The sequence below is a fragment of the Psychromonas aquimarina ATCC BAA-1526 genome (genome assembly GCF_000428725.1).
In the GTDB taxonomy this organism is placed as follows: domain Bacteria; phylum Pseudomonadota; class Gammaproteobacteria; order Enterobacterales; family Psychromonadaceae; genus Psychromonas; species Psychromonas aquimarina.
Map to the genome: position 1 here is coordinate 169,576 of NZ_KE386792.1, position 115,343 is coordinate 284,918.

96 protein-coding genes, 1 pseudogene and 1 riboswitch (2 of these 98 only partly in view) are annotated in these 115,343 nt (G+C 42.4%); of the genes and pseudogenes, 49 read left to right on the forward strand and 48 right to left on the reverse strand.

Annotation, left to right across the window (positions count from 1 at the left end):
* Positions 1–790, forward strand: partial view of a M20 metallopeptidase family protein gene (locus tag G337_RS0122320; protein WP_028865814.1) — the 3' portion only. Its footprint begins 377 nt before the window's first position; 790 of the gene's 1,167 nt are visible here — the last part of the coding sequence; its start codon lies beyond the left edge, outside the window; its stop codon occupies positions 788–790.
* A 66-nt stretch (positions 791–856) separates the two neighbouring features.
* Here G337_RS0122320 and G337_RS28000 read toward each other — a convergent pair.
* Together G337_RS28000 and G337_RS0122330 are read right to left on the reverse strand one after the other, a co-directional pair.
* Positions 857–1,268, reverse strand: a pseudogene (locus G337_RS28000) (transposase); the annotation flags it as partial.
* Between the two features lie 16 nt (positions 1,269–1,284).
* The gene (locus G337_RS0122330) at positions 1,285–2,235 is read right to left on the reverse strand and encodes a sugar-binding transcriptional regulator (RefSeq protein WP_028865816.1); all 951 of its coding nucleotides are present in this window, start codon (positions 2,233–2,235) and stop codon (positions 1,285–1,287) included.
* An 836-nt stretch (positions 2,236–3,071) separates the two neighbouring features.
* Between G337_RS0122330 and dalD the strand changes: the two genes are divergently transcribed.
* The 6 genes from dalD to tkt all read left to right on the forward strand — a co-directional run bounded on the left by dalD (position 3,072) and on the right by tkt (position 11,183).
* Positions 3,072–4,445 (forward strand): D-arabinitol 4-dehydrogenase, encoded by a 1,374-nt coding sequence (dalD, locus tag G337_RS0122340; RefSeq protein ID WP_028865818.1) that lies wholly within the window; start codon positions 3,072–3,074, stop codon positions 4,443–4,445.
* Between the two features lie 11 nt (positions 4,446–4,456).
* Positions 4,457–5,917, forward strand: a complete 1,461-nt coding sequence (gene xylB / locus G337_RS0122345) for a xylulokinase (RefSeq protein ID WP_028865819.1) — start codon at positions 4,457–4,459, stop codon at positions 5,915–5,917.
* A gap of 63 nt (positions 5,918–5,980) precedes the next feature.
* Positions 5,981–7,258, forward strand: coding sequence for an MFS transporter (locus G337_RS0122350; RefSeq protein WP_028865820.1), 1,278 nt, complete (start codon positions 5,981–5,983; stop codon positions 7,256–7,258).
* Between the two features lie 144 nt (positions 7,259–7,402).
* Positions 7,403–8,110: a hexitol phosphatase HxpB gene (gene hxpB, locus G337_RS27140; RefSeq protein ID WP_084605574.1), complete on the forward strand. Its 708-nt coding sequence runs from the start codon at positions 7,403–7,405 to the stop codon at positions 8,108–8,110.
* A gap of 62 nt (positions 8,111–8,172) precedes the next feature.
* On the forward strand, positions 8,173–9,138 hold the full coding sequence (gene tal, locus G337_RS0122360) for a transaldolase (protein ID WP_028865821.1): 966 nt from the start codon (positions 8,173–8,175) through the stop codon (positions 9,136–9,138).
* Between the two features lie 35 nt (positions 9,139–9,173).
* Positions 9,174–11,183, forward strand: a complete 2,010-nt coding sequence (gene tkt / locus G337_RS0122365) for a transketolase (protein WP_028865822.1) — start codon at positions 9,174–9,176, stop codon at positions 11,181–11,183.
* 178 nt (positions 11,184–11,361) lie between these two features.
* Here tkt and G337_RS0122370 read toward each other — a convergent pair whose 3' ends face one another.
* From G337_RS0122370 to G337_RS0122385, 4 genes are all read right to left on the reverse strand, one after another.
* Entirely contained in the window at positions 11,362–12,234 is an 873-nt protein-coding gene (locus tag G337_RS0122370) for a TraB/GumN family protein (RefSeq protein WP_028865823.1), read from the reverse strand.
* A gap of 16 nt (positions 12,235–12,250) precedes the next feature.
* Positions 12,251–12,721 carry a GFA family protein gene (locus G337_RS0122375; RefSeq protein WP_028865824.1) on the reverse strand — a complete coding sequence of 157 codons (471 nt, stop codon included), beginning with the start codon at positions 12,719–12,721 and terminating at the stop codon, positions 12,251–12,253.
* A gap of 98 nt (positions 12,722–12,819) precedes the next feature.
* A complete protein-coding gene (locus tag G337_RS0122380) occupies positions 12,820–13,173 on the reverse strand; it encodes a hypothetical protein (protein ID WP_028865825.1) in 354 nt (117 codons plus the stop codon).
* Positions 13,174–13,355: 182 nt separating this feature from the next.
* A complete protein-coding gene (locus G337_RS0122385; RefSeq protein WP_028865826.1) occupies positions 13,356–13,787 on the reverse strand; it encodes a hypothetical protein in 432 nt (143 codons plus the stop codon).
* A gap of 302 nt (positions 13,788–14,089) precedes the next feature.
* On the opposite strand from G337_RS0122385, the gene G337_RS0122390 reads away from it, so the two are divergent.
* The 6 genes from G337_RS0122390 (at position 14,090) to G337_RS0122415 (ending at position 19,204) form a co-directional block, all read left to right on the forward strand.
* Positions 14,090–14,653 carry a sugar O-acetyltransferase gene (locus G337_RS0122390; protein WP_028865827.1) on the forward strand — a complete coding sequence of 188 codons (564 nt, stop codon included), beginning with the start codon at positions 14,090–14,092 and terminating at the stop codon, positions 14,651–14,653.
* A gap of 55 nt (positions 14,654–14,708) precedes the next feature.
* Positions 14,709–15,050, forward strand: a complete 342-nt coding sequence (locus G337_RS0122395; protein ID WP_028865828.1) for a 5-carboxymethyl-2-hydroxymuconate Delta-isomerase — start codon at positions 14,709–14,711, stop codon at positions 15,048–15,050.
* 134 nt (positions 15,051–15,184) lie between these two features.
* On the forward strand, positions 15,185–15,937 hold the full coding sequence (locus G337_RS0122400) for a substrate-binding periplasmic protein (RefSeq protein ID WP_028865829.1): 753 nt from the start codon (positions 15,185–15,187) through the stop codon (positions 15,935–15,937).
* A 235-nt stretch (positions 15,938–16,172) separates the two neighbouring features.
* Positions 16,173–17,258 carry an agmatine deiminase family protein gene (locus tag G337_RS0122405; RefSeq protein WP_028865830.1) on the forward strand — a complete coding sequence of 362 codons (1,086 nt, stop codon included), beginning with the start codon at positions 16,173–16,175 and terminating at the stop codon, positions 17,256–17,258.
* An 18-nt stretch (positions 17,259–17,276) separates the two neighbouring features.
* Entirely contained in the window at positions 17,277–17,954 is a 678-nt protein-coding gene (locus G337_RS0122410) for a response regulator transcription factor (protein WP_028865831.1), read from the forward strand.
* A complete protein-coding gene (locus tag G337_RS0122415; RefSeq protein ID WP_028865832.1) occupies positions 17,954–19,204 on the forward strand; it encodes a sensor histidine kinase in 1,251 nt (416 codons plus the stop codon). The genes G337_RS0122410 and G337_RS0122415 overlap by 1 nt, the downstream gene beginning before the upstream one ends.
* Before the next feature lie 108 nt (positions 19,205–19,312).
* Here G337_RS0122415 and G337_RS27145 read toward each other — a convergent pair whose 3' ends face one another.
* From G337_RS27145 to G337_RS0122430, 3 genes are all read right to left on the reverse strand, one after another.
* Positions 19,313–19,828: a hypothetical protein gene (locus G337_RS27145; protein WP_051303527.1), complete on the reverse strand. Its 516-nt coding sequence runs from the start codon at positions 19,826–19,828 to the stop codon at positions 19,313–19,315.
* Between the two features lie 416 nt (positions 19,829–20,244).
* Positions 20,245–20,874, reverse strand: a complete 630-nt coding sequence (locus tag G337_RS0122425) for a PEP-CTERM sorting domain-containing protein (RefSeq protein WP_028865833.1) — start codon at positions 20,872–20,874, stop codon at positions 20,245–20,247.
* Between the two features lie 488 nt (positions 20,875–21,362).
* Positions 21,363–23,246, reverse strand: a complete 1,884-nt coding sequence (locus G337_RS0122430) for a DUF5610 domain-containing protein (protein WP_028865834.1) — start codon at positions 23,244–23,246, stop codon at positions 21,363–21,365.
* A 400-nt stretch (positions 23,247–23,646) separates the two neighbouring features.
* On the opposite strand from G337_RS0122430, the gene G337_RS0122435 reads away from it, so the two are divergent.
* The 5 genes from G337_RS0122435 to G337_RS0122460 all read left to right on the forward strand — a co-directional run bounded on the left by G337_RS0122435 (position 23,647) and on the right by G337_RS0122460 (position 31,170).
* The gene (locus tag G337_RS0122435) at positions 23,647–24,756 is read left to right on the forward strand and encodes a polyamine ABC transporter substrate-binding protein (protein ID WP_028865835.1); all 1,110 of its coding nucleotides are present in this window, start codon (positions 23,647–23,649) and stop codon (positions 24,754–24,756) included.
* Positions 24,757–24,788: 32 nt separating this feature from the next.
* Positions 24,789–27,233 carry a bifunctional diguanylate cyclase/phosphodiesterase gene (locus tag G337_RS28005; RefSeq protein WP_051303529.1) on the forward strand — a complete coding sequence of 815 codons (2,445 nt, stop codon included), beginning with the start codon at positions 24,789–24,791 and terminating at the stop codon, positions 27,231–27,233.
* An 854-nt stretch (positions 27,234–28,087) separates the two neighbouring features.
* A complete protein-coding gene (locus tag G337_RS0122445; RefSeq protein ID WP_028865836.1) occupies positions 28,088–28,564 on the forward strand; it encodes a substrate-binding periplasmic protein in 477 nt (158 codons plus the stop codon).
* Positions 28,565–29,228: 664 nt separating this feature from the next.
* Complete coding sequence (locus G337_RS27155; RefSeq protein ID WP_169719654.1) at positions 29,229–30,572, forward strand: alpha/beta fold hydrolase; 1,344 nt, start codon at positions 29,229–29,231, stop codon at positions 30,570–30,572.
* A 169-nt stretch (positions 30,573–30,741) separates the two neighbouring features.
* Positions 30,742–31,170: a hypothetical protein gene (locus G337_RS0122460; RefSeq protein WP_028865838.1), complete on the forward strand. Its 429-nt coding sequence runs from the start codon at positions 30,742–30,744 to the stop codon at positions 31,168–31,170.
* A gap of 47 nt (positions 31,171–31,217) precedes the next feature.
* Here the strand turns inward: G337_RS0122460 and G337_RS27160 are convergent, their stop codons facing one another.
* Together G337_RS27160 and G337_RS0122470 are read right to left on the reverse strand one after the other, a co-directional pair.
* The gene (locus G337_RS27160; RefSeq protein ID WP_051303533.1) at positions 31,218–32,186 is read right to left on the reverse strand and encodes a metal-dependent hydrolase; all 969 of its coding nucleotides are present in this window, start codon (positions 32,184–32,186) and stop codon (positions 31,218–31,220) included.
* Between the two features lie 566 nt (positions 32,187–32,752).
* Positions 32,753–32,971 (reverse strand): DUF2061 domain-containing protein, encoded by a 219-nt coding sequence (locus tag G337_RS0122470; RefSeq protein ID WP_028865839.1) that lies wholly within the window; start codon positions 32,969–32,971, stop codon positions 32,753–32,755.
* A 239-nt stretch (positions 32,972–33,210) separates the two neighbouring features.
* Here G337_RS0122470 and G337_RS27165 point away from each other — a divergent pair, with 239 nt between their 5' ends.
* Positions 33,211–33,498, forward strand: coding sequence for a CBS domain-containing protein (locus G337_RS27165; protein ID WP_051303535.1), 288 nt, complete (start codon positions 33,211–33,213; stop codon positions 33,496–33,498).
* 199 nt (positions 33,499–33,697) lie between these two features.
* Here G337_RS27165 and G337_RS0122480 read toward each other — a convergent pair whose 3' ends face one another.
* From G337_RS0122480 to G337_RS0122490, 3 genes are all read right to left on the reverse strand, one after another.
* Positions 33,698–34,219, reverse strand: a complete 522-nt coding sequence (locus G337_RS0122480; protein ID WP_028865840.1) for an N-acetylmuramoyl-L-alanine amidase — start codon at positions 34,217–34,219, stop codon at positions 33,698–33,700.
* A gap of 87 nt (positions 34,220–34,306) precedes the next feature.
* On the reverse strand, positions 34,307–35,503 hold the full coding sequence (locus tag G337_RS0122485; RefSeq protein WP_028865841.1) for a DUF418 domain-containing protein: 1,197 nt from the start codon (positions 35,501–35,503) through the stop codon (positions 34,307–34,309).
* A 399-nt stretch (positions 35,504–35,902) separates the two neighbouring features.
* A complete protein-coding gene (locus tag G337_RS0122490) occupies positions 35,903–37,285 on the reverse strand; it encodes an alanine/glycine:cation symporter family protein (protein ID WP_028865842.1) in 1,383 nt (460 codons plus the stop codon).
* A 114-nt stretch (positions 37,286–37,399) separates the two neighbouring features.
* A riboswitch (glycine riboswitch) is annotated at positions 37,400–37,496 on the reverse strand.
* A 694-nt stretch (positions 37,497–38,190) separates the two neighbouring features.
* Here G337_RS0122490 and G337_RS0122495 point away from each other — a divergent pair.
* Positions 38,191–38,703: a prepilin-type N-terminal cleavage/methylation domain-containing protein gene (locus G337_RS0122495; RefSeq protein ID WP_028865843.1), complete on the forward strand. Its 513-nt coding sequence runs from the start codon at positions 38,191–38,193 to the stop codon at positions 38,701–38,703.
* A gap of 16 nt (positions 38,704–38,719) precedes the next feature.
* Here G337_RS0122495 and G337_RS0122500 read toward each other — a convergent pair whose 3' ends face one another.
* The 3 genes from G337_RS0122500 to G337_RS0122510 form a co-directional block, all read right to left on the reverse strand.
* The gene (locus G337_RS0122500; protein ID WP_084605597.1) at positions 38,720–39,667 is read right to left on the reverse strand and encodes a helix-turn-helix transcriptional regulator; all 948 of its coding nucleotides are present in this window, start codon (positions 39,665–39,667) and stop codon (positions 38,720–38,722) included.
* Positions 39,668–39,735: 68 nt separating this feature from the next.
* A complete protein-coding gene (locus tag G337_RS0122505; protein ID WP_028865845.1) occupies positions 39,736–42,831 on the reverse strand; it encodes an efflux RND transporter permease subunit in 3,096 nt (1,031 codons plus the stop codon).
* Positions 42,828–43,964, reverse strand: a complete 1,137-nt coding sequence (locus G337_RS0122510) for an efflux RND transporter periplasmic adaptor subunit (RefSeq protein WP_051303539.1) — start codon at positions 43,962–43,964, stop codon at positions 42,828–42,830. The genes G337_RS0122505 and G337_RS0122510 overlap by 4 nt, the downstream gene beginning before the upstream one ends.
* A gap of 459 nt (positions 43,965–44,423) precedes the next feature.
* Here G337_RS0122510 and G337_RS0122520 point away from each other — a divergent pair, with 459 nt between their 5' ends.
* Positions 44,424–45,899, forward strand: coding sequence for a peptide MFS transporter (locus tag G337_RS0122520; protein ID WP_028865847.1), 1,476 nt, complete (start codon positions 44,424–44,426; stop codon positions 45,897–45,899).
* Positions 45,900–46,013: 114 nt separating this feature from the next.
* Here the strand turns inward: G337_RS0122520 and G337_RS0122530 are convergent, their stop codons facing one another.
* Positions 46,014–47,027 carry an aldo/keto reductase gene (locus tag G337_RS0122530; RefSeq protein ID WP_028865848.1) on the reverse strand — a complete coding sequence of 338 codons (1,014 nt, stop codon included), beginning with the start codon at positions 47,025–47,027 and terminating at the stop codon, positions 46,014–46,016.
* A 396-nt stretch (positions 47,028–47,423) separates the two neighbouring features.
* Between G337_RS0122530 and G337_RS0122540 the strand changes: the two genes are divergently transcribed.
* The 4 genes from G337_RS0122540 to G337_RS0122555 all read left to right on the forward strand — a co-directional run bounded on the left by G337_RS0122540 (position 47,424) and on the right by G337_RS0122555 (position 51,695).
* Entirely contained in the window at positions 47,424–48,077 is a 654-nt protein-coding gene (locus G337_RS0122540) for a hypothetical protein (RefSeq protein WP_028865849.1), read from the forward strand.
* Positions 48,078–48,086: 9 nt separating this feature from the next.
* On the forward strand, positions 48,087–49,292 hold the full coding sequence (locus G337_RS0122545) for a serine hydrolase domain-containing protein (protein ID WP_028865850.1): 1,206 nt from the start codon (positions 48,087–48,089) through the stop codon (positions 49,290–49,292).
* 408 nt (positions 49,293–49,700) lie between these two features.
* On the forward strand, positions 49,701–50,594 hold the full coding sequence (locus G337_RS0122550; protein ID WP_028865851.1) for a LysR family transcriptional regulator: 894 nt from the start codon (positions 49,701–49,703) through the stop codon (positions 50,592–50,594).
* A 108-nt stretch (positions 50,595–50,702) separates the two neighbouring features.
* Positions 50,703–51,695, forward strand: a complete 993-nt coding sequence (locus tag G337_RS0122555) for a linear amide C-N hydrolase (RefSeq protein ID WP_028865852.1) — start codon at positions 50,703–50,705, stop codon at positions 51,693–51,695.
* Between the two features lie 228 nt (positions 51,696–51,923).
* On the opposite strand, the gene G337_RS0122560 is transcribed toward G337_RS0122555, so the two are convergent.
* The 4 genes from G337_RS0122560 to G337_RS0122575 all read right to left on the reverse strand — a co-directional run bounded on the left by G337_RS0122560 (position 51,924) and on the right by G337_RS0122575 (position 56,844).
* Complete coding sequence (locus G337_RS0122560; RefSeq protein WP_028865853.1) at positions 51,924–52,151, reverse strand: hypothetical protein; 228 nt, start codon at positions 52,149–52,151, stop codon at positions 51,924–51,926.
* Between the two features lie 129 nt (positions 52,152–52,280).
* Positions 52,281–53,306, reverse strand: coding sequence for an acyltransferase (locus G337_RS0122565; RefSeq protein WP_028865854.1), 1,026 nt, complete (start codon positions 53,304–53,306; stop codon positions 52,281–52,283).
* A gap of 418 nt (positions 53,307–53,724) precedes the next feature.
* Positions 53,725–55,131, reverse strand: a complete 1,407-nt coding sequence (locus tag G337_RS0122570; protein ID WP_028865855.1) for an ankyrin repeat domain-containing protein — start codon at positions 55,129–55,131, stop codon at positions 53,725–53,727.
* A 48-nt stretch (positions 55,132–55,179) separates the two neighbouring features.
* Complete coding sequence (locus G337_RS0122575; protein ID WP_028865856.1) at positions 55,180–56,844, reverse strand: hypothetical protein; 1,665 nt, start codon at positions 56,842–56,844, stop codon at positions 55,180–55,182.
* Positions 56,845–57,188: 344 nt separating this feature from the next.
* Here G337_RS0122575 and G337_RS0122585 point away from each other — a divergent pair, with 344 nt between their 5' ends.
* Positions 57,189–57,938 carry a hypothetical protein gene (locus tag G337_RS0122585; protein WP_028865857.1) on the forward strand — a complete coding sequence of 250 codons (750 nt, stop codon included), beginning with the start codon at positions 57,189–57,191 and terminating at the stop codon, positions 57,936–57,938.
* 48 nt (positions 57,939–57,986) lie between these two features.
* On the opposite strand, the gene G337_RS0122590 is transcribed toward G337_RS0122585, so the two are convergent.
* Complete coding sequence (locus tag G337_RS0122590; RefSeq protein ID WP_028865858.1) at positions 57,987–59,369, reverse strand: MATE family efflux transporter; 1,383 nt, start codon at positions 59,367–59,369, stop codon at positions 57,987–57,989.
* A 52-nt stretch (positions 59,370–59,421) separates the two neighbouring features.
* On the opposite strand from G337_RS0122590, the gene G337_RS0122595 reads away from it, so the two are divergent.
* From G337_RS0122595 to G337_RS0122605, 3 genes are all read left to right on the forward strand, one after another.
* Positions 59,422–60,312, forward strand: a complete 891-nt coding sequence (locus tag G337_RS0122595) for an AraC family transcriptional regulator (protein ID WP_028865859.1) — start codon at positions 59,422–59,424, stop codon at positions 60,310–60,312.
* 180 nt (positions 60,313–60,492) lie between these two features.
* Positions 60,493–61,542: an HD-GYP domain-containing protein gene (locus G337_RS0122600; RefSeq protein WP_028865860.1), complete on the forward strand. Its 1,050-nt coding sequence runs from the start codon at positions 60,493–60,495 to the stop codon at positions 61,540–61,542.
* Positions 61,543–61,807: 265 nt separating this feature from the next.
* Positions 61,808–62,929: an OmpP1/FadL family transporter gene (locus tag G337_RS0122605; protein WP_051303541.1), complete on the forward strand. Its 1,122-nt coding sequence runs from the start codon at positions 61,808–61,810 to the stop codon at positions 62,927–62,929.
* 94 nt (positions 62,930–63,023) lie between these two features.
* Here G337_RS0122605 and G337_RS0122610 read toward each other — a convergent pair whose 3' ends face one another.
* The 4 genes from G337_RS0122610 to G337_RS0122625 all read right to left on the reverse strand — a co-directional run bounded on the left by G337_RS0122610 (position 63,024) and on the right by G337_RS0122625 (position 69,680).
* Entirely contained in the window at positions 63,024–63,911 is an 888-nt protein-coding gene (locus G337_RS0122610; RefSeq protein ID WP_028865862.1) for an NAD-dependent epimerase/dehydratase family protein, read from the reverse strand.
* Positions 63,912–64,239: 328 nt separating this feature from the next.
* Entirely contained in the window at positions 64,240–66,306 is a 2,067-nt protein-coding gene (locus G337_RS0122615) for an alkyl/aryl-sulfatase (RefSeq protein ID WP_028865863.1), read from the reverse strand.
* A gap of 252 nt (positions 66,307–66,558) precedes the next feature.
* Entirely contained in the window at positions 66,559–67,413 is an 855-nt protein-coding gene (locus G337_RS0122620; protein ID WP_028865864.1) for a LysR family transcriptional regulator, read from the reverse strand.
* Between the two features lie 359 nt (positions 67,414–67,772).
* Positions 67,773–69,680, reverse strand: coding sequence for a methyl-accepting chemotaxis protein (locus G337_RS0122625; protein WP_028865865.1), 1,908 nt, complete (start codon positions 69,678–69,680; stop codon positions 67,773–67,775).
* A gap of 826 nt (positions 69,681–70,506) precedes the next feature.
* Between G337_RS0122625 and G337_RS27170 the strand changes: the two genes are divergently transcribed.
* Together G337_RS27170 and G337_RS0122635 are read left to right on the forward strand one after the other, a co-directional pair.
* A complete protein-coding gene (locus G337_RS27170; protein WP_037028448.1) occupies positions 70,507–72,177 on the forward strand; it encodes a response regulator in 1,671 nt (556 codons plus the stop codon).
* A 564-nt stretch (positions 72,178–72,741) separates the two neighbouring features.
* The gene (locus tag G337_RS0122635; RefSeq protein WP_169719655.1) at positions 72,742–74,151 is read left to right on the forward strand and encodes an alpha/beta fold hydrolase; all 1,410 of its coding nucleotides are present in this window, start codon (positions 72,742–72,744) and stop codon (positions 74,149–74,151) included.
* 136 nt (positions 74,152–74,287) lie between these two features.
* Here G337_RS0122635 and aguA read toward each other — a convergent pair whose 3' ends face one another.
* The gene (gene aguA, locus G337_RS0122640; RefSeq protein ID WP_028865867.1) at positions 74,288–75,379 is read right to left on the reverse strand and encodes an agmatine deiminase; all 1,092 of its coding nucleotides are present in this window, start codon (positions 75,377–75,379) and stop codon (positions 74,288–74,290) included.
* Between the two features lie 32 nt (positions 75,380–75,411).
* Positions 75,412–76,815: an APC family permease gene (locus tag G337_RS0122645; protein ID WP_028865868.1), complete on the reverse strand. Its 1,404-nt coding sequence runs from the start codon at positions 76,813–76,815 to the stop codon at positions 75,412–75,414.
* A 264-nt stretch (positions 76,816–77,079) separates the two neighbouring features.
* On the opposite strand from G337_RS0122645, the gene arcC reads away from it, so the two are divergent.
* From arcC to ptcA, 3 genes are all read left to right on the forward strand, one after another.
* On the forward strand, positions 77,080–77,991 hold the full coding sequence (arcC, locus tag G337_RS0122650; RefSeq protein ID WP_028865869.1) for a carbamate kinase: 912 nt from the start codon (positions 77,080–77,082) through the stop codon (positions 77,989–77,991).
* A 96-nt stretch (positions 77,992–78,087) separates the two neighbouring features.
* Positions 78,088–78,738, forward strand: a complete 651-nt coding sequence (locus G337_RS0122655; RefSeq protein ID WP_028865870.1) for a TetR/AcrR family transcriptional regulator — start codon at positions 78,088–78,090, stop codon at positions 78,736–78,738.
* 198 nt (positions 78,739–78,936) lie between these two features.
* A complete protein-coding gene (gene ptcA / locus G337_RS0122660; RefSeq protein ID WP_028865871.1) occupies positions 78,937–79,983 on the forward strand; it encodes a putrescine carbamoyltransferase in 1,047 nt (348 codons plus the stop codon).
* Positions 79,984–80,124: 141 nt separating this feature from the next.
* Here the strand turns inward: ptcA and G337_RS0122665 are convergent, their stop codons facing one another.
* The 7 genes from G337_RS0122665 to G337_RS27180 all read right to left on the reverse strand — a co-directional run bounded on the left by G337_RS0122665 (position 80,125) and on the right by G337_RS27180 (position 87,769).
* The gene (locus G337_RS0122665) at positions 80,125–80,442 is read right to left on the reverse strand and encodes a heavy metal-binding domain-containing protein (protein ID WP_028865872.1); all 318 of its coding nucleotides are present in this window, start codon (positions 80,440–80,442) and stop codon (positions 80,125–80,127) included.
* A gap of 214 nt (positions 80,443–80,656) precedes the next feature.
* The gene (locus tag G337_RS0122675; protein ID WP_037028450.1) at positions 80,657–81,748 is read right to left on the reverse strand and encodes a response regulator; all 1,092 of its coding nucleotides are present in this window, start codon (positions 81,746–81,748) and stop codon (positions 80,657–80,659) included.
* Between the two features lie 151 nt (positions 81,749–81,899).
* On the reverse strand, positions 81,900–84,587 hold the full coding sequence (locus G337_RS27175) for a hybrid sensor histidine kinase/response regulator (RefSeq protein WP_084605582.1): 2,688 nt from the start codon (positions 84,585–84,587) through the stop codon (positions 81,900–81,902).
* Positions 84,588–84,606: 19 nt separating this feature from the next.
* The gene (locus G337_RS0122685; RefSeq protein ID WP_028865874.1) at positions 84,607–85,197 is read right to left on the reverse strand and encodes a PP2C family protein-serine/threonine phosphatase; all 591 of its coding nucleotides are present in this window, start codon (positions 85,195–85,197) and stop codon (positions 84,607–84,609) included.
* A complete protein-coding gene (locus G337_RS0122690; RefSeq protein ID WP_028865875.1) occupies positions 85,188–85,598 on the reverse strand; it encodes an anti-sigma regulatory factor in 411 nt (136 codons plus the stop codon). The genes G337_RS0122685 and G337_RS0122690 overlap by 10 nt, the downstream gene beginning before the upstream one ends.
* Positions 85,599–85,753: 155 nt before the next feature.
* Positions 85,754–86,185, reverse strand: coding sequence for an STAS domain-containing protein (locus tag G337_RS0122695; RefSeq protein ID WP_028865876.1), 432 nt, complete (start codon positions 86,183–86,185; stop codon positions 85,754–85,756).
* Positions 86,186–86,227: 42 nt separating this feature from the next.
* Positions 86,228–87,769, reverse strand: a complete 1,542-nt coding sequence (locus G337_RS27180; RefSeq protein WP_051303545.1) for a PAS domain-containing protein — start codon at positions 87,767–87,769, stop codon at positions 86,228–86,230.
* A gap of 246 nt (positions 87,770–88,015) precedes the next feature.
* Between G337_RS27180 and G337_RS0122705 the strand changes: the two genes are divergently transcribed.
* Positions 88,016–88,795: a hypothetical protein gene (locus G337_RS0122705; RefSeq protein WP_028865877.1), complete on the forward strand. Its 780-nt coding sequence runs from the start codon at positions 88,016–88,018 to the stop codon at positions 88,793–88,795.
* 57 nt (positions 88,796–88,852) lie between these two features.
* Positions 88,853–89,350 carry a hypothetical protein gene (locus G337_RS0122710; protein ID WP_028865878.1) on the forward strand — a complete coding sequence of 166 codons (498 nt, stop codon included), beginning with the start codon at positions 88,853–88,855 and terminating at the stop codon, positions 89,348–89,350.
* A gap of 83 nt (positions 89,351–89,433) precedes the next feature.
* Here the strand turns inward: G337_RS0122710 and truC are convergent, their stop codons facing one another.
* Positions 89,434–90,207 (reverse strand): tRNA pseudouridine(65) synthase TruC, encoded by a 774-nt coding sequence (truC, locus tag G337_RS0122715; protein WP_157619444.1) that lies wholly within the window; start codon positions 90,205–90,207, stop codon positions 89,434–89,436.
* Positions 90,208–90,597: 390 nt separating this feature from the next.
* Here truC and G337_RS0122720 point away from each other — a divergent pair, with 390 nt between their 5' ends.
* Together G337_RS0122720 and G337_RS0122725 are read left to right on the forward strand one after the other, a co-directional pair.
* Positions 90,598–91,233 carry an alternative oxidase gene (locus G337_RS0122720; protein ID WP_028865880.1) on the forward strand — a complete coding sequence of 212 codons (636 nt, stop codon included), beginning with the start codon at positions 90,598–90,600 and terminating at the stop codon, positions 91,231–91,233.
* 211 nt (positions 91,234–91,444) lie between these two features.
* Positions 91,445–92,770 carry an MATE family efflux transporter gene (locus G337_RS0122725; protein ID WP_028865881.1) on the forward strand — a complete coding sequence of 442 codons (1,326 nt, stop codon included), beginning with the start codon at positions 91,445–91,447 and terminating at the stop codon, positions 92,768–92,770.
* A gap of 22 nt (positions 92,771–92,792) precedes the next feature.
* Here G337_RS0122725 and G337_RS0122730 read toward each other — a convergent pair whose 3' ends face one another.
* Positions 92,793–93,605, reverse strand: coding sequence for a helix-turn-helix domain-containing protein (locus tag G337_RS0122730; RefSeq protein WP_028865882.1), 813 nt, complete (start codon positions 93,603–93,605; stop codon positions 92,793–92,795).
* A 270-nt stretch (positions 93,606–93,875) separates the two neighbouring features.
* On the opposite strand from G337_RS0122730, the gene G337_RS0122735 reads away from it, so the two are divergent.
* Positions 93,876–94,343: a GNAT family N-acetyltransferase gene (locus G337_RS0122735; protein ID WP_028865883.1), complete on the forward strand. Its 468-nt coding sequence runs from the start codon at positions 93,876–93,878 to the stop codon at positions 94,341–94,343.
* A 126-nt stretch (positions 94,344–94,469) separates the two neighbouring features.
* Here G337_RS0122735 and G337_RS0122740 read toward each other — a convergent pair whose 3' ends face one another.
* Positions 94,470–95,069 carry a short chain dehydrogenase gene (locus G337_RS0122740; protein WP_028865884.1) on the reverse strand — a complete coding sequence of 200 codons (600 nt, stop codon included), beginning with the start codon at positions 95,067–95,069 and terminating at the stop codon, positions 94,470–94,472.
* Between the two features lie 126 nt (positions 95,070–95,195).
* Between G337_RS0122740 and G337_RS0122745 the strand changes: the two genes are divergently transcribed.
* On the forward strand, positions 95,196–96,113 hold the full coding sequence (locus G337_RS0122745) for a LysR family transcriptional regulator (RefSeq protein WP_051303547.1): 918 nt from the start codon (positions 95,196–95,198) through the stop codon (positions 96,111–96,113).
* A 129-nt stretch (positions 96,114–96,242) separates the two neighbouring features.
* Here G337_RS0122745 and G337_RS0122750 read toward each other — a convergent pair whose 3' ends face one another.
* Positions 96,243–96,545 carry a hypothetical protein gene (locus tag G337_RS0122750; RefSeq protein WP_037028455.1) on the reverse strand — a complete coding sequence of 101 codons (303 nt, stop codon included), beginning with the start codon at positions 96,543–96,545 and terminating at the stop codon, positions 96,243–96,245.
* Positions 96,546–96,735: 190 nt separating this feature from the next.
* Here G337_RS0122750 and G337_RS0122755 point away from each other — a divergent pair, with 190 nt between their 5' ends.
* Entirely contained in the window at positions 96,736–97,722 is a 987-nt protein-coding gene (locus G337_RS0122755) for a GlxA family transcriptional regulator (RefSeq protein ID WP_028865887.1), read from the forward strand.
* 285 nt (positions 97,723–98,007) lie between these two features.
* On the forward strand, positions 98,008–98,385 hold the full coding sequence (locus G337_RS27185; RefSeq protein WP_051303549.1) for a DUF4345 family protein: 378 nt from the start codon (positions 98,008–98,010) through the stop codon (positions 98,383–98,385).
* Between the two features lie 179 nt (positions 98,386–98,564).
* On the opposite strand, the gene G337_RS0122765 is transcribed toward G337_RS27185, so the two are convergent.
* Positions 98,565–99,317, reverse strand: coding sequence for a substrate-binding periplasmic protein (locus G337_RS0122765; RefSeq protein WP_028865888.1), 753 nt, complete (start codon positions 99,315–99,317; stop codon positions 98,565–98,567).
* Positions 99,318–99,519: 202 nt separating this feature from the next.
* Here G337_RS0122765 and G337_RS0122770 point away from each other — a divergent pair, with 202 nt between their 5' ends.
* A complete protein-coding gene (locus G337_RS0122770; RefSeq protein WP_084605599.1) occupies positions 99,520–100,617 on the forward strand; it encodes a PQQ-dependent sugar dehydrogenase in 1,098 nt (365 codons plus the stop codon).
* Positions 100,618–100,661: 44 nt separating this feature from the next.
* Here G337_RS0122770 and G337_RS0122775 read toward each other — a convergent pair whose 3' ends face one another.
* The 4 genes from G337_RS0122775 to G337_RS0122790 form a co-directional block, all read right to left on the reverse strand.
* Positions 100,662–103,688 carry an efflux RND transporter permease subunit gene (locus G337_RS0122775; protein ID WP_028865890.1) on the reverse strand — a complete coding sequence of 1,009 codons (3,027 nt, stop codon included), beginning with the start codon at positions 103,686–103,688 and terminating at the stop codon, positions 100,662–100,664.
* A gap of 3 nt (positions 103,689–103,691) precedes the next feature.
* Entirely contained in the window at positions 103,692–104,471 is a 780-nt protein-coding gene (locus tag G337_RS0122780; protein WP_028865891.1) for an efflux RND transporter periplasmic adaptor subunit, read from the reverse strand.
* Between the two features lie 70 nt (positions 104,472–104,541).
* Complete coding sequence (locus tag G337_RS0122785) at positions 104,542–105,987, reverse strand: ArnT family glycosyltransferase (protein WP_028865892.1); 1,446 nt, start codon at positions 105,985–105,987, stop codon at positions 104,542–104,544.
* On the reverse strand, positions 105,980–107,044 hold the full coding sequence (locus G337_RS0122790; protein WP_028865893.1) for a glycosyltransferase family 2 protein: 1,065 nt from the start codon (positions 107,042–107,044) through the stop codon (positions 105,980–105,982). The genes G337_RS0122785 and G337_RS0122790 overlap by 8 nt, the downstream gene beginning before the upstream one ends.
* Positions 107,045–107,189: 145 nt before the next feature.
* Here G337_RS0122790 and G337_RS0122795 point away from each other — a divergent pair, with 145 nt between their 5' ends.
* Together G337_RS0122795 and G337_RS0122800 are read left to right on the forward strand one after the other, a co-directional pair.
* A complete protein-coding gene (locus G337_RS0122795; protein ID WP_028865894.1) occupies positions 107,190–107,864 on the forward strand; it encodes a response regulator transcription factor in 675 nt (224 codons plus the stop codon).
* A gap of 5 nt (positions 107,865–107,869) precedes the next feature.
* Positions 107,870–109,162: a sensor histidine kinase gene (locus G337_RS0122800; RefSeq protein WP_028865895.1), complete on the forward strand. Its 1,293-nt coding sequence runs from the start codon at positions 107,870–107,872 to the stop codon at positions 109,160–109,162.
* Here G337_RS0122800 and G337_RS0122805 read toward each other — a convergent pair.
* Positions 109,113–109,556 carry a GtrA family protein gene (locus G337_RS0122805; protein ID WP_028865896.1) on the reverse strand — a complete coding sequence of 148 codons (444 nt, stop codon included), beginning with the start codon at positions 109,554–109,556 and terminating at the stop codon, positions 109,113–109,115. The genes G337_RS0122800 and G337_RS0122805 overlap by 50 nt on opposite strands.
* Positions 109,557–109,966: 410 nt before the next feature.
* Here G337_RS0122805 and G337_RS0122810 point away from each other — a divergent pair, with 410 nt between their 5' ends.
* From G337_RS0122810 to G337_RS0122830, 4 genes are all read left to right on the forward strand, one after another.
* Positions 109,967–110,617: a CPBP family intramembrane glutamic endopeptidase gene (locus G337_RS0122810; RefSeq protein WP_037028460.1), complete on the forward strand. Its 651-nt coding sequence runs from the start codon at positions 109,967–109,969 to the stop codon at positions 110,615–110,617.
* Between the two features lie 158 nt (positions 110,618–110,775).
* Positions 110,776–110,940: a hypothetical protein gene (locus tag G337_RS0122815; RefSeq protein ID WP_157619446.1), complete on the forward strand. Its 165-nt coding sequence runs from the start codon at positions 110,776–110,778 to the stop codon at positions 110,938–110,940.
* Between the two features lie 406 nt (positions 110,941–111,346).
* Positions 111,347–112,450, forward strand: coding sequence for an FRG domain-containing protein (locus tag G337_RS0122825; RefSeq protein WP_028865900.1), 1,104 nt, complete (start codon positions 111,347–111,349; stop codon positions 112,448–112,450).
* Positions 112,451–112,915: 465 nt separating this feature from the next.
* A complete protein-coding gene (locus tag G337_RS0122830) occupies positions 112,916–113,833 on the forward strand; it encodes a polyprenyl-phosphate transporter (RefSeq protein ID WP_028865901.1) in 918 nt (305 codons plus the stop codon).
* Positions 113,834–113,906: 73 nt separating this feature from the next.
* On the opposite strand, the gene G337_RS27190 is transcribed toward G337_RS0122830, so the two are convergent.
* Together G337_RS27190 and G337_RS0122840 are read right to left on the reverse strand one after the other, a co-directional pair.
* A complete protein-coding gene (locus tag G337_RS27190; protein WP_051303551.1) occupies positions 113,907–114,842 on the reverse strand; it encodes a GGDEF domain-containing protein in 936 nt (311 codons plus the stop codon).
* 273 nt (positions 114,843–115,115) lie between these two features.
* On the reverse strand, positions 115,116–115,343 hold the 3' end of the coding sequence (locus tag G337_RS0122840; RefSeq protein WP_051303553.1) for a ferredoxin reductase family protein. Its footprint extends 1,074 nt past the window's final position; the window shows 228 of its 1,302 coding nt (coding positions 1,075–1,302); its start codon lies off the right edge, out of view — the gene reads right to left on this strand; the stop codon is at positions 115,116–115,118.

A 115,343-nucleotide genomic window follows, 5' to 3' on the forward strand; every position in this document is an offset into this window, starting at 1 on the left:
ATTTAGCGGATGTGTAAAAATTCTGTTCCAGCCGAGTGAAGAAAACGGGCAAGGTGCTAAAGCAATGATCAAGGATGGTTTATACAAAGATCATCCCTATACCCAGCTGTACGGTTTTCATAATATGCCCCGCCTGCAGGACGGGACAATTCAGGTTCGTTACGGTGCGACTACCGGTGCCGGTGAGGTGTTTACGCTGTCAGTGACGGGTAAAAGCGGCCATAGCTCCGTACCTCATAAGTGTATTAATCCAATATCCGCAGCCTGTGAAATCGTTAATGGATGGAACAATATTACAACAAACATTAAAAATGATATGGCGATTATTTCTACCTGTAAGTTAAACGGCGGCACTGCTATGAATGGAATACCAGAGCAAGCGTTAGCCGGCGGTACTATGCGCTACTTTGAAGCGCACATTGCCGATTACATGCGCGACAACATGCATCAGATCGCTAAAGAGGTGTGTAAAAAGTACGGCGCGGTCTATGACTTATTGTTTGAAGTCCTTTGCCCTGCAACCATTAACACCATTGAACACACAAACACTGTCATTGAATGTGCGAAGCAGCTGTATGGTGCAGAGAATGTTGTTACTGACGTACCAGCATCACCCGGCGGTGAAGATATGCAGTTTTTTGTTACCGACAAAGTTGACGGTGCCTGCTGGTTTATGATCGGTACCAAAGGAACAAACACACATACCGCTAGTTTTGATTTTGATGATACCTGTATTCATAGAGCAGCATCTATGCTGGTGAATATCGTTTATAACCGCTTAGCAAAGTAACAAGGAAACAACATGAATTCATTTATTAAGTGACCATAGTTCGATTTAATTTTTATCATAATCGGTTTAAATTAATTTTAGCTCATCATCTGCCAGCTTGATTTTTGGTTTCTTCTTTTTTTTAAAATATATAACTAAACCTGAGATCAGTTGATCATAAAGCCATTTTGCTTCTATGCCGACTATGTTCTATCTGAGATATATCATTAATCATCTCAATGATATATCTCTTTGATAACATGGCTCTATTAAATACAGATATAACTTTAGCTTTCATATTTTTTCGTACTGTTGTGACTAAATTGATATCTTTTTCGAAGAGTTTTTCTGCCCATTTTTTACCAATGCAGTCTTTATCAGCAAAGAGTTTATCCGTAATATTTTTACACAAATTTGTCAGCTGCGTTCTGTCATTAGTATTGCCGGCCGTTATACTTACCGAAAATATTTCACCAATATGATCATTGTGTCTTTTAAATGCCAGCCTTACATAACTAGTTGGTCAGCAGCCATCTTGCGGTTTGCTCGTCGGTCACTAAACCATTTAGCCATTTGCCTTTAAGCGCAGCTAAGATGGCGGCTTGTTTTTCGCTGCCGGATGCAATGGCTATGACATTTTGCTTTTTATTATTACGCACATCATAACTGGTAACACTTTTGTTGATCTTATGATCAACACCACTCCCCTGCTCATCAATAAAACGGCCCAAAATTTCTCCCACCACACCAATTTTTCGTAATGATTCTGATTTTTCATTATCAATAAATCGATCTTGTACGATGGGGCTTTTATCACCTATCGATCCAATACCAATAAAAATCACATCTGCGTTATCGGCTTTAGTAGTGATATTCTGATACAAGGGGTTGTTGCACCACATATTATAATCTTCTTGATTATTGGAATAACGTGGGGCAGGTAACTGGTAATAACGTGCTTTGATTTTACTGGCAAATAATAAGGGAACATCATCGTAATAATTACATAGACCTTCGCTATCCATGGCGCTGATTAAGGCGACACATTTATGTTGTGGTCGATCAATTTTTTCCAGATAGTTGATGGCTTTTTTTAAGGTTTTTCCTGAACCTAGCCCAATCTTTATCGGGGTTTCTTGGCTAATGTATTGCGATATGACTTGTGCACCTCCGTAGGAAAGGGATGTTTCTTCATCGGTTTCACTATATTTTCCATTGGGAACAATATGGCAAAGCTGCAGCTTAAACTTATCTTTTAATAACCCTTCATATTCAAGGCATGAGGCAATAGGGTGATTAATGCCGATAGAGATAATGCCTTCATCCTTTGCTGCTGCAATCATACGCTGTGCGGCTGGTCGCGAGACACCTAAAGCAGCAGCCACTTCGCTTTGATTAGCACCTGATACATAATATAACCATGCAGCCCTGACGATACTGTCTATTTTCGAATTACTCTCTTTCACGGCTTGATTCCTGCGTTATTATATTAGGTGGTTAGCTTAATAAGATTGATGTAGCTGCTTATTGTGATCCTGCTAGTTTAAGTAAAATCTAACGTGAGTGTTGGTGGCAGGTCAAGTAGTTTAGTTTTTTGTGTATAGCTCCGGTGCGGATTCATCGTTTTCCGGATGCTAGCGCAAGGCAATAACGATAACCTTCGTTGTTATCAGGCTTTGAGTTAGCATGCTAACTTATCTTTTTTACGGCCGGTATCTGCGCTGGTTGCATCCCTGACTTGTTCCACGATGGCACGTATCGACTTGCCTCTCCAATTTGATTTGTATTTTAAACTTGCTTTAAAGAGGCGCTGTAGTGCTGTTTTTGAGCCGTCAAAGGGAAAATAAAAGTAAGCTGTTGGAAATAATGCTTGCTCACGATAAAGCATTTAACAAAAAAATAAGATACACCTATTGTTCAGGGATATGCATGAGATAGGGGGGGTATTAATTTCAGCAAGCTCGTTTAGATGCTCGCTGTTTGTCTAGCTTACCATTATAAATTGTCATTAATCTTGTTCTCTCTTCCTTTTAAATTATATTTTTGTTCAGCACGTTATATTTGTCTTGTCTGTTTATTAGCTAATTATTAATGATAAAAACACAGTAAATTTCTCCCTCAATTTATCGATTGAACTCTGCTTTCATTTTCTTCTGTTCGACTTTTCAACAAAAAAATTAGACTTGAGCACTATTGAATAATAATTCAATTTATGGATAATTGCCCAATTATGATCAAAAGCCCAGCTTTTGGGCAATTGCTCAAGTATAGTCACTGCTAACAATTAACTGGAGGTAATAACATGACTAAATCAAATAAATACACTTGGCTGCATATCGGATTGGGTTCTTTTCATCGTGCACATCAGGCGTGGTATTTACATAAACTGATTGAATCTGGCGATGACTCTTGGTCTATTTCTGCTGGTAACATTCGTAACGATGCTGAAGATATTGCCGGCCACCTAGCAAACCAAGATGGTAAATATATGTTAGAAACGATTTCCCCTAAGGGTGACAGCGCCTATGAAGAGATCACGTCTATTCAAAAGATTATTCCATGGCAGGCAGATTTGGCACCATTAATCGCGGAAGGCATGAAAGAATCAACGAAAGTTATCGCTTTTACAGTGACCGAAGCGGGTTACTATCTTGACACTAGCTTTAAGTTAGACCAAGAAAACAGCGCCGTTGCAGCGGACTTAGCGGGCGATAATCAAACCATTTATGGCACGGTAGCAAAAATTCTTCGTGAGCGAATGAAAGCAGAGAATGGACCCGTTACCTTATTGAACTGCGATAATGTTCGTCACAATGGTGAGCGTTTTCACGATGGTCTAATGGAGTTTTTAGCACTAAGCGGTGATAGCGAACTGCTTGCTTGGTTAGAGAGCAATGCGACTTGTCCAAATACGATGGTTGACCGTATTACACCTCGTCCAAGTGCTGAATTACCCGCGCGTATTGAAATGAAAACCGGCATTGCTGACAAAGCGCCAGTGATGGGAGAAGAGTTTATTCAATGGGTCGTCGAAGATAAGTTTATTACTATTCGTCCCAATCTAGAGACGGTGGGTGTTGAGACCGTTGACTCAGTTATCCCCTATGAAGAAGCTAAAATTCGCATTTTAAATGCTTCTCATAGCTGTATTGCGTGGGCTGGAACGTTGGCAAATCAATCTTATATTCATGAAAGTACATTAACCGATTCTATCTTTAAAGTCGCTTACGATTATGTTACTGAGGATGTTATCCCCAGTTTAGGTAATAACGGTATCGATTTACCGACTTATCGAGATGTGGTCCTTGAGCGTTTTACCAACCCCTATATTCAAGATACTAACCAACGTGTTGCAGCTGATGGCTTCTCTAAAATTCCTGCCATGGTTACTCCAACAATGATTGATTGTTATAACCGTAACGAAACGCCAGATGCGACGGCGGCACTACCCGCGCTCTTCTTTACCTTTATGCAGAAATGGCACGAAGGTCAACTACCTTACGAATACCAAGACGGCATTCTCGATGAGCAGGCTGTGCATGCTATGTATAACTCAGCGGATCCCATTAAAGCTTATGCGACCAACGAGATGTTATTCGGTGAGCTAGCGAGTAAGCCTGAATTTGAAACGCTGCTAAGAAATAAAATCGCAGTTGTTTCACCAATGTTTAGCTAAAGGAGCAGGTTATGTATTTAGGTATCGATCTTGGCACTTCTGAAGTTAAAGCGATTGTCATCAATGGCAGTGGAGACATTGTTGCCAGTGAAAGTATGGCATTAACTATACAGCGTCCATTTACGTACTGGTCAGAGCAGCAACCAGAGCAATGGTGGCAAGCGACGCAGCAGATTATTCCAAAACTACGTGATAAATGTGCTCAACATTGGGCAAAAATCAAAGCAATTGGTTTATCAGGGCAAATGCATGGCGCAGTGCTGCTTGATGAAAATGGAAAATCTTTGCGTCCTGCAATTCTTTGGAATGACACACGCTGCGCGAAAGAGTGTGAAGAATTTGAAAAAGCGGCTCCGAAGTTACACGAGATCGCAGGAAATTTGGCGATGCCCGGCTTCACTGCTCCAAAATTGATGTGGGTGAAAAAACATGAGCCAGAGATTTTTTCGCAAGTAAAAACAGTGTTATTACCTAAGGATTATTTACGCTATCAAATGACTGGAACTACTGTGTCTGATATGTCGGATTCAGCGGGGACATTATGGCTTGATGTTGAAAAAAGGGATTGGTCTGACTATTTGTTAGAGAAATCGGGTATGCACCGCTCGCAAATGCCGTCGCTGGTAGAAGGGAGTGATGTTTCTGCAGCGCTATCACCAGAAATCGCTATTGAATGGGGGTTAGCTGATGATGTGGTGGTAGCGGGGGGCGGTGGAGACAATGCCGTTAGTGCGATCGGTGTTGGTGCTGTTACGCCCGGTGATGCGTTTATTTCGCTGGGTACCTCGGGTGTTATCTTTGTGGTTAATGAGCAGTATAGCCCGGAGCCTGCCTCTGCGGTACATGCTTTTTGTCATGCATTACCGCTGCGTTGGCATCAAATGAGTGTGATGTTAAGTGCCGCTAGTTGTTTGCAGTGGTTTTGTCGACTCGTAGGGACTAATGAAGCTGAGTTATTGTTGGAAGTGGAACAGTTAACAGAGCAGCAAAAGCAGTCCGCCCCTATTTTTCTTCCTTATTTATCGGGAGAAAGAACGCCGCACAATGATCCCTATGCCACAGGTAGTTTTCATGGCATGACGCATAACACGTCACGTGCGGTGCTTGGTTATTCGGTTATTGAAGGGGTTAGTTTTGGGCTTGCTGATGGATTGTCTGCGTTGCAAAACTCAAAAACTAAGATCACGCAATGTTCGCTCGTTGGAGGAGGAGCGAGGAGTACGTTCTGGGCTCAACTACTTGCAGATACTTTAGATCTACCCATTGTTACCCATAAAGGAGGTGAAACGGGGGGAGCACTAGGAGCGGCTCGACTTGCTCGACTTGCCGCTGGCGGTAGTGAAAACGATGTATGTAAGAAACCTGAGGTATCTAATATCTATATAGCAAATAAAGAGATTAAAAAGCATTTAAAAGAACGTTATCAAACGTTTAAAGATATTTATCAGAATGATCTTAAGTTAAGAAAGTAAAAAATAATCCACCGCGCCTTGACAGACAGGGCGCTGTTAATCAATCGAATTTGAGGAAAACTGATGGAAACAGTAAATAAAACGTGGCTAGGTTTGCCGTTAAATTTAATTTGGGGCTATGTCGCGATCGCTATTTTTATGACAGGTGATGGTTTTGAGCTAGCCTTTTTATCACGTTATATTACTGAGCTTGGCTTTAGCCCTGCGCAGTCTTCAATGGCGTTTACCTTATATGGTTTAGCTGCAGCGATTGCAGCCTGGGTATCTGGTGTACTTGCAGAAATTATTACTCCGCAAAAAACCATGAAAATTGGTTTTATCTTATGGTGTATATTTCATGTATTATTTTTAGTTTTTGGCTTAGGTGATGCCAATTACCCTCTGATTTTATTATTTTATGGTATTCGTGGATTAGCTTATCCTCTTTTCTTATATTCATTTATTGTGGTGATTGTAAACAATGTACGCAGTGACTCTGTAAGTTCGGCACTTGGCTGGTTCTGGACTGTGTATTCTATTGGTATTGGTGTGGCTGGTAGTTACATACCTAGCTTTACCATTCCAATGTTCGGTGAAATGGGTACGCTTTGGTTAGCTTTAGTCTTCTGCCTGGCCGGCGGGATCATGGCAATGATTGCACTGCGTAATGTGAAAGTCCCCACGCATATGCAGTCATTATCAAGAAAGGAGAAGTTTACCGAACTGAGCCGTGCAGTAACGCTAATTTATACCAATAAAAATATTCTTGCTTCAAGTTTTGTACGTATCGTTAATACGCTTTCACTATTTGGCTTTGCCGTGATTATGCCGATGATGTTTGTTGATGATCTTGGTTTCACGACCTCTGAGTGGTTACAGGTTTGGACCGCTTTCTTCTTTGCCACGATTTTCTCCAATGTATTTTGGGGGGTGATAAGTGAAAAAATTGGCTGGATACCAACAGTACGCTGGTTTGGCTGTATCGGCATGGCGTTTTCTACTTTAGCTTTCTATTATATCCCCCAGCATTTTGGTCATAACTTTGCGGTGGCACTTATTCCAGCCATTATGTTAGGAATCTTCGTTGCAGCCTTTGTTCCTATGGCGGCTGTCTTCCCGGCCTTGGAGCCAAAACATAAGGGAGCCGCTATTTCGGTTTATAACCTATCAGCAGGCCTTTCTAACTTTTTAGCACCAGCGATTGCGGTCATTGTTTTACCTTACTTTAGTACCCTTGGTGTTGTCATAGCTTATGCAGGTTTATACCTTATCGCTTTTTGGGTGAGCTATAAAATTGAAGTAAAACAGCCTGGTTTTGGTGAAGAAAGGAGGGAATTAGAGGAGGCCGTAACTTTGGTTTAAGCCGATTAATAGCACAGATAACATCTCTTTAGTAATTAAGGTCGATAGAAACAGAGTTGTATGAGAACTTTGTTTCAGCCTTACAAGTCACAATAGTCATTTTTTGCTAAAGAACTGAATAACCATAAAATAGGCAATAATTAGATGAATAAAAATACAGTTATCTTTGATATGGACGGGGTCATTATTGATTCGGAACCTTTTTGGAGAGAAGCACAGATTAATGAGCTAGCTAAATATAACGTTACAGTCACTGCGGCTGATTGTATCCAGTTCACAATGGGAAAGCGTTTAGAGGATATCGCTAAGGTTTGGTGCTTACGTTATCAATTAGTAGTTTGTCCCTCTATCTTACAGCAAGGCATAATGCAGTCAGTAATTGAATTAATTCTTGAGCAAGGTTGTGCTAAGCCCGGTTTGCATAGCCTATTAAATTATTTAAAAGAGCGTGAATTCAATATCGGTTTAGCAACCTCTTCAAGCAAACCTATTATTAATGCCGTACTACAATCTTTAGGAATTCACTCCTATTTCAGCATTATCTGCAGCGCGGATGATGAGCCTTACGGTAAACCCCATCCAGATGTTTATTTAACTACAGCGCAACGTTTTCAAGTTAACACAGGGCAGTGTCTTGTTATTGAAGATAGTGTCACTGGCATGATTGCAGGTAAAGCGGCGGCCATGACAACTTGGGTGGTTCCAGAGAATAGTCAGAGTCCTGAATTTAGTATTGCCGATGCAGTTTTTAGTTCACTCATTGATGTTCGGCAGCACTTAGATCGCGTTATAACGAAGAATATAAACAATAAGACCCATAGTAATACTGCACAACTAAAACAAGCCATTTAACTTAATAAAGGAGCTGCCAGCAGTATTATTATTAAATACCCATGCTGGTAGATTGAAAGCCAATGAATTTACTTAATCAACTTAAAGAAAAGACAACAGTGGTCGCGGATAGCGGTGATATTGACTCAATTAGAGCATTAAACCCAGTGGATGCTACTACGAATCCCTCACTGATTTTACAAGCGGCTAAACTGCCGCAGTATCAACATTTACTGACGGATGCGATAGCAAAATCTACCCTGCAGGGGAAAGTAGATATTGATGATATCTGCGATCAGTTAATTGTTAATTTTGGTTGTGAGATTTTAAAACATATTCCCGGCCGCATCTCTAGTGAAGTGGATGCTCGTCTCTCTTTTGATACTCAAGCTAGTATTGAGAAAGGACGTAAGCTGATTGCATTATATGAGCAGGCAGGGATCAGTAAAGAGCGGGTGTTAATTAAAATAGCCTCAACGTGGCAGGGTATTAAAGCGGCGGAACAATTAGAAAAAGAAGGGATTGCCTGTAACCTCACGTTACTGTTTAGCATGGCGCAAGCGGTCGCCTGTGCAGAGGCGAATGTTACCCTTATTTCTCCTTTTGTTAGCCGCATTTTAGACTGGTACACAAAGAATGAAGGGCGATTTTACGCTGCCAGTGAGGATCCGGGTGTTCGCTCAGTTAGCGATATTTATAATTATTACAAACAGTATGGTTATAAAACGGTGATCATGGGAGCGAGTTTTAGAAATATAGGCGAAGTGATTGAGCTTGCTGGCTGTGATCTATTGACTATTTCTCCTGCACTATTAACAGAATTACAAAACACAAAAGGTCGTTTGGTGACTAAGTTATCCGCACACAAACTAGAGAAAAAATCACAGGACACCATTCAGCCTCTTAGCGAAGCTCAGTTCCTTTGGTTACACAATCAAGATGCTATGGCCACGGAAAAACTGGCTGAGGGTATTCGGAATTTTGCCTTAGATCAAAATCGACTAGAAGAAGTGCTGATACCGATGAGCACCCCAAAAGCAAGCGCCTGATAAGTATATTAAACATAAAATAATAGGATAAAACAATGACTCTCCGTAATGAATTAGCCAACGCAATTCGTGTATTAAGTATGGATGCGGTGCAGCAAGCCAAATCTGGTCACCCCGGTGCCCCCATGGGAATGGCAGATATTGGTGAAGTTCTCTGGAACGATTTTTTAAAGCATAACCCCACGAACCCAGCATGGGTGGATCGCGACCGGTTTGTATTATCAAACGGTCATGGCTCAATGCTTATCTATTCACTGCTGCATCTATCGGGCTACGACCTGCCCATTGAACAGCTAAAACAATTTAGACAATTACGTTCTAAAACCCCGGGGCACCCTGAATATGGTTATACTCCAGGCGTCGAAACCACCACCGGGCCATTAGGGGCAGGTATAGCCAATGCCGTGGGTATGGCCATTGCGGAAAAAACCTTAGCAGCACAATTTAACCGAGCCGATTTTAATATTGTTGATCACTATACCTACTGTTTTTTAGGTGACGGCTGTTTGATGGAAGGTATCTCTCATGAGGTTTGCTCGTTGGCCGGCACCTTAGGATTGGGTAAATTAATTGCCTTTTGGGATGACAATGGCATATCTATTGATGGTCATGTTGAGGGCTGGTTTAGCGATGATACTCCGGCTCGCTTTTCCGCTTACGGCTGGCATGTGGTCAGTGGGGTGGATGGCCATGATGCGGCTGCGATCAAGCAGGCGATAGCAGCGGCCAAGCAAGTTACGGATAAACCAACGCTTATCTGTTGTAAAACCGTGATTGGTTTTGGCTCTCCCAATAAATCTGGCAGTCATGATTGTCACGGCGCCCCGCTGGGTGATGATGAAATTGCAGCTGCTCGTCAGTACCTTAACTGGTCACATCCCCCTTTTGAAATCCCAGATCATGTTTATGATGCTTGGGATGCGAAGGTGAAAGGAAATGATGCTGAACGAGAATGGCAGCTGCTATTTGACGCCTATCAAGAGAGCCACCCTAAACTTGCCCGTGAGTTTGAACGGCGTGTAATAAACAATGAATTGCCTTGTGATTTTGCTGAAAAAGCGGATCAATTTATTGCGCAATGCCAAGCCCAAGGTGAAAATATCGCCTCGCGTAAAGCCTCACAAAACGCCATTGCCGCTTTTGGCGCATTATTACCGGAACTGCTGGGGGGATCGGCGGATTTAGCCGGCTCCAATTTGACCCTATGGTCTGGATCCAAGGGAATCAGCAGCGAGGATGCCAGCGGCAATTATCTATTTTACGGCGTCCGTGAATTTGGTATGAGCAGCATTATGAATGGTATCTCCCTACATAATGGTTTTATTAATTATGGGGCGACCTTTTTAATGTTTATGGAATACGCACGAAATGCGGTGCGTATGTCCGCTTTAATGGGGATTCGAAATATTTTTGTGTATACCCATGACTCCATTGGTCAAGGGGAAGACGGCCCCACTCACCAGCCTATTGAGCAGCTGGCCAACTTGCGTTTAACGCCGAACCTGCAGACTTGGCGTCCCTGTGACGCGACCGAAAGCGCAGTGGCGTGGAAATTAGCCATTCAGCGTAATAGCGGACCAAGCGCACTTGTTTTCAGCCGACAGGATCTAATACATCAAACGCGTGAACAACAGCAAATAGCTGCTATTGAAAAAGGCGGTTATATCCTAAGTGATAGCGAAAATACGCCAGAGCTTATCTTTATTGCCACTGGCTCGGAGGTGGAGCTGGCCAGTGCTGCTGCTAGAAAACTGCGTGAGCAAGGGCGTCAGGTACGAGTGGTTTCTATGCCTTGTACTAATCTTTTTGATGCCCAATCCAGTGACTATCAAGAGTCGGTACTACCGGCGGAAGTCAGTAATGTGATTGCTATTGAAGCAGCCCATGTGGACTTTTGGCACAAATATGTGGGGCGCAAGGGGAAAATTATCGGCATGAATCGCTTTGGTGAATCAGCGCCGGGGAGTGTGCTGCTAACACACTTTGGCTTTACTCTGGAGAACGTGCTCGCGGTGGCAAGCAAATGTTGTAGAAGAATAAGTTAGCAGCCATTAATGTCTCTGGGGAGAGGGAGCTGGTCACACCATTGCCCTGCTCATCACTCGGCCGTGAAAATCCTCAGAGTCCTTCCAATTAGTAATACAAGATGTTGTTAATTTTAAGTTCCATTATTGATAAAATAACCTCTAAACTCTCACGTAATCCATGGGAGATAGTAATTACTTAAGGTTTAACCTTAACCTGAGTTACCTTGTAACCTTCTTTTTCCAGACGCTGCAGTATGCCGTCGGGTCCTATTAAATGCCCTGCTCCTACTAAGATATATTCTGTCCCGGGTTCTTTAAACATGCTTTTAATTTTCGGCAGCCAGTTATTATTGCGCTGCACAAGCAGCTGTTCGTAGACTTCCGGGAAATCCTGTTTCATCTCACTTATAAACAATGCCTCCAGTTGTTTTCGATCACCGTTACGCCAGGCTGAAACAACCCCCTCATACATGGATTTGAGTTCATCGAGATCATGCAGTGATGAACGGACAAACTCCTCTTCTTTTCCTTCTCCCATTTTAGATAAAAACGACAGCTGCTGCTCAAGGGTTTCAAGCTCACCGACAGGCATGCCGTCTGCAACGGCACGTTCATGAAAATAGGCATCTACTCCTTCTATATTCACACCTAATCGTTTCAGCTCTGTCATCTGCAGCACTGTCACTATCATGCTGGCTTTAAACGACATAAGCGAATTAACATTCATGCCTCTTTGGGAAACAGCGTCAGATAATTTTTCCATTGTCTCAGGGCTGAGCAGTTTATCTATGCGGCTGCCTGGTGCAGCTGTCATTGATTTGAGCAGTTTTCCTTGTGCCTCAGGATCAGATAAAGCGGCAATATCCGTTTCAAAAAAAATGCGGTCACTGTTCTTGTAGGCGATATCAAACTCAGGCGGCAGCGGAAAATCAGAGTGACGTAACAGGTGAACGGTTCCCCCGATATAAATACTCTCTTCCCCTAAACTTACTTTCCAAACTGAACTCTCAGCCTGCACCGTCAGGCTGCAGAAAGTTAATGCTAAGGTTTTTAATACAAATTTAAACATAAAATTGTCCCATTTTTTATTTGCTTAGTTTCAGCCTTTCATGCCATTGCGCGATACTTTCTTGCGGGTATTCTGAAAAGCATTTGTCATTCGGCTTGCTCTCAACCTCTACCCAGTTTGCTTTGCTGCCGAGCATTATATGGCTTCTTTCCGGCGGTACTGGTAACTCGCTGTCTATTGCTGATGCAAACAGATAAACAAATTCCGGCCATCTTGGATCATAAACCCAGAGTGCACTCGCGCAATGCTTACAAAAATTACGTTCACCGGGACTTTCTTGACCGTTTGTTACGGCATGATAGCATCCGGTATTTTCCTTGCCCTCAATTTTTAATGTACTAGCGTCTGCACTTATATTTATCGCAAAACCGCCGCCGCCGGCAGTTTTACGACATATCGAGCAGTAACATAAATTAAACGGATACGGATAATGAGATTCAGCTTGAAATTTAACTGAGCCGCAGTGGCATGAACCTTTTAATAACATAATGTCCTCACTTGGTTGTTTAAATCAACGCAGCTTTTAGCAGCGAATAACTGCAGGATAGAGTGTAAAATATAAATGAGCATTCTGCTTTTCGGTTACTAATGCTGGACCGATACAGAAACTCTGAATTCCCACATATCATCCACCTCTCCAATTTCTAGTTTGGCCTCGCCCCCCTCAGGGTTTAGGATAAAAACCGATTGGAGAACAAAATCACCACAGGCAATGTCACTTTCAACAAGTAGCGTATTATCTGCCTGTTCTAAAATCTGGCTTGAATAGGTACAACTATCATTACGAACTTGCTGCCAGCGCCCATCTACAATTTTCAATTGCGGACTAAAAAGCGTTTTATCATTATGTTTCATCGTCGCGGCTAAATCATAGCTTTGACTCGCATTAACGTTAACGCTTATGACCAAAAGCAGCAATACCGCCAATTTTCGACTCATTTTTATAACTTCCTTATATTACCGGCGCCACAAACAGCTGCGCAAAATCATTTCTAACGGAGTAACCTTTAAATCTCCTATTTCAGATTCAAACTTACTCGAAATTGGAGAGCCTAAAGCATTTTGTGGTTAGACATAATATTCATCACTAACTGTCCGATTGTTTATGCTTTTTTACAAAGCTAACAGTTTTTAGAGATTGTAGCTTTCACAACGCGAATTAATTCATCAAACTGTCCCCTACTACTATGATTTCGCCCAATTGAACCTTTATTACCGTTAACCTTTGTAATATAAAGTCTATATTTTGGTCTTAAAATAAATCCAAGCATGAACGCAACTGCAACACAAAAAATTGAAACGATTACTTGCGGGTCCATTGTACTTTCTGTGATTATCTCTGGAAGTATCAAAGCTATAAGAAACCCTGGAAAAAATGAAAACAACAATCCCCAAACTGAAAGGGTTGCGCCTGCAACTAATTTATTTTTAAAAAAGCTCTCTACAACTTCAAGATCTGCTACATTTTTAAGTTTTTCCGTATAACCGAGATACTTAAACTCTTCAGCAGTAAGGTGATATTTTCCCTTTGAATAGATAAATTTCTGTTCCATGTGTACTTCCTTGTATAACGAGGCTGTAGAGTTATCCATTTCCAGCCGGATCATTTAAAAACGCACAGTAATTTATATTTGATTGATATTCAATGGATTTCATGTATTTAATAACTAATCCTGATTACCCATAAAACTCAGTCATACTCAATAGCCTTTGTGGCAAAGCTGGCGTTCGCAGTGCTACGTACACGATTTTGAGCGCCAGGCCTTTAATCTTGACCCTGTGTCTATTATCTGTTCTTCTTGCAGTTCAAAACTAAAAACCCGCCAGCGTCGAATAAAATAGAGAGAAATCGAAAATGAGTGAACTGCATAAGATGCTTTCGGGCGGCATTTACGACCCTAGTGATGATATATTGTCTGAGATGCGCTCAAAAGCCAGAAACCTCACCTTCAAGTACAATCAAACAACTAGAGCACAGAAAGAAGAGAGAAAAAACATTCTTACTGAACTATTCGGCAGTATTGAAGGAAACATCAAAATAGAGCCGAATTTCAATTGTGACTATGGGCAGAATATCTCCGTAGGCGATAATTTTTATGTAAACTTCGGCTGCGTAATACTGGATTGTGCAGAGGTTAAATTCGGAAGCAATTGTTTTATCGGCCCGCAGGTTGGTATCTATACAGCCTGTCACCCAGTTAATCCAATTGAAAGAAACAGCGGTGTTGAATTTGCAAAACCGATAATTATTGGTGATAACTGCTGGATTGGCGGTCACGCAGTCATTAACCCGGGAGTTACTTTAGGTGACAATGTTGTTGTTGCCTCAGGAGCTGTTGTCACTAAAAGTTTTCCTGACAATGTCGTAATCGGCGGAAATCCCGCTCGAGTACTTAAGCAGGTAGAAACACAACAGTAACTGCAGCCGAACTCAATACAACTGCTGAAAAGACGTTACATTACAGGAGAATCTAGTGCCGCATTGTATAGTTGAGCACTCATCAGCCATAGATGGAAATACTTTAATGCCGTTAGTATTTGCAGGAGCCCTGCAGTCTACATTATTTGAAGCAGATGGAAGTGATATCAAAATAAGGACATTGTCTTACTCTAATTACCAAACCGGTAATCAGAAAATAGATTTTGTGCACGTCACTTTAAAAATACTTTCAGGGCGTAATATTGATCAAAAATCAATGCTGTCTCAATTAGTTGCAGAACAGCTAAAAAAATTAGGTTTGATTAACTGCTCTATAACGGTTGAAGTTGTAGATATTGACAGAGCAGCTTACTCCAAGGCAGTAATGCAGGCATAACAAGCGGCCGGCTCCTACATTTTGCTCTTATAAACAGAAAACAATAAAAATACCATCAGGGCGCTCCCTGATCAAAGCCTGCTTGTCAGGCTGCTGCCGTATACTAATATTATCTTAGTGAAAAGGAGATTCCAATGAAACGCTTAATCCTGCTTTGCCTTCTATTCCTTAATATTGGCTGGAATTCCGTCTTCGCTCAACAGGCTTTGGTTTTGGCAACTGTAAACAACTTCCCTCCTTTTAATTATATGCAGGACGATGTGTTAACAGGGATTGATATCGATATTGTCAAAGAAATGGCCAAACGTCTGAACTTAGAAATTAAGATCACCTCAGCTCCCTGGAAAGCGGTTATGCATCATATCGAAACAGGCCGGGTGGATGGAGGGTTTGCAGCATTTATGACCCCGGAACGGCAGCAGTTCAGTCTTTATACAGCCCCGCTGCATGACGAAACCATGTACCTTTTTATGAGAGAAGATAACCAGTTTCCTTTTACCTCACTGCATGACCTGGACGGGAAAATTATCGCCAAAGAAAACGGCGCATTCATCAGCGATGCTTTTACCCAGGCCATAAACACAAATATGTTTACCGTGCATGAAGGTGATAACGTCAAGAACCTTAAGATGCTTGAGATTAATCGATTAGATGCTGTCATCGGGCATCTGGAAGTAATGCAGCACCATCTAAATACGCTCAAGCTAAACCAGCAGATTTTCCCGCAGGCCCCCATCGGCGAGAAGCAAAGCGCTTATTTGATTCTTTCTAAAAAATCCAAATATCCAAATATCCAGAAACTCCAGCAGGAGATAAAAATCGTGTTAGAAGAGATGCACAAAGACGGAACATATCAACGTATCAGCAGCCATCATTTAATGAAGTAGTTCTACTGAATGTTTTAACACTATGGTTCATTTAATTTCAAATTAAATGTGCATAAATATTAGACATCCCGCCCTTTTCCCAGCCTGCACCAGTAAATAATACCGCTGACAATAAATCATACCGGACTGCATAATTAATTTTACTTGATAGCGCAGCACGTTACCTTCCCGTTACCCGGTCTTTTATAAACTAGCCCTGTCAATTCGCTGCAAACACAAACAAAAGGAAAGGCTTATGTTCTGTTCTTCTCGCTATCTGCAAAATATTGTTATCTTAAGTGCTTCAATGGCTTTGACTGCATGTTCTTCCGAGTCAGTCCCCGCCGCCGCCTCAACTACCCCGACAACAACCTCAACGGAGTCGCCGTCAGCAATAACCCCGGCCGACACAGCTAACGTACGTGTTCCAGCTGAATGGGAGCCCCAGGCTGCCGTTTGGATGCAGTATCCGGATCAATGGGAATCGGCTATGCGCCCGGCATTCGCCAGGATCGTTTCCGTCGTACAGCAGTATCAGCCGGTACATATGCTTACCCGCAGCGAGCAGGAAAAAACTCAGGCTCAGCAGTTATTAAGCGAACTAGATGTCTCTGATAAAAATATTCAGTGGCATGTTGTGCCGTTCGACAATGCCTGGATGCGTGACAACGGCCCTATTTATGTCACCAACGGTAAGAAAACCTGGATTCAAAACTGGAGTTTTGACGCCTGGGGCGGCAACTTTGGCGGCACAGTCAGCTACAGCAAGGATAATCTTATCCCGGACTATGTCGCCAAACAGCTGAATGTCGAGTCTAAACAATACCTTGACTACATATTAGAGAAAGGTAATGTAGAGGTGAACGGCGACGGCATTCTGGTGATCAACTGGGACTGCCAGGATCAGCGTAACCCGGGTATGACTAAGCAGGAGCACGAAGCTGTCTTAAAAGAAAAGCTCGGGGTACACACCATTGTCTGGGCTTATGGTCATTACCCGGAAGACGGCACAACCGGCCACATTGACGGCACAGCGCGATTCATCAGCAGTGATACATTAGTTATCACGGTTCTTGATGACAGTACGACAGACGATCAATTAGTGACCGATACGCAGGCGGCCGGGCTCAAAGTACTGCGTTATAACGGCAATCCTAACTGGCTGGTAGGAAACGGCTTTATTGTTGCTATGGGCGAACAAAATGACGATTATAATAAGGAGCTGCAGGTGCGGCTGGAATCCTTCTATCCCGATAGAAATGTCTACCTGATCGACGCTTCTATTATTGCTGAAGCGGGAGGTGGTATACACTGTGTCACCAATGATCAGCCATTGTTTTAATTCAAAAGGAGCCGTTGAATGCAGATACTGTTGGTTGAAGATAATATGGACCTGGCTGAACTGATTATTGAATATCTGCAGGCCGAAGCTATTGACTGTGATATCGCCTATAACGGCTCCATGGCCCTTAATCTCCTGGAAAGTAATTCCTACCAGGTAATTGTTTCTGATGTGATGATGCCGAAAATGGACGGCTTCAGCTTCCTGGATAAACTGCGCGGCGGCGGCAGTCACACGCCCTGTATGCTGCTCACCGCTCGAGACAAGCTGCAGGACAAACTTACCGGCTTTGAAAAAGGCGCTGATGATTATTTAGTTAAGCCTTTTGAGCTGGCCGAGCTGACCGCACGAATCAAAGTCCTGGCACATCGAACTCTCCCGTCTGCAGATAAAATTAACATTGCCGGCCTGGAGATCGATCTGACCGCGCAGCAGGCCTGTCGAGCGGGTCAGCAGCTGATTCTAAGCGCAGCCGAATGGCGGCTGCTGGAGCTCCTGGTCAAACACAGCCCGTCAATAGTAGCCAAAGTTGATATCGAAAACTATGTCTGGGGCAGTGAAGCACCGTCCGGAGACGCACTGAAGATGCTGATTTATCGATTACGGAAAATAGTCGATCTGCCAAATCTCAGCCCTCTTATCACCACCGTCCGCGGCCGGGGAGTGATGATAGCCGCACCGCAGGAGCAGTCCTAATGCTGCCGCGCAGTATCAGCCGTTACATTTCACTGCAGATCATTGTGCTGGTTACAGTGGTTATGCTGGTATTTATCGCCATGATCAATCTGGTGTATGACTGGGGCACCGATGATTCCGTACACTACTTTATGAGCATGAAAGCAGAAAACTATATCCAGCATAAACGTCCGTCTGAAAGTAATGCATCTATCGTGGTTTATCCTGAATACAGCAGTTTGCCCGAAACTGTTCAGAAAATATTCGAGAATCACTCCTGGCTGGAGGAGGAGCTCTATTATGACTACCAGAACGGCCGCCATCTTTACCTGCTGCCCTACTATAATCCCGGCACAGAGCAGCTGCTTTTCGTATTACACATCTATAATGAGTCGCCCGATACTGCCATGCCCGGCCTGACTATTGGTGGAATGACTGCTATGTTAGCCCTGGTCCTAGCGGTGCTGAGTATCGGCGTTATTTACAACCTAGGCTGGTCTGTATTAAGGCCTGTCAAAGCATTACGCGAATGGAACCGCCAGATAGCCTCAAAAGATCTACAATCTAAAAACACACAGCGGCGTCCCGATTTCCGTTTTGACGAGCTCAATGAAGTGGCCGGGCAGATCCAAAGCTCACTGACCGAAATCAGTCAGCGCAACGAAAAAGAAAAGCAGTTATTACGCGCTTTAAGTCACGAGCTGAGAACGCCTCTGGCAATCACTAAAGCTTCATTAGAGCTGATCAACAAAACCGAACCGCAGCTGACGGCAAAACTCAGCAGTAAGCTGAGCAAGATCCAGCGAGCCAATACTAATATGTGCGCCACCAGCGAAACCCTGCTGTGGTTATGGTCCGATGACTTAGCTCAGTTTGAAACTCAGCCAGTCAACCTTGGTGAAGTCATTAAACATGAGCTGGAGCACAACCGCTATTTAGCCGCCGATAAACTGCTGGATATCAGCCTGTTTGAGCAGGAAGCGATGATTGAGGCTAACCCGGTACTGGTACAGATACTGGTGCGTAATTTGGTTAGAAATGCCCTGCAGTATAGCTCGGAAGGTAAACTGTTGATCGATTATCAACCTGATGCGGGGTTAACAATCACAAATCCAGTCGCTGTTGAAACTGATCATAGCAATGAATTTAATGATTACGGCTATGGTGTAGGGCTGTACCTGGTCACCACTCTTTGCCAGAAAACGGGCTGGCAGTGCACAATTTCACAAGAGACTAAGCAGTTTAAAGTTCAAATAGGTAAATTTGTTTAATAACCCCTGCTTGTCATATCGACAGCAAGGGCTCTACATCGTTTATCAAAGAGTACTGTCTCTGGATCGCAGACCATCAAGAGACAGCGCAGAACGTGAAACTAGTGATTATAGGAATTTATCTAAGGTTCGATATCTAATCTGGCGAATATTCTGCACGCCTTTCGCATTTTTATGGACAGCATTAAAACTTAACATTTCCGGGAGCCAGATAAGATTATTAGCTAAATCCAGAATTTCCCAGCCGACGGGTGAGCCGAGTCCAATACAGCCGTTCTTATTTCCGGCGGCACAGCCTGCTCCTGTTGCCAGCATCCCATGGATAAGCTTTGGTTTACCATCTGTTAAAGAAAAAAAGCCAAGAAAACTGCCCTGCGGTACTTTCCACATCTCCTCACGAGAAGAAATAACCGGATCATCCATACTGACAAAGTGTGAAAAACTTTCACTGGTTATGCTTTTAAGAGTCGGATTCTTGGCCTCACTTATTCCTTTTGAATCAAATGCACAAGTAACAACCGCATCCCAGCACATTTGGCTGGACAGCTTTAAAAAACCGTCTGAGTTTTTATTTGTAGCGCAATACGCGGCTCTTTCAGCAGCTATCTTTCCTTTTATAAACATATGCATTTCCTCATTAGTATTCTGAGCTAAGCATCATATCTTAATTTTCAAAACTGAGCATAAATAGAATTACAATCAGAAAAAATTTGACTAGAGATTTTAAGCATCAGGGACAGATATTTATCTTGTCCCAGTACCTTTTATCTGCCTTATTGAAACTCAAAACTAAAGACCTGGCACCGTCGTTTTCTGCAGCTTCCAACGAATAAGCAGCAGTTGATGGAATATTTCCAGATATAAGAGATGACAGCAAAATCTCGCGTGTCTCGTCCTCAGAGCTGAGCCTAATCCGCAGACATCAGTTCAACAAACACCTGTGCAGATTTTTAGATCTTCTAGGGCCTGTTTATCTTTGCTCTTTGCCCCCAGCAGGATCAAAGATAAACAGGCCCTAGGTGCTAGATATGATCACTGAGCTACGATGCCGAAACGTGGAAATTACGTCGCTTAAATCCTAATCCTAGCAGAGCGAGGCCCAGAATTGCGAGGGCTGGGGGCTCTGGTATTTTCACAAGCAGAGACGCGACTATACCATCGGATTGTCCTTTAGGAGCAAATCCGCCATATTGAACCCATCCCTCGTCTCCATCAATCGAGACTACTGCGTAGCACGACATAGTAATATCAGCATGGCACTCGCCGTCGTTACCGTAAAACAATCGTGAGTCAGGCTCTGCTGACCAGGCTTGAAATGTGTCTCTGAACCAGGTAACGCCAGCATAGTTATCTGTCGACCATCCGGACTCTGCAATGGATCCCAGCAGTGTTTCTGCTTCGGAGCGAGCGGCATACCTCCAGTCAGTACCTTCAAAAGGATACAGAGGATTCACGCTGCCTATTGTTCCGTCAAGCTGGGGTTCGATCCAGTTTCTGGACTGATCTAACGTATATGGCAACTCCAACCATTCAAGACCGCCGAGATTGATACCCAGGCTGTCGGATGCTTCGTCTGCGATCACAGTTGCCCGTGTGCTGCTTATCATTCCTATTGTTAGTATAAGTAGAAGAGCAAAACTGGTCGTTTTGTGAATAACGAGTGATGCCATAACAACTCTCCTTAGTTAGTTAATCGGGCAATCTCACATTAGATGTAGCAATGATTGCACCAGATTAGAAACAACCATAAAAAACAGACTGTTAAGTGTCCCTGCAAATTTACCGACGGGCGAAGTGTAAGATATCTCGACGTTTGGGGTTATTGATGGAAAATCAAGATGTTCACGGACCGGAGGATCGCTTATGGTCTGCTGAAACTCCTGCAGCGAAAACACAGGCCGTCATATCTTTTTGTGCGTACTAAACATGCAAGATTACATCTTCAGTGAAAAGCGCCGGAAGTTCAATTTCAGAGTCGCCAGTGCCGCTGCGCGGTTAAAACTGCACTTCCAAATATAAAAACAGCTCCTTAGTTTTACAGCTGCAGTCACAATGGGATTGTTATCTTTTAAAGTGGCAGGGTTAGAAAAGGCTCTATTTTTCTCAGTGTCGATCGGCCAATACCTTTAATATTCAAGCCATGCTTTGAACACTACCACTATTTCAGCACATCTAATACTTCATCCAACAGTTTTTTCTGAGATTCAATACTCATCTCAATCACTTTGGCGTCACGGAAATCTTGCTCTGTTTTAATTAACAGCTCAGCATTGTAGTTGTAGGTTTCACCGCCCTCTATTTGAGAGGTTATTTTGTCGCCAGCCATAAACCCTTTTTTGAATTTTTCTTGTCCTTCAAGCCTGCTTAGTTCTAAACTCCCCTCTTTCAAGAAATATAAACTATTGCTGCTTTCACTCTCCCGTTCTGTCTCCTGGAATCGGTACTCACCTAAACCATGATATATTTTTTCGCGCAGATACTCTTTGCTGTCACGGTTTTGTTTCATCGCCTGCATTGAAAAATCCTGAATAACCGCACTCACTTCATATTTTTCATTTAATCGATGATCTCGTTCACTAATACCGCCGCGCATCACGCCGTCAAATTGAACTGTGCGTGTTTGTTTTACGGCATCTTTAATCCCGTCAGGGGTTGTTTCAACAGCAACGCTAGTTCGCTGTTTTAAATCAATCTGGTAACCGGTTTTAAGATCCTGCCCCCCCTGACTGATCATACCGCCTTCATTACTCATAAAATTCGCACTAAAATCAACCATACGGTTAAAGCCTTCTTTAAACCGGGCTTTATCTTCATCTTTCAAACCTAAACGGGTGCTCTGTTCATGATTCATTTTAGTAAACAGTGTATCGGCTAACGTTCTCGCCTGATCAAACTTTTTATCCGCTTTATCAAGGCTTTTACCAAGATCTTCAGCTAAATTCATAAAATTTGTCAGCGTATTTTTAAACAGATCACTGCTTCTATCTTTTTCTTTTTCGTTTTCATTAAATTTATAACTTGCATCAGCGGCTTCTTCAATCAAATCTAAATACTGAGCCAGTTCATACTCATTTGTTGTACCGCCAAATTTTGAATTTAAACTGAATTTAGCCATCACCTGATTATCCTGAGTCCAGCTCCCCTGCAGATTCTGATCTCGGCCGTCCTGGTCATAATAATATTCAATTGTTTGACCACTGCCTTTAAGATTTAATGAAAAATCAGCTAGCTGCCTGCCGTTAAACTCTTTAATTCCCATTATTTCATTTAGATCACCGCCCGCTAATAAACTGTCCGAAGCACTGCCGACAGCATTCATCAGATCGCTCAAAGCTTCGTGTTCACTGGCCGATAAGTCTCCTTCAACTTCATATTTCACACTAATTTCATCACCACGCGTTAAATCAAATACACCACGGCTTTGCCTGATTGAAATACTTATTTCATCACCTTCTCTAGTGGTTACCTGTAGAGAGAACTCTTTTTTATGATCCGTTGTTTTATCAAACTGTTCATCCACACCAATCTTCGAGCTTAATTCTGTTACACCTAAACGAGTATAACTCTGGCTTTCGCTGATATAGCTTTCCGTGGCCGGATCAAGTTTACTTAACCCGGCTAATATATTACGTGTTTCACTGTAAGCCTCTTCTGCACCGCGGCTGATTCGATCCATTAATGAATTAAGCTGTTCGGCGCTTTCCCCCTGGGCTTTACCGTAATTAACACGGCGAGTCACTTTATCAATAAATGCTTTATGGGGCTCTGGTTCACCTTGTTCATTTTGACTATAAATTGTCACCCGATTATCGACGGCAGATTCATAAACCTGGTTGAGTTTCTGTGGAGAGTATTCATGCAGCGCAGAACGTAGAATTTGTTTAGTTCTTCTTATATCTTCCGCACTTTGCGGCGCTTCTACAGCTACTTTAGGAGCAGCCGCTGCCATGCTTACTTCTGTCTTGCCGACACTGAGATTGTGTTTCTGTAATGGTACAGCATCGGTTAACAAAGGACTGGACAGATCAAAATGAACGTTCATTAAGTAACTCCAAAGAACAAAGATTGACTCTGTTATCGGCTTGAAAACAGTAAACTTTAGCTGTTATTCACTGTTAAGTGACTATAATTTGACGCAGTGTTGGGGTCTGTTGATCTTTGCCGGCTGAATTTCGTTCAACAAAAAGCAAAGCGCAAGACTTGAGCTCATACATTGAGCAAGTTTTTTTATCTGTTCTTCTCGAAATTAAAAACTTAAATACCTGACCATGTCGATGCTATTTACTGTTCCTCTTTATTGACTTTTCCCCGTCGAATTTAGTAAAAACTGACATTGTAGCAGTGACATTTATACAACTAAAACTTGACACGAACCGCCGTTAAGCCCACTTTTAGCTGTGGGAAGAAGTTTATAAAAACAACTCTAAGAGTAGGGATATTTGATGCATAAAGTCATTCCAGCACCAAGTACTGAACTAATAAAGTACCTAATTCTTTCCACCATTTTATTCACATCTTTATTGTTAAGTTCGATTTTTTGTCTTGCGGCAGCCCCCAGTCAACAGACAGAAGAGATCACTTTTCTGACTTGGGGAGATTATATAAATCCCGAGCTAGTCACTCAATTTGAAGCCGAATATAATGCCAAAGTTAATTTTGTCTATTTCGAATCAGACAATGGTCGAGATGAAATATTAATCAACACGAATGCTTTTGGTTACGACATACTGCTGGTGGATTCCACAAATCTAATATCCTACAAAAAACTGGGCTGGATCAATGATTTTGACCCACAAGCAGCCCCCAATATTAACTATGCACAGTTACCTGAGTTATCCAATCTAGATAAAGAAGCTCAATTCTGTACCCCTTACGCTTGGGGAACCACAGGTATTGCTTATCGTAAGGATCTTGTCCCAGAACCGATTACCAGTTGGAAACAGGTCTTCTCTCCCGCCCCTGAATTACAGGGGAAAATACTGATGTCCAGCATGAGCACAGAGGTCGTCGGCATGGCGCTGAAATCTCTGGGTTATTCCATGGCCAGCTCAAACTCTCAAGAGCTTGAGCAAGCACGGCAGCTGCTGCTTGCCCAAGCCCCTTCAGTCGCAGGGTATTCACCTATTGCCAGCGATACCAAAACAGCAAAACTGGTCACAGGGCAGGCCAGTGTCACGCTTACATATAGTGGAGACGCACTAATGCTGCATGCGCTAGAGCCGCAAGTTGAATATCTTGTGCCTAAAGAAGGCGGCGCTGTCTGGGCTGATTTTATCTGCCTGTCAGCACAAGCAGGCAACGTTAAATTAGCACATCACTTTATTGATTTTATTAATCGCCCTAAGCAGGCGGCTGATAATGCCTTATATCTTTTCAATGCCACCCCAAACTCGGAAGCTGAAAAACTGCTGCCCAGTGAATTCTTAAACAATTCAATTATCTACCCGGATGAAGCCTTAATTGCACAATCTGAAACCTATCAGCTGCTTTCTCCGCGCACGATCAAAAAGCACAATAGCATAATGAGGGAGCTGAAAGAGCTCACTAAATAACTCTATTATTCATACATGGATTGGTAATTAATATGCTCTTGAGACCCAAAATTGCACTATCCATTTTACCCGTTATACTGCTGCAGATTATTGTATTGGTTATCCCTTCCTTCCTGCTTTATCAGGAGTATTTTGCTGAGCAGATTAAAGAGCATATTAGTGATTCCATCTCTCAAGTAGAAAACACCCTGCAGCTGCAGTTAAATACAATGCAGGCTAACAGCTTACTATTTTCGCAAAGTGCAATACTTAATCGTTATCTGCGGACTGAAGATGAAATCATACGCTTCAATATTATGCATAAAGTGTTAGCAAATCAGTTTGCCTCGTTTATGGATGCCTATCCTGAATATATTGAAATTAGCCTGGTAATGCTGGACGGTTATGAGGAAGTGAGCTTACTTAAGAATTCCGGCAGCAACCTTAGTGATGAAGAGCAAGATAATTTATATTTTAAAAACATTGCAAAATCACCACATAATTTCACCATCATTCCACAGATCAACCCCGATACAAAACAGTGGGTTTTGGTGTTAGCTCGAAAAGTTTTTCAAAAAAACATCATTGAGCAGTCAACCTCCACTAAAGAGGAACTCAAGGCTTACCTTATTATTAAAACCAGCTTTGATTTTATCGATAACATCATTACCAGTAATAGCTTGATAGAGCATGGTTTTATGGTGCTGCAGGACACTAAGGGCAGGCCTATTTTAATCAATGGCGATAAAAAACTCACGAGCAGCTCCCTGTCTGAGTTATTTACAACCATGCCCCGCAACCATGTGCTGCAGCTTACCGACTGGGCACTGCAGAAAAAAAACTATATTGTCGGGCAAAAGGAGCTATTCAACGGCTTATTCTTCAGCATTGGCTGGTCTAAATCGGAATTAACTCATCTATTAAAAGAGATGGGCTATACCTCTTTAATCAGTTCTTTTCTGGTGATGCTGGTCAGTGCCGCAACGCTGTTTTGGCTGCTTAATAAACTATTGATTCACCCAATTCTTAAGTTAGGTCTTTCTGCCCAAGAAATGGGAGTGAAGGGCGGGCGTTGGTCATTCTATTCAAAATCTCATGACGAACTACACGATCTGGCTAATACCATCAAAGATATGGGCATAGGGCTGCTTAGACAAAAACAAAAAGTACATGAAACAGCTTATATTGACAGCCTCACTAAATTACCTAACCGCCGCCAGTTTACTGATGCGCTAAATCACCACTATTGTAGATCCAATTATCAAATACCCAATATCGCTTTACTATTTATTGATTTAGACGGGTTTAAAGAGGTCAATGATAACTTTGGTCATGTGACTGGGGATCACCTGCTGATGGCCGTCGCCAAACGACTAAAGCATGCACTGCGGGCAGAGGACTATATTAACCCTGGGCGGCATAAAATTGCGCGTTTAGGGGGGGATGAGTTCACCGTTTTATTAACAGGTACAAATGACCGTCATGCAGCAGAGCATATTGCTAAGCGGATTCTTAAGGTATTAAGTACCTCCTTTATGATAGCGGAACGGGAATTTTTAATTGGTGCAAGTATTGGCATCGCTATCGCAAAAGAGACGGGAGAAAGCGCTATCGATCTTCTTAAAAATGCTGATACGGCCATGTATGAAGCTAAAATGATGGGCAAAAATACCTATCGCTTCTTCAGCAAAACAGCCGCTTTAAAATCATTAAAAGCGATGGAGATAAAAGAAGATCTGCGCCGTGCTATCCATAATAACGAACTGCAGTTGAACTACCAGCCGCAAATCTGCAGCAAAAGCGGAAAAATGGTTGGCTGCGAAGCCCTCGTACGCTGGCACAAACCCGGTAAGGGCTGGATACCACCAGATGTATTTATCCCTATTGCTGAAGAATCTGGGTTAATTATCTCTCTAGGGCGATGGGTAATACTGGAAGCATGTCATCAGGTAAAATTGTGGCAGGCAATGGGCATCCCCGTAGTACCGGTGTGGGTAAACGTATCCTGTGTGCAGCTGGAAAGAGAAGATATGCATAGCGTCATTATTGACTGCCTAATGGAAACCGGGCTGAGTGCAGAGTTATTAGCAGTGGAAATCACTGAATCCAGTATTATGCAGGGTGAAGATTCGATTCTTCAACTGCAGAAAATTCAATCTTCCGGTATTCAAATAGCACTGGATGATTTTGGTACAGGATACTCCTCATTAAGCGCATTAAGAGGGTTACCCATTAACAAACTGAAAATAGATAAAAGTTTTATTACGGATTTAAATAGTGGTGATGACGGTAAAGCAATTGTTTCCGCTATTATTGCCATGGCACATCAACTTCATCTACAAGTAGTCGCGGAAGGGGTAGAAACAGCCGAGGAATTCAATTTCCTGAAACAGTATAGTGCAGATATTATTCAGGGCTATTATTTCAGTAAACCACTGCTGCCTAATGAGATCAGCGAAAGATTCGCAAAGCATATAAAAATTAAGGCGGCGGGATAAAACACTAGCAAAGAATAAGGAGAAACAGCCCAGCCTTTTTCAAGTAAGCCCCGTGGTGTGTATTAGTTCAGACTAGATCGGACATTTCTTCTTGAAATTCAAAACTCAATACCCGGCACCGGAATTTTACATTCAAACCAAGTTTTTTCGCTCATTTTCGAAAGTATATAAACACCCGAATTAAAAACTAAAGACCTGGCACCATCAATGCGTTAAATAGCTCCAAAGAACAAAGACTGACTTTGTTATCGGCTTGAAAACAGTAAACTTTAACTATCATTTATTATTAAATGACAACAACTTGACTTAAGAGGGTAAGTTAGCGGCCCCAAAAAGGTTCATGACAGGGATATCGCGGCTTCTCTTTTGTCATATTAATAAAGGTAATGATTTGAAATAGCTTAACGTATGGATCTCCTACCTTTTATTCTACCTTTTCTGTCTATTCAAGGGATATATACGACATCTCAGTTACAAAATAAGCAGCCGTAAGATAAAACAGCTGGCTCCTGAAATCATTGAAAAGCACTTTCCTTCAAACAATGCATCTCAATTAAGGTATCTACAATATTTTTGCGCTCACTATCATGTTAGAGACGGGTGATATTCATCGATTTATAAAGTAGAAAACTAGGCTTCATATTGTCGCTGCTTAGCAGAAATGTTAAAGATCGATTAATATTAATATCAAGATTCGTTTTCGTGGGTTGCGATAGTGAATATTACTGAGGAGCCCGGTCAAGGGATACTGCACGCCTGGAGCTGTGCTGGCTCAGTCAGGCAGCGGGCAGCTCTACAGCGACGCATTGAGAGAAAACCACATCAACGCAACCGTTTGAAAGGAGAGTGGGACTATGAGCTGCAGACGTATTTTTGGAGTTGCTGTAATAGCTTTAGGATTAGCTGCCTATGCCTCCCTTGGGATGGGACAACCAGTTAAGAAGGTCAGATTAGTAATTGATCCTTGGTATCCCTGGGTGATTGGGCAGCCAAGCGGAGATAATCCTAGCGGAGGAGTTGGAGTAGAACTAATCGAAGAATTGTTCAAACGAATCGGAGTGGAGACTGAAATCAATTTGTTTCCTTTTAAACGGGTAATAACCTACCTGGAGGCAGGTAAAGCTGACGGAAGCTGGCTTATTACTAAGAATAGCGCACGAGAAAAGTTTGTGATTTTTAGTGACCCTTTGTTTTCCGATTATTATTATTTGTATTATTCAGACAAGCGTAAAACTCCCTTTGAATGGAATACATGGGAAGATTTGAAACACTATGAAATTGGGCTGACATCTGGATTTGACTACGGAGAAGAGTTGATTTCATCATATTAAACCAGTCTGTCAGTAATGCCATGCTGCATAATAATGCTGAATTTAAGGGAAGAGTCCGTTCAGCCTCTAAACCCATCAAGAAGACTGTGTTTTATGTTTTATTTTCCAAGAAATCTCCGGCAAAATCTTTAATGCCTCAAGTAAATATTACGATTGAGCAGATGAGGCAAGACGGCAGTATTGAGAAAATTCTAAACCGCTGAAAATAAGAGACTCAAAGAAAGAAAATAAAAAAAACGAGATCCCCATTATCTCTTTGAATATAAAGTTAACGCGATTATGCTTTGCTATTTCAACACCAAAATAAAAATTGGAAAGCTCCCCACTTCGCACTGTGTTGGCTTGAAACAGACATAATCAACTAAATTCACTCCCACCTCAATTTACCAAGCAGTAAAGAAATACTTGTACATTTACATACAATAAATCCCTATTCCCATAAACAAAAGCTAAGTAACATATCTTTTAACACTGAAGGATCGAATAAAAATAATGTTAATTACAACAAAAGGGAATAAGTACAATGAAATCGAGAATAACAATAATATATACCTTATTGATAGCTGGTTCCTTGCTCGCTGGCTGCAATAATAAAAATAATGATAAAACTCCTAGTACTACAACTCCCAGTACTGCAGCTCCCAGCACTACAACTCCTAGTGCTATGACTTATCGTGACACGACTTGTAAAGATATGCTTAACAATTTATCCGTACCGGAAAATGCAGCTTGTGGTTACTTTACCGTTCCAGAAAAACACGCAGTTAATACTCAGCCGGCTTCTAGCAAAACATTAGATATTGCCGTATTGAAGCTGACTTCATCCAGCAGCAGTAAGCAGCTGGATCCAGTTGTTTTCCTGCAGGGAGGTCCTGGGGCCTCTGCAATTTCTAGTATTGAAGCGTTTACTCAATCCCCCGCAAAGTTTTTACTGGCTGATCGAGATGTATATCTAGTCGATCAGCGAGGTACTGGTTACTCCAAACCTGCATTAACATGTACAGAGTATCAAGGAGAAGCTGGAACCTTCAAGCAGGTCAAAGCCTGTAAGGAACGCCTGACAAAACAAGGTATTGATTTTACTGCTTATCAGAGTGTGCAAAGCGCTTATGACTTTATTTCTTTAAGAAAAGTACTCAAGCTTGAAAGCTGGAACCTTTACGGAGTTTCATACGGAACACGATTAGCAGCGACCATCATGCGTGAAGATCCGAGTGGTATCAGAAGTGTGATTCTAGATGGTGTCTTTCCTATCGAAGTTAACGGGATATCTGATACTCCCTGGTCAGTTTATGCCGCCCTAGACCGAGTTATTGAAAACTGTAGAACATCCTTACAGTGTAATCCCGCAGAGCTAAAACAGACAATAGAGTCAATTATCCTTCGATTACAAAATTACGGTCGAGAGCGCGAAGCTGAAGATTTTATAAAATTAGTGCAGAATGCGCTAGGTGAAACAGATCCAGATCTGTTAACTATTATAGAAGCGATCAATCAAGATTTAGACTTAATTAAGAAGCTCACTGATGCCAACAAAGATAACGAAAAATTTTACGCCCCAATGGCTCTGTCAATTGTCTGCTCCGAGGAATATCCATACCTTAATCAAACAGCTTTAGCAGGTTCAAATAATCAAAACTGGTCAACAACAACACATATATCTGCGGATAAAATCCGTCATATGGGCTTTGATGAAGACAGCTGTAAAGCGTGGAATATTAAAGCAGCTGATTCTATAGAAACAGAGCCCGTGACGAGTAATTTACCGACACTTATATTGAATGGTGCTAATGATCCGCAAACACCGCCGGCCTGGGGACATTTAGCCGCAAAAAATATCCCTTACTCGCAGGTTTTTACCAATCCACATGGTGACCATGGTCAGTTATTCAGTGAAAATATTCACCGCAGCTGTATTGATAAAGTCATACAGGAGTTTTTAATCTCTCCGACAAAAACGGTGACAACCCGGTGTACCAAGCACATCCCTGAATTTTCTTATAATTAACCATTCGGGAGCTGGTATTTTGTTTTTTAGGAGTAAATACAATATGTGTATTTACAATCCCGGCAAGCATGAAACAAGCTCTTATAGGTTTGATTAAATTTGTATTTACCTAAAGTTTACCGGCAGCCTGCCGGTTTTAGGTGAATACTTAAACTTAAGGCGATAGAAAATGAATCTCAATATGGGCTTGATGCATACGCAGCTGCAGATGAACCGTCAGGGTACTCTACAGATTAAACACTCAGCGGCAGCCGAAGAACGGCTCACGAAGTCTGAAACGGATAAAAAAAACGATAGCGATAAAGAAGATAAGGTCAGCCTTTCTGTTGAAGGTCAGCAGAAACAGGCGGCAGAAGCCAATGCAGCAGAGAAAAAAGGGGCCGGCAGTGGTGCCGATATGGCTATTGCCTGGATCAAAGAACAGATTGAACAGATCAAAAAAAAGCTAGAAGAGCTGCAGGGTAATGACAGCCCGAAAGCCGAAGAACAGCGTAAGATGCTTAATGATCAATTAGCCGTACTCAATGAGGCTCTGCTTAGCGCCTTAGAAAAGAAAGCGGCAGCCGTCAAAAACAGCCAGTCAGCAATTGGGGGGTAATTACTCTACAGCGCTAAGCAGCTAATTCAGGTACGCATGATTTTAAATTAATTAAAAACATCCTTAAAGAGTGACAGCAGCAGCTCAGGCTCTACCGCAACTTCTTCCTGCGTTGGCGCGACAGCCTGCCAGCTTCCAGCATTCTCGGCAATAACAAATGAGAAGGGGTAGAGCTCTTCGGTTCCCATGCGAATGTCGGTGACAATCAGTTTATTATCTCTGCTGTCAAAACGCAGATAACCACGGCTTATCCACTCGAGCTGTTTAAGATGTGTGGTTTGTAATCCTTTGATTAATTCTCGATTATGTTTATAGGCATGCCATTGCAGCGGTTGGTCTCTGCCTAATAGTGACAACGCTTCATAATATTTGTCATCATGATAGCTCACCACCCGCCACAGCAGGGTATTAAACGGCGTCGGCACAATTAATACCTGACCATTTTCAGCAGTTTCATCATTTTTAATCTGCCTGCTGACAGACCATTGCGCATATTGTCCAAAGCCTAAATATAAACAGCTTAAAAAGAGTGCTGCTGAATTGATCCGCTGCCATTTTAAAGTGTTGCGGCTAAACCATAAGCCTAATATCGCTATCAGCAGCGGCAGGGTATACAAGGGATCGATAATAAAGATACTGTTCCATGCGATAGGGAGAGTTGATAACGGCCAGAATAGTTGAGTGCCGTAGGAAGTGAAAGCATCCAGTAACGGGTGGGTAATTAAAGGCAGGAAAATAACCGCAAAGAGAGTGCCTTTATGATCCGCATAGTGAGGCTTAAGCTTAATAGTGAGCAGATAAATAATAATAGAGAGTGCAGTTAATACAAACAGCGAGTGACTGAACGAACGATGAAAAACATAGTTTTCCACAACGCCGCCGTAATCAACAAACACATCTAAATCAGGCACGGTACCTAATACAGCACCGGCTATCAGCACCTTACGTCCGAAAACTTTACTTCCAGCCGCACCCGCAATACTGGCACCTAATGCGAGCTGAGTTAATGAATCCATGCCCTGATTCCCCTGATATACCTATGATACTTCAAGATGCAAAGTCAGCAAGGCAAATTGTGCCGAGATGCTAGACATAAAATTGAACCTTTCGAGCGATTAACTACGTTAATCCTCTTTCGGTAGAATTAAAATAAAGACTTTAATTCTTTTATAGTTATTCTACATAGAAATTTTATAACAACGCAGATTGGTACAAGCTGCCTTGCCCTGCGGGCGTTAGCTCGAAAACCAGCCCTGCGTTGCAGCAATCGAAAAGTGAATAACAATTACCTCATACTGCGCCTTGATCTGGTGTTCGAGCTGGCGCCTGACAAAGTATCTTGAGGTAACATAGGTATAAACTTCAATAATAGGTTATAACAAATTATTTAGACGATTTGTTATAACCTGCCCTTAAAAAAACGAAACCTCGTTTAAAACGGCGGCTTACTGCTGTTACATTGTCACTCACCGGTAAATTTTCCAGCGCAGAGTGCGGCTTTGCTACTTCAGTCAAAACAATAGCGTACAGGCTCAGCTTTTACTACTTTACCTGCATTTCAGCAGGATGTTTATGCAGATAGTTAATTAACAGGCACAATGCTCGCGCTGTTATTTTCCGCGCTCTGCTTTTTAGATTCAATTTTTTTCCAGACTTTTTCATGAAAGTAAAACACAACGGTATTCACCGCCGGTTCAATTAGAGCAACCGCCCCGCCGATCACTATGCTGCCGGTTAATAAATAAGTAATCGTAAAAGCTACTGAGAAATGTAATATTGCAAAAGTCATTGTCTTTTTCATGCTCGAGCCCTCTTTAGTTAATATTAAAAACACACCCAAATGATAGTGATTATCATTTGGGTTGTAAACACCCGTATAATAAATTTTTCTTTTTAACGACATCAAGCTGATAATCCCAAGCAACACTGAATAGGAGCATTCTATTGCAATGACAAACACAATCGAATGTAACTATCATTATTTGAGATTTATGATTTACCAGTTGCTTTCAAAAAGTAGTCATTAGGAGAACAATATGAGTGCAGCAGAGCCGCCTGCCTGTAGTTAACCGGTCGAATAAACTCATCGGCATGGTATCGCAGGTTGACTGTCATAAAGCACTGTTAGTGAGTGGTTACCACTGCGATCAGCCGGTAAAAGTCAACGATATGATGGCAAAATCTTACCCGATACTTAATCCGCAGGACAGACTTGCAGAAGCGGCGATTAAAACTCAGGAAGAAAGCGCAGATATTTTTGCAGTGCTGGAAGAAAGCAGGCTGGTGGGAATAGTAAAGCACGTGGATTTATTAACCCTGTTAAATTAAAACCTCTCTTTATATTCGCCGGCTTAACGATAGTCCTAGTTTCAAAGAACCACCTTGGAAGTGAGTGCCAACTAGCCATGCGGTTTCATAGTGTTTCAACAGACCCATTTTTCTTTGTTTCACTCTATAAACAGGAAATAATATGCCAGGGAGAACTCAATCACCAGACCTGGCGATTGAGTTTTTACAGACAGGCGGCTTATATGGCCCGTAATACACTCTTATATAATGCGCCGGCCATACTTTTAGGTGATGAATTATCACCTAAGGGCAAATTTATATACACGGCTTTCTTACCGTAAAGTTCTCTATAAGCTTTTTCTTTAAATGCTAACGGCTGTTTAATATAAACACTCAAATTATCTTTAATGCTCTTGGCAAAGTCTCTGTTTTCATCACCTTTATAATAAACACCTTCACTTCCCGGCTCTGCATGCAGGTTAATCAACATACAATCAGGAGCATTACTGACAATATCAACCCGCTCATCCAGGCTTATGTAATCATCAGCGCTTCTAACGTTATTAACCTCTATTCCCTGAGCTTCTAACAGTGGTTCAAGCTGCTTTGCGACCTCTAAAACAAACTGACTTTCCAAAATACTGTCACGCATAAAGCCGCCGTCTCTGCCTCCATGCCCGGCATTGAGGTTAAGACACAGCTCTTCTGACACAGCATTTAAAGAAAAAAAAGCGCATGCTATAACAATATACTTATTCATTTATATTCCTCTGCATAAAGATTACTACTGCCTCTGCATGAGCTGAAACAGTCGTTATTAAAATTGATAAAGCTTTGTAAGCAGCAGCTAACCAGCAATGCGTCTCCACAGCTCTTCAACAGGTCCCATTTTTCTTCGCTTTAACCACTCGATAGACAGGAAAAGCTGCACGGCAATAATCACCAAACTAAGCATATAGACCTGAAAGAGAGGCACTTCAGCAAACAAACCAAATCCCTGAAAGATCACATAACCAATGATCGACTGCAGGATATAATTAGTCAGCGGTACACGGCCTAATGTCTGCAGCCACCTGCCGACAAGGGTCTGCTGCAGATAATTTCCCGAATATGCAATAAGAGCAATATAGCCTAGAGACATGCCGGTAACAGAAATAACATAAAGAAACTCCTTCACCAGAGTTGCGTTCATTTTACTGAAACCATAATCATAATAACTGGCACCGGTTTTTATCAGCCCCAGCGGCAGAGCAACAAGCACAGCAAATATCATCAGACGTTTCTGCAGGAGAGATGAGCGGGTTGATTCAGTAAAAAAACGGATCTGCCCGAAGTAATACCCCATAATAAACATGCCCATAATCCGCAGTAATCTGCCGCTGTTAATATTTCCCTGCAGTCCTATCAGCATGCGGTCAAAATTGGCATCAAACCATAACCCCTGCTGATAAAGGCTAAGCAATACACTCTTGTTCGATTCCGGTGCAAAAGATAAATTCAGCGATATAGACCACAGCGCATTAACAATATCCAGCAGCAGCGGTGTCAGCAGCAAAGCCAGCGACAGTTTAAGAAGATGTTCAGGTTCCCAGTTCTTGAGCAGCAGCAGTACTAACCCTATCAGAGCGTAATAGCGCAGGATATCTCCCCACCAGATAAACACGGCATGAATACAGCCGATAAGAAAAAGAATCAGCTGCCGTTTGATAAAATAGCGGGAAAATGACGGATAGCGGCTGTTCGCCCTGCTGTACAGAATATAAAAGCCAAGCCCGAATAAAAAAGAGTAGATAAAATAAAACTTGCCGTGAACCAGCAGGCGGGTGAGAAATAAAACCGCTTCATCGAAGATGCTGGTATTAAGCAGATCCCCTCTTACACTAACCGGGCTGTCTAGGTAGCCGCTGTACCAGAGGATATTTGCAAACAAAATGCCGATTAATGCAAATCCTCTGAGCATATCAACAGACTGGATCCTCTGCTTTTTTTCTTTTTTTGTTGTTATATTTATTGATTTAGCATCAAGGTTCACAGCCTGCTGCATTGTTTATCCTTTATATTAGAAAATATTGGTTTGCTGTTGATGGCAGAAAAAAACAGAGCAAACAGGTAAACCATACTTATTATATCTTTATGATTTTGAAGTTCTGATCCGGCCTCTAACTTTTAGCATTCTGATTTCATTTAAAATATTATTCTGTCGTTAAAGTCACTACATGTTCAAAATCTAACCCCGTCAATCGGATAAACACTGACATAAAATCAACCTGGCGCCCACATATAAAAGATTATTGATTATCATTGATAATCATAAAGGTGAAATTCGGGGAACATGCTTTCTCCTTTACCTATCAAACAGCTTTTCTGAGCAAATAAAAAAGCCTGTGCACTGAATAGAATCAGCGGCACAGGCTTGTTTTTTTAGTCTATGATTTTGTAAAGCTTAGCTTTGCGCCTGCAGCTCACCATCATCACTTATATCTACGTTTTTATCTGTATCAAAGAACAGTTTAGTTTCTGCAATAACAACATGACGTAACGCAATTAAACCGATCAGGTTAGGAACTGCCATTAAACCGTTAACGATATCGGCAATAATCCAGATCATATCCAGATGCAGGAATGCACCCGATGCCACTAAAGCTACAAAAATCACTTTATAAGTCAGTATGCCTTTGGTGCCGAACAGATAAACAACACAGCGTTCACCATAATAGTTCCAGCCCAAAATGGTGGTAAAGGCAAAGAATATCAAACCGATAGAAACCAGTAACGGACCAACTGTCTGCGAATCCAGACCAACGGCAAATGCATGCGTAGTCATCTGCGCACCCGCTAAATCTGTCTGCCATGCACCGGTTAAGATAAGTGCCAGCCCGGTCATGGTACAAATAATAATGGTGTCAAAGAAGGTGCCCGTCATAGAGATAAGGCCCTGCTTTACGCAGGAATCTGTTTTAGCCGCGGCGGCCGCCATCGGCGCACTACCTAAGCCCGATTCATTTGAAAACACCCCTCGCGCCACACCCGACTGAATGGCCAGCATAATACCGGCACCTAAGAAACCGCCTGTCGCGGCTGTTGATGTGAAAGCTGAAGCAACCACAAGCTGCAGGGCATCAAGCAGATGCTCGGCATTAGTAATAAGTACACTTAAACAGGCCAGGATATAAAACAGCGCCATAGTCGGCACGACTTTTCCGGCTACTTTAGCAATGGATTTGATCCCGCCCAGGGTAACAACGGCAACTAATATCGTCAGCACTGCTGCAGAGATTTCCCGTGATACACCAAAAGAAATTTCAGATGCGTCGAGAATGGCATTTACCTGCGGAAACGTACCAATACCAAAACAGGCTACGCCCAGCGCAAATACCGCAAACATAACCGCCAGCGCTTTCGAGCCTACGCCGTACTGCAGGTAATACATAGGTCCGCCGACCATCTGGCCGTTCGAGTCTACTTTGCGGTATTTAACTGCAAGCAGACACTCTGCATACTTTGTTGCCATACCGAATACAGCAGCCAGCCACATCCAGAATAGTGCGCCGGGACCGCCTAGTTTTATAGCAGTCGCAACACCGACAATATTACCCGTTCCGATTGTCGCCGAAAGCGCGGTACATAGTGCGGCAAAGCTGGATATATCACCGCTGCCGGATTTATCTTTACTGAAAACCATCTTAAGTGCTGTAGGCAGGTGACGGAACTGCAGTAAACCTAAGCGGAAAGTGTAATAAACACCTGTTCCGACCAGCAGAATAAGCAGCGGCGGTCCCCAGATAAAACTGTCGACGGTTTGTAATAAAGATTGAAGATTGTTCATGATTTCCCCTTAATAAAAAGTAAATTTAAGGAGAAGAGGGAAAGGGCAATAGATCCATAGAAAAATTCTATAGACTATAGCTAAGCATTTCATTGTGCATTAGTTTGTGTAGCTTTCCACTCCTCTGTCCTTTTGCCTGAGAGTTTCACCCTAAACATTTAGGGCTTGCTCCTTCGGCGGCCGAATAAATACCAAATCCAATAATTTTCTATTCATTTATGCTGGTTAAAATGAATGCTGGCTTCGTTGTTGATTTTGTAATTAGAATAACTAGTTACTGCAATCAACGCCTTGCTTTCATCCATTTTTCCTACGCCTAAATAGATCACCTAATTAATGGAATTGGTATACCGGCTCTCTCCAGAGGTTCCTCCAACTACAGTCCTCGCTTCGCTCATCTAAACATTTCTGTTTAGCGCTATTCAAAATGAATAGAAAGCACCTGAAAGATTTAACTATGTAACTACCTGCGCTGCATAGTCTTGCTTCTTCGGTAAGCTAAAACGCCAACTTAATCAACGTCTTAACTATTCTCCTGTAGTCTTCATCGGACCTGAGGCGGGTATAATATAAGAGCGAATACAAATAACAAGTAATTTTATGATTTAATTGAGATGAATTTAGGGGTTTAAGGGGAAATGAACTAAGTTAGCCGCAGCTGAAGCTATAGAGCAGCGCATCTATAAGCAGATGCGCAAGTGACATTTCCTTAGTAAATACCTGATAATTAGTTGCTGATTCACTGAAAAAACAAACCTTTTATCAGGATTTAAAATCCTTGACCCCGCAGGCTGCATGCATCGCGATACTAGTGATAAACTGCTTATAAAGATGACATTATAGGAGCGGTAAGTCATACCTGTTTGAAGATGTTTTCTGCACCAAAACTTCAATAGGGACATTAAATGAGAAAACAAAACAGCGGCTTTACCCTGATCGAACTGGTCATAGTGATCATCATATTAGGCGTTCTGGCAGCAACTGCACTGCCCAAATTCATCAATTTACAATCCGATGCCTTTAAAAGCCAGCTGGCGGCCGCTTCGGCTTCGATGAAAACGAGTGTTCTGCTTTTTAATTCAAAGTCTAGAATATCGGGCGGCGGTGATGACCGAGTGGTTTACTCAGGCATAGTAGGTGCCGCCCATCAGCCCTGGGCTGCCAGTTCCAACGGCACTTCTCCCAGTACTGCTTATACTAATCCGCCGGAAATTTTTAAAGCAGCAGGGATGGATACTGCCGACTGGTCCTACCGTATTTATGTTGCAGGTACTTATCAAGTAGCGGCGAGTCCGAAGCAGAAACTCGATAGTGCACAACCCACCTTAGCCCAGGTGACAGCAACAGACTGCTATATCCATTATAAATGGGAAACTTCGGGTACGCCCACTATTCAGTTATTCGATGACGGATGCTGATTAGAAGTACATACATTTATCTTTCACAAACCGGCAGCTGCAGAGAATAAGCGGCGCCGCCCGTGGGAGTCAGATCCACGCTGCGCACAATATCGATACAGTACCCCTGCAGATCAATCTGATAGCCGTACTTTTCTGCATACTGATATAAACCGTCCCATGCGGCTTCAAAGCCGACATCAGAGGTAACATAAACTTCACAACAAAGGTAGTAACCTTCACGCAGAATATGGCTGGCTTCAGACGCCTGCCTAACCTGTTCACCTACAATTAAGTCTATCTCCTGCCACTGGTTTTCCATCTGCGCAGCAGGGGTGATCGTAACCAGTTTAGTGACCTGCTCCCCCAGCTGTTCACAGGCCAGCTCCCAGTCAAAATCATTTCTTATCTGCCCTTTTAAACTGCGCCGAGGGTGCCAGATCAGCTCACAGGGCATTTTTTCAGCCAGCTTCTGCTCCATACTCATCCCCTGGGCAGGATGAGCAAGTTTAGCGATAAGCGCTGAGGTTTGCGCGACTGTTCCTGTGCGGGTAAGTTCCCGTATTGCTTTGCCGGTAAGATTTAATTCCCGCTTAAGGGCCTTAGCTAATGCCTGTGATGAAGAGTAACCAGCTTCCAAAGCAATCTCGGTGATATTCTTACCCGGCGCATCAAAGAGCATACTGACCGCTGTCTGCAGTCTCACCCGGTTTAAGTACTGTCCCGGAGTCTCATTAAAAAGCTCGCTGAATTGACGATGAAAATGAAACGGTGAAATCGCACTTTGCCTGGCAATCTCCTCCCATGTTAATGACTCGGCAAGTGAGTCATGAATCAAAGTCAGCGCCTTAAGAAAACGTTCCTGCAGATGCACGGGCAGCGTCTCTAACAGTGCGGCTTCAGGCACCAGTACATAAACACCCTGGTTATTTTCCAGCAGTGATTTTTTACCGCCGTTTTCTTTAAAGTTATTTTTTTCGAGCATAGTACAGTCAATGTAAAGGACAATAACTTTACTATGCTCCACGACGCAGCTAAACGCAATGCCCCCATTCAGACTGCGCTGAGCTTCTCGTGCTCCTCCCCCTGCTCAAGCGGCAGTTTATCGCGGCAGAACACACCTAATAACAGCGGAATCAGCAGCAGCGTTACGCTGGTTGCAAACAACTCGCCAAATACCAGAGAAACAGCGGCCGGCTTGAGGTACTGCGCCTGCTCAGATGAATCGCTAAGCAGCGGCAGCAGACCGCATACTGTGGTAACAGTGGTTAAAAATATCGCCCTTAAGCGGTTTTTACCCGCTTTAATAAGCGCCTCGTTGAGAGGCATCCCCGAACGATGATAGTCGTTAAAGCGGGTGATCAGCACCAGAGAATCATTAATTACAATGCCGGTCATCGCCATCATGCCGAACATAGACAAGATGCTGATCGGCATATTCATAACCCCATGGCCGAAAATAGCACCGGCAAAGCCGAAAGGGATCACCGACATAATAATAAACGGCTGCCAGTAAGACTTCAGCGGTATCGCAAGCAGTGCGTAGATCAGCAGCAGGGTTAAAATCATCGCCGATTTGAAACCCGACTGTACCTCGCCGATTTCGTCAAACTCTCCGGCGGCTTTAATACTCACCCCAGGATAAGTCCGCTCTAATTCAACAAAATCATGCGCTAACTGCTCTAAGGTCATTTCCGGCGATTGAATATCCCGATCCTGACGCCAGTATAGATTCACAACCTGCTCACGGTTACGTCGATAAAGCTGTTCCGGCTCCTGCTCATAACTGACTTTAACAACATCGGCCAGTAATATTGATTTTCCGCTGGACAGAATAAACGGCGAATTCAATAACTGCTGCACGCTGGATTTCTTATCTCGGCTGTAACGTATAATAACTTTCGTTTCCTGACCTCTCTGCAGCAGCCTGTGTACTTCCCGCTGACCAAAGGCGCCGCCCGCAATCTGGGCAATACCGCTTTGAGTAAGACCCAGCTGAGTACCGAACTCATTCAGTTTTAGACGAATCTGGAGCATGCCTCCCTGACCGTCATGGTACACATCATTCACTCCGGCAACTGCCTCAATGCGTGCTGTTAATGACTGTGCAGCTAATATCGCCAGTTTACGGTCATCACTGGAAAGCGTTATCGATAAACCGCCGCCAAGTTCCTCTCCGGCAGAAAAACGTGCCGAATACACACCTTCAATATCACCGCTTAAAACCTTCCATTTATTCAGCAGTAAATTATTCGGCAGCTTAGTCAAGGCTTCAGAGGTAAGCTCGGCAGTCGCTTCAATTTCCCCCTCTCCGTCGGACCAGACCAGTAAATTGCTGATTGGATTTTCATCCAGCTGATGATCAAGCTTTAAATCGCTATCCAGGCTTAAAGCGGCTTTTTCAAGCTGAGCAGCTGCTTTAGCCTGTAAAGCCGGCGGCGCGCCGTCCTGCAGGTTTACTTTCGCGGTAATATAACGCCCGGGAATATCAGGAAATACAGCACTGCGGATAACCCCTTTGGACCACAGACCGTATGCCAGCACCACCAGCGCAAAAAAAGTGATAAATGAGGCGCCTTTATTGCGTAAAACCTGCCTTAACAGCGGTTCGTAAACTGATAAATTGAACCAGGTTAAGCCCGCTTGTGCTTTAGCCTGCACTTTTTCTATGCGGCCGGCTTTAGTGCTTTTAGGTTTTACAGCCGCCAGATGGGCCGGCAGAATGAACTTACTTTCAATCAGCGAAAATAACAGCGCGAAGATCACCACCGCAGAAAAGCCTGCCAGCAGTTTAGCCAGTTCATTATCAATCCATAACATCGGAGAAAATGCGGCAATGGTAGTCAGTACGCCGAATACAGTAGCAACACTGACCGACTTAACCCCATACCAGGCGGCATCAGCCGGCTTTTTATAACGGCTGCGCGCAGAGTGAATACTCTCTCCCACTACCACAGCATCATCAACCAGGATCCCCAGCACTAAAATAAAACCGAATAAAGTAATATCATTAAGGCTGTAATTCATCACCCCCATGGCGGCAAAGGTGCCGCACAGTGCAACAGGTATTCCTACTGCGACCCAGAATGCCAGCTTTAAATCTAAAAACAGCCCAAGCAGGACCAGAATAATCAGCAGCCCCTGCCAGGCATTGTCACCTAAGCGGTTGAGCTGATCTTTAATATAGGGCGCCATATCAGCCATAACAGAAAGTGAAATATCATCGGGCAGACGTGCCCTTTCTTTTTCCAACACCTCTTGTACGGCTCTGCTGACATCAAGCAGATTATCCTGTTTACTGGTTGATACCAGCAGCGCAATCGCCGTTTGGCCATTGTTGCGTACAATAGAGTCAGAAGCTTCGTATTGTCTTGAAATCGACGCGACATCACTTAATTTAATACTGCCGGAGGGCGAGGCAATTACTTCAATCTGTCCTAAACGCTGCAGGTTATCAGCATAACCGTCACCACGCAGTATCATTCGCCCGCGCTGGCTTTTAATCTCACCGGAACGCGTCTGCAGCGACATCTGTTCAATACGCGCCGCCAGCTCTGCTAAACTCAAACCATAATTACGCAGCTGCGCCTGATCCGGCTCTATCACCAGCAGCGGCGCATTCGCCCCCCAGTTTGCCACACTGGAGATCTCAGGGTGCTTTTTCAGCGCTAATTCAACCTGACGCGCAACGGGCTGCAGCTCACTGTCCAGCCTGTCCCCGGAAACAATTACAAAAGCCGCCAGATTGGAGAATTCATCTCTGTACACCTGCGGTCTTTCCGCCTGTTCAGGAAAAGCATCAATGCTGTTAATCCGGTTACGTACATCTTCAATCAGCCTGTTAAGATCTCTTTTAGAGGTTTTGCGCACTCTGACCGTCGCCATGCCCTCAGTCGATTCACTGGTAACCTGCTTGATACCGCTAAGACCGCTTATCGCTTCTTCGATACGCTGGGTAATACTGTCATCTATCTGCCTTGCCGTTCCTCCGGGATAAGCCGCCGAAATAATCAGACTTGAAGGTTCGATCTGCGGAAACGACTCAACTCTTAAGCGCCCGGCTGAAAGCACACCACCGACAATAATAGCCAGCATCAGCAGGTTAGCGCCGACCGGGTTATCTAAAAACCACTTTGTTAACCATTTCATTGCACTGCTTCCTGATGATGCTGAGGAGATACCCGCTGCCCTTCAAGCATTGAAGCTAACGGAAACTGCACGATACTCCTCGCCTCTTCAGGATCATGGATAAATGTCACCCAGGCGCTGTCTGCTCCCTGTTCAAGAAGCTCTACGCTCTGTACTGCCAGCTTGTTATCCGCATCAACAATCCAGATCTGCCCGTCTCTGGTTAGTGCACTGCCTGGTACCTGCACCGCATTCTGCTGAGGATCCAGGGTGATCTTTACCCAGACCTGCTGCTCCGGAAGCAGCCTTGGCGAACTTGAATAGGGCCCGGCAACAGACAATACTATTTGACGCTGACGGGTTTTCTGATCCGCCTGCGGAGCAATATAACGCAGCAGCCCCGGCCACTCCCGCCCCTGGCGGTCAATAACCATTATTGTCGGTCTCGACAACCCGCGGCTTAATAGCCCCCATTTCGATTCAGACACCGGCACCTGCACATCAATACTGTCACTCGAGGTTAGGGTAAATAAACTTTGACCGCTTTCAACATACTGACCGGGGCTGACATCGCGGCGAATAATCATTGCATCAAACGGCGCGCTGACCGCTGCGTCCGAAAGCTGTTTGCGGGTACTTTTGAGTGCCTGCTTTGCCTGCTCCAGCGCGGCGGCCGCCAAAGCAATCTGCGGCTCTTTACGCGCATAAGCGGAGCTGTTCTGCTTAGACAGCATTTTAAGCGCAACAGTCTGTTCGTGCTGTTCACGCAGCAGATTGAGTTCAGCCTGTTTAATCTGACTTTGCGCCTCGGCAACCCGGGATGTCAAGTGAGTAGTATCCAGCGCCAGTAACTGCTGATCTTTTTTAACCAGGCTGCTTGGCTCTAATGTTTTGTCCAGATGCACCACATCACCGCTCACCTGTGCTTTGACTTCCGACAGCCAGCGCGCATGAGTCGTGCCCAGTAAAGTGACACTAGGCACAAAACTTCCGGGTGTAGCATGGACAACAGTTACCGGCTGATATATCTGGGAGGCGGGCTGAACGGGAGCGCTTTGCGGCTCAATAATAAGTACCGCGGCGGCCGCTGAAGCAAACAGCAGCAGTGAGATTAGAATAAGTTTAAGTCGTTGATGATTTTTGAAAATGGCCACTAAACTGCCCTCCCTGGTAATAGACAGGGTAATTATGACGGCAGCGGCTTTATAAAAAGTGTCTCAGTTTGCTGTTCGGCACAACTGTTGATTATATCCCGGCAGGAGCTGCGAGCATTAAAATGACCAGAAAGACTTTCTATCAGGCCGATAACACCAGAAAATTCAGACACTTTTATTATAAAAACCATCTGAACTTATAAACATCAAAGATGCAGCTGCTAACTTCAAACCACGCTTACTGCCTGAAAAACAATCAAAATCATCACTACAGATCTGATTAAAAATTAATCACGCAATCATCAACAGACAACTTGAGGTCAAAGTTGTGAATTAAAAGGCGTCTGCTTAGCAAAGTTTTCCCTTTTTGCGATAAACATCAATTTGTGACATTACATCTCTGTTAGTATGCGCCCCGTTTAAAATTCTCTTAACCACGAATTTATTAAGGATTATGTAATGTGGAATAAACTCAACAAGTCTATGATGTTCTGTCAGATGATGTTTGGACTTTCTTTCTATGGGGTGATGGTCATTCTGACCAGATTCTTTTTAGAAAACTTAAATTACAGCGAAGCAGACACTATGATGGTGGTCGGCGCGTTTTCATCAATCGGGCCGTTATTTGCTATCGCCGGCGGTTTTATCGCTGACAAATTTTTAGGTGCTTACCGTTCATTAACCATCGCTTATCTTGGTTTTGCAGCCGGTTATGCTTTACTGGTGCTTGGCGCATCAACCGTTAACGTGCCCATGAGCTTATGCGGTATCGCGCTGGCAAGTTATGCCCGCGGCTTAATGTCCCCTTCTTACCCAAGCTTATACAAGCGTACTTTTGCCAGCCAGGAAGATTTTGAAAACGGCTACCCGGTGAACTATTCAGTTAATAATATCGGTGCTCTTTTAGGTCAATACCTGTTCCCGATGTTTGTACTGGCGATTGGTTTCTACGGCAGCTTCTTTTTATCTGCACTGTTAGCTTTCTGTGCTCTGGTGCTTCTTGTAGTATTCCGTAAGCCGTTACGAGGCGTTGGTGCAGACATTGACAAGCAGCCGGTCAGCACTAAAAACTGGCTGACCTTTGCTGTCGTTTCTGCCGCTATGATCGGTTTAGTATTCTTTATGTTCTCTAATATGGACATTGGTCAGAATATTGTTTACGCCATTGGTGCGGCCGCAATTGGTTACTTTATCTCGCTGATGTTCAAAGCCAAAAAGTCTGACGCATTAAAGATGGGCAGTATTCTTATTATGACCGTGCTGACCACAGCTTTTTTTGTCTACTACGGCCAGATGATGACATCAATGACCATGGTAACCATCAATACAATGCGCGGTGATCTGTTCGGCATTATCCCTATCGCACCTGAAGCATCCATGGCGATGAACCCGTTATGGTGTATTGTGGCCGGTCCGGTAATCGCCCTTTTATTCTCTTCATTAGAAAAGAAAAACATCAACTTCTCTACGGCAACTAAAATCGGCTTTGCATTTATCCTTACCGCAATTGCTTTCGGCATCTTAGCCTTTGCAGTAATGACTATCGGCAGTGATGTTATTATCCGCCCTGAGGTTTTTCTGGTGATCCACTTCTTCCAGGCGTTTGCTGAGGTTATTGTAGGCAGTCTGGTGGTGGCATTTATCCTCTCAGTTGCACCAAAACATATCGAAAACTTCTCGGTCAGCCTGTTCTCTGTTGCTATTGCAATGAGCGGTATTGTCGGCGCGGTATTCTCAACTTCTATTGCACTTGAAAAAGGCCAGGAGATCACCCAGGAGATTGTCCAGCAGGTCTACGGCGACTACTTCAGCACATTAACATTCTGGGCTGTTGTAATGGTAGCAGTGGCATTCGGCGCATCAGTCGTTATTCGTAAAATGCTTGAAAAATGTGATGATTCAGACGATCTTAATCTTGCTGAAGCAGAAAGCTAAAACAGCTGATCTACTAAAATATCAGCGTAGTTAACTGCGAAAAAATATACAAAAAGGGACAAGCATTGTGCGAGTCCCTTTTTTATATTAATTGCGGCACTGCAGCGCAAAAGCTTAAGCAGAGATTTCATTAATCATAATAAGCTCTTCTTGAGTGAAGTTCAGGTTTTTTAATGCGCCGGCCGCGCTGCAGATCTGCTCTTTTTTGCTCGCGCCGATTAGGCAGGAAGTAACAGCAGGATTATGCAGAGTCCAGGCGACAGCCATTTGTGCAAGGTTTTGACCACGCGCCAGAGCCAGTTCATTTAATGCTTTCACTTTTGTTATTTTATCAGGAGTAATATGCTGTTCATTCAAATGCACTATTTCCGAACGGGCGGCTCTTGAGTTCTCTGGAACCCCTTGTAGATATTTATCGGTTAACAGGCCCTGTGCCAGCGGAGAAAACACAATAGATCCTACTGCCTGCTCCCTTAAAACATCGGTTAAACCGTCTTCTATCCAGCGGTCAAACAGATTGTAACGGGGCTGATGAATCAGCAGAGGCGTGCCTAATTCACGTAAAATTTCAACCGCTTTTTGAGTTTGCTCCGCCTGATAGTTAGATATTCCCACATACAGCGCACGCCCGGAACGTACAATAAAATCAAGAGCCTGCATACTTTCTTCTAAGGGCGTATCAGGATCGGGTTTATGATGATAAAAAATATCAAAGTAATCGAGTCCGGTTCGTTTTAAACTTTGATCACAGCTTGAGACTAAATACTTTCGTGAACCGCCGATACCGTAAGGTCCTGCCCACATATCATAACCAGCTTTGCTGGAAATCAGTAATTCATCGCGATAAGGCAGTAGATCCCGCTTTAAAATTTGTCCGAAAGTACTTTCTGCAGCACCATAACTAGGGCCGTAATTATTGGCTAAGTCAAAGTGATTGATCCCCAGGTCAAAAGCAGTATGTAACAGGGCTCTAGCATTGCTTAGCGAATCAGTCTCACCAAAATTCTGCCATAAACCTAACGATAACCTGGGCAGTAAAATACCGCTGCTGCCGCAGCGCTGGTAGTGCATTTGTGTATATCTGTCTGGCTGTGCGCAATAAAGAGTATTGGGTTGATCGGTCAGCATTTTATTTCCTCATCATATAATACCAAAACAGTGACTTGCTCATTCTTCAACCAGTGTATATTAAACACATCAAATAGCGGTATAAAATTGACAATGCTTATATGTCAAATATATATCCCCATGTAACACTTGGGATCTGAAAGATCCACCTCCCCCTAGTTCAATGTTTTTAACCACTGCATGCTTTGGCACTACTGCCCAGCTCTCACCAAGTTTCAGCAGTTCAAGCAGGGCATTCATGTTTTCATTCGCTGAACAGCAGCTGCTGCAAATGCACATATCTGTTCATAACCAGTATTCATAGTGAGGATTCAACCCTGCAAACATGATTTATACCTGAGATTATTACATGGCACTCTAGTCCTCGAGAAACCAAACTAGAAAGAGTGATACAACATGAAAAAAATCTTAGTGACTGCAGCATTAGCTATCTCAACTCAAGCGTATTCTGCTGATCATCTTATTGAGTTCAAGTCTGAAAAACGGGGCGACCACTTTGAGCGTCACTTTGCCGAACTTCATAGCGCCTGGGGTCAACAAGGCTGGGGAGTGCTAAATACGACCCTTGAGCTCAACGGCACCACAACCCAGGCAGGGACAACTACAAATATTCATCCCGGCTTTACCTATCTTCTTCCTGTTACTGAAAATTTTTTAGTCGGAGCGGCGGCGAAATACAACTACAAAGCAGGTAAAGACGATGCAGTAAAAGCAGGCATAGGCTGGGCTTATACCGGATTTGAACAAATCCAGCTGGCAGGACAAGTCCGCTACGACCATCAACTTGGCGGCGGCGGTTTTGATTTGCTCAGAACTGACATTATTGTAGGTTTTCCCCTCTCCGAACAGGGTTATGTAACCACTACTTCAACAAACATGAGCCCGGTTGAAGGTGAAGCTGAAGCATGGCAGGAATATGAGCTTGAATTTAAGTACACCGGTTTCGACGGTATTCACCCCTACCTTGCAACCACCATTACCACTGACAATGATCCTTTAGGTCAAGGCGACAACGCCTTTATCTTCGGTATTTACATTCCATTTAATTAGGAGTCCAGCATGAAAACAACAATTACCCTGTTAACCGCCCTGCTTTCGACCGGGGCTTTCGCAGTCACCACAGAGCAGCGTCAGCACTACATGGATGAAATGAGCTTAGTCAAGTTTATGACTCCGAGTGAAGAGGCCAGCTATTACTGGCAGAACCTGCCTGAAGTAATGCCGTCTGCAGTAATTGCACGTGAGGGGGGAATTAAGCCTCTTGAACGAAACAATAAATCCAATATCACCAGCACTGCCATTAAAGGACAAAAACTTGCCGATATTCTACTGTCTGATGATGCACCGCTTGAAGCATTGATGGTGATTGAAAAAGGTGTCGTCACCTATGAACACTTCAACATTGATCCGAGACAAAAACACGTTTGGATGAGCAACGCAAAAACAGTTGCCGGCCTGCTGGTTGCGATGCTTGAAGAAGAAGGTCGAATAAACGTTCAGCAGCAGCTAGGGAAATACATCCCTGATGTCACAGGCACTGCCTGGGAAAGCATAAAAGTTATCGATGTACTGAACCAGCAGAGCGGGTTAGATCTTGAAGAAAGCGATGCGACTCGTTACAACCCTGATCATTATGTCTCACAGTTTTTCCAGTCTGAAGTTATCGGTGACGACTATTTAAAGAATTTACTTAAAGTTCCGGCAGTTAAGGAGCCTGGGCAAGCCTTTGAATATTCATCGCTAAACACACAGATGTTAGGCCTGCTTATCAGCTCGGTAAGCAAAAAAAGATTGTCGGAAGTTTTTGAAGAGCGAATCTGGTCGAAAGCGGGCATGACAGGTGACGGTGTCTTAGCAATGTCACCAACAGGGTATGAGATCATTCATGGAGTACTGTCATCAAATTTGGAAGACATGATGCGCTACGGGCTCCTGCATACACCTTCCTGGAACAAAACAGCAGAGAAACAGGTCATTTCAGATCGGATACTTAAAACTATTCGAGCCTCCATTACCCCGGATGTATTCAATAAAAGTGATTCATCTAAGCGTTTTATCGCCATGACAGGGGAAGAGCCCTTAGGCTCATCTTATCAGTGGGACCAAATCTGGCAGGACGGCGATATGTATAAATCAGGGATGCGTGGTCAGGGGATTTACGTTTCACCTGATAAAGATATTGTTATCGGCTGGTTCAGCCGGAAAGACTCAGAAATCCATGCAGCCTCTTTTGCAAGGCAGTACGCCAAATCAATGACTAAGTAACGGATTCAGCACAACCAAAAGGTCTAGCGCTGACCTTTTGGTTGTTGTTGTCATTTCATTTAAATATATTTGTTCTACGCTATCAATCTCTGCGACTTAGAATACCAGCCGCTGTTTCAGCACAAAATATTTCCTTATCTACCAAGATAGCTATGACACTCTTCACAACAATTGATCTAATCTGGGGATCCCCTGGATTAACGTCAAGAGCACACAAAAAATGCGGCAGAATAGGGGAATTTTACAATTCGAATGCTAGACGCGTAACATCTATGACCAATATTCACTGCTTTAAGGAGAAAGCAGTGAAAGACCGAAAAACCGGAGAGATCCGTACGGCTCGTTTAACCCGACAGGAGCATCATGCATTGTATATTTTAAATTACCTTTAAACAATTGAGTCCTCAGATGAATATAAGTTATGAACAAATACGGGCATTTGTTTCAGTAGCAGAAACAGGCTCATTCAGCGCGGCGGCTAAGCTGCTTAACCGCCATAGAACAACGTTAGGACAAGTGATCAGTAACTTGGAAATTGAAACAAACTTAACCTTATTTGACCGTTCAGGTAAATTTCCAGTGTTAACTGAGCACGGCAAATCTTTGTATAATCACGCCAAAAATTTAGCAGAATATACGCAGTCATTTGAACATATCTGCCAAAGCGTAGAGAAAGGTATTGAAAGTGATATTACGGTTTATCATACCGATTTGCTGCCGGTTTCATTAATACAGCAGGTGATGAAAACAATCCGTAAAGAGTATAAAAAGGTCAATATTCACTGGCTTCATAAAAGTAATGCAGAAACCCTTGCGGGGCTAAAAAACGGCAAGGTTGATATCGGGTTAGTGCTGATACACGATACTAATTCGATCACCCCAACTGATTATGTGTATCTATTAAGTATGCCGTTTTGCTTATGTGCAGCACCTGATGCACCTATTTTTGCAAAGGCTAATGTCTCTTTAAATGAAATGAAAAAAAACCGCCAGTTAGTATTAGAAGATTATTTTAATGCCGGCATTGAAAAAATAGTCACTGTCTCTAACTATTATCAACGTATTGAAAATATGAATATTTTCCTGTCGCTGTTAAGCTCCGGGGAAGGCTGGGCATTTGTACCCAGACACGCAGTACAAGAGATGCTCAATAATAAGGTGCTGAAAGAGTTCACGGTAAAAGAATTAAATACTGCAGTGCGTTTTCCCCTTGCGATCTGGTCAACACATCAGTCTCAAAAAGGACCTGTCCGCCGGCGGTTGATTGAGCTTCTAAGTGAATTATCAAAGCAGTACAACTAGCTCTATATCGAAACATATGTGTGGATTTGATCCATCAAAGGTGATTTAACCTGCTGAGCTTTCTTTACTATTATCCCATTCATCAATTATTAGATGAACGGAGAAAATATGAGAAAGCACACATTAAAAGCCGCAGTAATCGCCGGATTAGTAAGTTCAAGTATTGCACAAGCTTGTACATCTGTTGCCTGGCACACTGATCTGGGAGTTTTCACTTCCCGAACCAATGACTGGGTGGAAGCAACCAATCCGGTACTGGGTAATATTAATAAGGGCAGTTTTCGCTCAGTTCAAGGCAATGGTTTAGGTGACTTATACAAAGTTAAATATAATATTGTTGCTGTTTTAGCATATGGCGAGCTGCTGCATGACGGGGTTAACAGTCAGGGATTACAGGTTAATACACTGTTTTATAACCCGATGACACTCTCTGGCGACTTACAGCCGGATTCTATTACGCAATTTTCTTTCGGTGAATATATCCTCGCTAATTATAAATCTGTTGAGCAGGCTGTTAACGAAATTCCTAAGTTAGATATAGCAGATATGCAGCTTGACGGCATGCCGATGGATATAAAATTACACTGGTCGCTGACCGATAAATCCGGCGACCGTGCGGTTATTGAGATGGATGAAGACGGATTAAAAGTTTATCGCGGAGAAGAGGCGAATGTGATGACCAACGACCCGTCGTTAGCCGTACATTTGAAAAATAAAAAGATGCATCAAGCTTCATGGAAAAAAGCAGACCGCAACACCAATTTTGGCTCAACGGGTAATGCCAATGCAGAAAGCCGTTATTTACATGCCGGTTATTTTAAAAGTAAATTAACAGAGCCGAGCAGCATTCAAAATGGTTTGATGAAAATAGCCAGTGTGCCCTATCGAGTTCCCGTTGACGCGCCCTATAAAGATTTTGGTAAAGGCATGACCGGTTACGCTACTGAATGGACCTTATCACAAAGCTTAACCAGCGGCGAAAGTGTTATGGAGTACAACTTTGGAGATAACTGGAATACCGTCAAATTCAATGTTTATGAATTAATGGGCAAAGAATTCAGAAAACCGCTGTCAGACAATAATATCAGCTCATTATTTTAGTTATAAAATAAAAGACGGAGCAGATATGCAGGCTCAATATTTGGAGCCTGCTTTTTTATCATGATCTGATTTAAACATAACCGGTTAACTCAAAACCAGCTCCATTCCTTAGAAATATTCAATAACTAAGGCTCACCTGTATATTCAAACTCAAGGGCTTAGATATTAAGCCCTTTTGTCTGAATTAGGCCAAATTCATCAGCAGCCATCTCCACAACTTGACAGCTTTTAACAGCTAGGCAGTGAATGAAAACAGGCGGCTGAACTGCTTAGGTGTTTCCAGTCATTCTCTTCTACAAAAAACTTCGCCAGAATCTTGCCGCAATGCTTAGTCAGGTGCCAGACAGGCAGCGTGTCGTTTTTCTCGACATATATAGGCCAGCCAGTATTAAACGAAATAATTTTTGCGGCTAAATGAGCAGCTTGTTCAGGATTCGGTACGTGTATAATTTTCATCGGGCAGTTTTATTTCTTAGTTAAGCTCGGCAGTATAACTACTGTTAGCGGCGGCCTAGGCAGTCATAGTATTTCCTGATTACGTACAAGACTAAATAAGTAATCAGGTATTTATTTAAACAGTACGGATTAACGCAGTAACAAATGCTGAAACGGCGCCCTGCGGAGCAGCTTAATTAAAGCTAATGAAACAAAGAAGGCGGCCAGCGGAGTAATAATACTCGCTAGATTGTGATCCATCTGTATTATTCCATTAATATTCATCATCACTATTACTACCAGCATATGCACCAGATAGATCCCCAGGCTGTGCTGCGCTAAGTTCTGCAGCCAGCGGTAATTTCCCCAGTTAGGGTGATTTAACAGCAGCATAAACATGCCTAATGTCCAGAACAGTGTTCCGAATAGAAAATCATGTACGCTGAAGTTCTGCCCGAAATAGGTAAGGTAATAGGCTTCACAAAAGTGAATGACGATACCCGTGACAATAAACAGCCAGGCTCCAATATTCGTCATGGTAAATTCTCGGCGGCGTATTTCAAATCCAACAGCAACAAACAGGGTTGAAAAAAACGGTCCGTTTCTGGTAAAGATCGGTGCGCTCAGTTCGGTCATCGGCTGGTAAGATCCTGCGGCGGCACCATAAATAAACAGCCCGGCAGCTATGGTTAATAACCAGCGCAGCTGCTTAGTCACCAGCAGCAGAGCGATAATTGCAACGGCACAAACTAATGCCGGCAAGAACCACAGATGAACAAGCCCGCCTTCAAACAAGCTGTTTACTGGTGACGCGGCTAAACTTTGCCAGTAACTTAAGCGTTCCGCCAGATAGCCGTTCTGACTTAAAGCCAGAGCGTTTATAGGGAATAACAGGTAAATAACACTCCAGCTCAGCCATATTTTCAACAGCGGCAGTGAATAATTTTTAAAATGTTTCAGTGGTGCTTCAATTAACTTAGGGGCAATAAAATAACCTGAAATAATAAAGAATAAGGGGACAGCAAAACGGCTGATTTGATTGAGAAACAGGCCGAAACTAGTATCTTCTCCCGTTCCAAAAATGGTAGAGATAAACGGGCGGGTATGGATAAATATGATAGCAATAATCGCTAATAGTCGTCCCAGCTCGATACTGGACATCTTCTTCTGCTGCATGGTTTCTTTCCTAGAATTGACAAATAAAGCGCCTGGAATACTGTTAATTCAGCCGCGGCAGTAAATTACCCCAGCTTTGCGGCAATGCAGTCATCATTACGATTCTGTTATTTATCATTTTCATTCTTTATTGTTTTTATTTGATAAGTCTCAAATTTAAAATAACAACGGATATCTAAATAAAGCAGTAAACTGACGGGTAGTACTGAAGAAAAAATGAGCACGGGAGCGGCGGCCTGAACTGTTATTACAATGCAGAGACAGGAAATAAGGTCTTGTTAGATCTATTATTTGCTGTCTTTAATAAAATCATATGAGCAGAAAAGACTCTAAGTGAAAGAAAAAGAAGAATCGAGCTGTGCCTAAGCTTCCTGCAGGACTGCTTACAGCCCTGCTTTTTACCCGTCTTGATATGCGCTTATAAATCGAAAATATCATCTAACTCAGTCTCATTATTTGCAGCTCCTGCATTTTTCAAAAGCTTAATAATTTCACTATGATCTTTTTCGTAGGCAATATCTAACGCCGAGTTTCCCTCTTTATTTTTTGTATCAATTTCAATCTTTGGCTGTGCAAGCAGTAACTTCACCACTTCAGTATTACCTTGATGACTAGCGTAAAATAAAGCACTGCTTCCTGTCCTGTCGCTTTTATTAATATCAATTTCTTTTTTATTTAACAGCAGTTTAATCACGGGAAGTTGATTATGAACCGCGGCTGCAGTCAGTACTGTCCACCCGGTTACTGAATTATTAATATCCAGTTTAGGGTAAGCAAGCAGCAGTTTAACGGCCTCAATATTCCCATTTCTGGCAGCGGTATTTATAGGCGAAGATTTATGTACATCTATATCAGGGTGACTCAGCAGAAGTTTGATAACCTCTGTATCATTACGATAACTTGCCCACATTAAAGTAGTATCTCCCGCCATGTCGACTTTGTTTACATCAATATCGGGATCAGCAAGCAGCAGTTTAAGCACCTCTATGTGCTTTCCGTACACGGCTTTATCTAAAGCTGTTTCTTTACGTTCATCAACTTTATTTATATCAAGTTTTGGCTGTGCAAGCAGCTGCTTAACCACTTCGCTATGACCATTAGATGATGCTCTTAATAAAGGTGTATATTTATCATCTCCAACTGCTTGGTTTATATCAATTTTTGGGTGGGTAAGCAGAAGTTTAACAATTACGCTTTGTCCCAGTGAGGATGCACTCAATAAAGCAGTTGTGGGATACTTCTCACTCGTTATTTTATTTACATCAATATCAGGATGAGCAAGCAGCAGCTTAACGACTTCTGTTTTTTTCGAATAACTTGCCATTGATAATGCAGTATTATTTCTGTTATTAGCTTTATTTACATCAATATTAGGATGAGCAAGCAGCAGCTTTACTACTTCCGTTTTTCCCTGCTTAGATGCCGCCGCTAAAGCTGTACCGTTGAACATACTGCCAGCTTGATTTATATCAATATCTGCGTGTGCCAGTAAAAGCTTAACAACTTCGGCGTCTCCGCGATACGATGCCAGCCATAGTGCTGTTATTTCGATTTTTCGGTTTACATCAATATCCGGGTGCGCAAGTAGAAGCTTTATTATTGCAATTCTCTTTCCAGAAACGGCGCTCAATAAAGCAGTCCTTTTTTCTGCATCTTGTTTATTTACATCAAGGCTTGTAGATGAAAGGGCAAGCTGAACTTTTTCGACATTACCTTCTGCACTGTATTTTACAAAATTTGCGGCCGCCTCATCGTTTGGTGACTGAGCATAGCTGCCTGAAACAGTTAAAAGCAGCATAAATAATAGTGTTATTTTTAACTTCATTTTGAATCCCCTATCGTTACTGAAACAGTACTTAAATATGTAATTTTACTATTGTTCAAGCTTGCTGCTGTCTTCAACATAATTTTGGTCATACCAATATTTCATTGTGAAAGTACATGTCTTTTTCGACAGTTTTATTTTACCCGTCCCAAAATGGAAGAAACTGCCTGCAGAACAATCACAGGAAGAGCGGTCAACATCTACATTGGCAAATATAGTCTTGCCTTTGACCTTAACAGAGTGACGATAAGACTGGAGACCAAGATTATTGTAGGCCTGCGAGCAGCTATAAGCATTAAAGGCTTTAGTGTTTGCCTCTCGCTGCGTTGAAGCGCGTTTTGTCGGCCCGCTGGAACTTATCGTTGAAATAACTTTCCGTGTAAGATCATTAAATTTCCATCTATATTCAAACAGGTAATAGTTTGGATCACCTAAATCTTTCTCACAAGAGATACTCTGGAGTTCCGGTCCTTCTAAAAATCCATCCCTTTCTCTGGCATGAGCATAACGCATCTGATTTTTGGCTTTATCACAGGTTTCATATCCTGCATTTAAAATCTTACGTTGCTCTGAATTCCATTCATACAAGCTGCTGCCGGGAAGTGCAGGCCTGTTTTTTATCTGCATCTGCTTTTTAGCTATCCAGTCATCAGCAAGCAGTTTTTCTTTTATATTTAGGGATTTTCTACTTTTGGCGGCAGAGGTGACAGCAGAAATATTTCGAGAATAGACCTTATCAATTTCTGTTCTTTTATTCTCAAATACCTGCTGATTGTTAGAAATAACCAGATTTTCTGGTATTTTTTTTGCCTTAAATTTTTTATAAATAATGCGTAGTGTTTTCATTTTCTCAATAGGATCACTAATTTCATTGGTTTTATTAAGCTTTCTTGTTAACGAAGATACATCTGTTTTGTACTGTTTTCTAAGATTATCAAAATGATCTGTAAGCGTTGAATTAAGCTCTCTAGAAACCTTTTCTGCGGCTGTTTTTTTATTCAACCAATGCTTCACTGCAGACAAATCGTACTGGACAGTTATTAAACGCGGCGATACAAGTTCGATATATTCAGCCGACTGAGAATTATTTTTTTCTTTAAACCAGCTTTTGGCTTTATCTGCATTGATATAATTTCTATCAACATCAATTTTTCTCCACTTTTTTTCAGAAACAGGATGAATTATCTGACTGACGGCAGCGCCTAAAAATAACCGATCCCATTTCGGGCTGGACGGCAAATTAAAGCTGCTCTCATTACCCGCTTTACTCATCACACCAGGATCACAGACAAAATAAGGGATTTCCTGCTTATAGCCGAAAGACCCGCTTCTCAGACGACTCAATAACCTCACATTGTAAATTCTGATTTTGTCTAAAATTTCTTGCGGGATATAGTTTTCACTGTCTTTGCTGGTTGTAGAGGTAAACAATGTCGTTTTTTTATCATTTTGATTAACTCTGATGCGCACCTGAGTCACTTTGTCCCACTTTGCAATACAGTCGTAAACGGGTTCGTCGAGTAATGTCCAAATCTTCCAGGAAATATGAATTTTTGTATTAACACCTTCCTTCATCTTTCCACTTGAATCAGCATATAACCAGGGAAAGTAGCTTTCCGTAGACAGCTTACCGTTAAACGAAACAGCCCATACGCTGCTTATTGTTAGTAGGGTGATAATAGAAAATAGTAATGACTGTTTAAATAACGTCATCGCTTCCCCCTTATTACATATTTAGGACAGGCCCATGTATTTTTAATAGCCGAATAATAAAAAAGATATAGCAAATTAGGGAAAAGTCGAAAAGTCAGTGTGAAAAGTAGGAGGCGTGTATGTTTATTTTTATAAGCAAAATATTACATCAAAAAGCACTTATCAGCTCAATAACAAACAGCTGTTATTACCCGCTTAATACATAACTGAGAGTGATAGATGATATAAATGGAGCAGATGTTTCTGCGCTGCGCCCTGCTTTACAATAAACCCTTTAAAACTTAACAGCTTTAACCCTGTTTATCCGGCCAAGTAACACTGCTTTGCTTATTTTAGAGGTGCTTATGAAACTCAGACAACAATTATTACCTGCATTATTTTTTGGTTTTTTATCCATTTCACAGATAAATGCAGCCACAGTCACTTTAAAAGACGGGCAGAATTTTACCGGGCAGATAAAAAGCCAGGACAGTGAAACACTTATACTCGATGCCAAGGGCATTGAAATGCGCCTGCCGGTCAGCAGTATCGCTTTCATTGATATGAGCGATAACAGTCTGAAAGCCGCCGATAAACCCGCTGAAAAAACCACTACAGCAGCAGACAGCAGTACACCGGCAGCCGTCAATGCCGGTACAGCATTGACGGTGCGTATGTCGGAATCCGTCAACAGCCGTCATAATAAAAGCGGACAACGTTTTACTGCAATACTGGAAACGAACCTGATGGCGGGTGATGTTATTGCTGCTCCGAAAGGTGCTAAAGTCTACGGTCTGTTAACGGATGTCAAAAAAGCAGGACGAATAGCAGGCTCAGCTTCTATGACTATGCAGCTGACCGGGATTTCGGTAAATGATGTAATGGTCGATATTAAAACCCAAAGTATCAGCGGCGAAGGTATTAATACAGCTAGAACTACCGCGGCAAGGACAGCAAGGACAGCCGCTGTCGGCGGACTGATTGACGGCAGTGACGGCGCAAAAACCGGTGCTAAAGTCGGACTCGGTCTGGCGGTTCTAACCAAAGGCAACGATATTCAAATGCCTAAAGACGAGTTAATTGATTTTGTTTTAGCCGCTCCGCTTAATATCTAAATATCAAAAAATGAAACCCGGTTTTATGCCGGGTTTTGTTATGCTCAATCAGGCAGTCGCCAGCGTTAAATTATTCATCCAGTAACGTTTTAAGTAGCGCTGGAAACACAAAGTAAATTTTACTAACTCTTCTGCCAGCATCAGCATATAGACGTATTTAAAATCCCAGTCTAAGATGAAGGCTGCAAATGCGGTAAGCGGTACACCTACCATCCACATGGAGATAAAATCCATACGTAAACAAAAGTGATTATCGCCGCCGGCACGCAGAATACCGTTGATAATGATCATATTAAGCATACGCAGCCATATCGCACAACAAAGTACGGTCAGCGCAGGTGATGCAAGCGGATACAGTTCCGCACTGGTCAGATTTAACCCGGACAAAATCACATCTTTAGCGAATAAAAGCATCAGTCCGACACACAAACCAAATACCAGTACCGTTTTGATAAAAAACTTCGACATCTTAAACGCCTCAGCAAATTCATCCCGGCCTAAGGACTGCCCAAGCAGTACAGAGCAGGCCACTGAAATGCCGAAAAACAGTGAATAACATAAGGATTCAAAGGGCCCTATCATACTGAAGACAGCCAGCTCTGTTGTGCCCATATGCCCGAAAATCATCTGATATACCAGTGTACCAATTGCCCATACCACTGCGCTGGCCGTAGAAGGAACAGCAATATGTTTGTATGATGCCCATAACTTCGCTGAATTAGTCAAGGTTTCTGCAGTAAGCAGCCAGTGTCTGCGCCAGTATAAAAAGCCGAATATAAATACCACCTGCAGCAGGCGCGAAATCGTTGTCGCTAAAGCCGCACCTGCAACTCCCATTGCCGGAACACCGAATCCGCCTTTAATAAGCCAGAAATTCAAGGCAATATTAACGATAATTGTCAGCGCCCCCAGATATAAAGGCGTGAGAGTATCACCAGTAGAGCGCAGAGCTGACTCAGAAACAATAATCAGGTGGGTCAAAATCAAAACCGGAAAACTGTACCACAGGTAAGTTGAGCCTAACTCAATAACCTTTAAATCCGTTGTCTGCAGCATCATTATAGTGCCGGAAAACAAGGTGATGCCTAAAGTGACCGGCACTAATATTTTGGCACCGCAGTTCATCACCAGCATGGTAATGGTTTTCGCTGAACTGCGGTCATTGCGGCCCCAGTACTGGGCCACTAATACCCCGTTGGCTGATGCCATTCCTGCCATTATCATGATTGCAACAAAATGCCATTTTGAGGCGATTCCAACAGATGCAGTTGCTTCGTTGCCGAAATCACTGACCATTAACACATCCGCCATTGCTAAGACGGCAACCAGTGCACTTTGCACTGCAACGGGAAACCCAAGCTTGATCACCTTAGATAACATACCGTCAGGTGTGGATTTACTGCTTGAATTGAGGTAGTTTTTAAAAGTCATATGTGCTCCTTATTTTGCAGGGCAACTATAGTTGAAGAGGATTTGAAAGAAAATGTGCGAAAATAGACAAAACCTGTGCGAATCCGTCATCAGAAAAATATCGCCTAAATCACAATGGCAGGAAGATGTCTATCTGGCGGATGCCTGTAAAGAACGATTTCTGACCAGCTCAGATATTCCCGAACTGAGCCAGGAGCAGATATTTATGGCTGGAATGGCCGAGCTTGCCGACGGCTACCATGTCGAGCGCTGCGGCGCTACAGTTCATACCATAATTTTTACCTTAGAAGGCAGCGGCATTTTAACCACGGCAGAGCGTGTTGAATTGATCGAACCTTATACTTTACTGATTATTCCTGCGCATACCCCTTTCCGCTTTGAACTGAATCCGGTTGATAACTACTGGAAGATGGTCTGGCTGCTTCCTCAGGAAACAGATAAATGGAAGCAGTTTGCAGAACTGGGACCAACAATTCTGCCCTATCACCAGTGTGAGCAGATATGGTCTCTGCTGAATTTGATTCACTGCGAAATAAACGGCAGAACAGGTTTTCGGCGCTTACTAGTCAGCGAACTGAACCTGAAACTGACAGGTGTCGAATCAAAATCCACCAGCTCAGTATCACGTGTGCATACCCTGTTTAATGAAGTACAAAGTCAGCTACATCTACCGTGGACAGTGAAAGAGATGGCGGCAAAATGTTTTATCAGTGAAGAGCAACTGAACCGGATTTCAAAAAATTTATACGCTATGTCCCCCAGGACCAGGCTGATTCAGTTACGTATGGAGAAAGCGGCAGATTTACTGCAGTACCGCGAGTGGACAATTTCGATGATCGCACAGCGTTTAGGTTATAGAGATCCTTACAATTTTTCCCATAGGTTCAGGAAGTACTTCAGCTGTTCACCAAGCCGTTATAGAAAGAATATTCTAAAAAATTGAAGCTGACATTATGCAGCTCTTTTTTAGACAATAGTCAATTCCCTTCTATCGAGCAACAAAACATAACAAACTCAACAAACGCCGTGAAAATTACCTATAATTATAGTCATCGAAAAATAAGCGGGCAAATCTAAACCAACCTCAAAATAACAACTGTTAATAGAAAGAGGAGAAAATCCAATGAATGAGTTCAAAGGACTAAATGTGCTGGTTTGTGATGACTCTATCACCAATACTGTCATTCTGATGCATTTAGTCGAACAAGAAATGAATGTTAATGTTGAAGCTCTTACCGAGCCGCAAAAAATTGAATCAACATTATCCGAACAACCCTTTGATTTAATTCTGCTTAATTTAGAAATGCCCGGCATAAAGGGTATTGATGTGATCGATATTGTCAGAAAATCCTATGAACTAGAACAGCTGCCTATTCTGCTTATCAGCGGTGCCGAAAGTAAAGAAATTCGCAATAAAGCTTTAATGAATGGTGCAAACGATTTTTTGAATAAACCTTTTGATCAAATTGAAGTTATATTACGGGTTAAAAATTTACTGCAGACACGCAAAAATCACATTACACATACAGCTGGTAAATACCAGGTTGAACAGCTGGTAGAAGAACGGACACGAGAATTAAATCTATCAATTAAAGGGCTTCTGTACAGCCTGGCAGCGGCGGGAGAGCTGAAAGACAATGGTAAGGGTAAACATGCCCAGAGAGTTGGAAAATATGCACGTATATTAGCGGAAGGTGCGGGATTTCCGATAGAACTAATAGAGATGATCGAGCTGACAGCCCCTCTTCATGATATTGGAAAGATTGCTACGCCCGAAAATATTTTATTAAAACCCGGCAGGCTCAACGGGGAAGAGAAGGAGATCATGCATCAACACACAGTTAAAAGCGATTCTCTAATCAGCTCAGTTAACTCTCCGCTAATTCAAATGGTGCAGACTATTGCAGCAGGTCACCATGAGTGCTGGGACGGCAGCGGCTATCCCAAAAAACTGTTAGGTGAATCAATACCAGTTGAAGCACGTATTACCGCAATTGCAGATGTTTTTGATGCATTAACCAGCAAAAGACCTTATAAAGATGCCTGGTCACTCGATAATGCAGTTAATTTTATTAAGTATCAGGCTGGAAAAATGTTTGACCCGTTATTAGTGGCGGTGTTTGTGCAGCAGCAGTCGAAAATCGTAAAAGTGATGCATGAGTTAGCAGACTAATTAACTCAACTTATAAATAATGATAGATACAAGTCTTGCTCTTTAAGAGAAAACAGGGCTTGTATCATACAAAGCTTGTTTAAAGAGCTGTCCCAGAATCGATATCCTCTTCTAAATATTTAAGACCACTCCACATAAAAACTAACAATACATAACTATTTCTTATGTATTGTATACAAGACAGTTTATTTATTAGGCGCTGATACTCATTCAATATACACATCTCAAAACAAAACAGATATTTACAGATTATCAGGAGTTCCACATGCCAAAAACATTTAAACTGTCACTACTGACACTTGCCGGCCTTACCGCGGCCGCCCCCAGCTTTGCCGGCGGGCTTGCATTATCACAAATAGGGACAGCTGAAAGTGTTGCCACTGCCGGTGTTGCCGGTGTTACCAATAATCGTGATTCATCAGCAGTGATCAGCAACCCTGCCGGTTTATCGGGTATTGAACACAACAGCACTGTTCTTGGTGTACAGTATTTGAATTCAGAAAGTGAATTTGAACGTAATCTGGGCAGCGGTACAACCGCTAAATCGGATCAGTTTCTTCCACACCTGTCTTTTGCACAGCGTATCAATGAAAACTGGGTCGCAGGTTTATCTGTACATTCCCCCGGCGGACTCGGAGTGGAATACAGTAACGGTTTAACAGGAGGAGTTAACGGAGCCAGTCTGGTTGATGAAAACAGCATTGAAATGCTCAATCTTACAGCATCAGCTTCTTACCAGGTTAATCAGCAGCTTGCCTTGGGTGCTTCCATAATCGCACAGTATGCTTCCGTCAGCACTGAATTTTCAGCAGGGCAGGAGCAGGGAGATATAGATGCTGATAACTGGTCTCCTTCCTTTGCACTAGGTGCCGTTTACCAGGCATCTGATGCTACCCACCTTGGATTAACTTATAACTACGGCGGAAAACATAAGTTAGATCTGGACACTGCGATCACAGGGCTTAACGAACAAGACTTAAACTGGCCGCAAAGTATTGAAGCTGGTCTGCAGCATCAAGTTAATCAAGACCTTGCTCTAATGTTAAGCGCAAACTGGCGGCAGTGGAGCCGCTTAGGTGACGATTTTAAAGATACCTACGGCGCTGGTATTGCGATGAGTTATCAGATGAGCGACTGGACTGTGCAGACAGGTTTCAGTATTGACTCCAGCCCGCTTAACTCAAAGGATCGCGGTCACGCATTACCCCTGGATCAGCAGTGGCGTTTAGGTGTAGGTGGTACGAAGACGCTAAGTAACGGTATGGGGCTTGGATTAGCTTACCAGTATCAGTCTCTAGGTGACGGCGATATTACAGGCAGCCTGCTGAATAAAGGCCACTACGATACTAACCGAGTTCACTTTATCACCGGCTCTTTAAGCTTTTAATCGTTTATTAATTGATAGTTCAGCATAATAATTTTTGTGCTGAACTTTTTTTTTATCTTCTTATTAAAAACTGCCGTTTCCGATACTGCTGAGATTATTCAATAATTCCAACCGTCACAGGAAGTACTTCTGCAGACTCATCATCCAGCATAGCAAACACACTTTCGTAACCCTGTTTAGGCAACCAGCCTAATTCGCGCTGCGCCAGCGATGAATCATAAACACGATCCAGTTTTCCAGGTAAACACCAGCCTCGTTCTGTAAACTCCTGTGCAAGTTTCGGCACATACTCTTGAATAACTTGATCTGCATTTAGATACAACTCTTTGCAGCATGTTTTTTTAAATGGTGTTTTACCGGAGATTATATAGCGTCTAAAACCTGATAGACGTTTCTCTACTGCACAGGCATGAGCACTGGCGGCATCCCGCGCATCAATACCGCGCGTTAATCGATAGACAGCCATTAAGTTTGCCGGCTCAGGGAAACAACGAGACATCTGCAGAACAGTAACAGGTAAAGCAAACAGGTTTGAGATATCTTCCAGAAGCTGCTCAGCTTTAATTTTTGACCTATGGTAAATAGTTTTTGGCCTTGGAGTAACGCTTTCATTTATCCAGCCCGCCGTGCCATTAGGTGTTGATGCACAGCCATAAAGAGCTGTGGTACTGGTAAAAACAAAATGTTTAACCCCCTTCTCCACTGCCAGTAAGGCTAACCGCTCCGTTGCTTTAATATTAATTTCTGCAAATTCATTATCAGATACCAGCCCAACATGAGGGGCATGCAGTGCGGCGGTATGAATAATCACTTCCACGCCCTGTAAAGCTTTAGTTAATAAAGCAGTATCACGGATATCTCCGACATAGTCAGCTGTTGAACATGGCGTTCTATCGATCCCGACTACCTGGTGTTTTTTCATAAGCTTAATATAAACTGCGCGCCCTACCCGGCCCGCAGTTCCTGTAATTAATATTTTCAATTTATCCCCCTTGTTTGAGCATAGTAGCTAGGAAAAAGCAAAATCCTGAGCAGCCGAAGCTTTAGCAAATTATATGTTAAGGGTAAAAAACTCGATAGAAAAACCTTTATGCAGCACATGCATAAATCATGATTCATGTAACGGCTAAAAAGAGTTACAAAGAGTTAGATGCGTTTTCTATAGCGGGATTAAGCAGGTCGAAGATTAGGAGGAAGCGTTTAGGGATATCAGCGCTTGCAGACAGTTAATAATCCGTTTCAGTACGCTAAGGTCAAAAAAGCCAATCCTGGCAGGATTGGCTTGATAAAGGGTTTATACAGATTCAGTATTAGTGGTCATGGCCGTCATGGTTTTCTGATGTTTGATAAAGCTGAGCATCTACTTCCTGGCCTTTAGCCGGGCGAGGTACAATTTCAAAGGTTTCATCAAACTCTACCATTGAGGCAGCCAGTTTTTCCAACACTGATTTATCCCCCTGAATGCCTGCCTGACCACTTTCAAACAGTTTTTCTAGTGTCGTCTGCTGCAGAATAATCTTAGTGACGTCGCTGCGGTTAATAAACAGGGCTGCATCCGCTTTCTGCTGCTTTTCAACTTTAATATTGTTTAAGTTACCGTTCGACATCTCAACGAAGAATACGTTTTTAGTATCCGGCAGCACCACATTTAAGGTAAATGGTGTGTGCTGTGCTCTTAATGAGTCTACTTTAACCGCCATATAGTCTAATAAGTTTTCAATGGTCATTTCAGAAAGCACGTCAGCAGAAGCAGTTTTCGAGGCGCCCGGCAGCGTTCCAACACGTAACTCCTGCGCACCGGTTAAATAAGTATTTCTCCAGCCAGCTCCTTCTGACTGATACCCCAGCTGCTCGTATGTATCGGCTAATAGTTTACGTACTTCTTTATTATCCGGCTCAACTTGAATAACTTTGTTTAATGCTGTTGCAGCAAAGCGGTATTCACCTTTATTAAAATCAGCTTGAGCTTTCTGCAGAATCATCTGACTGCCGCCCATATATTCTACAAACTTTGCAGATTCAGCTTTGATCGGCAGTGGGTTCAGGTTTGCCGGATTCATATCAAAGTAACCAAGGTACATGTTGTATACCGCACGCGCATTATGTGAATAAGTACCGTGGTAACCGTTGGTGTGCCAACTCTGCTGAATGCTGTCCGGCATTACCTCGTAAATTTTATCACCCAGATCCTGCATCACATAACCGTCATTGGCTAAACGCAGCGTCTGGTTATGGGTAAAACCGTACGCATCCCGCTGCATTTTCAGGTACTCTGAAATTTCACCGTTACCCCAGATTGGTGATGAGTGTGAAGCAAACAATACATCTGTCTGCTTCCCCCAGGTCACTAACATCTCGTTAATTTTCTTCGACCACTTGAGAGAATCACGTACTTTAGCACCGCGTAAGGTATAGATATTGTGCATTCCCTGGTAAGTTAATTCCCCCGTCCATAGCGCTTTCATACTTGGAATATAAGTCACCATTTCCGATGCGGCTTCAGTACCCGATGCATCCATAAACTGCATCTCTAAACCATCAATAACTAAGGTTTCAATCTCTTCGTTATGGTTCAATTCGTAATCTGGTAATACATAGGTAATTTCACCTTTGGATAACCCTTTTGCTAAAGCCGCATCAACAATACCATGCTCATGACGATTAAGTGTTGCACCGTATTGATAAGCAGCGCGGCGTGACATGGCGTTGCCGGCTAAGACGTTTTCATCAACAATCTCTTTAGTAATATGTCTAGAGCCGTATACTTTTACGTCTGGATAAGCCGTTTTTATGGCACGCGAGCCGCCAAAGTGATCCGCATGTGAGTGTGAATAGATCATAGCAACAATCGGCAGTTTCCCCCCTTGCGGTACATTTTCCTGGAAGAATTTCAGTGACTGCGCTGCTGATTCTTTTGTTAATAATACATCGTAAGCAATCCAGCCGTTATCACTGCGGATAAATGAGATAGACGAAAGATCTGTACCTCGTACCTGATAAATTTTACCCGGTACCACTTCATATAAACCTTCGGCAGCCTGATTAAGTACTGCCTGGCGCCATAATGACGGGTTCACTGAATCTGGGGCGTTATCAGCATTTGCACTATCAGGATCAATAAAATTAAAGCTGTTGCGGATAATGTCTCCCGAGGCTTTATCAAGTTCGGCAATTAAACCACGGTTATTATTTTCAAAGGCACGCAGATCTTTAAAATTAAGTGTTTCAGCAAACTCGTTATTGTATTCAATGGTTGCCTGGCTGGCGTTTTTGCCGCCTTGTTCGCCAATGCTGTTTAAATGTGCATGGTTATGATCTGCAGCCGTAACACCAAAAGAGATAGAAGAAATTAAGACAGATAGAATTGACTTTTTCATATAATCACCATTTATTGTGTGTGAGTAAAACTCACAAAAATTAAATTATTTCAGCAGTAACAAAGTTAAGATAAATCCTGCTCTGCTTTGATGAGGTAACTATACGTAGGAGGGATTAATATAAGAACAGGCCAGAGATTATGCTTAGCATAAGCACTGCTTATACTAAAAAAACACCATAAAAGTCAGCAGACATGGTGGTTTTAACGTTATTAATAAACCGTATTTATAAATTAAGCAGCTTATTAATAATTAATTAGTTTGCTGGTTATTAATTTTACAGCGGATCAGTTCACGCAGTTTTTTGTGCTCGCTGTCTTTACTATAACGTTTATGATAAAGCAGAAAATATTCAATCGGTTTCATTGCAAACGGCGGATCAATCACTTGTAAATTTAGTGCTTCGGCAATATGACTCATGCCCTCGGGAACAGCGGCAATATAATCGGTATTCTGCACCGCCAGCATCATATTAGCCGGGCTGGAGACCTGTACTCTAATATTTCGATCCGCGCTGACTGGACTTTCAGAAAAATACTCTATGGCGCGCATATTATGACGCTTAAGCTTCATTGCCACATGGCCGGACTGATTATACTGCTCAAGACTGATATGCCCCTGAACCGTTGGATGGTCCTGACGGCAGATCAGTTTAAGGCACTCTTTACGTACTGATTCGCAAACAAAGCTATTATCTTTTTGAGTAATATTATCAATCACTAAATCCGCTTTACGCATACGTAAATCGTTAAAGGTTTCTTCTTCGCTGTCACGTGCTTCAATCAGCTGGATCTGGTTAATATCACTAAGCATCAGCAGAATACTTTCCGGAGCATAGACCACAAACTCACCTTTATTGCCTAAGGCGTTATCAACAATATCAAGAATGTCTGCAACCTGAGCGTAAAAACTTTTTGCACTGAGGGTCGGCGTTAAATTACGCCCGCTGCGGATAAATAACGGGTAATCAAGATAGTTTTCTAAGCGCTTGATAGAACCGCTGATCGCAGGCTGCGACACATTTAAAAAATCAGCCGCTTTAGTAATTGAGTTCAATTCATAGACCTTCACAAAAGGTTTGATCAGATTCATATCAAAGTCGTTCATTTTTTATCCTCAGCACCATTCGATAACAGCATGCACATAAATTGAGCTTCATATTATATTAAATAACAAAATTTGGCATTTAACTAACAAGCAGAAAGTGCTGCGGGCGGCTGTTATTACTTTTTATCATTGAAGAACAGCCGCGTACCGCTGCTGTATCGGAATGTGCAGTTTGGGTATTGAAAACACCGGGAGTGAAGTCATTCACTGTCTTCTATATTTTACTGAAATGACACAGTTTTTTTTAAATCTAGCAAATTAAAACGATCTCTATAAATCACACAACTTACTAGGGCATGCTGACCTTGCATTCAGCATGCCCTAATGGCTCCGCCAACAAAAGCATCAACGAAACACCGCTATAATTTAAACCGCCCGACAATACTCATAAGTTGATTATTTATATTGGAAATATTTTCTGCTTCTGAAAATGTTTCTTTCCCGTTGTTATCCAGCTCACCGACAATTTCACTGATGGCTGACATATTGCGGCTTACTTCTTGAGTAACACAGCTTTGCTCTTCAGCGGCTGTAGCAATTTGGGTGCTCAAATCATTCATCTCACCAACAAACTGGGTCACTGTGCCAAGGCTTTCAGTCACACCGCTCATACCATTTGCTGTTTCCTGGCAGCGCTCTTTGGTCGTATCCATTGCATCTACAACCGATTGATTTCCTTTTAGCAAGCTGCTGAGAGCGGACTCAATTTCTTCGGTACTGTCCTTTGTTCTACTAGCCAGATTCCGCACTTCGTCAGCAACCACGGCAAATCCTCGTCCTTGCTCTCCCGCACGAGCCGCTTCTATTGCAGCATTAAGCGCCAGTAAATTGGTCTGCTCTGCAATTGCTCCAATAACGCTGAGAATCGCATTTATCCCGTCAGTTTCATCACTCATCTGCTGTACATTTAGTGCAGTCGAATCTACATCCTGTACCAATGCAGTAACTGTCTGCTGGGCCTGGTTTACCGTTGATTGTGATAAATCACTTGCGTCACTCGCCTTTTGAGTTAACTGCGCAGTATTAGCGGCATCTGTCGCCATTGCATCTGCAGTCGCACTCATCTCTTCGACTGCAGCGACAATCTGCTCTGTTTCAGAAACATGGTTTTTCAACATAGAAGTATTCTGCGCTGACATACCTTTCAGCCCGTTTACATTATCCTGCAGGTTGACAGATGCGCCTTGAATTTCCAGCATCATGGTCTGCAGACTTTCAATAAACTTATTTACACCATCGGAAATCTGCCCAAGATCATCTCGGGTTGCCACTTCTAAGCGCTGAGTTAAATCTCCATCTCCTTGAGATAATCCTACTATGGTTTTTTTCAAATCAAGAATAGGTCGATACAGAATTTGAATTACAAAAAACGCAATCGCAAGACTTAATAAACACGCGCTCAGTGATACAACAATCGCATTGAATTTAACATCTTCTAACTGGGAAAATGCCACCGCTTTATCCAGGCCTACGGCGAAATACCAGTTTTTGTCTCCTACCTTAATCTGTTTAGAAAACATCAGTTTTTCGACACCATTTAAAGTGTATTCCTGCAGCGCATTATTTTGCTGAGTTGCTTTAGTCAATACATCTTTAAGTGATTGAATATTCGCCCCTTTATCTCCGACTTTCAATGCAGCAGAGCTAGACGCCAGAATTGATGTATCTTCAGTCATGATGATAGCCGCAGAACCGGGTATCTGGGCTGCATTTTTTACCATTTCATTCAGAAAACCCAGCTTCATATCAACAGAAATCATGCCGTTAAATGTTTGTTCGACGATACTTATCCAGTAGACATCACCATCAGAGCTTAAATAAGGTTCAGTCACTGAAGTTCCGCTGCTTTTAAAGGCTGCCTGATACCAGGACCTTGTCGTTACATCACCATCATATTTATGATTCGGCCAGGTAGGAGCGGTCTGGTTCCAATAAGCATCACCATTTTTAAATCCGATTACAGCACTGTTTAAATTTGCCGCGTTAGCTATCATTTTTGCTTGTTCGATAATCTCTTCGGGAGTGCCTTGGATACCTTTATTTTTGAACTGATCTGCTAATTTCCCTATCGCATTCACTTTTTCACCAAGCAGCACTTCAACGAGTTTTGCCTGATCCGAGACATAACTACTTGTAGAGTCACTTATCATCCCTGTAATCGTATTAGACTCCTTTGTATAAGATATGTAACTTGATATAGACACCGAAAGTGCCACTAAAACTAATATAGATATAAGCAGTAAATTTTTGAATCCAAGGTTCTTCATAAAGGTCCGTCCTATTGATAAATACCTAGAGTAATTATGGGAAAATATTCCCACTTTACAAACCACAAGGTCAACCAATCATCACTTACACACAAAAGTGGAGCCTGTAGCACACTACTAAAAGCGTGTTAATAAAAAGCCCCTATCACTAATAGGGTGGCATGGTGTGCTGAGCAAATATTTCTGATCACTAATTAGTCGTTTTGCAGGGGGCGAAAGATAGTTTCTTACGTTCGGCTTAGGAAGAAGCGAGCGTGGGAATTTTTACTAGCAGAGGCGCTTGGTACACAGAGTAACTTAGGTTTTTGTACTCTGCCCCAAACTTACTTAGCCGACCAATGGCTTATACGCTCTGCCTTGTGTGCTCTGTAATAGTTTGTAATATTTTTTTTTGAAGATTGGTCTAATATCCACATGTAATGTAATGATTTAAAAGAATAATAAGGTATGAATATCCGATCTTTCTCGCACAGAGACTATTAGCCCGTTATTAGGGTGTTATGGAATTATGCACATGAAAGTAATCTAGGTTTCCTTAATATGTCTGGTTCTTTCTTCTAGTTTCTATGCCCAACAAGGATTTCATGGTTCAACAGAAGCGAGGGCAGGGATCAATTACGGTACTGCAGGGAGCAGATTAGATTATGCAGTTACTGACTATGCATACTTCGCTTTGGGCCTAGACAGAGTTCCAGCTGTTGGAATTCAATATTACTTACGAGAGCCTGATGTCTTTTAGCGCCTTAAATTATCTTTATGCTATGGCTTCAAAATTAAGGAGAAATGGAGAAGCCTGTATACATCAAGGTGCGCGCAAGGGGTTACCATGTTGAAAAATAAAAAGTATTTAATAATTGACGACTTCGAGACTGCAATAGCAATAATGCGTACTATGCTTAATTCCGCTAATGTTACAAATGATGATATAGACAGCACTACGGACAGCATGAAAGCCATCCGTTTGTTAGCCAATCATAAATATGATGTCGTTCTTTGTGATTATAATATGCGTCACCATATTGATGGCGGGCTTATCTTCGATGAAGTCAAACAGCGTAAATTAATTCCTAGTGATGCTGTTTTTATTTGTGTCACAGGTGACAATTCGGAAGCTGTTGTTACCCACTTTATTGAGCTTGAACTTGATGATTATTTGTTAAAACCGTTTCGCTTTTCGGAATTCATTGGGCGGATAGAAAGAGTTGTCATTCGGAAAACAGAGTTATCTGGATTATTGCAGTCGGTTGAAAATAAAGATTATCAATCAGGACTCGATTTCTGTGCCATTTATAGAGGGCTCTATCCAAATTACTCAGGTTATATTAATCGAATTAATGGCGACTGCTTACTGCGTTTGAAACGTCACAATGATGCTAGGATTTTTTATGAGCAGGCGTGTAAAAACACGGAACTTGCATGGCCGCAAATTGGTTTAGGCCAGGCTCTACAAGGGTTAGGAGAGCTTGATAAAGCAGAAAGCATCTTCCAGAAAATATTAACCAAACACCCGAAACAACCTTTAGCCAGAAGAAGTTTAGCCCACTGCATGATGATGAGAAATGAAACGCCGCAAGCATTGGCACAGTTCAATATTCTACATAAAGTTAACCCCGCGAACCCGCTTCGTGAGCTGATTATCGCGAATCTGTATGCAGTTCTTCAGGAGCATGAGAAAGCAGCCTATGGATATCAGCGATTCATTGCTAAAGTGACCGGAACCAGTCGATATAGTAGTGGTATCACAGTCAATATTTCTATTTCTTTATTACTAGCAAGTCTATACACCTATGATAATAAAGAACACGCCGATCTGGTTAATGAAGCCAGGCATAATATCTATGAACTCAATTCAGACATGGAAAAGGCGGCTGTTGAACCTGATACTGAATTGAGTATATTAACAGGTTTTGGGATTCTGGCATGCCTGGAAGGCGATATTAAGAATTGCTTCATTGTTGCGAGTAAAATCGAGACTGACAGCAGAGAAGTGACGGACTTTTACACCGTGCTGAATATGGCAAGACTGTATGGTTTCTGCGGTATGCCCGATTTATATGAGAAAGCCATGCTGCAGGCGAGAAAACTCTGCGGACAGACTGATGATGATGTACTGATGCTAAGCCTGGTTAAGTTGTTAGATAGTTGTCAGAAACAAATCAAACAACGTTTAAAAAACGGTAAAAAGTTGACCGCTACAGCATTAGTTCATCGTCAGAATAACCGTGCCAATCAGGCGGCAGAGGATGCCTACAAGGCCTTTACTATGGTGCCTTTCCACTTTCAACCTTGCCTGCTGATTCTTGAACTAACCGCCTTATCAACACCAGCAATGTTAAGCCCTGCAGAAACAAGAGATATTCTTGAATCCTGCTACTGGGTCTATTGTAATGATAAGCGGCCAAGCTATGATGAAAAAAAACGGGCTAAAGAGTTATTTGATATGGCTATAGTAAGGGTTGGAAAGGTTGTACACAAAAAAATGGTAAGTACAGCTTGAACCCTCCCCCCTCTTCCGGAGTTGAACTCAGTTTATTTTAATTCTTAACTGGAAAAGCTCCGACCTTCCAGGGTAGGTAGTACACCTCGCTTTAAGCTCAACGCGCAGCACTGCTGTGCGCGGTTAAGCCTCTACAGTCTGCCAGTAAGAGCAGACGTTATTACGACTTTTGGGGAACCAACACTGCGCAGTTTTATTCTGAGATCATGCTGACAATACAGCACCTTCAAATTGAATAGCTAAGACCCCCCTGCTACAGAAACCCAAGGTTTTATGCCCCGAACCGAGTTAGAAATGAATATTTATTTGCAAGGCAAAAGGCAGGACACGATCCGAATGGCACTGAGCTTTTCCACCTTTTAACAGCCCGATTAGCAACTGACCATGCAGGCCTAATGGATGAGTGACATATTGCCTTCAAGCAGCTCAATCAATTCTTTTTGTGAGCAGTTACTTGAATAACTATCTACTCGGCAGCAAGTGCTAGATGCTATTAGGGTTGTACCTTACTATGAACTGTTATATTTTTGTTTTGCAATGAATTGCTTTGTTAAGGGTGAAAGGATGCTAAGAAGATTACCAATATGCATGTTGTTATTGCTGATATCAGCTTGCTCTAGTCAACAACAAGATCAGCAGATACAAAAAGCAGCTGAACCGGAACAAGTTGAATTACAGCCAGCTGAGCATTGGCAGTTATCCTATTTTGATGAGCCGGTATTTAACAGCAAAGTTGCCGTATTAGAAGCAGGTAACAAGCATAACCCGCCTGTCATTTTAATTCACGGGCTTGGCCGGTTAGGTATGAAAGACTGGTTTAGTGTTATTCCTGCTCTTGAAAAAAACTACCACGTGATAGCCGTCGACCTGCCGGGTTTCGGCCTTTCTGCAGCTGCAGAGGGGCGCTTTCTGCCGACTAATTATGCCCGCGTAATTGCTGCGGTCAGCAGGCAGTACAGCAGTGAAAAGGCAATTATCATTGGTCACTCCATGGGCGGCGCGGTTGCTTTACGTTATAGCGAACTGTATGCAGAGTTAGTTAAACAGCTGATTTTGGTGGATGCCGCCGGACTATTAGAAAAATCAGCATTTATTAAACACATTGCAGCCTTTGAGTTTGATGATGATTTACCTGCGTTTGTACAGCAGCAGATTGAAGGGTTAAATGAATTCAGCTCATCAATGGTAGAAGCCGGTACCAAAAACACTTCAATAACTGACTTTTTACAAGATAATGATTATGCATGGGACTGGTTAGTGTCCGACTCAAGCAATATGAATGCCGCGTTAAGTCTGGTTGAAGAAGACTTTAGTCAAGCGGTTAATCAGGTCGCTGTACCGGTTAATATTATTTGGGGTGATAAAGATAACGTCGCACCACTTCGCACAGGTAAAGTGCTTAATAAGCAGATGAGCAATGCACATTTACAGGTGATTAACGGGGCTGGACATGTGCCGATGAAAAGCCATCATGCTGAATTTATGAGTACCTTAGAAACCGCACTCAACGAGCCGACCACAGATAAATATAGTCTAACAGGTACCGGGCAAAGCCAAGGTATTTTAACCTGTCGGGGGCAAAGTGATAAAACCTATTCCGGTCATTATGATGAAATTGTAGTGAAAGGCTGTGACAATATACGACTGATAAACATCAGTACAGATAGTCTGCTAATTAAAGGCTCTGTCGTGGATATTGAAAATCTAATTTTTGCCAATAAAGACAATCGGTTAGAGTTTAATGAATCGGTTGTCACCATCACCAATGCTGATATCTCCGGACATAACACAATGTTAATCAACGGCAGCCGTTTGGATATGGCGGGCGTTTCTATTAAGGCGACAGGGGATGCGGTGATGATAGGCAATGGGTCACGAATCTCAGTGTCCCTCAGTGATATTAACAGCCCTAAATATAAAGGTGTGGTGCATGGGGCTTTTTATCTTAGAAATCAGCCGTTGATAGAACAATAATATTGATTTAAACAGGATGTTTACTGTTTAACGATTTAGTTAATGATTAAAAGGCGAGCTCCTGTCACCTCTGCCGGACTGAAAGAATCTGAGCCTCAGTTGTTAAGCTGCCTGAGGCTCAATGGTAATCAAACACTTATACGGCAGGTATCTGTTGAGTAATACAATGAATATTGCCTCCTCCTAATAAAATTTCTCTCGCATCAACGCCGCTGAGCTGATACCCAGGATAAAGTTTCGCCAATATTGTTTCCGCCTGCTGATCCGTTTTTTCATCCAGAAGAGGAAAAATAATGTGATTATTGGAAATAAGATAATTAGCATATGAGCCGGCTAAACGTTCACCTGATTCTCTTACCATGCCGTCACAAATATCAACACCGCGCGCCTCTTCTTCAGTGATATAAAGAGGACCGGGCATCGGAAGTTTATGAACTATAATCTGCCGCCCCTTAGCATCTGTTTCAGCGGTTAAAATATCCCGTGCTTTTCTTGATATCGCATATTGAGGGTCACTTACATCATCACACCAGGTCAGCACAACTTCACCCGGTGCAACAATATGCATTAAATTATCGACATGCCCGTTGGTTTCATCATTGTATAAACCTTGAGGCAGCCATATGACCTTTTCGATGGAAAGGTACTGCTTTAATACCTGCTCAATCTCATCTTTTGACAGCTCTGGATTCCTACTTGGATGCAGCAGACACTCTTCGGTAGTATATAATGTTCCTTCACCGTCAACATGGATTGAGCCGCCTTCTAATATAATAGGCGCGCGATAACTGTCATCGGTTAACACTTCACACACTTTCTGCGCGACTGCATCATCCTTATCCCAGGGGAAGTACAGCCCGTCAACGAGACCTCCCCAGGCATTAAATTCCCAGTCAACACCGCGGCGAATACCTTTGTTATTAACAACATAAGAAGGTCCAATATCCCGCATCCAGGAATCATCGGTACTCATTTCAATAAGCTGAATATCTTCAGGCAGTTGTGCACGTGCATTTTCATACTGCCCGGAGCCCACGACCATGGTTACCTTGGTGTTTTTTGAAATCGCTTTGGCCACATTAATAAATACATTCTGAGCTGGTTTTCCACCGTATCTCCAGTTATCTGCCCGCTCAGGCCAGGCCATCCAGATTCCTGCATGAGGCTCATGCTCTGCCGGCATTCTAAAACCATCGTCCAGCGGCGTACTTTTTAGTTGTATACTCATTTTTTCATCCTCCGAATATTTAAGCGCTGTATTTAATTCATTTGCGGCTGCAGTGCTAAGCGTTTTCTATTGCTTGCCTGAACTAACAAATACTCCCCGACAGCAACAGTAAGGATCACACCAATAAATACCGGAGCACTGTAGGTCCAGTCGACAGATAGAGAGAGCAGATCCGGGAAAATAAACAATATGACAGCTTGAACAATAACCAGGAAACAGACAACAGATAACACCCACTGCGTTTTCAGCCCGCCGGGAACTCGGAATGGTCGTTCATGATCTTTATCAGCAATTCTCAGTTTTAAGTATGACGGAAACATAAATAGATAAGGCAGAAGAAAAATACAGCTGGAGAAGGCAAAAACAGACCAGAACAGTTCATCACTGTTTTGCGCGAACACAGCGTAAGCAAGAATAACAACCGTAGACACCATGCCGGTGATATTATTTGCTCCAACAGGCGTGTTGTGTTTTTCTGACATTTTACCAACAACAGCAGGCAGTTCACCTTCACTAGCGGCTTCAGCGGCGGCTCGGCTCGCTCCCATGGTCCAGGTAACCATATTGCCGATGAAACTCAGCAGCGCCATTATGCCGATAACAGACACCATAAACTGACCGGCCGCACCGTTTCCAAATAAGATTTTCAGGGTATCTGTGATACCTGCCACTAATCCAATATTTTCAACCGGCATCGCCATCAGGATGCCGATGGTCCCGAACAGGTATAAAAATGCGGTAATACCCGCTGCTAAAAAGATCGCTTTAGGCATATCACGAACATCTTTCATCTCTTTAGTCATAGTTGCCGCCAGTTCAAAACCCATCAAGTTAAAAACCAGAGCAGGCAGAAAAGCAGCCCCCGTATCTAACGACGGCAGCATAGCAGAAAAGCTGAATTCATTAGCAACACCATGTTTTACAGCGTAAAAGAACCCGCCAAAGCCCAGTACTGAAATAATGATAACTTTAAGAACAGCGCCGACATGCGTAACCCAGACGCCGATATCGACTGAGATATTACATAACCAGACAGTCAGCCAGGTTAACAGGATGCAGATGGCAATCTGCCAGGCAATAGACAGGTCCGGCATAAACAGCTCTGCGAACATCCCGGCAAACATAATGTACACAGCAGGCATCCATAAACCAACGTTTATCCAGTAAAACCATGTGGTTCTGACGGCCCACTTATAACCAAAAGCCTGCTTAACCCAGTCATAAATACCGCCGTCTCCAGGATAGCTTGTACTTAATTCAGAAGTGATTAGTCCATAGGGGATCACAAAAACCACAAAAGTTAACAGCCACCAGCCAACGGCACTTACACCAATTGATGCTGAAGCGGTAAGTGTATCTACCACTATGACAGCACAGAGACTAAATAAAGCGAGGCTGGTAACGCCCATCTTTCCTGTTGATGTTTTAGCGTTCATATCTTGTTCTCCAAATAGAGTAAGGTTGACTGCATTCTAAAATTCTTACTTTATTTAAGCCTATTTAACCGCAGCTATTTGTTATCAGAATCACTTATCGACATTTACTGAAGATAAACAAGAGAAACCGTGAGCAGCTATTCGAAACTCCCGCCTTTTTACTAACCAAGAGAGAAAATTGATTCTAATCAATTAACTAACAGGGCAATCAAGGCTAATTTATAAACACACCCAAGATGGTGGTTTAAATAAACGGAGTGAAAAATGAACAGTAAACCGATATTAGTTGTTGCCGTTGGCGGCAATGCTCTTCTTAAAAGAGGAGAAGAGATGAGCTGTGCTAATCAGATAAAAAATATTGCGAAAACGACCAGCGCCTTAGCAAAATTAAATGAAAAGTACCGACTGGTTATTGTACATGGTAACGGACCGCAGGTCGGTTTACTGGCACTGCAGAACTTAAAGTCTGCAGAAGCGCCTCCCTACCCTCTTGATGTATTAGGGGCAGAAACACAGGGAATGATTGGTTATCTGATGGAACAGGGGCTGCAGAGAGTGTTACCCAATACTCATATCAGTACTGTTTTGACTCAAATTGAAGTGGATGTAAACGATCCGGCCTTCAAAAACCCGAGTAAATTTATCGGCCCTGTTTATGAGAAAAGCGAGGCATTAAACAATGCTGAAAAATTTTCCTGGGATATTAAACCTGACGGCGAACACTGGCGAAGAGTTGTTGCATCACCAATGCCCCAAAAGATTGTGCAGCTGGATGCCATTAATGCCCTGCTGAATGCCGGACATATCGTGATCTGCTGTGGCGGTGGCGGCTCTCCTGTTATCAGAAAAGAAAATGAAATTGTAGGTGTTGAAGCTGTAATTGATAAAGATCTTGCGGCTTCCGTTTTAGCCAAACAGTTAAATGCTAAAGATTTCCTGATTTTAACTGACGGTGAAAATGTCTGTTTAGACTGGGGGACGCCTGATGAACAGCCTCTCTTTGATATCCGGGTTGCTGAAATGGGGAAATATACATTTCCACCAGGCTCCATGGGACCGAAAGTTGATGCCTGTTGTGATTTTGTACAGGAAACTCAGGGCAGCGGTCATATCGGATCATTACATAGAGCATTTGAAATAATGAGTAATGAATCTGGTACACATATTCTCTTTTAATTAACCATTGATAGTAGAAGTTGAGCTGCTTATTCAGAATCAGATGGTTTGATGATATATGGTGTGCATTGTTTTTTATTTCAGTGAGATTCAACAATGAGAAAAGAAAGTACTGAAGAAAAGCTGCTGCGTATACATAAAGCAGCAGAAAAATTAGTCTCGCAGCGCAGCCTGATTAATATCTCAATGTATGACGTTGCCAAAGAAGCATCAATCGCAACATCAACGATATACCACCATTACCATGACATGGAAGCATTAGTATATAAATTACTGGAGAATGTTTTCCAGGATTTTGAAAGAGTATTAAAGACTGCCGTTGTGCCGGAAAAAGTCAATCACTGGAAAGATATTAACCGGATGATTGAAGAGGGGTTTGTTAGTTATTATTTAGAAAACCCTCTCGCTCAGAAAATATTATTAGGTCAGCATATTTATGACTCGGTGCGTCATGCAGATGCTGATAATGATTTGATTCTTGCGGTGAAAGTTGAACAGATCTACAGAGAGTATTTTGTTCTTCCGCAGCTGCCTGAGGATGTAAATATATTCGCTATTGCCCTTCAGGTTGCGGATAAAGTTTACTCTATGAATTACTGCGAATCAGGCAGTATTCCAAAAGAGATGGCACGGGAAGCCGTTATTCTAACAGAGTCATATCTAGGGGTTTATCTCCCTAACGTTCTGCCTAAAGTGAATAGGATTAATCTACCTCAAGATGCAAAACTCAGCCAGCCTCTGAATTAACATCTTGAAGTAGAATGGGTATATATCCTGTTTGCGTTTTTAAATTGTGAATTTAATGGTTGGAATCCGCTATCGAAACAGCAGTAAAAGCTGGTTCGCTAGTTAATTCTGATAATTTTTAAATCTATTGTTCGATATTTATCGCATCAATAATTTCCAATAAATATTCGTCTTTTAATCAGCATATAGGAACATATTATGAAACTACCTTCATCAAGTGCAACCGAGCTTAATAAACAAGATCTAAGACATTTTTTAAAAACTCAAGATTTCACAAAAAAAGAGTTAAGCGATATTTTAAAGTTAATGGCCATGCTTAAACAGGCTCGTAAAGATAATGCGGTTCCGCAGTTATTTAAAGGTAAGTCAGTCGCGATGATTTTTGAACAGCCGTCGACCCGTACCCGCGTCTCTTTTGAAACGGCAGCCACGCTGTTAGGAGGACATGCACTGTTTTTATCCCCGAAAGATATTCATTTAGGAGCTAAAGAATCTTTAGAGGATACTGCCAGAGTATTGTCCAGAATGGTCGATATTATTATGGCTCGTGTTGATGACCATAGTACCGTTGCCGGCTTAGCCCAATATGCCAGTGTTCCTGTCGTTAATGGTTTATGTGACTGGCTGCACCCGACACAAATTATGGCGGATCTGTTTACCATGCAGGAACACCTGCCTGAGAATAAAAAACTCAGTGATTTGACCGTCGCTTTTGTTGGAGATGCAACCAATGTCACCTCCTCATTAATGTTTGCATGTACTAAATTCGGCATGACCTTTAAACATATCTGCCCGGATCGCTTTAAAGCACCGCAGGAGTGGATTAATATTGCGTTAGAAAACTGCGAATATTCTGGCGGAGAGCTTGTTATCACTGATGATACGGCACAAGTTGAGGGCTGTGATATTGTGGTTGCCGACAGTTTCTACTGGTTTGGTCAAGAGGATGAAAAAGAGATCCGCCTTTCAACGTTCATTCCAGATTATGTTGTCAGCGAAGATTTGATGGCCAAGGCAGGTGCTGATGCCATGTTTATGCATTGTTTACCGGCAAATGATCAGCGGGAATGCAGCCGCGAAGTAATGGAGTCTGCTAACTCAATTATCTTTGATGAAGCTGAAAATCGTCTCACAGCTCAGATGGCGATATTGGCATACTTCACTTACAAACATAATACTGTGCCCTCAGCAGAAACTGTCGCGGCTCATAAAAACAAAATTGAAGGCTTTTTAAACAGTTTGTAAGAGAACAGTTAATAATAGCCGTCTTAATGACGGCTATACAGCATTTCCCTCTAACACAGAATAAACCCGCTTTAATCTTTGTGCCCGGCTCAGCAGTTACTTTTCTAATTTATAGCGCGCTAATTGATGCCGAACGCCCTGTTATGTTCGAAGCTTTACAGCTGTACCATACGCTAACAATTCTGAAGAGCCATCCATAATTGTACTTGTTGTAAAGCGAATCCCAACAACTGCGTCAGCCCCCAGCATCCTGGCTTCTTCAACTAACCGCTGAACTGCAGTATTTCGAGCTTCCGTCAGCATTTCGGTATAACCACGAAGTTCACCACCAACAATGCCTTTTAAACCAGCCATAATGTCACGGCCAATATGTTTTGACTGCACCACACTGCCCGTTACAACTCCAACTGCCGCTTTAATTTCCTTTCCAGGAACTGTTTCCATTGTTGTCATAATCATTGATATTTCTCCTAGAGCATAATATTTTATCAGGCGGAAAACCCCATGTTTCCACACGAAAAACGCCGCTCGGTTATATTCGGCAGTAGGGTTTACCTGCAGCAGAAAGCGAGAAAAGCCCGTATTTGCAGAAAGCAAAAGGTCGAAAAGCCAAGCTTAAAACCTGAAACGAATCTACAGCACTTCAGCCGCGCATAAACCATAAGAGCACGATTTATTTTTCTAAGTCTTCCTCGGTGTCAGCAAACTCCTGAGCAACTGATTTAACTTGTTCGGATATCTCAAGAAAAGCAACCACCATATCAGGATCAAAATGGCTTCCTTTACCTTCTTTGATAATTTCCAGCGCTTTCTGGTGTGTGAATGCCGGTTTGTAAACCCTTTTACTAATCAGCGCGTCATATACATCGGCTACCGCCATAAGCCTGGCAGATATTGGAATATCGTCACAGGATAACCCTTCTGGATACCCGGAACCATCCCATTTTTCCTGATGGTAATAAGCTATCTCTTTCGCAAAGGTTAAAAAACTGTCGGTTCTAGAGATACTCTTTTCGGCAGCGACAATTGCATCTCGACCATAAACAGTGTGCTTTTTCATCTCCTCAAACTCCTCAAATGTGAGTTTACCTGGCTTAAGGAGAATATTATCTGATACGCCGACTTTGCCGATATCATGAAGAGGGGCGGATTTATACAAGGCAGTAATAACTTCCGGAGTCAGAAAGTCTTGAAAACGCGGATGATCTTTAAGATGGGTCGCCAATAACTTTACATATCGCTGAGTACGGCGAATGTGATTGCCAGTTTCTGGGTCACGTGATTCAGCCAACGCGCCCATTGCCACCATTACGACATCCTGGAGCTCTTCCATTTGCTCTGTTCTTGCAATTACCCTTTCTTCTAGAATTTCGTTCTGCTTTCTTAAAATGTCTTTTGATTCTTTCAGCAGCAGATGATTCTTTACTCGCTCTATTAGAATCGACGGGCATATTGGTTTAGTAATATAGTCGACAGCACCAAGCGACAGTCCTTTTGTTTCATCTTCATTTTGAGCTTTGGCCGTTAAAAATATTATTGGGATATCGCGCGTCGCCTCATTTTCCTTAAGGAATTGACAGACCTCATATCCATTCATTTCCGGCATCATAATATCGAGTAATATTAAATCAGGGAGTTTCTTCTCTATGATTTTAAGCGCCATCTCACCGCTAACAGCAGCCTGGACTGTATAGAAAGGCGAAAGAACCCCCTTCACTACATCAATATTTGCGGGCGTATCATCAATTTCGAGAATTGTCTGCATTTTTGAACTCCTCAGCAATTTCGTTCTCGATTAAGTTTTTTGGAGAACAAAGAGTCTGAAACTAAATTATATAGCTCATTAGGCAGATCTAATGCGGCGGCAGAATTATCGCCCTCTACTGTCTTTCTGAATCGATCTGTTTTTCCTCTCTTTATTTATCAATATTAGAGTAGATTTCAAATAATTCCGCAAAAACCAACTGAGCTTGTTCAAAGTTATAATTTCCTAACTCTTTTTCAAGTTGTTTAGCTGACTGCTCTAATGCGGTCCCCTGAACACAATCCACTATAGCCTCACAAGTTTCTAATGAGGCGGAATCAAAATTGTCTATTTCAGTAAATAGTCTTTGTATTAATGTCCCTACTTTTTTCAAATCAAACTCAACATTGCTTACTGCGGGTTTTCTTTTTTCTAAAGCAGTCCCAATAATCTCTATCGTCTCATGTAGTTTTCGCGCTGTTTCTGCCATCAACTGCGGTAGCTCTTTATTACTGTTTTTTCCGATGGCCATTTCAAGTTTTTCTGCCTTTTCTTGTAAACCGGCCGCACCAACATTTCCAAAAACACCTTTAATAGTGTGAGCGATAAGAAGCGCCTCTGCCCTGTCTCCGTTATTCAAACTTTCCTCTATCCGATCCACTGCATCAGCTTGAGTTTCGACAACTTTCTTTAAGGTTTTACAATAGGCCTTAATATTGCCGTTCATTCGGGCAACGGCTAATTCCACATTAAATCCAGGTAAACAGGGCATCTCCTGCTGTTCGCTGCTATTCGCTATTTCAGCCAGGCGCTCTTCTAATTCTTCTGGCACTTCTCTGTCAGCAGGCTCAATCCACTCAACTAGAGCACTATACATATTTGCAGGGTCTATTGGTTTGGTAACATAATCATTCATGCCTGCTTGCAGCGCTTTTTCTCTGTCACCGGACATTGCATTAGCGGTCATTGCAATTATCGGCAGCTGCTCAAGTCTTAACTGCCCTCTAATAGCGCGTGAAGCTGTATAGCCGTCCATGATCGGCATTTGAACATCCATTAGCACAGCGTCGAACTGATTGTTTTTTAATATATCAAGACACTCTTGCCCGTTGTTAGCTACAGTGACAAGCAGTTTTACAGCTTCAAGAAGCTCTGTTGCAACTTGTTGATTAACTTCATTATCTTCTACAAGTAAGATGCGAGCACCTTTAATTGACTCGGTAATATTATTCGTTAGATCCTGTTTATCCAAATCAATAAGTTCATTGCCAATTTTTCCATAGACACCGGAAAATATACAGTCAAAAAGACTTGAGGCGGAAACTGGCTTCGATAAAAAACCGGCAAGTTCAACTTTTTCTACCCTTTTTATTATTTCATCCCGTCCATATGATGTAACCATAACTATTTTAGGCTGCGGGATAAGCTCACGGTGATTTTGAATATGCTGACACGTTTCAATACCGTCCATACCCGGCATTTTGTAATCCATCAAAATCAAATTGTAGGGGTTATGCTGACTGCTGGCCTCTAAAATACGCTCAACTGCAGCCGCCCCCGTCTCCACAGTGTCAACAGCAATCGAAAACGAACGAATAATAGTACTTAATATTTCACAAGACTCGTGACTATCATCAACAACTAATATTCGCAAGCTGTGTAATTCTTCAGGCACGACCTTACGACTAGGAAGGTTTTTTGTCTGCTTACCGAAACGGGCAGTAAAAGAAAAGGTGCTGCCTATACCCGGCAGGCTGTCTACGCCGATTTCACCCTCCATCATTTCAACCAGGCGTTTACTTATGGTAAGACCGAGTCCAGTTCCACCAAACTTTCTCGTAGTGGATGAGTCGGCTTGTGAAAATGCTTGAAACAAGTGTTCTATTTGTTCTTCTGTCATGCCGATCCCGGTATCGTGAACGGAAAAATGCAGCATGACGGAGTCGTTTTGTTCTTCTATAAGTGTGCTTTTAACTATTATTTCACCCACATGCGTAAATTTGACCGCATTATTGGTTAAGTTAATTAAAACTTGCCCCAACCTTAACGGATCTCCTATCAACGCCGTTGGAATTTTAAGACTGGTCGAAAGTAGAAATTCTAAGTTTCTTTCATTAGTTTTAACAGTAATCAAGCTGCTGACATTATCTAACACTTCTTCTAAATTGAAAGGGACATATTCTATATCAAGTTTACCAGCTTCAATTTTGGAGAAATCTAGAATATCGTTGATAATACCCAGCAAAGAGTTTGCTGCAATGCTGGTTTTATTAATGTAGTCCTTCTGTTTTCGAGTAAGATCGGTCTGCAGTGCCAAGTGACTCATACCAATAATTGCATTCATAGGTGTTCGAATTTCGTGGCTCATATTGGCAAGAAAATCACTTTTAGCCTGGGTAGCCGATTCAGCCTGTTTAATTGCGTCTTTTAGTTCTTCAACAAGCTCTTCTCGACTGAGCTTATTTATCATACTTTCAGCAGAGGCAATCCATTTATCGGACGGTAAAAAAGAGGTATCATTGAGTAGTTTAAACACTCTGAACTCTTGCTCCCCCTGGTCACTGGAAATAATAGAGGCATGGTCAAATAAATACTTAAATCTGCTGGAGCTAAACTGTTTTGTCACACCTTGAAAGACCATAAGTAACCCCAGTCTTTCATTTAGTTTGTCAAGACATACATGCACACAAAAACAATTCCTATTTCCTAACAAAGCCCAGCAAATTTCTGAAGTGACAGTCGCTAGACGAGTCGCTTCCACTGAACTGAATTTCAAATCCAATGAAAGTTTCCGAATTTTGTTTCGGCAATGAACAATAGAGTCCTCGTTTCCTATGGAAATAGTGCCCAGCGTTAACATGCTTTATTCCCTAATCAAATTACTTGAAACGAATGACAGCACAAGCCGCATCATCATTTTTTTTACCGAATTTTTCAATCAAGTTATTTGCAATTGTTTCGGCATCATCCCTTAGTATTTCAGGATAATCATTTACGTCGAAGCGGCTTGTTATTCCATCGCTATGTAAGATTAGAATATCTCCACCGGTCATTTCTATCACTTTCTCTTGAGGGGTTCTTATGTGGTAGCCAATAACTCCGTCTTGAGTAATCTCGTGCTTCGAAAAACGTCCAAACCGCCGCAGATAAATATTTCCAACACCGACATAGCGGAACTGGCGGGTTTCATAATCCAGTTTACCAATAATAGCCACCCCGCCGCGAGTACCACGTATTTTTTCATGAAGCTCACTCATAAGAGCGGCTAAATCCATGTGTTTGTTCGTTAGGATGAATTCGCGGCAAATTAAAGCAATTGAATGTGCTTCTTGTCCATGACCAGCGCCGTCTACAATAGCGACAAACAAGTGGTCTTCTTCAAAAAAAATAAAAACCGTATCGCCGTTAACCCGTTCAAGCGCTTTTTCAGCAATGAAGCAATCGACTATATTTCGACCTGTCAGATCCATTTTCTGACCGTAACTTTAGTTCCTAATCCAACGCGGCTGTCTATTTTAAAATCATCCATTAATCTTTGCGTTCCGGGAAGACCGATGCCCATCGTGCCGCCAGTACTAAATTCCTCTTCCATCGCCTTTGTTATATCTTGTATTCCAGGCCCCGCATCTTGTGCAACAACTTCAATACCTCTTTTTGAACCTTCTTCAACAGCACCAAGGTTTATAGTTCCTGTTTCAGCATAGACAAAAATGTTGCGCGCCAGCTCACTGACAGCCGTTGAAATCATATATTGACAGGCCTTTGAAAAACCAAGCTCCTTAGCGTAGTTTTTGGCATCCAGAGCGGCATGAGCCACATCAGTCTCACTTTTAACATCCAGATTTATTGTTTCTAACTTTTGTTGAATCATAGACTGCTTCCATTAATACCATTCTAGATACATATCTGATCTTTTATGCTGGTAAAAATCAACCATCTCTGCATTATAAGTTTTGTAAAGGGAACAACCATTTACTTACCTAGAATGATATAATTAACCAACATCTGCACTAAAATATTTTTATACTATGCGGGATTATTATCCTCTTGTTCAGAAAAATCATATCCAACAACATCTTCACTTTCTGCATTCTCTAAGTTATTTACCTCAAACTCATTTGACGGCACCAAAACTGTCAGCGCGTCTTCTAAGCTCATAGTGGTGGTGACATCATCAACCTTCAAATCAAGATCAATAATCGAAGCGACGACGCCAGGATTTAAGCCGGTGATCACTGCCGGAAAACCCAATATTTTAATCATCTGCACAGTTTCCAATAAAATCTTCCATAGAATACTGTCGATGATTTGAACTCCAGAAAGATCAACGATAACTCCCTTAACGTGCCTTACATGAACCTGTTCAAGTAAACTTGTCTGGATCTTTTGCGCGGCTTCTTTGGAAAGTTCCTCTTGAAACGGAACCACTAGGCAGTCTTGGGTTTCATACGTAATCATTGAAGTACTCTCACAGAACGGCTCACATTAAAAACTATACATTTAGTTATTTTTCATTTCTTTCAATTGGACCCCCATATTTTTGAGCGAGGTCTCTACACCGTCTTTAAGTGTTGACTGAGTCAAAATATTACCCAAATCTATACCTAAATTAACCAGTGCCTGAGCAATTTCAGGAGAAATACCAGTGACAATGCAGGTACAGCCCATTAATTTAGTGGCTTTAGTGACTTTTATCAGATGATTAGCGACGGCACTATCAACAGCAGGAACACCTTGAATATCCAGTATAAGAACCTTTGCCTGGTAATCTACAATCTTCTGCAGTGCTGTTTCCATGATCAACTGAACACGCTTGGAGTCAACTAACCCGACAATGGGCAGTAATAAAAGGTTGTCCCACAATCTCATGATCGGAGTAGACATTTCCATAATCAGTGCGGCTTGTTTAGCACTTTCTCTTTCGCGTCGTTTTTGTTCAGTTACGTCTGCGGCAATCTTTAAGATCTTAATAGGCTTGCCGTTCAAATCAAAAATCGGATTATAGGTCGCTTGAATATAGGTTTCTCGACCGCTCTTTCCGATTCGTTTATATTCTCCTGAATTATATTCACCGCGGTTTAATTTCTCCCAAAACTCTTTATATTCCTGGCTGTTTACAAACGACTCTTCACAGAAAACTTTGTGGTGCTTTCCCTGCACCTCTGCTAGTGAGTAGCCGAGAATATTTAAAAAATTATCATTAGCAGTAATAACCGTGCCGTCCATATTGAACTCGATAGTCCCTTGGGACTTATCTATAGCATCAATTTTTCCTTCGAATTCCGCGTTCATTAATTTTTGTTTTGTAATGTCAGTGGCTATCTTGATAACTTTTGTAAGCTTACCATTCAAATCATAAATCGGATTGTAGGTTGCCTGAATATAGACTTCTCGGCCGTTCTTTCCGATACGTTTGTATTCTCCTGAATCGAATTCTCCGCGATTCAGTTTCTCCCAAAATGCTTTGTACTCCGGGCTTTTCGAGTACGATTCCTCACAAAATATTCTATGGTGCTTTCCCTGCACTTCTTCTAATGAGTAGCCGAGAATATTTAAAAAATTATCATTAGAAGTAATGATAGTTCCGTCCATATTGAACTCGATAGTTCCTAGAGATTTATCTATCGCATCAATCTTTCCTTCGAATTCCGCATTCATTAATTTTTGTTTTGTAATATCTGTGGCTATCTTGATAACTTTTGTAAGTTTCCCATTTAAATCATAAATCGGATTATAGGTTGCCTGAATATAGACTTCTCGGCCGTTCTTTCCGATACGTTTGTATTCTCCAGAATCGAATTCTCCGCGATTCAGTTTCTCCCAAAATGCTTTATACTCTAGGCTTTTCGAGTACGATTCCTCACAAAACATTCTGTGGTGCTTTCCCTGCACTTCTGCCAGTGAATAGCCAATAATATCTAAAAAATTATCATTAGAAGTAATGATAGTTCCGTCCATATTGAACTCAATTATTCCTTGAGATTTATTAATAGCACTAACAATTGCTTCGAAATTACTGACCTCTGCTTCATCCTTTGTCATGATTTATTATTCCCCGGAAGATTTAATTGTCTTAGTGAGTGTAGTTCAGACAATAAAATGATGCTCGAGTAAAACTAATCACTTCATTATCAATTTCAAAGTATTTAGATATGTATCCTCACAAGTGCAAAAGTGTATTTATTATTCCGCCCGGCGTTTATTACACCTTTATATTTCCTTGACTAAATCACAGTGGATGGCTGATAGTTGAATAGGTAAATAAGAAGATGGCAGGAGGCTGGAACAGTGAAAATTATCAACATTGTATTCATATGTCTTGTTTCCTGCTTCGGTCTATTTACCCCTTCAGGATATGCGGGCGAAGCCGATCCGGAATTTGTAATCAACATCGGACGACAGCAGGGATCATTTGCCGCTTTTGTCTACGAACGGGTGTACTCAAGGCTCATGCCTAGACTGGGATTCATACCGGTATTTAAATACCTGCCTGCAAAACGTTCCTTACATGAAGCTAATTTGGGAATTACAGATGCCGATGCCGGACGCATCGAAGGCGTTGAAAAAGAAGATGTCGGCAGTAATCTGATCCGAATAGATGAGCCCGTATATATTGATCACCTGTCGCTGTTTGCCGTAAAACCGCTGCAGATCAACGGCAGTGGCTGGGAGATATTTGTTGAGCTGTACCGCAGAGAGGAGATTGTGCCGATTGCAGTTCAAGGAATAGTGGCCGTCAAAGTTCATATGCCGGAGGAGGTTTATCGCCATGCATGTCTGGTGAGGAACATTGACCTGGCGCTGCATAATTTAAGAAAGCCGAATGGCAACCGACGGCGCGATATTTTAGTTCATGCTGAAAGTGAGACGATGGATGCGATAAAGAGACTGAATATTAGCGACGTCAAAAAAATTAAACGCCTTAATCTACATGTTCTTTATCCCGTTATTCATAAACGCTGGCAGCATATCAGTAAAGCGATGGAAGCAGAATTAAAAAAGATGAAAGCAAACGGTGAATATCAGGAGATTCTATTACAGGTTGAGAATGAATTCTTTGTACAATAGGCGCTGAGGCAGTTAAGCTATTAGGATAAATCACCACAAAAATATAGGAAGCAGTAAATGAAATTTAAACAACTAACAGCGCTAACCTGCTGTTTTTACTTAAGCGGCTGCGCATATTTCTCCAGCCCGACATACTCGGTTGAAGAAGGCATAATTACTACCGCTGATGTAACCATTACTGCACTTGACGATTCCTATAAATTAACCAGCGGAGAGCGCTTTGAAACACCTCACCAGTCTGGTATCGGCGGCTCTGTCGACGAAGTAAAAAGCAGTACGGACAAGGTCTTAACAGAGCATAAAGGCAAAAAAGTCCGTGTCAGCCTTGCTGATAAAAACGTAGAATTATATGGTGTATTAACCTTTTATGAGATCAATAACAGCGCAGACTGCCGAGGTTTAGCAACAACCAGCCATACCATCATAATCCCTAAAAAAGTGATTAAGCAGGCACTAAACGGTGAAACTGCAGTCGTGTATGATTATTACACCTGCGCAGGAACTGATACTGAAACCACTTCATGGGTCCTGTGGTTATCAAAAGAATCATTTTAGCAGCGCATTGCTAAAGTACTCAGCGGCTGTCCGAAGCAGTTGCAAGAGTCAATGCAGACACAATAAGTGTCTGCTTCATGCGGCTAAACCTGCAGCCCTAATGTTACTAATAATGATTTAAATTCATTATCAAGCGGTGCATGTATCTCTACTTTATGCCCGCTTACCGGATGCCTGAAAGCAAGATAAGCAGCATGAAGCAGCAGACGATGGCTGGCAAATTCTTCCCTGAACATTTTATTATGCGGGCCGTCACCATGTGTTGTATCTCCGATAATCGGGTGGCACAGATGTTTTAAATGGCGGCGCAGCTGATGCCTTCTGCCTGTTTTCGGACTCAACTCCACCAGCGAATAGCGTGACTGCGGATAAGGACGCACCGCAATCGGCAGTTCACACTGTGCGATCCCCTGATAATCAGTCACTGCGGGCTGTGCTTCACTGTCTGGATCGGCATGTTTATCTGCAATTCGGTCCAGTTTCTTTTTCAACGCATAATCCAGCCTGCCCTCGCCGATATGCCCTCTTACCACTGCTAAATAACGTTTTTCTGTACTCTGCTGTGCAAACTGCTCCATCAAATCCGTAGCATGGGATTTATCCAGTAGAAACAGTAATACGCCGGATGTTGCCCGGTCAAGGCGGTGCGCAGGGTAAACTTCCCGGCCGATCTGATCACGTAATTTCTGCACCGCAAACTCTGTTGCATGGCTGTCCAGCCAGCTGCGGTGTACTAATAAGCCCGAGGGTTTATTAATGGCAATAAGCTGCTCGTCTTGATAAATAATATCAAGCTTCGGGCTTAGGTTATTAAGCACTGAATCTTGTTCGTTTAGTGATTCATTATTCTCAGGCATTAAATTTCTCATTCATTAATCGTTCAATATACTCATTATCTCAGCGGCGGCAGATGCTGACAAATTAAAATAAGCCTAGGTATATGTTTAAACTGTATGTATCGGCCCTGTAAATATTGATTTAGATCAACAAACTTTTATCAAGATGCATCCTGCCAAAACCATTAAATTCAGCAACATTTCCGTTACATGCAAGGCGTTTTTTGTAACAAACTTATCTGCAGTACCGTTAAACACAGAAGCAAATGTTAAATCCATCTAATGACAGTAAATTGATGTATTTAACATATGCCTTTATGGGTAATTTCAGACGAGCCAAACCATTGACCTAGATCAATTTTCATTCTAATTTGCACACAGCTTATTATTAATCTTAACCGAGAGGCCACCATGGAAAACTTCCAATTATCCCATCAAAAACCCAGCAAAGTTTCTGAATATATTGCTTATAAGATCACCCAGACTTTAAAGTTTCTTCTCAATATTTTTTACGGCAGTAAATATGCGAAACGCGCCGTGATCTTAGAAACCATAGCCGCCGTACCCGGCATGGTAGCCGGGATGTTCAACCATCTCAAAGCACTGCGCCGTATGCGCGATGACCAGGGCTGGGTACGGGAGTTATTAGACGAAGCAGAAAATGAACGTATGCATTTAATGATCTTTTTAGATATCGCTAAACCCACCTGGATTGAACGCACGCTGGTATTATTAGGCCAGGGTGTTTTTTTAGTGGTGTACAGCTTCCTGTACCTTGTATCGAGCAAAACTGCGCATCGGGTAGTGGGTTATTTTGAAGAGGAAGCGTGCAAGAGTTACAGCGAGTACTTAGAGAAAATTGACCAGGGGGTAGTAGAGAATACAGCGGCACCGAGTATAGCGATTAACTATTACCAGCTGGACAGTAATGCAAAATTAAGAGATGTAATACTGCGTATCCGTGAAGATGAAGCCGCCCATCGCGACCGCAACCATGAATTTGCAGACTCTTTTGAGTCAGGCACCCTGCCTGCCCACCAGCAGTAATGACCTTCAGTGAACCGCATTAAGCGGTTCACTTTTTCGAATAAAAAAGAAAGGCACGCTTAAGCCCTCCTGCTGCCGATGACTTTCACAATATGCACAGTCCCATAAAAACTAAAAATATGCCGATTTTTAACAAATCCAAGCTCTGCCTGTCCTGCTTTATAAAAGTTAAAGTGTCTGTCTAAATTATTACCGACTAAGAGAGACCTCCATGGATTTTGGACATGACCCGATAAAGCGTTTATTTTTCAAATTATACTGGCCGACATTAACCGGAATGCTGACAATGGCGGCTTACCAGCTGGCTGACGGCATTATTGTAGGTTATGTTGTCGGCACCAAGGCGTTAGCCGGCATAAGTATGAGCTTTCCCGTTTTGTTCACTGCAGTCTCGCTTGCGATGCTGATCGGCATCGGCAGCAGCATGACGGCCGCAATAAAATTAGGAGAAAAGCAGTCCGAGGCAGCCAATCGTATTTTCCACTACAGCTGCAGCCTTTCTCTATTGATATCCATTATATTAGCGAGTGTATTGCTCGCATTTATAGATACATGGATTAATCTGCTTGGAGCTAGTGCTGATATCCAGATCTACCTAAAAGAATATTTAACTTTCTGGGCGATCTTTCTGCCTGCGCTCTTTATACGCTTTAGTTTCAGCTTCTTTATTAATAACGATAAAGCTCCCCATATTTCACGTAATGCCAATATAATATCCAGTATTGTGAATGTTCTTCTGGATCTGCTGTTCGTCCTCGGTTTTGAATGGGGATTAAAAGGGGCTGCTGTGGCAACGGGTCTTTCTCAAGCTCTTGCCGTTATTTATATGGGTTATCATTTTTATCTTGGGAAAAACAGCCTTTCCTTTGCAGGTTATAAGTTTAAGGTACGGGATCACGAACAAAAACGAATTTTAGGATTAGGTTTTCCGCTTTTTATTTCAGAAATATCAGGGGCACTGGCTTTCGCCTGGCTGAACAAAGCCGTCATTTATCAAGGAGGAAGCGAAGCTGGAGCCGCATTAGCCACCATTAATTTCACTCTATTTTTTGTAATGAAATTTCTTGTCGGAACGGCTTTCTCGGCACAACCCGTATTTGGTTTTAATTACGGAGCGAATAACCACCAACGAGTTGAAGAGCTGCTCAATTTTTCATTAAAGTTCGTTTTTATGGTAGGCGCTCTGGCTTACCTCTTAATCTACCTGTTGTCGGGACAAATCGTCATTCTTTTTAATGTGGTTAACCCTGAAGAAGCGGCATTAGCAACTCAGGCGCTGCTGTTATTCTACCCCGCCACAGCCTTTATGGGTGCTAACCTGCTGCTGGGAGCTTATTTTCAATCGCTGGAAAAAGTAAAAACAGCGGCTAACCTAGGCCTTATTCGAGGTTTTGTTTTAGTCGCTGTATTTTTAATGCTGTTACCAGAATTCTTCGGCCTGACCGGGGTTTGGCTGGCGATCCCTTTAGCTGAGCTGCTGACATTTTTGATCGCCCTGCCTTTGATTTTTCCTAAAAAGAAACAGCTGTTAGTATGATTTTCACAAATAAACCAGCGAGTTAGCTATTCAACCGCTGGTTTTTACGCCACTGAGCCGGAGTAAAACCAGTCACCTTTTTAAACTGGCGGATAAAATGGGTTATATCTTTCCAGTCTAATTCACTGGCAATTTCCTGAACAGATAAAGAACTATGGGATAATTGATACGAGGCTTTCTTTACTCTTGCTTGACAGATCCACTCCCCAACAGTAAACCCCGTTTCTTTTTTCACTGTTGCGGCTACATGGGAAGATACCCGGTGCACCGCGGCAGCGACTTCTTTTAGTGAAATCGCACTGCGGCAGTTTTGATGAATAAATTTTAATGCTTGCGATACTAGTGGACTAACTGGTTTTCGGCAGCCTTTTAAGCTTATACCCCGGTAAATATCAGCGAAGATTATTGACAGATAAGAGCACAACAGAGGTGTTGATTCTGGACCTGAACGGCTGCTCTCACTGCTTAAGCCTTCTAAAATCTGAAGCAAAAAAGGAAGCCTGTCAGCATCTACCGGCACAGCAGGAAACGAACCATCGATAACCTGTTGAAACGGCTGCATCAGCAGGCTGTCTTCATCAACTCCCAAACAGCCGACACAAAAAGAAACTAAATACATATCGACATTTTCGGCCCTTAACAGCCTGTGCGGTATTCCCGGAGGAATAATAACGACAGCTGGAGCTGTAATTTTTATGCTTGAACCGTATAGCATCTCGATAACACCTTTGCAGAGCAAAGCAAGCCGGTGTTCTGGGTGATGGGCTGTATGGCTGTGCTGTTCAAAAGACAAATCAGCCAAGTAATCAACTTTTACATTATGAGCGTGTTTCATAGTATTCCCTTCCAGCACCAATCAAAATATCAGCCGATTTTATCTTATAATTGACTCTACTGCATTCTATGCCGACAAACTAATATAGCCGTTATCATTCAAGATGCAAAAATCAGCAAGTCGTAAGGTGAACAGGTTCTAAGCGTGAAGGTGAAGATCTAACGGCTATATAAGCACACTGTTAAGCTGCCTAAAAATTAATGCATATTAATAAGACTGTAGATATCGACTTTCCGATAACAGCTTATCTTTATATTAGGAAATACAACAATGACTAAAAAAACATGGAAAATACGCAAAGCTGAACTATCAGATGCACACGGCTTGTCGCAGTGCATGTACAATGCTTACAGCCGTCTTAGAAATAAATTAGGCGGGCAGGATCTGCCCCCTATGCAGCTTGACTATCAACAAGAGATCCGCTCATATCCGGTCTGGACGGCTTACTCTGCAGATACATTAGTCGGCGGACTTATCCTGCTTCATGAAGCAGACTATACGACAATAGCAAATATTGCTGTACACCCAGATTTTCAAGGGCACGGCCTGGGACGAGGTTTGATTGAGTTTGCCTTGAAACAGGCAAGACTGCATGGCAGCCGGGAAGTAAGACTGGTCACCCACGCGCTGCTCACGGAAAATATCTCCTTATATTCATACCTGGGCTGGAAAGAATACCAACGCAGCGGCAGTAAGGTATTGATGAGAAAAGCGCTGCCGGACAATCATACAATGTGACATGTTAAGCTTCGCAAAACTGCAGACATCCACTGCCCGCGTATATCTTGAACAGACAGAAAAAAGATGAGCCGGAAGACTCATCACTTTTCTTGAATAAATTTAATATGTTAAGCAGCTTTATTATTACACATAATCAATAACATCAAGAGTTTCCCCGTGCATATTACCATTAACAGCCACAGCATAAACTTTAGCTGTGTCAGCGGCAGATATACCTGAACTTGGATCCATTCCCATCATGACCATGGTTTCCTTAACAAACCCGGGAGCAACAACATTGATCCGCAATTGCTCCAGCTCCAGAGCAGCCGCTTTAACAAAGCTTTCCAGCGCACCGTTTACCATGCTGATGGACGCACTTCCGGGCATAGGCTGACGGGATAATATACCAGAGGTAAGGGTAATTGAGCCCTGCTGAGTGATATAGTTCTGACCAATACGAAATAGATTTATCTGCCCCATCAGTTTGTTATTTAACGCTAACTCAAAATCTTGATCACTGTGCAGCGCTAACGGAGCAAAGTTTGCAAGACCTGCGCTGCAGACAACCGCATCAACTTCTCCAACCTGCTCAAACATCGCCTTAATGGATTCCGGATTTCCCAGATCAACTTTTACATCACCATCTGAATATCCAGCGGCAACAATCTCATGTTTTTCAGATAACAGTTTAGCAGCTGCTTTGCCGATAGTGCCTGTTGCGCCGATAATTAAAATTTTCATTACTTTTCTCCAGTATAAATTTACTCTGCTCTATACAAACCAGGGAATTGATTTGCTTAACTTGTATTTCATCTTACGCTTGTGATGTAATGAGAAAAATAACCTAACAATGAAATCATTATTCACATGAAGAGAAATATAGACCTAATAACTGCAATGCGTACTTTTTTGGTGGTTGTTGAACTGCAGAGTTTTAGTGCGGCTTCGAGAAAGTTGAATATTGTTGTTTCTGCGGTAAGCAGACAGGTAGCAGACTTAGAAAAACATTTTGCCAGTCATTTACTGTACCGAACGACCCGAGCGATGCACCTGACATCCGAGGGCGAATATTATCTGGTGCAGATCAAGGAATTAATTGAGCGTTTAGATCACCTTGAAGCATTTGCCAGTGAGAGCCAACAGACGATAGCCGGGCACCTTAAAATAACAGCCCCTCAAAACAGTTCCCTAATCGGCCTGCAGCAGTCAATTGGAGATTTTTTATCTTTACACCCTAAGGTTAAAATTTCCTGGTCATTGATGAACCGCTACGTTAATTTAATCGAGGAAGGAATTGACTTAGCGCTGCGTGTCGGGGAGTTGTCTGATTCTAATTTAATCGCACGTCCTTATGGTGAATTAAAAATTCTTTTTGTTGCCAGCCCGGATTATTTAGAAAAACACGGCATGCCGGCCTGCCCGGAAGAGTTAAGTAAACATAACTGCATTTTAGACAGTTCCAGCCGCCAGCCCGGACGCTGGGTTTATAAACAAGGCGCAAAAGAGAAACACGTTAGAGTCACTGCCAATATTGATATTAATCATGGAGAAATGGTTGCTCAGTTTGCGGCTGCCGGCCACGGCGTTGCCCAGCTGCCGGATTTTTTAGTAGAGCACTTTATTGAAAGTGGTGAACTGGTCTCTATTTTAGATCATTTTGTGATTCCGCCGATCCCGATGTTTTTAGTATATCCAGCTAACCGCATGAAAAGCCCGGTATTAAAAGCACTGATTGAATACCTGCTCGAAACAAAAAAGAGGGAAAAGGCCAAGGCGTTCAGCTAATTTATAAAGGAAAAAACACCATTCCCGAACTCAAAACAAAAATATGTATTTAAAGAAGTTTAAGCGGCTATATTTAGTAAGAAGCAATACAGCTCTTACTAAATAAAATACAGTTATGCGATGCTCTGACTAAAGCTGCATTTCCATACCAATAAGCGTTCCTAGAGGCTTCAAAGGCTGAAGAGGAATTAAGTCGAATTCAATCAATTCGGCTTCCACTAACGGAAGTTCTGCCAGCATACTTTGTGCTGCTTTTGTGTCAGCAGACTCCAGCATAAAGACCACTCCGGGGCGATCGGCTTTAAACCAAAAATTACGTATACTTCCCTGCAAGTAGGCTTCGAGCGTATGTTTTACCTCTTCTTCTAAAAATGGAGCAAATTTATCTGGTGTTATCCCTTCTTTTTGTCTGCTTATCGCCAATATTTGCATAATACATTCCTCATATCTTAACAGGTTCATTTTTTACAAATTCAAAAACCTGAGTGGTGTGCTAATACGTTTGGAAACCTTCGTTTTCGCTTCGCTCCAAACTCTCAGATGTAATATACTGTTTGACAACCTTCCTCGTAAGCATCATAAAGGACTAATAAAGTCTGATAAGGACAGCAAAGGTTATAATATGAAACAAGTAGTAATTCTGGCTTCTGAGCACTGTTTGTTCTCTAGTGTTGGCGGGCCTATGGACATATTTCTGCAGGCAGGAAGATTATGGAACGGCATAGTGGGAGAGACTCCTTCACCATACTTTGATGTAAAAATAGTCACCTTAGACGGCCAGTCTGTAATGGCGACCAATCAAGTTGTTATCACCCCACACTGTTCAGTGGATGAAATTGAAAATACTGATTTAATATTAATTCCTTCTCAGGGTTTCAATTTTAGAAACCAAGATGATGCTTTTTTTAAGAAAGTTCACTGGCTCAAAAAATGTTATGAAAGAGGTGCCGATTTAGCAAGTATGTGTACAGGTGCATTTACCCTGGCTGCAACAGGCTTGTTAGATGGAAAGTCCGCAACAACTCACTGGGGGGTTGCAGAAGAGTTTAAAAAAGCTTTTCCGAAGGTGATATTAAGAACTGACTTAATGGTAACTGATGAGGGACGGCTTTTCTGCAGCGGCGGAGTGACCGCAGATCTTAACTTGTCACTATTTCTCATTAATAAATATTGTGGAAAAGAAGTCGCTCTGCAAACTTCCCGCTGCACGCTAATTGACTTAGGACGAATAGCACAACAGCCATTTACCATGTTTATACCTGAAAAAAACCACCTGGATGCGCAAATACTGAAAGTCCAGGAGTGGATGGAGGACAATTTCAATCATAACCTAGCAAATGAAACTCTCGCTCAAAAAGTAGATATGAGTACACGCAATTTCAACCGGCGATTTAAGGCTGCTACAGGAACAACCGTTGTGAATTACGTTCAGCTGCTTAGAACAGAAAAAGCCAAGAAGGAATTAGAAGACGGCAGAAAGTCTTTTGACGAAATTTCCTATAACGTTGGCTACGAAAATGTAAGTTTTTTTAGGCGGCTATTTAAAAAACACACGGGCTTGTCCCCTAAGGAATATCAGCAAAAGTTTTTTCGATTTGTCGAAGCCTAATATTGAAAAAATTCTACATTCTTAATTGCTGATAAGCCGCTATGCCTGCTTACAAGTGAGTTTTGTCGAAGAAGCCTCATTAAAGATATACCTGTCAATGAGCAGGTTTCATTTAGCATCTCCAAGTTGGCCTAATTAGACTTTAATTGTCAATTATGGAGCTTGTGAATAATCTAGCGAAGTTTATCCTTTAGTCCTAGCAGAGTGATGCTAAGTCGTTTGAGGGGAACTCTTGGACTTAACCAAACTTATATAATCAAAAGTAATTTTTAAAGGAGCTTCATAATGGAAACTGTAATACAAAGTTTGCTAGGTCTGAGTTGTTTGTTTTTAGCATGTCTAGGTATAAAAACAATGTTTTCACCCAAGTCGATGGTTGAAATTCTAGATATTGAAATAGAAACGGCAGCAGGACTCAATACGGTTCGCGGCTTTCTCGGAGGTTTGTTCATTGGTAGTTCAACTCTGTTAGCAGCAGGGCTTATCACCGCTAATACAACCTTTATTCTGTCAGTAGCAATAACCATGAGTGCCGTTGTTATCGGCCGCTGTGTTGGAATCGTTATTGACGGTTATAATAAAAAAGTCCTCTTCCCATTGGCCGCTGAGATTATTATGACAGCAGCTTTTATTGCAGCCTATACACAACTAGGAGCCGTTTAAGTCGTTTTTAAATTTAATGCTGGTTTATTTGCAAGCAGGAAAATTATCTTGAATAAATCATTATATTAAAAGTTGTGTTACAAGATGCTTTGAATCGAGGTTTACAGCCGTGCGCTTATTGAAGTGGCGAGAACTAGGTACTGCTAACTGCTAACTGCTAACTGCTAACTGCTAAAAGTTTAATCATTACTTATATAGCTATCTATGATCTTCTGAATTGTACCGTCTTGTTTCATTTTGTTTATTGCCGCATTAATAGGCACCAGCAGCTCCGGTCGAGAGATATGAACACGAACCTTTAACTCTGAACGATTGATAACCGGACCTATTTCAATTTCTAAGCCCCGATCTTTTAATATTCTGCTGTTTTTAAGCGCATAAAAAAGTGCGGTTCGATCAATAATGCCTGCATCAGCTCTTTCCAAAGCCACCTTCTGTATTTGTGAAATATTATCGCCGCTGTCACTGCGTATAAAGAACTCACTGCCGACATAACCATAACCGCGAACAGTTGAGATTACCTTACCCTGCAGATCTTCATATTTATTAAACTCAAACGGCTTGCCAACAGGGAAAATCAGCACCTCTTCAACAGTCATTACCGGGTCAGTCCACAAGGAAACTTCAACCTGTTCTTCTGAGGATCTCCAGGCTTCGTTTACACAGCACTCTATCTGCACATGCCCCTCTTTAAACCTTTTTTGTGCTCTTTTAAGAGGGAAAGGCTGATCTGCAGCTAGTGAAAAGACAATACGCAGATCAAGCTGAAGCATAATATCATTCAGAATACCGCTGATATTATTGGAATGAACAATCCAATAAGGGCTCCAGCTTTCATCTGCTATAGAGTACTTCGCTGGTTGTGAAAAGGATGAAACGGACGAGCTGAGCAATAAAGCAAATAAAACGAACTGCTTACAAAGTTTAGACATAAACCTAACCTTCTACTTCATCTACGGCGCTTTTCTATAGTTTAGACGCAAACGTGGTTTTATAGGTTATTCAGAAGCATAGGATTAATATAAATCCTTTTTCTTAGATCTGCGTCTTTTGCTTTCAGTATAAAAATTGATTTTCCCCATGCGCAGCAATGAGGCTATGCTCAATAAAGATTCCGATACAGAGATAAAAATAATGAAAGTGACCCTGTTAGCATTAAGCTTTTTACTGCCGTCCTTATCCTCTGCGCTGCCGCTGGATAAAATACAACTGCCGCAGGGATTTAGTATCGAGGTCTATGTCGATAATATAAATAACGCCCGGCAGATGGCGCTGGGCGGCAGGGGCACTCTTTTTGTCGGCAGCCGCCGGGCCGGTAAGGTATATGCGGTGACTGATTCTAACCACGATAATCACGCCGACAGCGTAATCGAAATTGCATCGGGACTGTATCTGCCCTCGGGAGTCGCATTTTATCAGGGAGACCTGTACGTCGCAGAAGTGAATAAGATCTGGCGCTATGCCGATATTGAATTCGACCTGCCGGCCGTCCCTGAACCTGAGCTTGTTTACGACAAGTTACCCGACAAGTTTCATCACGGCTGGAAATTCATTGCCTTCGGCCCGGATAAGCAGCTTTATATTCCTATCGGTGCCCCCTGCAATATCTGCATAAGTGATCCGCCTTTTGCCAGCATCATTAAAGTGGATCTGCAGACAAAATTATCAACGGTTGTCGCTAAAGGTGTACGCAACAGTGTCGGCTTCGACTTCCATCCGCAAACCGGTGAGCTGTGGTTTACCGACAACGGCCGCGACATGATGGGCGATAATCTGCCCGATGATGAACTCAACCATGTATCACAGCCGGGCCAGCACTTCGGCTTTCCCTATGTGCATAGTGAGAAGATCCTGGATCCCTATTATGGACATGGTCATAAGCCGCAGGACTACCGTAAACCTGCATTAAAACTTGGCGCTCATGTAGCCGCACTGGGCATGGAATTCTACAGCGGCAGTCAGTTTCCCGCTGAATACCGGGGTAATATATTTATCGCCGAACACGGTTCCTGGAACCGCAGTTCCAAGGTCGGCTACCGGGTGGTGCGCGTCATTCTCGACGGCAGTAAAGTGGTTGACTCACAGGTATTCGCATCGGGCTGGCTGCAGGGAGAAAAAAGCTGGGGACGCCCTGCTGCGGTACTGACCATGCCGGACGGCTCACTGCTTGTATCAGATGATGCGGCCGATGTTATTTATCGAATTAGTTATCATGGGAAAAAACAGCCCTAATACTGATTTTCATTTTAATAACTCACCGGCGGCTGCACAAGTATTCAAGAGCAGCTTAACTGTTCGGCGCTTTTCACTTGAGTTTTTCGCTGCATTACCCATAGGTACAGCGACGGCACCACAGTTAATGTTACAAACATTGAAACAACACAGCCCCATCCGACAACTAATGCCATTGGAGACATGTAGTTATCATAACCTCCCATGCCGTAGGCTAATGGAATTAAACCTGCCACTGTAGTAATAGTGGTCAGCACAATGGGACGCACACGGCTTTGTGTCCCCTGGATCACAAAATCGACCAGATTCTCCGGCTCACACTTCTCCCGGGTCTCTTTAAAGTGCCAGATCAATACCAGGCTGTTATTGACCATAATGCCGATCAGCGCGATCATTCCAATAATTGAAAAGAAGCTCAGTACTTGATTGTGGGCAAATAAGATAAATAACGCCCCGCTGATCCCGAAAGGGATCACCGATAAAACAATTAAAGATTCGGTGAAACGATCAAAAAGCAGACACAGCAAAGTAGTAATACCAACAAATGCCATCAGAATCGCTACGGCAAAACCTAATTGAGCTTCCTGTGTTTCCAGAATCTGCCCTGTTGCCACTAAACGTGCCCCTTGGTAATCCTTACCTGCAAACTGCGTTTGTACCTGAGTAAAAACGTTAACAGGATCGGTCACCGCTGAATCAACCCCGGCAGATACTCGAATAACACGCTCACCGTTAAAATGACTAATTCGCGCCTGCGCATCGCTCTGTTCCCAACGAACTAACTTACGAAGCGGCACCAGACTATTATCGCCGGCACGCACCATAATGTTATCCAGCTCATCCAAGGCTTTGTCATCGTCCTCAATACCAACACGGAAAAACACCTCTTCTTCACCATTGAAGATACGCGTGACGCGTTGTCCGTCTACAGCATATTTAATTACCTCACCGACTTGTGCCGCACTGATATTGTAATAATTTAACCAGGAATACTGCAGCTTAGCCTCAATTTGCGGGGCTGGTGCATTCAGATCGCGGCGCGCACGAGTGGTACCGGCAATGCTTTTCAGGTAGTCAGCTAATTCGTCAGCCATTTTCTCACGACCTGCATCGCTTCCCCCCACAACTCGAATATCCACCGGCCGCCCGACCGGAGGCCCGCCGCCGTCAATATCAAACTCAATCTGCGCCAGTCCGGTTATTTTACTGCCCTGTAGCTCCCAAGCTTCGACAATCTGTTCAGCGGTTAGCGTGCGGTCATTTGGCGGCGTAAGGGATATCACCCAACTGCTGCCCGGAGATCCGACTTCGCCATACCAGGCTGCGACTTCAGGTGTTGATGCAAATACAGCTTCCAGCGCCTGCGTCTCTTTCCACACTTGATCGAGCGACAGCTCAGGATCTGCTTCTGCACTTACTTCAATTAAATAAGCACCATTTGTTGGAAAAAACAGAAAGCTCAATTTGTTATAAGAAAGCAGAGCAAGGCCAAAAAATACAACAATCGACAAGGGTAATATCATTTTATGTCTAGGGATAACCCAGGCAATAAAGCGGTTTAAGCCAGCCAGATTGATGCGTGTTTTCTTCTCAATTTTGCTATTATTCTGCAAAATACCTTTGAGGTGCGCAGGAATAAAAAACAACGCATCTAGAAACGAGAAACACAGCGCAACAATGACAGTCAACGGGATCACATACATCATTTTCCCGCTGTTGCCAGGTAAAAGCAGCAGAGGAATAAAGGCAATCATAGTGGTCAGTATGCTCGCGACGACAGCAGGAAAAACACTTTTAACACCGTTGCGTACGGCATTTTCGACAGACTGCCCTTGTTCAACCAAAGAGACTATTTTATCGCTTACCACCACCGCATCATCAACAATAATGCCGATAATTAAGATCAGTGCCGACAGGGTGTAAGCATCCAATATTTGGCCAAGTGAAGGCAGTATTGCGAGTGTACCTAAAATACACACGGGAATAGATACCGCAACCCAAAAGGCAATACGCTTATCTAAAAACAGCGCCAGGGTGACCAGTACTAAAATCAAACCAACCAGACCATTACTTTTTACAATATCGAATTTAGCTTTTATTTCATTAGCAAGGTCAAAACCTACCGATAATGAATACCGCTCGCCTAACTGCAGCTGGGTTTGTGCAAGCAGCTCATTCACTTTTACTGAAGTGTTAATTACATCGGCGCTTTCACTGGTGCGCAGATCAAACATAATGCTTTTTTTGCCGTTAACCGAGCCAAAAACATCACCTTTTTCAAAGCCTTGTACAAGTCCGCCGCCAAGATCTTTTAACTGCACTTTAGGGCGAAAAGAGACAAACATCTCACCTAGTTTTTCGATGCTGTCCAGCTCAGCTGTGGTAACAAGTTCAGGGTTATTTTTAAGCTGCTCTAACCGTCCGCCGCTGATTAAAGTGTTACGTTCAGTAAGCAGAGTTCCAATTTCATTTAATGTAAAACCATAGCGTTTAAGAGACTTAGGCTCTAATTGTATTAAAAACTCAGGTGCACGAAGGTCAATGGGGTTAACCTCACCAATACCTTCAACACGCCTCAGTGCCAGCTCTAATTTTTTTGCCTTTTCTCGCAGCTCGCTATAGGAGACATCCCCTGATATGCCCACCACCATAAAATCTAAACTGTAGGATTTTTTAACCGCTAAAGCCGGGGCTTCTGTCACTCCGGCAGGCAGATCCGAGACGCGTGAAACGGCATCACGTATATCCTGATAAACCAGTTCAGGGTTTGTGACACTACTGTCTAACGCGAGTTCAATGTTAGATATCCCCGTTTCTGAATTAGAAGTGAACTCTTTTATTCCTGAAATAGATAACAGCTCTTTTTCAATTTTACTGGTGATATTACTTTCAACATCAGATGCAGTTGCGCCAGGGTAGACTGTGACAATATTGGCTTTTCCCAGATCAAAACGCGGCTTTTCAGCCAGAGGCAGTTTGATCATTGCCAGCAAACCAAGTGCGATTAAAGCACAGGTTAATATTTTCGAGGCTAAGCGCCTTTGTGATAAATATTCTAATAACTTACTCATTTTTTAACCTTTTGAGTCTTCTAAAATAACATGCGCCTGCATTCCCGGCTTGAGCTCCCCTTTGGGATTATTCACATCCACCTCAACCATAAATCCGGGATCCTGTGCCTGAAAAGCGGGAGAAACAAGCGTCACTCTGCCTGTCACGCTCTGCTGTAACGAAGGGATCTTTACCTCAACTTTATCCCCTTCAGCCACCTCACTAAGATCTGACTCTAAAAGATAAAAGCGCACTTTCACCACACTCATATCTATCACTGTGTAGAGAGGGTCCCCGACAGAAATAAACTGCCCCAGCTCCACGCTGCGGGTAAGAATAATGCCGTTAAACGGGGAATCTGGTGTGGATTTAGCAAAAAACCGCCGCGCAATATCATATTTTGTGCTGCTGACATTAAACTGTGCGCGACTGATATCAGTGACACGACGCTGCTCATCAAAAACACTTGCTGAAATACCTTTAGTTTTATAAAGCGACTGATAACGTTTCAGCTGCTTCTCCTGCGCGTTTAGTTCACTTTGACTAACGTCTAACTCGTATTTGGCCAGTTCGACACTCAGCGTATTATCTTCAACTGAAAGTGCCAGCAGGTTTTCACCCTGCTCAACACGGCTGCCGACTTTTTTATAATAAGCATCAACCACACCGCCGACCTCACTTCGTATAACAACCTGCTTTGCAGGTACAAGCAGACCCACAACATAGTTATTATCTGCAGCTGCAGCAGAGGTATTAACGGCAGTGCTAAGCAGCACAACAATGGAAATTAGTTTTTTGAGCATGACAACTCCTGTTAAATTGTTTGAACTAACGGGATTCCATTAATAGAAAATCCCATTCTCTATTAATTTGTTAAATCTTGGCGGCGGCACAGTAAAACAGCTGCCGTTTTCTTGATTCCGCTCTTAATTCACAGCGACTGTCATCCTGCACAATACTCAGTGCCTGCTGCTCTTTAGCTGCCGCCAAAAATGCCGGTTCTTTTAAGTCATTTAATAACTCAGGCAGTGAACCCGTCATGGTTTTTGCCCTGCCGCTGGAATAAAACTGCGCTGAAAACGGCCGACCGTTCACATAGATTAACCGGCTTGCGGATGCTTCAATCTGCTGACTCCACTCTGCTAATAAATTTTTCTCGGCCTCTTTTCCAGTGAGATTAAAGTGCAGCAGAAACCCGGCAATAATAATAAGCAGTGGTGTTATTAAACCGGCCTTATACACTTTTTCAGGCAGCTTTAACTGACCTTGATAGCCGGCCACTAACAGAGCAAAGGCCGGCAGCCCGGGCATCACATAACTTGACAAAATATTGCCGGAAAATGTAAACAGAATGAGCGGAGACAACATCCAGCACCATAGGAAACTAAAATAGCCGTTACTGCGGACCACGCCCTCTTCTCCGGCTTTGAAAAAACGCGTCACTTGATAAAATAAAACAGGTGTCCAGGGCAGTGCCGCCAGTGCCCAGTACAGCCAGATAGTACCGCGTATCTCTTTATGAGCGGTTCCATACAGATCCCCCTGCCAGCCGCTGACAATAAAGCGTTTAATATGCTCGCCAATAATAAAGTAATTAAGAAAGCCGGGACTTTTCCATTCAGCTAATAGGTACCAGGGTAATGTAAGAATAAGGAATACAGCGATACCGCCTTTCCAGGGAAGACAGGCAGGAATAGACTTCCACCTTTTTTCACAAAGCAGCCAGATAGTTAAACTAATACCGACCAGTATCAATGTTAACGGCCCTTTTGCCAGCATGCCGATAGACAGGCCGACGAAGAACATATATCCCCAGAATCGAGACTGTTTAGTCCATGACAGCCAGAAGCCGACCATGCTTAATGTCATTCCGAATGTCAGTGCGGTATCTGTCATCACCGCACCTGAAATAACAATAAAAGCACTTGTTGTGGCTAAAACGGCAGCAGCTAACCATGCCTGCTCCTTAATGCTTTTTTCCTCTTTTGAAGCAATAATCCAGGTCAGAGCAATAATCAACAGACCAACAAACAGGTGAGGAATTCGGGCGGCAAATTCATTCACGCCGAAGAGTTCAAATCCGGCTGCACTCAGCCAGGTAAAAAGCGGCGGCTTGCCCCAGAATGGTACATTGTAGTCAAACATGGGAGTGATCCAGTTACCTGTTTCATACATTATTCTGGCCATTTCACCATAACGGGCCTCTGTAGTATCCATCAGCGGATATAAGCCGAGACTCAAGAAACGAATAACAACAGATATAAGAGTGAGCGCTATTGCGTATTGTTTTAACGATAATTTTTTCAATGAGTTAAACATTATTATTTACTTCCATATCATCTGCGCTTAACTGGCCTTTAAAGAAAATATGGTTAGCGTTTCCGGCCGCATACTTTGTTTTCTCTTCCATCACCACAAATAACGGGCGTTGTTTAGCTTCTATAAATAAACGTCCGACGTATTCCCCCATTAAACCAATTGAAAGCAGTTGAACCCCGCCCAGCAATAAAACGATGATAATGGTTGAAGGATACCCACTAACAGGATCGCCCCAGAGTATCGTTTTGGTTAAGAAAACAGCGGCTGTAATAACCGCAGCTAATGATGTAAACAGCCCGGCAGCGGTTGCCAGACGCAGAGGCCGCGTACTGAATGAAGTGATGCCTTCGAATGCAAGATGAAGCAGTTTTGTGTAGTTCCATTTAGTTTCACCCGCCTGGCGGGCATCTCGTTCAAACTGCAGTGTAGTGCGTCGGAATCCAGGCCAGGCAAATAAACCTTTCATAAAGCGGGTTCGTTCCGGCAGTTTATTTATCTGCTCAACAACCCGGCGGTCAATTAATCTAAAGTCCCCTACATTTTGTGGAATTGGAATATCCGACATAGTGTTTATTAATTTATAAAAAGCAGCTGCTGTTAAGCGTTTAAACCAGCTTTCGCCATGACGCTCACAGCGCTGCATATCGACCACATCAAAGCCCAGTTTCCATTCTTTCACCATTGCAGGAATCAATTCAGGGGGATCCTGCAGATCAGCATCGAGCAGAATAACGGCTTTGCCTTCGGCAGCCTGTAAACCCGCACTCATGGCGGCTTCTTTACCAAAATTACGGCTTAACTGAATCGTGACTATTTTATGGTTTATATTTGAAAAACCATTTGCAAGCTTAATACTGTTATCACTGCTGCCGTCATCAACATAGATAATTTCGCAGTGTTCATTTAAATTATCGAGTACTGCAGATACGCGTCTATGACACTCCTCTATCACTAACTCTTCGTTATACATTGCAATAATAATGGACAGCAGAGGTCCATCCTCTTTACTTGTATAGTGCTTATCTCGGTGCTGAGATAATGAAGTAATGGTCGACATACAATCCCTCTTAAATGTGTATTTCCAGTGTGATTAAAAGAATCGTACGGGTTGTCATGTCATAAAAATGTTTCTGACATTTTTTTCACGCTAATGTGTGCCATCATATGGATTATGATAAATACAAATCAGCACAGGTAAGATGATGAAACTGCTCCTTATTGAAGATCACCAGGACATAGCCGGCGTCATTTTTGATTTTTTCGAAATTAAAAATTACACACTGGATTATGCGAATAACGGTTTACATGGTTATGAACTCGCCAGCAGTAATCATTACGATCTGATTATTCTTGATGTCATGCTTCCGCGTATGGATGGTTTTACAGTATGCAGAAAGCTGCGCGAACAAGGTATTGATACCCCGATATTGATGCTGACAGCACGCGATACACGTGAAGATACTTTACAAGGTTTTGCCCAGGGGGCTGATGATTACCTGGTTAAACCCTTTGATTTAGAAATACTGGAAGCAAGAATTAAATCATTAACCCGTCGGCGTGTCGGCAGTACTGCCAGCAAAACACTGCAGTTCGGGGATCTTATATTAGATTTGAACAGCCATATCGTTTCTCGAAATGACTGCAGCTTCTCTTTAAACCCGACCCTGTTCACTATTTTGAAACTGATGATGCTAAAAGCCCCCAACGTTGTAAGCAGGGACGAGGTTATCTCGGCACTTTGGGGAGATGATGAACCGGAAGGTAACGTATTAAGAAGCCATATATACCAATTACGCAGCCAGATTGATAAACCATTCAAACATGCTTATATCAACACTGTGCCTAAGGTCGGCTATCAACTTATTGATAAAGAGTAAATAACATGGCTAAAGTAAAATCCGCCAAGCAGATCACTTTCACCTACTTTTCTATTGTCGCATTCGCAATTATTGCCACGCATTTTTCTCTTATGGAATCAACACTTGAGGAACTTGAACACCTTAATGCTCAGAACCGCTTAAATGACGCAAAACAAACCGCTCAAGAACTATTGGCAGATAGTCATAAAAGCACTTTGAACATTCCCCCTTTCAGCTCTGTTTATGTAGGTCTCGAGGCTGTACCGCAGAATATGGCCGTGCCTGAAAACCTTGAATTTGATAAAGCTGCAGAAATAAAACATAAAACAACAGACGGCACCGAATATTTCATAATGAAATCAAAGCTGACCATTCGCGATCAGCTGCAGACAGTCTATATTTTCTCTTCCGATGAAATTTATGAGCTTAGTGAAGAGCAGATGTTCTGGAGCCAGGCAAAACAGCTTTTCATCTCCATCACGCTGCTGCTGATCAGTTTTGTTGTTGTATTACGCATATCGCAGCGCTTGACCAGCCCGTTATCCTCATTAGCTGAAATGCTGAAAGCACGCTCTCCCCATGACTTATCCCCTATTCCTGTACCGGAAGGTGTTGAAACGAAAGAATTATTACAGCTGGTTGACTGCTTTAATCAATATCGGGCACGCCTGCACAGCTCTATTGAGCGGGAGCGTTCATTTAATCGTTACGCCAGCCACGAATTACGTACGCCGCTGATGGTTATCAAGGGCAGTGTCTCTCTGCTCGGGCAGTCTAATGAGCCGCTGTTTATAGAAAAACAGCGTCAGCGTCTGCTATCAGCCAGTAATGAAATGAATGACTTTGTAACAACATTATTATCCCTCACGCGTGATGAAGACTTGTCTAACCTGGTCCTGCGCAGTCTGGAGAAAGATGAAATTGAAAATATTGTCAGCACACATTCACACCTGATTAAGCATAAACCGGTCAGCTGTGAAGTAATCATAAAAGAAGCAGCCCAGATCAAAGTGCCGGAAACCACCATAAAAATCTTAGTCGGTAACTTAATTAAAAATGCTTTTGCGTGTACCGAGCAGGGCTTAGTATCAATTTATGTTTCACCCGATGCAATTGAAGTGATCGACAGCGGTGTGGGGCTTGATACAAAACCACGGGGGATAGAAGGTTATGGTTTGGGTCTGGTCATTGCTAATGATATCTGCCGTAAATACGGCTGGCAGCTGGATCTTGCCAATAATGCGGCAGGCGGGTGTACAGCAACAATTACGCTGCAGCCGCACGGAATACCCAGCGGTCAGCCAGTAGATAATTAGTCAGCATGCCCAGTAAAACACCGGGAAGCATAGCAGCCAGAGGCCAGGCCATCTCAAGCGCAAGAGGGTTAAGTTCAGGATATTGATTTAGGAACAGTGCAGACAAGCGGTTAATATCTACAGAATGCATTAACAGCCAGTAGCTGCTCCAGTTAGGGATAAAGCCGATACAGGAGACAGCAATAAAACGTCCCCACTGCAGCATCGGCTGAGCCGTATCAGCGGCATCAAAAGTAATATGCCGGTTTAACCACCAGTTAGAGCTGGCGGCCGCCCAGAATGCAAATGCACGGGCAGGTACAGGTGCAATGTAAAAAGACAGCAGCAGCAGCATGACAGCAGCATCCACTAAAAAACCAATGCTGCCGACGCATGCAAATCGTAATACTTTCATTTCACTACAACCCTTTTTCAAACCATCGCCAAACAGCATAATAGAGAGCAAAGATTACACTGCAAAGCGTAAAAAAAAGGTGGAAAAATAAGACTGCTTCAGGAAAAACGAGCGTAGGAGCATTTACTAGCAGAGGCGTTTTGAAGCGCATATTCACAACCACAGCTGACAAAAATTAAAAAGTCATACTACTTGCCTTTTATAATAAAATTTATGTTTTTATATAGCGCACAGTGCTTTTGCCGTCTTTCTGCATGATTTGTCTTTGACTTATTGTTTCAAGCCATTGATATATGACTCAAATCAAGTAGTCTGAACTCATATTTAAATAAACGACTGTCGCCTTTCCACTGGGAATATGACATTTTTCGTATAATAAGCTGTTAAGCGAATAGGAATGTTTGGTCAATATGGATAGACTCTCTTCAAAAACGGAGTTTTTTACAGTCATACTAATCGGGTTTGGGTATTTAACGCTTTCAAGTCTAGAGTTTGCTTTTACTGCTTCAAATCAACAAGTTGTATTCTCAAATAGTGGCTTAGAATTCTTAATGGTCTATGAGACTATTGTGCTTTTATTTCTGGGAGTATTTTTATACTCAAGAGGTTGGAAGTTTCATTGGTTAGGGCTAAAACCTTATAAGACCGATCCGATAGTTGGGATCGGGATTGCCTTATTTAGTTATCTATCTTACGTTATTGTTTATGAATTGTTTTTATATTTTACATCAGCTGGTATAAATGAAGATGTTTTTAGTGGAAATTTGGATTTACTTTACGTAATAATAATATCTATTATTAATCCAATATTCGAAGAAGTACTTGTTTGTGGTTATGTTATCAGTTACTTCAAACAGTCATCTAAAAGCTTCTGGTTTGCTATCAATGTTAGTTTACTTATTCGGTTAAGTTACCATCTCTATCAGGGAACAGTTGGTGTTTTATCTATTATACCTTTAGGGTTGGTTTTTACTTATTGGTTTGCTAAAACTGGGCGGTTGTGGCCAGTGATAATAGCTCATATTCTTTTTGACTTTATTGGCCTTGTTGTATTCGTTTAAAATTCGCCTAACAAGTTGCTGCACTCGGACTCGATACAGTTGTCACTGTTTTTGCTAAAAGAAAAAGCTGCAAAAACAACACCAACTTACTCGCTGGTGAGCAAGGCGTTGCAAGCCAGTTTAACAAGATGAAGTATTTAATTTTCGAAGGTGGAGTGATGAATAAAAAATCGAAAAAAGAAGATGTAAAGGCTGAACCTAAGCCTAACAGAGCAACCTGTCCAACTGGAGAACCGGGTCGGCCAGTTGATGCTGATGATGGTGATCTTCAGAAACCTGGTGGTGCGCATACTCAAACTAGTGGCGGTCACAGAAGAGGATGATCTGTCTGTAAATAGGTACTGCATACAAGGCAATTAAGTCGGATTCGTTATGTTGCTGTCGTAATTGAAGTAATTAATAAAACTTGCGAGCACTTATAAATGGAATTGGTTGGTTTACTATTTGGATTTTGGCTATTCGTTTTTAGTAAATTATTTAGAGAAAGTTGGATATATGAGTTTAAAAGCTCAAACTTCATATTTAAGGTTTTCCAATTAACAGGTGCAATTTTATCCGCTGTAGTTACCTTTATTCTACCAATAGGATATCTGATATGGCTGGTAGTTTTTGCATAAATAGCAACATAACAAGAATTTTCAAGCAGACAATTTACAGCTGATCATCGCTTCGCGATTATAACCAGCTTAAATTGGCGTTTATGTTTATATCCGATATGAGGAGTATTTAGTGAAAGGTCAGTGGATTGGGAAATATACAGGAGATGTAGACGGAAAAATCATGGTTAATATCGATGATGTAGGGAAGCATTATGAAGTTGTTGCATATATTAACCCTTATGACAAACATATCCCATCTACTGTGGCCTATTTTGATCCTATTGAAAAAGCAGAAAAAGTTTCAGTAAAGGCATACCTAGCACCTGTGAATCCAGAAAATGGCTTGCAAGCTAAATGGGAAGATATTAAAGGTTTATTTCCTGATGGCGTAAACCATTCAAATGAAGCTGACGTCGATTTTGTATATGATGGAACACATCTTAAAATATCAGCTACAACCGACATAGGCGTAAATTTCAATTCGCTGATTAAAAAGTCAGAGCAAAAAAACGATTCAAGTATTGATGGAATTCCAATGAGTTGGGTTGAGTATAAAAATCATGTGTCAGGCCTATTGGGAAAAGGCTACTTGTTTCGCGGTCAACAAAAGCCTTGGCGTTTGCAAACGACATTTCATAGGCTTGGTAGATATAGAATAAGTGAGTTCACTAACGTCGATGTCAAACAACTTCATCAGCGCTTATGTGCAATTACACCTCATTTTTTTGACTTAAATGATCCTCAACAAAATGGTGCTTTCTTTAATCTATTGCAACATCATGGTTATCCTACGCCACTTTTGGATTGGAGCTACTCTCCATTTGTATCTGCTTTTTTTGCTTTTAGAGATTGCGCTAAAAATTATAGCGGAGATGAAGCAGTGAGGGTGTATCTTTTTAACTATGATAAATGGAAATTTATATTCCCACAAATCACAACTTTAGATCCACCATTTCCACATTTATCTGTAACTGATTTTATTGCTCTAGATAACCCCAGAATGATCCCGCAACAAGCATTAACTACTGTAACGAACCTTGAAAATATAGAGGCCTACCTGCAAGAAAAAGAAGCAGAAACAGGGGAATGCTTTATTGAAGCAATAGATATACCAGCTAACGATAGAGAGTTAGCAATGAAAGAGCTTGGTTACATGGGGATAACTGCTGGCTCAATGTTTCCTGGAGTAGATGGTGTGTGTGAAGAACTTAGAGAACGAAATTTCGATAAATAAACATACAAACTGTTTAGGCTGACAGCCAGCGCGCGGCATTTTCAGTTCCAATTGTTTTTTGGTGTAACCGGTGCGCTGCTTTAGGTTGCTCATGGCGCAGCTCTGCAGCTTAACAACCTTGAATTGTATAAAAAATGTACTAGCCAAGCTATCCGTCTGTGATCTAAGGGTTATTATTCGCCTAGAGTGAAATGTTTGCAATTGACGGCTGCAAGATAAAGATAAAAGACAACTCAGGTAAAATATCTGCTGAACACTGAGTAAAGCTATGGTCTATATAGCACAAAACAAATTAGAGACTTACGGTAAAAATGTAAATTTATCACCAGCAACACATAACATTTTAACCGCAGGGCCATGATAAATAAGTACTTTATATATACCTGTCATCAAAAACTTTTTTTTCACCTCGATATAGTATAATGCGCTCGATTTAATAAATTTTTAACTTTAGGGCAGAGAATAATGAGTAAAGTATTTACCTTTTTAAAGGGTATGGCGATGGGAGCCGCCGATGTTGTACCCGGTGTATCGGGGGGAACTGTCGCGTTTGTCACAGGTATTTACGATACACTGCTGGAAAGTATCCGACGCATCAATCCCGGCTTAATTACTGTTATTAAGCAGCAGGGAGTTAAAGGAGCATTTAATCATATTAACGGCACCTTTCTGATTCTTTTATTATCAGGAATTTTAACCAGTATTTTTACTCTCGCACAGGTGATCACCTGGATGCTTGTTACCCACCCTATTCCGCTCTGGTCGTTTTTCTTCGGTTTGATTATTGTATCGGTTATGCATATGTTCAAACAGATCGAACAATGGCAGGTAACACGTTTTATTTCAGTTGCAGCCGGAATTTTCTTTGCTTACGGCATTACCGTTCTTCATCCCCTGAATATGGAACCGACACATCTGAATATGATGCTTGCGGGATCTATTGCAATATGCGCCATGATTCTTCCAGGAATTTCCGGCAGCTTTATTCTGCTGCTGCTGGGTATGTACGGCCCGATATTAGCGGCCGCTAAGTCATTTGATATTGTCACTCTGGCACTGTTTGCATCAGGCTGCTTAATCGGCCTGCTGTCGTTCTCACACCTTTTATCATGGCTGTTACGTAATTACCGTGATATTACCCTGACCTTCTTAACAGGTTTGATGATCGGCACGCTGAATAAAATCTGGCCGTGGAAAGAGGTGCTTACCTGGCGGACAAATTCAAGCGGTGAACAAGTGCCGTTATTAGAGCAGAATTTATCACCATTTGCTTTTGAACAAGCTACCGGCAATCATCCATTAATCATTTATGCGCTGGCGGCAGGGATACTAGGCTTTACCACTGTATGGGCATTAGAAAAGTTTGCAGCTAAAACGGCATAATTTTATTTAATATTCTGCTGATCACAGCGTATATTTCACACCGGGCTGTCCCCTGCAGCCCCGGTAATCAGTATTAGACAAGGAAAACTTCAATTCTATTACGACCGGCTTCTTTTGCTTTATACAGAGCCTCATCAGCTTGATTCATTAACTGCTCCAGATTTTCGCTCGAATCGGATAATTCAGCTATACCGATAGATGTTGTCAGAGTGATCACATGCTCCCCGTAAGTGATGCTCAATTCAGCAACTTCCTGAAGGATACGTTCCGCTATCGTCACTGCGCCCTCTAATTCAGTACCAGGAAGCAGAATCGAAAATTCTTCACCTCCCAGACGAGAAAATATATCACTGCTTCGCAGCAGCTGCTGACAGCATACCGTCAATGCGGTCAGTACCTGATCCCCAGCCTGGTGACCGTAATTATCATTAATAAGTTTAAAGTGATCGATATCCAGAGCCAGCAGACTAAGCGGAAGGCTGTAGCGCAGACTCCGCTCAAACTCAATTTCTGCCAGTTCAAAAAAATTGCGGCGGTTACTGATACCGGTCAGAGGATCCGCAGCGGCCAGTTTTTCAACATGAATCAATGCCTGACGCAGTTCAGATTCGGTATTTTTCAGCTTAGTAATCTCAGTCCCGTAGAGAAAAACATAATTATCCGCGTTGATAAGGCGTGAAATTTTCATCCACCTTCCATCCTCAATATGCAGTTCAAAGGATCGGAATCCCCCTCCCTCGATGTCTTCGATACTCTTTCTAAAAAAAGCCGCTATATCATCGCTGTCAATCTTAAGAGTGCCTCCAGAGGCGTACAATTGGCTGAATAGTTCGCTAAAACTTAACCCTTCTGCCTGACTTATGCTGAGACCAAAACTGCTGGAAAATCTATGGTTACAGAAAATCAGTACTCGGGACGGGTCAAAAATAGCATAACCATCCTTACTGGCCTTGAACATATCAATAAGTAAGGTATTAAATTGTTCTAAAGAGCTGCTGATAATAGGCATAAGACACTCACTTAACAGGTAATTTAATCCGTTTAATAAGTGTAGAACAGAGGCTGATTCCTGCCTCGAACTGAAGTGCCTAAGTGGTCAAATTCTAAGTAAAAAGACAGTTTAAATCCGGCTCCTCCTGAGCTTAATGTTCAGGGCGGAATTATTAATCAGAAGAGCTGTCGGCAGTTGAATTTCGCCTTAATCCGGGATCAGCGCCAGTAGAGTATGAACAAAATTACTCATCTTACCGCTGGCGCTGTGTTTTCATCATATACAAAATTGTTAACGCATATTAAACAGCTCCCTTTGAAAGCGGACAGGGGCATTTTTACTTTTCGCTAAGGCATCACTCAGGGTCTCCGCAAACAGCGCCGGCCCGCAGAAGCTCAGCGAATATGCCTGTTTTTTAACTTTATTGATGATCTCTTCGGCACTCAGCAGCCGCCCTTCCTGCGCAATTAAAATATGCAGAGTTACATTGCTGATACACTGCGTCAGAGCCTGTAAGCG

What these genes read in the sequence shown, in the direction of transcription:
- dalD (WP_028865818.1), top strand. Translation starts at nt 3,072, where the DNA reads ATGACTAAATCAAATAAATACACTTGGCTGCATATCGGATTGGGTTCT.
- xylB (WP_028865819.1), top strand. Translation starts at nt 4,457, where the DNA reads ATGTATTTAGGTATCGATCTTGGCACTTCTGAAGTTAAAGCGATTGTC.
- G337_RS0122350 (WP_028865820.1), top strand. Translation starts at nt 5,981, where the DNA reads ATGGAAACAGTAAATAAAACGTGGCTAGGTTTGCCGTTAAATTTAATT.
- hxpB (WP_084605574.1), top strand. Translation starts at nt 7,403, where the DNA reads ATGAATAAAAATACAGTTATCTTTGATATGGACGGGGTCATTATTGAT.
- tal (WP_028865821.1), top strand. Translation starts at nt 8,173, where the DNA reads ATGAATTTACTTAATCAACTTAAAGAAAAGACAACAGTGGTCGCGGAT.
- tkt (WP_028865822.1), top strand. Translation starts at nt 9,174, where the DNA reads ATGACTCTCCGTAATGAATTAGCCAACGCAATTCGTGTATTAAGTATG.
- G337_RS0122370 (WP_028865823.1), bottom strand. Translation starts at nt 12,234, where the DNA reads ATGTTTAAATTTGTATTAAAAACCTTAGCATTAACTTTCTGCAGCCTG.
- G337_RS0122375 (WP_028865824.1), bottom strand. Translation starts at nt 12,721, where the DNA reads ATGTTATTAAAAGGTTCATGCCACTGCGGCTCAGTTAAATTTCAAGCT.
- G337_RS0122380 (WP_028865825.1), bottom strand. Translation starts at nt 13,173, where the DNA reads ATGAGTCGAAAATTGGCGGTATTGCTGCTTTTGGTCATAAGCGTTAAC.
- G337_RS0122385 (WP_028865826.1), bottom strand. Translation starts at nt 13,787, where the DNA reads ATGGAACAGAAATTTATCTATTCAAAGGGAAAATATCACCTTACTGCT.
- G337_RS0122390 (WP_028865827.1), top strand. Translation starts at nt 14,090, where the DNA reads ATGAGTGAACTGCATAAGATGCTTTCGGGCGGCATTTACGACCCTAGT.
- G337_RS0122400 (WP_028865829.1), top strand. Translation starts at nt 15,185, where the DNA reads ATGAAACGCTTAATCCTGCTTTGCCTTCTATTCCTTAATATTGGCTGG.
- G337_RS0122405 (WP_028865830.1), top strand. Translation starts at nt 16,173, where the DNA reads ATGTTCTGTTCTTCTCGCTATCTGCAAAATATTGTTATCTTAAGTGCT.
- G337_RS0122410 (WP_028865831.1), top strand. Translation starts at nt 17,277, where the DNA reads ATGCAGATACTGTTGGTTGAAGATAATATGGACCTGGCTGAACTGATT.
- G337_RS0122415 (WP_028865832.1), top strand. Translation starts at nt 17,954, where the DNA reads ATGCTGCCGCGCAGTATCAGCCGTTACATTTCACTGCAGATCATTGTG.
- G337_RS27145 (WP_051303527.1), bottom strand. Translation starts at nt 19,828, where the DNA reads ATGTTTATAAAAGGAAAGATAGCTGCTGAAAGAGCCGCGTATTGCGCT.
- G337_RS0122425 (WP_028865833.1), bottom strand. Translation starts at nt 20,874, where the DNA reads ATGGCATCACTCGTTATTCACAAAACGACCAGTTTTGCTCTTCTACTT.
- G337_RS0122430 (WP_028865834.1), bottom strand. Translation starts at nt 23,246, where the DNA reads ATGAACGTTCATTTTGATCTGTCCAGTCCTTTGTTAACCGATGCTGTA.
- G337_RS0122435 (WP_028865835.1), top strand. Translation starts at nt 23,647, where the DNA reads ATGCATAAAGTCATTCCAGCACCAAGTACTGAACTAATAAAGTACCTA.
- G337_RS28005 (WP_051303529.1), top strand. Translation starts at nt 24,789, where the DNA reads ATGCTCTTGAGACCCAAAATTGCACTATCCATTTTACCCGTTATACTG.
- G337_RS0122445 (WP_028865836.1), top strand. Translation starts at nt 28,088, where the DNA reads ATGAGCTGCAGACGTATTTTTGGAGTTGCTGTAATAGCTTTAGGATTA.
- G337_RS27155 (WP_169719654.1), top strand. Translation starts at nt 29,229, where the DNA reads ATGACTTATCGTGACACGACTTGTAAAGATATGCTTAACAATTTATCC.
- G337_RS0122460 (WP_028865838.1), top strand. Translation starts at nt 30,742, where the DNA reads ATGAATCTCAATATGGGCTTGATGCATACGCAGCTGCAGATGAACCGT.
- G337_RS27160 (WP_051303533.1), bottom strand. Translation starts at nt 32,186, where the DNA reads ATGGATTCATTAACTCAGCTCGCATTAGGTGCCAGTATTGCGGGTGCG.
- G337_RS0122470 (WP_028865839.1), bottom strand. Translation starts at nt 32,971, where the DNA reads ATGAAAAAGACAATGACTTTTGCAATATTACATTTCTCAGTAGCTTTT.
- G337_RS0122480 (WP_028865840.1), bottom strand. Translation starts at nt 34,219, where the DNA reads ATGAATAAGTATATTGTTATAGCATGCGCTTTTTTTTCTTTAAATGCT.
- G337_RS0122485 (WP_028865841.1), bottom strand. Translation starts at nt 35,503, where the DNA reads ATGCAGCAGGCTGTGAACCTTGATGCTAAATCAATAAATATAACAACA.
- G337_RS0122490 (WP_028865842.1), bottom strand. Translation starts at nt 37,285, where the DNA reads ATGAACAATCTTCAATCTTTATTACAAACCGTCGACAGTTTTATCTGG.
- G337_RS0122495 (WP_028865843.1), top strand. Translation starts at nt 38,191, where the DNA reads ATGAGAAAACAAAACAGCGGCTTTACCCTGATCGAACTGGTCATAGTG.
- G337_RS0122500 (WP_084605597.1), bottom strand. Translation starts at nt 39,667, where the DNA reads ATGCTCGAAAAAAATAACTTTAAAGAAAACGGCGGTAAAAAATCACTG.
- G337_RS0122505 (WP_028865845.1), bottom strand. Translation starts at nt 42,831, where the DNA reads ATGAAATGGTTAACAAAGTGGTTTTTAGATAACCCGGTCGGCGCTAAC.
- G337_RS0122520 (WP_028865847.1), top strand. Translation starts at nt 44,424, where the DNA reads ATGTGGAATAAACTCAACAAGTCTATGATGTTCTGTCAGATGATGTTT.
- G337_RS0122530 (WP_028865848.1), bottom strand. Translation starts at nt 47,027, where the DNA reads ATGCTGACCGATCAACCCAATACTCTTTATTGCGCACAGCCAGACAGA.
- G337_RS0122540 (WP_028865849.1), top strand. Translation starts at nt 47,424, where the DNA reads ATGAAAAAAATCTTAGTGACTGCAGCATTAGCTATCTCAACTCAAGCG.
- G337_RS0122545 (WP_028865850.1), top strand. Translation starts at nt 48,087, where the DNA reads ATGAAAACAACAATTACCCTGTTAACCGCCCTGCTTTCGACCGGGGCT.
- G337_RS0122550 (WP_028865851.1), top strand. Translation starts at nt 49,701, where the DNA reads ATGAATATAAGTTATGAACAAATACGGGCATTTGTTTCAGTAGCAGAA.
- G337_RS0122555 (WP_028865852.1), top strand. Translation starts at nt 50,703, where the DNA reads ATGAGAAAGCACACATTAAAAGCCGCAGTAATCGCCGGATTAGTAAGT.
- G337_RS0122560 (WP_028865853.1), bottom strand. Translation starts at nt 52,151, where the DNA reads ATGAAAATTATACACGTACCGAATCCTGAACAAGCTGCTCATTTAGCC.
- G337_RS0122565 (WP_028865854.1), bottom strand. Translation starts at nt 53,306, where the DNA reads ATGCAGCAGAAGAAGATGTCCAGTATCGAGCTGGGACGACTATTAGCG.
- G337_RS0122570 (WP_028865855.1), bottom strand. Translation starts at nt 55,131, where the DNA reads ATGAAGTTAAAAATAACACTATTATTTATGCTGCTTTTAACTGTTTCA.
- G337_RS0122575 (WP_028865856.1), bottom strand. Translation starts at nt 56,844, where the DNA reads ATGACGTTATTTAAACAGTCATTACTATTTTCTATTATCACCCTACTA.
- G337_RS0122585 (WP_028865857.1), top strand. Translation starts at nt 57,189, where the DNA reads ATGAAACTCAGACAACAATTATTACCTGCATTATTTTTTGGTTTTTTA.
- G337_RS0122590 (WP_028865858.1), bottom strand. Translation starts at nt 59,369, where the DNA reads ATGACTTTTAAAAACTACCTCAATTCAAGCAGTAAATCCACACCTGAC.
- G337_RS0122595 (WP_028865859.1), top strand. Translation starts at nt 59,422, where the DNA reads ATGTGCGAAAATAGACAAAACCTGTGCGAATCCGTCATCAGAAAAATA.
- G337_RS0122600 (WP_028865860.1), top strand. Translation starts at nt 60,493, where the DNA reads ATGAATGAGTTCAAAGGACTAAATGTGCTGGTTTGTGATGACTCTATC.
- G337_RS0122605 (WP_051303541.1), top strand. Translation starts at nt 61,808, where the DNA reads ATGCCAAAAACATTTAAACTGTCACTACTGACACTTGCCGGCCTTACC.
- G337_RS0122615 (WP_028865863.1), bottom strand. Translation starts at nt 66,306, where the DNA reads ATGAAAAAGTCAATTCTATCTGTCTTAATTTCTTCTATCTCTTTTGGT.
- G337_RS0122620 (WP_028865864.1), bottom strand. Translation starts at nt 67,413, where the DNA reads ATGAACGACTTTGATATGAATCTGATCAAACCTTTTGTGAAGGTCTAT.
- G337_RS0122625 (WP_028865865.1), bottom strand. Translation starts at nt 69,680, where the DNA reads ATGAAGAACCTTGGATTCAAAAATTTACTGCTTATATCTATATTAGTT.
- G337_RS27170 (WP_037028448.1), top strand. Translation starts at nt 70,507, where the DNA reads ATGTTGAAAAATAAAAAGTATTTAATAATTGACGACTTCGAGACTGCA.
- G337_RS0122635 (WP_169719655.1), top strand. Translation starts at nt 72,742, where the DNA reads ATGCTAAGAAGATTACCAATATGCATGTTGTTATTGCTGATATCAGCT.
- aguA (WP_028865867.1), bottom strand. Translation starts at nt 75,379, where the DNA reads ATGAGTATACAACTAAAAAGTACGCCGCTGGACGATGGTTTTAGAATG.
- G337_RS0122645 (WP_028865868.1), bottom strand. Translation starts at nt 76,815, where the DNA reads ATGAACGCTAAAACATCAACAGGAAAGATGGGCGTTACCAGCCTCGCT.
- arcC (WP_028865869.1), top strand. Translation starts at nt 77,080, where the DNA reads ATGAACAGTAAACCGATATTAGTTGTTGCCGTTGGCGGCAATGCTCTT.
- G337_RS0122655 (WP_028865870.1), top strand. Translation starts at nt 78,088, where the DNA reads ATGAGAAAAGAAAGTACTGAAGAAAAGCTGCTGCGTATACATAAAGCA.
- ptcA (WP_028865871.1), top strand. Translation starts at nt 78,937, where the DNA reads ATGAAACTACCTTCATCAAGTGCAACCGAGCTTAATAAACAAGATCTA.
- G337_RS0122665 (WP_028865872.1), bottom strand. Translation starts at nt 80,442, where the DNA reads ATGATTATGACAACAATGGAAACAGTTCCTGGAAAGGAAATTAAAGCG.
- G337_RS0122675 (WP_037028450.1), bottom strand. Translation starts at nt 81,748, where the DNA reads ATGCAGACAATTCTCGAAATTGATGATACGCCCGCAAATATTGATGTA.
- G337_RS27175 (WP_084605582.1), bottom strand. Translation starts at nt 84,587, where the DNA reads ATGTTAACGCTGGGCACTATTTCCATAGGAAACGAGGACTCTATTGTT.
- G337_RS0122685 (WP_028865874.1), bottom strand. Translation starts at nt 85,197, where the DNA reads ATGGATCTGACAGGTCGAAATATAGTCGATTGCTTCATTGCTGAAAAA.
- G337_RS0122690 (WP_028865875.1), bottom strand. Translation starts at nt 85,598, where the DNA reads ATGATTCAACAAAAGTTAGAAACAATAAATCTGGATGTTAAAAGTGAG.
- G337_RS0122695 (WP_028865876.1), bottom strand. Translation starts at nt 86,185, where the DNA reads ATGATTACGTATGAAACCCAAGACTGCCTAGTGGTTCCGTTTCAAGAG.
- G337_RS27180 (WP_051303545.1), bottom strand. Translation starts at nt 87,769, where the DNA reads ATGACAAAGGATGAAGCAGAGGTCAGTAATTTCGAAGCAATTGTTAGT.
- G337_RS0122710 (WP_028865878.1), top strand. Translation starts at nt 88,853, where the DNA reads ATGAAATTTAAACAACTAACAGCGCTAACCTGCTGTTTTTACTTAAGC.
- truC (WP_157619444.1), bottom strand. Translation starts at nt 90,207, where the DNA reads ATGCCTGAGAATAATGAATCACTAAACGAACAAGATTCAGTGCTTAAT.
- G337_RS0122720 (WP_028865880.1), top strand. Translation starts at nt 90,598, where the DNA reads ATGGAAAACTTCCAATTATCCCATCAAAAACCCAGCAAAGTTTCTGAA.
- G337_RS0122725 (WP_028865881.1), top strand. Translation starts at nt 91,445, where the DNA reads ATGGATTTTGGACATGACCCGATAAAGCGTTTATTTTTCAAATTATAC.
- G337_RS0122730 (WP_028865882.1), bottom strand. Translation starts at nt 93,605, where the DNA reads ATGAAACACGCTCATAATGTAAAAGTTGATTACTTGGCTGATTTGTCT.
- G337_RS0122735 (WP_028865883.1), top strand. Translation starts at nt 93,876, where the DNA reads ATGACTAAAAAAACATGGAAAATACGCAAAGCTGAACTATCAGATGCA.
- G337_RS0122740 (WP_028865884.1), bottom strand. Translation starts at nt 95,069, where the DNA reads ATGAAAATTTTAATTATCGGCGCAACAGGCACTATCGGCAAAGCAGCT.
- G337_RS0122745 (WP_051303547.1), top strand. Translation starts at nt 95,196, where the DNA reads ATGAAGAGAAATATAGACCTAATAACTGCAATGCGTACTTTTTTGGTG.
- G337_RS0122750 (WP_037028455.1), bottom strand. Translation starts at nt 96,545, where the DNA reads ATGCAAATATTGGCGATAAGCAGACAAAAAGAAGGGATAACACCAGAT.
- G337_RS0122755 (WP_028865887.1), top strand. Translation starts at nt 96,736, where the DNA reads ATGAAACAAGTAGTAATTCTGGCTTCTGAGCACTGTTTGTTCTCTAGT.
- G337_RS27185 (WP_051303549.1), top strand. Translation starts at nt 98,008, where the DNA reads ATGGAAACTGTAATACAAAGTTTGCTAGGTCTGAGTTGTTTGTTTTTA.
- G337_RS0122765 (WP_028865888.1), bottom strand. Translation starts at nt 99,317, where the DNA reads ATGTCTAAACTTTGTAAGCAGTTCGTTTTATTTGCTTTATTGCTCAGC.
- G337_RS0122770 (WP_084605599.1), top strand. Translation starts at nt 99,520, where the DNA reads ATGAAAGTGACCCTGTTAGCATTAAGCTTTTTACTGCCGTCCTTATCC.
- G337_RS0122775 (WP_028865890.1), bottom strand. Translation starts at nt 103,688, where the DNA reads ATGAGTAAGTTATTAGAATATTTATCACAAAGGCGCTTAGCCTCGAAA.
- G337_RS0122780 (WP_028865891.1), bottom strand. Translation starts at nt 104,471, where the DNA reads ATGCTCAAAAAACTAATTTCCATTGTTGTGCTGCTTAGCACTGCCGTT.
- G337_RS0122785 (WP_028865892.1), bottom strand. Translation starts at nt 105,987, where the DNA reads ATGTTTAACTCATTGAAAAAATTATCGTTAAAACAATACGCAATAGCG.
- G337_RS0122790 (WP_028865893.1), bottom strand. Translation starts at nt 107,044, where the DNA reads ATGTCGACCATTACTTCATTATCTCAGCACCGAGATAAGCACTATACA.
- G337_RS0122795 (WP_028865894.1), top strand. Translation starts at nt 107,190, where the DNA reads ATGAAACTGCTCCTTATTGAAGATCACCAGGACATAGCCGGCGTCATT.
- G337_RS0122800 (WP_028865895.1), top strand. Translation starts at nt 107,870, where the DNA reads ATGGCTAAAGTAAAATCCGCCAAGCAGATCACTTTCACCTACTTTTCT.
- G337_RS0122805 (WP_028865896.1), bottom strand. Translation starts at nt 109,556, where the DNA reads ATGAAAGTATTACGATTTGCATGCGTCGGCAGCATTGGTTTTTTAGTG.
- G337_RS0122810 (WP_037028460.1), top strand. Translation starts at nt 109,967, where the DNA reads ATGGATAGACTCTCTTCAAAAACGGAGTTTTTTACAGTCATACTAATC.
- G337_RS0122815 (WP_157619446.1), top strand. Translation starts at nt 110,776, where the DNA reads ATGAATAAAAAATCGAAAAAAGAAGATGTAAAGGCTGAACCTAAGCCT.
- G337_RS0122830 (WP_028865901.1), top strand. Translation starts at nt 112,916, where the DNA reads ATGAGTAAAGTATTTACCTTTTTAAAGGGTATGGCGATGGGAGCCGCC.
- G337_RS27190 (WP_051303551.1), bottom strand. Translation starts at nt 114,842, where the DNA reads ATGCCTATTATCAGCAGCTCTTTAGAACAATTTAATACCTTACTTATT.